The 113941-nt window shown below is 64.8% G+C and carries 103 protein-coding genes and 1 tRNA gene (2 of these 104 only partly in view); 54 read left to right on the forward strand and 50 right to left on the reverse strand.

Going from position 1 to position 113941, the window contains the following annotated elements:
- Positions 1–599 carry the 3' portion of an ABC transporter ATP-binding protein gene (locus FJ954_RS02780; RefSeq protein WP_140618109.1) on the forward strand. It extends 322 nt beyond the left edge of the window, so 599 of the gene's 921 nt are visible here — the last part of the coding sequence; its start codon lies beyond the left edge, outside the window; the stop codon is at positions 597–599.
- Positions 596–1732, forward strand: coding sequence for an ABC transporter permease (locus tag FJ954_RS02785; protein ID WP_140660343.1), 1137 nt, complete (start codon positions 596–598; stop codon positions 1730–1732). Before FJ954_RS02780 ends, FJ954_RS02785 begins: the two co-directional genes overlap by 4 nt.
- 21 nt (positions 1733–1753) lie before the next feature.
- Here the strand turns inward: FJ954_RS02785 and FJ954_RS02790 are convergent, their stop codons facing one another.
- The gene (locus FJ954_RS02790) at positions 1754–2728 is read right to left on the reverse strand and encodes a threonine/serine dehydratase (protein WP_140660344.1); all 975 of its coding nucleotides are present in this window, start codon (positions 2726–2728) and stop codon (positions 1754–1756) included.
- 149 nt (positions 2729–2877) lie between these two features.
- Positions 2878–3201, reverse strand: a complete 324-nt coding sequence (locus FJ954_RS02795; protein WP_140660345.1) for a hypothetical protein — start codon at positions 3199–3201, stop codon at positions 2878–2880.
- A gap of 170 nt (positions 3202–3371) precedes the next feature.
- Between FJ954_RS02795 and mbfA the strand changes: the two genes are divergently transcribed.
- The gene (gene mbfA / locus FJ954_RS02800; RefSeq protein ID WP_140618116.1) at positions 3372–4355 is read left to right on the forward strand and encodes an iron exporter MbfA; all 984 of its coding nucleotides are present in this window, start codon (positions 3372–3374) and stop codon (positions 4353–4355) included.
- A gap of 175 nt (positions 4356–4530) precedes the next feature.
- Here the strand turns inward: mbfA and FJ954_RS02805 are convergent, their stop codons facing one another.
- From FJ954_RS02805 to FJ954_RS02820, 3 genes are all read right to left on the reverse strand, one after another.
- The gene (locus tag FJ954_RS02805; RefSeq protein ID WP_140660346.1) at positions 4531–4875 is read right to left on the reverse strand and encodes an antibiotic biosynthesis monooxygenase; all 345 of its coding nucleotides are present in this window, start codon (positions 4873–4875) and stop codon (positions 4531–4533) included.
- Positions 4872–5204, reverse strand: coding sequence for an NIPSNAP family protein (locus tag FJ954_RS02810; RefSeq protein WP_140660347.1), 333 nt, complete (start codon positions 5202–5204; stop codon positions 4872–4874). The genes FJ954_RS02805 and FJ954_RS02810 overlap by 4 nt, the downstream gene beginning before the upstream one ends.
- Before the next feature lie 86 nt (positions 5205–5290).
- Positions 5291–5506 carry a DUF1127 domain-containing protein gene (locus FJ954_RS02820; protein WP_140660348.1) on the reverse strand — a complete coding sequence of 72 codons (216 nt, stop codon included), beginning with the start codon at positions 5504–5506 and terminating at the stop codon, positions 5291–5293.
- Positions 5507–5574: 68 nt separating this feature from the next.
- Between FJ954_RS02820 and FJ954_RS02825 the strand changes: the two genes are divergently transcribed.
- Positions 5575–6249: a winged helix-turn-helix domain-containing protein gene (locus FJ954_RS02825; protein ID WP_140618125.1), complete on the forward strand. Its 675-nt coding sequence runs from the start codon at positions 5575–5577 to the stop codon at positions 6247–6249.
- A 22-nt stretch (positions 6250–6271) separates the two neighbouring features.
- Here FJ954_RS02825 and ligD read toward each other — a convergent pair whose 3' ends face one another.
- The 3 genes from ligD to FJ954_RS02840 form a co-directional block, all read right to left on the reverse strand.
- On the reverse strand, positions 6272–8827 hold the full coding sequence (ligD, locus tag FJ954_RS02830) for a DNA ligase D (protein WP_140660349.1): 2556 nt from the start codon (positions 8825–8827) through the stop codon (positions 6272–6274).
- A 9-nt stretch (positions 8828–8836) separates the two neighbouring features.
- Entirely contained in the window at positions 8837–9712 is an 876-nt protein-coding gene (locus FJ954_RS02835) for a Ku protein (protein WP_140660350.1), read from the reverse strand.
- Positions 9713–9821: 109 nt separating this feature from the next.
- Positions 9822–10328 (reverse strand): ferritin-like domain-containing protein, encoded by a 507-nt coding sequence (locus tag FJ954_RS02840; RefSeq protein ID WP_015314781.1) that lies wholly within the window; start codon positions 10326–10328, stop codon positions 9822–9824.
- A 401-nt stretch (positions 10329–10729) separates the two neighbouring features.
- Here FJ954_RS02840 and FJ954_RS02845 point away from each other — a divergent pair, with 401 nt between their 5' ends.
- Both FJ954_RS02845 and FJ954_RS32220 read left to right on the forward strand, forming a co-directional pair.
- The gene (locus FJ954_RS02845) at positions 10730–10870 is read left to right on the forward strand and encodes a hypothetical protein (protein ID WP_015314782.1); all 141 of its coding nucleotides are present in this window, start codon (positions 10730–10732) and stop codon (positions 10868–10870) included.
- A 2-nt stretch (positions 10871–10872) separates the two neighbouring features.
- Positions 10873–10998: a hypothetical protein gene (locus tag FJ954_RS32220; RefSeq protein ID WP_263484918.1), complete on the forward strand. Its 126-nt coding sequence runs from the start codon at positions 10873–10875 to the stop codon at positions 10996–10998.
- A gap of 171 nt (positions 10999–11169) precedes the next feature.
- Here FJ954_RS32220 and FJ954_RS02850 read toward each other — a convergent pair whose 3' ends face one another.
- The 3 genes from FJ954_RS02850 to FJ954_RS02860 form a co-directional block, all read right to left on the reverse strand.
- Positions 11170–11553 carry a DUF1850 domain-containing protein gene (locus FJ954_RS02850; protein WP_140618416.1) on the reverse strand — a complete coding sequence of 128 codons (384 nt, stop codon included), beginning with the start codon at positions 11551–11553 and terminating at the stop codon, positions 11170–11172.
- Between the two features lie 76 nt (positions 11554–11629).
- Positions 11630–13735 (reverse strand): TRAP transporter permease, encoded by a 2106-nt coding sequence (locus FJ954_RS02855; RefSeq protein WP_140660351.1) that lies wholly within the window; start codon positions 13733–13735, stop codon positions 11630–11632.
- 69 nt (positions 13736–13804) lie between these two features.
- Positions 13805–14764 carry a TAXI family TRAP transporter solute-binding subunit gene (locus FJ954_RS02860; protein WP_140660352.1) on the reverse strand — a complete coding sequence of 320 codons (960 nt, stop codon included), beginning with the start codon at positions 14762–14764 and terminating at the stop codon, positions 13805–13807.
- Positions 14765–15020: 256 nt separating this feature from the next.
- On the opposite strand from FJ954_RS02860, the gene FJ954_RS02865 reads away from it, so the two are divergent.
- Complete coding sequence (locus FJ954_RS02865; protein WP_015314786.1) at positions 15021–15389, forward strand: YciI family protein; 369 nt, start codon at positions 15021–15023, stop codon at positions 15387–15389.
- Between the two features lie 7 nt (positions 15390–15396).
- A complete protein-coding gene (locus tag FJ954_RS02870) occupies positions 15397–16641 on the forward strand; it encodes an RNA polymerase sigma factor (protein ID WP_140660506.1) in 1245 nt (414 codons plus the stop codon).
- Between the two features lie 36 nt (positions 16642–16677).
- Here FJ954_RS02870 and FJ954_RS02875 read toward each other — a convergent pair whose 3' ends face one another.
- The 6 genes from FJ954_RS02875 to hrcA all read right to left on the reverse strand — a co-directional run bounded on the left by FJ954_RS02875 (position 16678) and on the right by hrcA (position 22186).
- A complete protein-coding gene (locus FJ954_RS02875) occupies positions 16678–17304 on the reverse strand; it encodes a glutathione S-transferase family protein (RefSeq protein WP_140660353.1) in 627 nt (208 codons plus the stop codon).
- 158 nt (positions 17305–17462) lie between these two features.
- A complete protein-coding gene (gene cysK, locus FJ954_RS02880) occupies positions 17463–18443 on the reverse strand; it encodes a cysteine synthase A (RefSeq protein WP_140618137.1) in 981 nt (326 codons plus the stop codon).
- A gap of 177 nt (positions 18444–18620) precedes the next feature.
- Positions 18621–19238 carry a LysE family translocator gene (locus FJ954_RS02885; protein ID WP_140618139.1) on the reverse strand — a complete coding sequence of 206 codons (618 nt, stop codon included), beginning with the start codon at positions 19236–19238 and terminating at the stop codon, positions 18621–18623.
- A 116-nt stretch (positions 19239–19354) separates the two neighbouring features.
- Complete coding sequence (locus FJ954_RS02890; protein ID WP_181177735.1) at positions 19355–20719, reverse strand: sorbosone dehydrogenase family protein; 1365 nt, start codon at positions 20717–20719, stop codon at positions 19355–19357.
- Positions 20720–20803: 84 nt separating this feature from the next.
- Positions 20804–21001, reverse strand: coding sequence for a hypothetical protein (locus tag FJ954_RS02895; RefSeq protein WP_015314792.1), 198 nt, complete (start codon positions 20999–21001; stop codon positions 20804–20806).
- A 102-nt stretch (positions 21002–21103) separates the two neighbouring features.
- Positions 21104–22186 (reverse strand): heat-inducible transcriptional repressor HrcA, encoded by a 1083-nt coding sequence (gene hrcA, locus FJ954_RS02900; RefSeq protein ID WP_015314793.1) that lies wholly within the window; start codon positions 22184–22186, stop codon positions 21104–21106.
- A 155-nt stretch (positions 22187–22341) separates the two neighbouring features.
- On the opposite strand from hrcA, the gene rph reads away from it, so the two are divergent.
- The 9 genes from rph (at position 22342) to FJ954_RS02950 (ending at position 30468) form a co-directional block, all read left to right on the forward strand.
- Positions 22342–23058, forward strand: coding sequence for a ribonuclease PH (gene rph, locus FJ954_RS02905; RefSeq protein WP_140660355.1), 717 nt, complete (start codon positions 22342–22344; stop codon positions 23056–23058).
- A 183-nt stretch (positions 23059–23241) separates the two neighbouring features.
- Positions 23242–23652, forward strand: coding sequence for a VOC family protein (locus FJ954_RS02915; RefSeq protein ID WP_140660357.1), 411 nt, complete (start codon positions 23242–23244; stop codon positions 23650–23652).
- On the forward strand, positions 23652–24329 hold the full coding sequence (rdgB, locus tag FJ954_RS02920) for an RdgB/HAM1 family non-canonical purine NTP pyrophosphatase (protein WP_015314796.1): 678 nt from the start codon (positions 23652–23654) through the stop codon (positions 24327–24329). The genes FJ954_RS02915 and rdgB overlap by 1 nt, the downstream gene beginning before the upstream one ends.
- Positions 24326–25504 carry a radical SAM family heme chaperone HemW gene (gene hemW / locus FJ954_RS02925; protein WP_140618144.1) on the forward strand — a complete coding sequence of 393 codons (1179 nt, stop codon included), beginning with the start codon at positions 24326–24328 and terminating at the stop codon, positions 25502–25504. Before rdgB ends, hemW begins: the two co-directional genes overlap by 4 nt.
- A 3-nt stretch (positions 25505–25507) precedes the next feature.
- A complete protein-coding gene (locus FJ954_RS02930; protein ID WP_015314798.1) occupies positions 25508–25831 on the forward strand; it encodes a low molecular weight protein tyrosine phosphatase family protein in 324 nt (107 codons plus the stop codon).
- A gap of 97 nt (positions 25832–25928) precedes the next feature.
- Complete coding sequence (locus FJ954_RS02935; protein ID WP_140660358.1) at positions 25929–26900, forward strand: GlxA family transcriptional regulator; 972 nt, start codon at positions 25929–25931, stop codon at positions 26898–26900.
- A 258-nt stretch (positions 26901–27158) separates the two neighbouring features.
- The gene (locus FJ954_RS02940) at positions 27159–28463 is read left to right on the forward strand and encodes a Xaa-Pro peptidase family protein (protein ID WP_140660359.1); all 1305 of its coding nucleotides are present in this window, start codon (positions 27159–27161) and stop codon (positions 28461–28463) included.
- 355 nt (positions 28464–28818) lie between these two features.
- Positions 28819–29499, forward strand: a complete 681-nt coding sequence (locus tag FJ954_RS02945) for an isochorismatase family protein (protein WP_140660360.1) — start codon at positions 28819–28821, stop codon at positions 29497–29499.
- Positions 29500–29517: 18 nt separating this feature from the next.
- Positions 29518–30468 (forward strand): alpha/beta hydrolase, encoded by a 951-nt coding sequence (locus FJ954_RS02950; protein WP_140660361.1) that lies wholly within the window; start codon positions 29518–29520, stop codon positions 30466–30468.
- 19 nt (positions 30469–30487) lie between these two features.
- On the opposite strand, the gene dnaQ is transcribed toward FJ954_RS02950, so the two are convergent.
- From dnaQ to FJ954_RS02980, 5 genes are all read right to left on the reverse strand, one after another.
- Complete coding sequence (gene dnaQ, locus FJ954_RS02955) at positions 30488–31216, reverse strand: DNA polymerase III subunit epsilon (protein WP_140660362.1); 729 nt, start codon at positions 31214–31216, stop codon at positions 30488–30490.
- Positions 31217–31304: 88 nt separating this feature from the next.
- On the reverse strand, positions 31305–31886 hold the full coding sequence (gene coaE / locus FJ954_RS02960) for a dephospho-CoA kinase (RefSeq protein ID WP_140660363.1): 582 nt from the start codon (positions 31884–31886) through the stop codon (positions 31305–31307).
- On the reverse strand, positions 31883–32740 hold the full coding sequence (locus FJ954_RS02965) for a shikimate dehydrogenase (RefSeq protein WP_140660364.1): 858 nt from the start codon (positions 32738–32740) through the stop codon (positions 31883–31885). Before FJ954_RS02965 ends, coaE begins: the two co-directional genes overlap by 4 nt.
- A complete protein-coding gene (locus FJ954_RS02970; RefSeq protein WP_140660365.1) occupies positions 32733–33332 on the reverse strand; it encodes a Maf-like protein in 600 nt (199 codons plus the stop codon). Before FJ954_RS02970 ends, FJ954_RS02965 begins: the two co-directional genes overlap by 8 nt.
- A gap of 282 nt (positions 33333–33614) precedes the next feature.
- Positions 33615–34436, reverse strand: a complete 822-nt coding sequence (locus tag FJ954_RS02980; RefSeq protein WP_140660366.1) for a pyruvate, water dikinase regulatory protein — start codon at positions 34434–34436, stop codon at positions 33615–33617.
- A gap of 404 nt (positions 34437–34840) precedes the next feature.
- Between FJ954_RS02980 and hemE the strand changes: the two genes are divergently transcribed.
- The 3 genes from hemE to rho all read left to right on the forward strand — a co-directional run bounded on the left by hemE (position 34841) and on the right by rho (position 37839).
- On the forward strand, positions 34841–35872 hold the full coding sequence (gene hemE, locus FJ954_RS02985; protein ID WP_140660367.1) for a uroporphyrinogen decarboxylase: 1032 nt from the start codon (positions 34841–34843) through the stop codon (positions 35870–35872).
- Positions 35872–36408, forward strand: a complete 537-nt coding sequence (gene hemJ, locus FJ954_RS02990) for a protoporphyrinogen oxidase HemJ (RefSeq protein WP_140660368.1) — start codon at positions 35872–35874, stop codon at positions 36406–36408. The genes hemE and hemJ overlap by 1 nt, the downstream gene beginning before the upstream one ends.
- A gap of 165 nt (positions 36409–36573) precedes the next feature.
- Entirely contained in the window at positions 36574–37839 is a 1266-nt protein-coding gene (gene rho, locus FJ954_RS02995; protein WP_015314810.1) for a transcription termination factor Rho, read from the forward strand.
- A gap of 58 nt (positions 37840–37897) precedes the next feature.
- On the opposite strand, the gene FJ954_RS03000 is transcribed toward rho, so the two are convergent.
- Complete coding sequence (locus FJ954_RS03000; RefSeq protein ID WP_140660507.1) at positions 37898–39916, reverse strand: thioredoxin domain-containing protein; 2019 nt, start codon at positions 39914–39916, stop codon at positions 37898–37900.
- Positions 39917–39988: 72 nt separating this feature from the next.
- On the opposite strand from FJ954_RS03000, the gene mnmE reads away from it, so the two are divergent.
- From mnmE to FJ954_RS03025, 5 genes are all read left to right on the forward strand, one after another.
- Positions 39989–41317, forward strand: coding sequence for a tRNA uridine-5-carboxymethylaminomethyl(34) synthesis GTPase MnmE (gene mnmE, locus FJ954_RS03005; RefSeq protein ID WP_140660369.1), 1329 nt, complete (start codon positions 39989–39991; stop codon positions 41315–41317).
- Between the two features lie 192 nt (positions 41318–41509).
- The gene (gene mnmG / locus FJ954_RS03010) at positions 41510–43393 is read left to right on the forward strand and encodes a tRNA uridine-5-carboxymethylaminomethyl(34) synthesis enzyme MnmG (protein WP_140660370.1); all 1884 of its coding nucleotides are present in this window, start codon (positions 41510–41512) and stop codon (positions 43391–43393) included.
- Positions 43390–44022 carry a 16S rRNA (guanine(527)-N(7))-methyltransferase RsmG gene (gene rsmG / locus FJ954_RS03015; RefSeq protein WP_140660371.1) on the forward strand — a complete coding sequence of 211 codons (633 nt, stop codon included), beginning with the start codon at positions 43390–43392 and terminating at the stop codon, positions 44020–44022. Before mnmG ends, rsmG begins: the two co-directional genes overlap by 4 nt.
- Before the next feature lie 55 nt (positions 44023–44077).
- Complete coding sequence (locus FJ954_RS03020) at positions 44078–44878, forward strand: ParA family protein (RefSeq protein ID WP_031251964.1); 801 nt, start codon at positions 44078–44080, stop codon at positions 44876–44878.
- A gap of 67 nt (positions 44879–44945) precedes the next feature.
- Positions 44946–45830 carry a ParB/RepB/Spo0J family partition protein gene (locus FJ954_RS03025; protein ID WP_140618171.1) on the forward strand — a complete coding sequence of 295 codons (885 nt, stop codon included), beginning with the start codon at positions 44946–44948 and terminating at the stop codon, positions 45828–45830.
- A gap of 154 nt (positions 45831–45984) precedes the next feature.
- On the opposite strand, the gene holA is transcribed toward FJ954_RS03025, so the two are convergent.
- Positions 45985–47028 carry a DNA polymerase III subunit delta gene (holA, locus tag FJ954_RS03030; protein WP_140660372.1) on the reverse strand — a complete coding sequence of 348 codons (1044 nt, stop codon included), beginning with the start codon at positions 47026–47028 and terminating at the stop codon, positions 45985–45987.
- 574 nt (positions 47029–47602) lie between these two features.
- On the opposite strand from holA, the gene FJ954_RS03035 reads away from it, so the two are divergent.
- The 4 genes from FJ954_RS03035 to lpdA all read left to right on the forward strand — a co-directional run bounded on the left by FJ954_RS03035 (position 47603) and on the right by lpdA (position 52869).
- The gene (locus tag FJ954_RS03035) at positions 47603–48835 is read left to right on the forward strand and encodes a 3-methyl-2-oxobutanoate dehydrogenase (2-methylpropanoyl-transferring) subunit alpha (protein ID WP_140618175.1); all 1233 of its coding nucleotides are present in this window, start codon (positions 47603–47605) and stop codon (positions 48833–48835) included.
- Positions 48836–48838: 3 nt separating this feature from the next.
- Positions 48839–49852: an alpha-ketoacid dehydrogenase subunit beta gene (locus FJ954_RS03040; protein WP_140660373.1), complete on the forward strand. Its 1014-nt coding sequence runs from the start codon at positions 48839–48841 to the stop codon at positions 49850–49852.
- A gap of 17 nt (positions 49853–49869) precedes the next feature.
- Positions 49870–51198, forward strand: a complete 1329-nt coding sequence (locus FJ954_RS03045) for a dihydrolipoamide acetyltransferase family protein (RefSeq protein WP_140660374.1) — start codon at positions 49870–49872, stop codon at positions 51196–51198.
- 273 nt (positions 51199–51471) lie between these two features.
- The gene (gene lpdA, locus FJ954_RS03055) at positions 51472–52869 is read left to right on the forward strand and encodes a dihydrolipoyl dehydrogenase (RefSeq protein WP_140660375.1); all 1398 of its coding nucleotides are present in this window, start codon (positions 51472–51474) and stop codon (positions 52867–52869) included.
- 292 nt (positions 52870–53161) lie between these two features.
- Here the strand turns inward: lpdA and FJ954_RS03065 are convergent, their stop codons facing one another.
- Positions 53162–54265, reverse strand: a complete 1104-nt coding sequence (locus FJ954_RS03065) for a saccharopine dehydrogenase family protein (protein WP_140660376.1) — start codon at positions 54263–54265, stop codon at positions 53162–53164.
- Between the two features lie 121 nt (positions 54266–54386).
- Here FJ954_RS03065 and FJ954_RS03070 point away from each other — a divergent pair, with 121 nt between their 5' ends.
- Positions 54387–54815, forward strand: coding sequence for an Lrp/AsnC family transcriptional regulator (locus tag FJ954_RS03070; RefSeq protein ID WP_140660377.1), 429 nt, complete (start codon positions 54387–54389; stop codon positions 54813–54815).
- Positions 54816–54881: 66 nt separating this feature from the next.
- On the opposite strand, the gene FJ954_RS03075 is transcribed toward FJ954_RS03070, so the two are convergent.
- The 3 genes from FJ954_RS03075 to FJ954_RS03085 form a co-directional block, all read right to left on the reverse strand.
- Positions 54882–56252, reverse strand: a complete 1371-nt coding sequence (locus tag FJ954_RS03075; protein ID WP_140660378.1) for an ATP-binding protein — start codon at positions 56250–56252, stop codon at positions 54882–54884.
- 47 nt (positions 56253–56299) lie between these two features.
- Positions 56300–56983 (reverse strand): winged helix-turn-helix domain-containing protein, encoded by a 684-nt coding sequence (locus FJ954_RS03080; protein ID WP_140660379.1) that lies wholly within the window; start codon positions 56981–56983, stop codon positions 56300–56302.
- Between the two features lie 102 nt (positions 56984–57085).
- Complete coding sequence (locus FJ954_RS03085) at positions 57086–57877, reverse strand: hypothetical protein (RefSeq protein ID WP_140660380.1); 792 nt, start codon at positions 57875–57877, stop codon at positions 57086–57088.
- Between the two features lie 245 nt (positions 57878–58122).
- Here FJ954_RS03085 and FJ954_RS03090 point away from each other — a divergent pair, with 245 nt between their 5' ends.
- Positions 58123–58758, forward strand: a complete 636-nt coding sequence (locus FJ954_RS03090; RefSeq protein ID WP_140660381.1) for an isoprenylcysteine carboxylmethyltransferase family protein — start codon at positions 58123–58125, stop codon at positions 58756–58758.
- A 72-nt stretch (positions 58759–58830) separates the two neighbouring features.
- Here FJ954_RS03090 and FJ954_RS03095 read toward each other — a convergent pair whose 3' ends face one another.
- Positions 58831–59316: a hypothetical protein gene (locus FJ954_RS03095; protein WP_140660382.1), complete on the reverse strand. Its 486-nt coding sequence runs from the start codon at positions 59314–59316 to the stop codon at positions 58831–58833.
- 220 nt (positions 59317–59536) lie between these two features.
- On the opposite strand from FJ954_RS03095, the gene FJ954_RS03100 reads away from it, so the two are divergent.
- Positions 59537–59902, forward strand: a complete 366-nt coding sequence (locus FJ954_RS03100; RefSeq protein ID WP_140618195.1) for a RidA family protein — start codon at positions 59537–59539, stop codon at positions 59900–59902.
- A 32-nt stretch (positions 59903–59934) separates the two neighbouring features.
- Positions 59935–61164: an amidohydrolase/deacetylase family metallohydrolase gene (locus tag FJ954_RS03105; protein ID WP_140660383.1), complete on the forward strand. Its 1230-nt coding sequence runs from the start codon at positions 59935–59937 to the stop codon at positions 61162–61164.
- A gap of 214 nt (positions 61165–61378) precedes the next feature.
- On the opposite strand, the gene FJ954_RS03115 is transcribed toward FJ954_RS03105, so the two are convergent.
- Both FJ954_RS03115 and FJ954_RS03120 read right to left on the reverse strand, forming a co-directional pair.
- A complete protein-coding gene (locus FJ954_RS03115) occupies positions 61379–63169 on the reverse strand; it encodes an NAD(P)/FAD-dependent oxidoreductase (RefSeq protein WP_140660384.1) in 1791 nt (596 codons plus the stop codon).
- Between the two features lie 132 nt (positions 63170–63301).
- Positions 63302–64240, reverse strand: a complete 939-nt coding sequence (locus FJ954_RS03120) for a MurR/RpiR family transcriptional regulator (protein WP_140660385.1) — start codon at positions 64238–64240, stop codon at positions 63302–63304.
- Positions 64241–64553: 313 nt separating this feature from the next.
- On the opposite strand from FJ954_RS03120, the gene FJ954_RS03125 reads away from it, so the two are divergent.
- From FJ954_RS03125 to FJ954_RS03150, 5 genes are all read left to right on the forward strand, one after another.
- Positions 64554–65381, forward strand: coding sequence for an ABC transporter ATP-binding protein (locus FJ954_RS03125; protein WP_140618202.1), 828 nt, complete (start codon positions 64554–64556; stop codon positions 65379–65381).
- On the forward strand, positions 65378–66220 hold the full coding sequence (locus FJ954_RS03130) for an ABC transporter permease (protein WP_140660386.1): 843 nt from the start codon (positions 65378–65380) through the stop codon (positions 66218–66220). The genes FJ954_RS03125 and FJ954_RS03130 overlap by 4 nt, the downstream gene beginning before the upstream one ends.
- Positions 66221–66292: 72 nt before the next feature.
- On the forward strand, positions 66293–67456 hold the full coding sequence (locus FJ954_RS03135) for an ABC transporter substrate-binding protein (RefSeq protein WP_140618206.1): 1164 nt from the start codon (positions 66293–66295) through the stop codon (positions 67454–67456).
- 354 nt (positions 67457–67810) lie between these two features.
- Positions 67811–68902 (forward strand): Gfo/Idh/MocA family oxidoreductase, encoded by a 1092-nt coding sequence (locus FJ954_RS03145; RefSeq protein WP_140660387.1) that lies wholly within the window; start codon positions 67811–67813, stop codon positions 68900–68902.
- 190 nt (positions 68903–69092) lie between these two features.
- Positions 69093–70529, forward strand: coding sequence for an amidase (locus tag FJ954_RS03150; RefSeq protein ID WP_140660388.1), 1437 nt, complete (start codon positions 69093–69095; stop codon positions 70527–70529).
- Between the two features lie 272 nt (positions 70530–70801).
- Here FJ954_RS03150 and FJ954_RS03155 read toward each other — a convergent pair whose 3' ends face one another.
- Complete coding sequence (locus tag FJ954_RS03155) at positions 70802–72046, reverse strand: Xaa-Pro peptidase family protein (protein ID WP_140660389.1); 1245 nt, start codon at positions 72044–72046, stop codon at positions 70802–70804.
- Between the two features lie 332 nt (positions 72047–72378).
- Entirely contained in the window at positions 72379–72900 is a 522-nt protein-coding gene (locus FJ954_RS03160; RefSeq protein ID WP_246681007.1) for an invasion associated locus B family protein, read from the reverse strand.
- 334 nt (positions 72901–73234) lie between these two features.
- Here FJ954_RS03160 and FJ954_RS03165 point away from each other — a divergent pair, with 334 nt between their 5' ends.
- The 5 genes from FJ954_RS03165 (at position 73235) to FJ954_RS03185 (ending at position 88983) form a co-directional block, all read left to right on the forward strand.
- On the forward strand, positions 73235–86674 hold the full coding sequence (locus FJ954_RS03165; protein WP_246681008.1) for a hypothetical protein: 13440 nt from the start codon (positions 73235–73237) through the stop codon (positions 86672–86674).
- 217 nt (positions 86675–86891) lie between these two features.
- Positions 86892–87392: a tail fiber protein gene (locus FJ954_RS03170; RefSeq protein WP_140660391.1), complete on the forward strand. Its 501-nt coding sequence runs from the start codon at positions 86892–86894 to the stop codon at positions 87390–87392.
- Positions 87393–87404: 12 nt separating this feature from the next.
- Positions 87405–87908 (forward strand): tail fiber protein, encoded by a 504-nt coding sequence (locus FJ954_RS03175; protein WP_140660392.1) that lies wholly within the window; start codon positions 87405–87407, stop codon positions 87906–87908.
- Positions 87909–87918: 10 nt separating this feature from the next.
- A complete protein-coding gene (locus FJ954_RS03180) occupies positions 87919–88440 on the forward strand; it encodes a tail fiber protein (protein WP_140660393.1) in 522 nt (173 codons plus the stop codon).
- A 6-nt stretch (positions 88441–88446) separates the two neighbouring features.
- Complete coding sequence (locus tag FJ954_RS03185) at positions 88447–88983, forward strand: GNAT family N-acetyltransferase (protein WP_263495644.1); 537 nt, start codon at positions 88447–88449, stop codon at positions 88981–88983.
- A gap of 237 nt (positions 88984–89220) precedes the next feature.
- Here the strand turns inward: FJ954_RS03185 and FJ954_RS03190 are convergent, their stop codons facing one another.
- Positions 89221–89799 carry a 2OG-Fe(II) oxygenase gene (locus tag FJ954_RS03190; RefSeq protein ID WP_140660395.1) on the reverse strand — a complete coding sequence of 193 codons (579 nt, stop codon included), beginning with the start codon at positions 89797–89799 and terminating at the stop codon, positions 89221–89223.
- A 67-nt stretch (positions 89800–89866) separates the two neighbouring features.
- Positions 89867–90142, reverse strand: coding sequence for a hypothetical protein (locus tag FJ954_RS03195; protein ID WP_140660396.1), 276 nt, complete (start codon positions 90140–90142; stop codon positions 89867–89869).
- Between the two features lie 307 nt (positions 90143–90449).
- Between FJ954_RS03195 and FJ954_RS03200 the strand changes: the two genes are divergently transcribed.
- The 3 genes from FJ954_RS03200 (at position 90450) to FJ954_RS03215 (ending at position 92142) form a co-directional block, all read left to right on the forward strand.
- Positions 90450–91256 (forward strand): SapC family protein, encoded by an 807-nt coding sequence (locus FJ954_RS03200; RefSeq protein WP_140660397.1) that lies wholly within the window; start codon positions 90450–90452, stop codon positions 91254–91256.
- Positions 91257–91346: 90 nt separating this feature from the next.
- Positions 91347–91547: a DUF2934 domain-containing protein gene (locus FJ954_RS03205; RefSeq protein ID WP_140618224.1), complete on the forward strand. Its 201-nt coding sequence runs from the start codon at positions 91347–91349 to the stop codon at positions 91545–91547.
- 301 nt (positions 91548–91848) lie between these two features.
- Positions 91849–92142 carry an adenylate cyclase gene (locus FJ954_RS03215; protein ID WP_140822921.1) on the forward strand — a complete coding sequence of 98 codons (294 nt, stop codon included), beginning with the start codon at positions 91849–91851 and terminating at the stop codon, positions 92140–92142.
- Between the two features lie 94 nt (positions 92143–92236).
- Here FJ954_RS03215 and FJ954_RS03220 read toward each other — a convergent pair.
- Positions 92237–92311, reverse strand: a tRNA-Gly gene (locus FJ954_RS03220).
- Between the two features lie 211 nt (positions 92312–92522).
- Between FJ954_RS03220 and FJ954_RS03225 the strand changes: the two genes are divergently transcribed.
- From FJ954_RS03225 to FJ954_RS03240, 4 genes are all read left to right on the forward strand, one after another.
- On the forward strand, positions 92523–93020 hold the full coding sequence (locus tag FJ954_RS03225) for a prolyl-tRNA synthetase associated domain-containing protein (RefSeq protein ID WP_140660399.1): 498 nt from the start codon (positions 92523–92525) through the stop codon (positions 93018–93020).
- An 84-nt stretch (positions 93021–93104) separates the two neighbouring features.
- Positions 93105–94139, forward strand: a complete 1035-nt coding sequence (gene trxA, locus FJ954_RS03230) for a thioredoxin (protein WP_140660400.1) — start codon at positions 93105–93107, stop codon at positions 94137–94139.
- A 106-nt stretch (positions 94140–94245) separates the two neighbouring features.
- Positions 94246–94917, forward strand: coding sequence for an LON peptidase substrate-binding domain-containing protein (locus FJ954_RS03235; protein WP_015314920.1), 672 nt, complete (start codon positions 94246–94248; stop codon positions 94915–94917).
- 103 nt (positions 94918–95020) lie between these two features.
- Positions 95021–95260, forward strand: a complete 240-nt coding sequence (locus FJ954_RS03240; protein WP_015314921.1) for a Trm112 family protein — start codon at positions 95021–95023, stop codon at positions 95258–95260.
- Between the two features lie 78 nt (positions 95261–95338).
- On the opposite strand, the gene FJ954_RS03245 is transcribed toward FJ954_RS03240, so the two are convergent.
- The 4 genes from FJ954_RS03245 to ccmA all read right to left on the reverse strand — a co-directional run bounded on the left by FJ954_RS03245 (position 95339) and on the right by ccmA (position 97532).
- Positions 95339–95914, reverse strand: coding sequence for a DsbE family thiol:disulfide interchange protein (locus FJ954_RS03245; RefSeq protein ID WP_015314922.1), 576 nt, complete (start codon positions 95912–95914; stop codon positions 95339–95341).
- Entirely contained in the window at positions 95911–96078 is a 168-nt protein-coding gene (ccmD, locus tag FJ954_RS03250) for a heme exporter protein CcmD (RefSeq protein ID WP_015314923.1), read from the reverse strand. The genes FJ954_RS03245 and ccmD overlap by 4 nt, the downstream gene beginning before the upstream one ends.
- 130 nt (positions 96079–96208) lie before the next feature.
- Positions 96209–96874, reverse strand: coding sequence for a heme exporter protein CcmB (ccmB, locus tag FJ954_RS03255; RefSeq protein ID WP_140660401.1), 666 nt, complete (start codon positions 96872–96874; stop codon positions 96209–96211).
- A 49-nt stretch (positions 96875–96923) separates the two neighbouring features.
- Positions 96924–97532 carry a heme ABC exporter ATP-binding protein CcmA gene (ccmA, locus tag FJ954_RS03260; protein ID WP_140660402.1) on the reverse strand — a complete coding sequence of 203 codons (609 nt, stop codon included), beginning with the start codon at positions 97530–97532 and terminating at the stop codon, positions 96924–96926.
- A gap of 285 nt (positions 97533–97817) precedes the next feature.
- Between ccmA and acnA the strand changes: the two genes are divergently transcribed.
- Both acnA and FJ954_RS03270 read left to right on the forward strand, forming a co-directional pair.
- Positions 97818–100508, forward strand: coding sequence for an aconitate hydratase AcnA (acnA, locus tag FJ954_RS03265; RefSeq protein WP_015314926.1), 2691 nt, complete (start codon positions 97818–97820; stop codon positions 100506–100508).
- A gap of 376 nt (positions 100509–100884) precedes the next feature.
- The gene (locus FJ954_RS03270) at positions 100885–101694 is read left to right on the forward strand and encodes a thioredoxin family protein (protein WP_015314927.1); all 810 of its coding nucleotides are present in this window, start codon (positions 100885–100887) and stop codon (positions 101692–101694) included.
- A gap of 57 nt (positions 101695–101751) precedes the next feature.
- On the opposite strand, the gene FJ954_RS03275 is transcribed toward FJ954_RS03270, so the two are convergent.
- The 6 genes from FJ954_RS03275 to FJ954_RS03300 are packed head-to-tail and all read right to left on the reverse strand — an operon-like array spanning position 101752 to position 107717.
- Positions 101752–103137, reverse strand: coding sequence for an FAD-binding oxidoreductase (locus tag FJ954_RS03275; protein ID WP_140660403.1), 1386 nt, complete (start codon positions 103135–103137; stop codon positions 101752–101754).
- Between the two features lie 21 nt (positions 103138–103158).
- The gene (locus FJ954_RS03280) at positions 103159–104271 is read right to left on the reverse strand and encodes an ABC transporter ATP-binding protein (RefSeq protein WP_140618235.1); all 1113 of its coding nucleotides are present in this window, start codon (positions 104269–104271) and stop codon (positions 103159–103161) included.
- Positions 104268–105065: an ABC transporter permease gene (locus tag FJ954_RS03285; protein ID WP_140660404.1), complete on the reverse strand. Its 798-nt coding sequence runs from the start codon at positions 105063–105065 to the stop codon at positions 104268–104270. The genes FJ954_RS03280 and FJ954_RS03285 overlap by 4 nt, the downstream gene beginning before the upstream one ends.
- Positions 105065–105928: an ABC transporter permease gene (locus FJ954_RS03290; RefSeq protein WP_140660405.1), complete on the reverse strand. Its 864-nt coding sequence runs from the start codon at positions 105926–105928 to the stop codon at positions 105065–105067. The genes FJ954_RS03285 and FJ954_RS03290 overlap by 1 nt, the downstream gene beginning before the upstream one ends.
- 23 nt (positions 105929–105951) lie before the next feature.
- A complete protein-coding gene (locus FJ954_RS03295) occupies positions 105952–107022 on the reverse strand; it encodes an extracellular solute-binding protein (RefSeq protein ID WP_181171355.1) in 1071 nt (356 codons plus the stop codon).
- 35 nt (positions 107023–107057) lie between these two features.
- On the reverse strand, positions 107058–107717 hold the full coding sequence (locus FJ954_RS03300; RefSeq protein ID WP_015314933.1) for an XRE family transcriptional regulator: 660 nt from the start codon (positions 107715–107717) through the stop codon (positions 107058–107060).
- A 528-nt stretch (positions 107718–108245) separates the two neighbouring features.
- Here FJ954_RS03300 and FJ954_RS03305 point away from each other — a divergent pair.
- The gene (locus tag FJ954_RS03305; RefSeq protein WP_015314934.1) at positions 108246–108626 is read left to right on the forward strand and encodes a DUF2794 domain-containing protein; all 381 of its coding nucleotides are present in this window, start codon (positions 108246–108248) and stop codon (positions 108624–108626) included.
- Between the two features lie 75 nt (positions 108627–108701).
- Here the strand turns inward: FJ954_RS03305 and FJ954_RS03310 are convergent, their stop codons facing one another.
- From FJ954_RS03310 to FJ954_RS03325, 4 genes are all read right to left on the reverse strand, one after another.
- On the reverse strand, positions 108702–109280 hold the full coding sequence (locus FJ954_RS03310; protein ID WP_140660406.1) for a GNAT family N-acetyltransferase: 579 nt from the start codon (positions 109278–109280) through the stop codon (positions 108702–108704).
- Between the two features lie 105 nt (positions 109281–109385).
- Positions 109386–110159 (reverse strand): Bax inhibitor-1/YccA family protein, encoded by a 774-nt coding sequence (locus tag FJ954_RS03315; RefSeq protein ID WP_140660407.1) that lies wholly within the window; start codon positions 110157–110159, stop codon positions 109386–109388.
- 227 nt (positions 110160–110386) lie between these two features.
- Complete coding sequence (locus FJ954_RS03320; RefSeq protein WP_140660408.1) at positions 110387–112936, reverse strand: ABC transporter permease; 2550 nt, start codon at positions 112934–112936, stop codon at positions 110387–110389.
- Positions 112936–113631: an ABC transporter ATP-binding protein gene (locus tag FJ954_RS03325; RefSeq protein WP_140660409.1), complete on the reverse strand. Its 696-nt coding sequence runs from the start codon at positions 113629–113631 to the stop codon at positions 112936–112938. Before FJ954_RS03325 ends, FJ954_RS03320 begins: the two co-directional genes overlap by 1 nt.
- Before the next feature lie 85 nt (positions 113632–113716).
- Between FJ954_RS03325 and FJ954_RS03330 the strand changes: the two genes are divergently transcribed.
- On the forward strand, positions 113717–113941 hold the 5' portion of the coding sequence (locus FJ954_RS03330) for an arylesterase (RefSeq protein ID WP_015314939.1). It continues 420 nt past the right edge of the window; the window shows 225 of its 645 coding nt (coding positions 1–225); it begins with the start codon at positions 113717–113719; the stop codon falls past the right edge of the window.

The following is a 113941-nucleotide window of genomic DNA, read 5'->3' on the forward strand; positions in this document are numbered from 1 at the left end:
CGGTCGAGGACTATGTCTCGCGCACGCTGGAGGAGCTCGGCCTGACGACGCGCCGCAACCAGCTGGCCGGCACCTTGTCCGGCGGCTGGAAGCAGCGGCTGGCGCTGGCCGCCTGCATCATGCACAAGCCGAAACTGCTGCTGCTGGACGAGCCGACGGCCGGCGTCGATCCGAAGGCGCGGCGCGAGTTCTGGGACGAGATCCATCGCCTGGCGAGCGGCGGGCTGACCGTGCTGGTCTCCACTCATTACATGGACGAGGCCGAGCGCTGCCACCGCATCAGCTACATCTCCTATGGCAGGATGCTGGCCACCGGCACCGTCGCCGAGGTGGTGAAGAATGCAGGCCTGACCACCTTCGTGCTGCAGGGTCCAAAGCTCGACGAGGTGGCGCAAGCGCTGCAAGGCCGCCCCGGCGTCGACCAGGTGGCGCCGTTCGGCGCGACGCTGCACGTCGTCGGTTCCGACCGCGAGAAGCTCGAGGCCGCGCTTGCCGACGTCGAGAGGGAGCACAAGGGCGTAACGGTGACGCCGGGCGAGACCAGCCTGGAGGATGTCTTCATCCAGTTCATGTCGGGATCGAAGGACAACATGGCATGAACAGCGTCTTTTCCTTAGCCAGGCTCGGCGCCCTGCTGATCAAGGAGTTCATCCAGATGCGGCGCGACCGCATCACCTTCGCCATGATGCTGGGCGTGCCGCTGATCCAGCTCGTGCTGTTCGGCTACGCCATCAACAACGACCCGAAGAGCCTGCCGGCGGCCCTGGTGGCGACCAGCAGCGATCCCTATACCCGCGCCATGGTCGCGGCGCTGCAGACCACCGGTTACTACCGCTTCGACCATGTCGCGCAAAGCGCCGAGGAGGCCGAGTTCCTGATGGCGCGCGGCGACGTCGCCTTCGTCGTCACCATCCCGGCCGATTTCGCCCGGCGGGTCGAGCGCGGCGACAAGCCGCAAATCCTGATCGAGGCCGACGCCACCGATCCGGCGGTCGCCAGCGGCGCCATCTCGACGCTCGGCACCATCGCCGGCCAGGCGCTGCTGAGAGCGCAGGGCACGCAGGAAGCCGCAGCGGAAGCCGCCAGGGGGCAGCTCGATGTCGTAGTCCACCGCCGCTACAACCCCGAAGGCATCTCGCAATACAACATCGTGCCCGGCCTGCTCGGCGTCATCCTGCAGATGACCATGGTGATGATGACCTCGATCGCGCTGACGCGCGAGACCGAGCGCGGCACGATGGAAAATCTCCTGGCGATGCCGTCGAGCCCGCTGGAGATCATGATGGGCAAGGTGCTGCCCTACCTGGCGGTCGGCGCGGTGCAGGTGGTGGTGGTGCTGGCGGCGTCGAAGCTTCTGTTCGCCATCCCCTTCACCGGCTCGATGACGCTGCTTTTGTCGGCGGTGCTGGTGTTCGTGCTGTCGCTGGTGCTGCTCGGCTACACGATCTCGACGATCGCACGCACGCAGATGCAGGCGCTTCAGCTCACCTTCTTCTTCTTCCTGCCCTCGATCATGCTGTCGGGCTTCATGTTCCCCTATCGCGGCATGCCGGACTGGGCGCAGACCTTCGGCGAGATCTTCCCGCTGACGCATTTCCTGCGCATCACCCGCGCGGTGATGCTGAAGGGCGCGGAACTGCCGGCGGTGGCGACCGAGATCGGCTGGCTGGCGGTTTTCGTGGCGCTGTTCGCCGGCGTGGCGCTGGTGCGGTTCAGGCGCACGCTGGACTGACGAGAGCCGACCTATGCCGCCCTACGCCGCCATGATCCCGGCATAGGTGCCGAAATCGACATTGCCGCCGGACAGCACCACGGCAACGCATTTGCCGGACAGCTCGATCTCACCCGATGACAGCGCCGCCAGCGCGACGCAGCCTCCGGGCTCGACCACCAGCTTGAGAGAGGCCATGGCGTCGCGCATCGCCCGCCTGACGGCATCCTCGGAGACGGCGACGGCGCCGGCGAGGTTGCGGCGGTTGATCTCGAAGGTGATCGCGCCCGGCTCTGCGGTGAGGATGGCGTCGCAGATCGAACTATGGCCCGGCTCGTTCGAAACCCTGGCGCCCGCCGCCAGCGAGCGGCGCGTGTCGTCGAAATGCTCGGGTTCGACCGCCCAGATCGCGGTGCCGGGCGAGGTATCCTTCACGGCAACCGAGATGCCGCTGGTCAGGCCGCCGCCACCGCAGGGAATGACGACCGCGTCGAGCGAGACACCCAGAGCCCGCGCCTGCCTCACCAGCTCCAGTCCGATCGTGCCCTGGCCGGCAATGATGGCCGGATCGTCGAAGGGCGGCACCAACGCCATGCCCTTGTCGAGATAGGGGCGCACCACCGTCATGCGGTCGTCCTTGAAACGGTCGAAGGGCACCACTTCGGCGCCCATCTTGCGGACATTGGCGATCTTCATGTCAGGCGCGTCCGCCGGCATGGCGATGACCGCCTTGACGCCGAACATGGCGGCGGAAGCCGCCACGCCTTGCGCGTGATTGCCCGAGGAGAAAGCGACGACGCCACGGGAACGCTCCGCCTCGCTCAGCGTCGACAGCTTGTTGTAGGCACCGCGGAACTTGAACGAGCCGGTGCGCTGCAGCGTCTCCGGCTTGAACAGGATGCGGCCGCCGAAGCGCCTATTCAGCTCCTGCGATTCGATCAAGGGGGTTTCGACGATCAGGCCCGAGAGCCGTGCGGCGGCGGCGTGGATGTCGGCGATGCCCGGAGGGGTGATCATGGCGGGTCCTGTGGCGATGCGATCCGGCCATGGTGCACGCAAAGGCGCGCGCGATGCCAACGAAAAGATGTGACCGGGACAAAGTTCGCGATTGTGATCAAGATACAAACGTATCCAGCGTTGCGGCCGTTACGCCCGCATGTCGCAATTCACCCCAGCAATGTCCGCTGCCGCTTGCTGCCGCCCAGCTTGCGCCAGTTGTTGAACCGATGCGTGGCGGCGGCAAACGAGATCTTCATCTGCTGGGCCACCGAATAGCGCGACTTGCCCTCGTCGAACATGCGGTAGCAGCACTCGACGCCTTCCTCGGTCAGCTTGCCGTCGGGTGCCTTGTTGTGCGGGTTGGCGGGGTCGAATTTCTCGACCTGCTGCTCGACCAGCCCCTTCAGGCGCTGCAGGTCGGCCTCGATGCTGGAGATGAGATCGAGGACCGGTTTCGGGTCGTAGGCGTGCGGAGGCTTCTTGGCCGTCATCAGCTCGTTCCTTTTTTGGCTTGGCCCGATATATAGGTTAACATTCGCTGATAATGAAGAGTGATGCCCGGTGCCGGCTTCAACTATTCTTGACCGTGGCCAAGCGCACGATTGACCACGGACGTTGCAAACCATAGTTTAGAACAATTCTAAACTAGGGTGATTTCCTCATGCTTTCCCGTGTTTTCGGCTTCGGCCGCCGATCCTTCGAATCACTTTCCGAACAGGAGATCCTGGCGCTGGCCATTTCATCGGAGGAGGATGACGGGCGTATCTACCGGGCCTATGCGGACGGATTGTCCGAGACTTTTCCGCAATCGGCCAAACTCTTCGAGGCCATGGCCGAGGAGGAAGACGGCCATCGCGACTCGCTGATCGAACTCTTCCGCAAGCGTTTCGGCGAGCGCATTCCGCTGATCCGCCGTGAACATGTGAGGGGCTATTTCGAGCGCAAGCCCGACTGGCTGGTGCGGCCGCTCGGCATCGAGGCCGTGCGCCGCCAGGCCGAGGCGATGGAGCGGCAGGCCTACCTGTTCTATGTCGAGGCGGCCAAGCGCACCACCGACGCCTCGACCCGCAAGCTGCTCGACGATCTGGCCGCGGCCGAACAGGGCCATGAAAGCTCGGCGCATGCGCTGGAGCAGAAACACGTGCCGGGCGAAGTCAAGGTCGAGGAGGCGACCGCCGAGCAGCGCCAGTTCATCCTCACCTATGTGCAGCCGGGCCTGGCCGGGCTGATGGACGGGTCGGTGTCGACGCTGGCGCCGATCTTCGCCGCCGCCTTTGCCACCCATGACACCTGGCAGACGCTTCTGGTCGGTCTCGCCGCCTCGATCGGCGCCGGCATCTCGATGGGTTTCACCGAGGTCGCTTCCGACGACGGCAAGCTGTCGGGCAGGGGTTCGCCGATCAAGCGCGGCCTGACCGTCGGCGTCATGACGACGCTCGGCGGCCTCGGCCACGCGCTGCCCTATCTCATCCCGCATTTCTGGACCGCGACGGCGGTAGCCGCCGTGGTGGTGTTCTTCGAATTGTGGGCCATCGCCTTCGTCCAGAACCGCTACATGCAGACCCCGTTCCTGCGCGCCGCCTTCCAGGTGGTGCTGGGCGGCGCCCTGGTGTTCGCGGCGGGCGTGCTGATCGGGAATGCGTAAACAAAGTGGCGAGGTCAGCGCTGCCCCTCATCGCCCTGCCGGGCACTTCTCCCCGTATAGTGACGGGGAGAAGGAGGCTGGCTGCAGCGCTGGCTCCTTTCTTCCAACGCTGGCGATTGGCGAAACCGGCGATGGCAGGCAGGTGAGGGGCGGCGCCAACGTCAGCCCAATAACTCTACCCATTCACGGCCCGGCTGTCCGCCGGCGCCTCGTTCCTCTCGACCAGTCCGTAGTCGCGCACCACGTGCGCGATCCGCAATCGATAGCCGGCAAAGATACCGCCGCGCCCGGCCCGCTGCGCCTGCCGGTGCTCTTCGGTGTTGCGCCAGGCCTTCACCGCCTCCTCGTCGCGCCAGAACGACAGCGACAGCACCCGGTTCGGGTCGGCCAGGCTCTGGAAGCGCTCGACGGAGATGAAGCCGTCAATGCCGTCGAGCAGCGGACGCAGGTCGGCGGCTATGCTCAGATAGGCCTCGCGCCGGCCCTGCGCAGGCTGCACCTCGAAGATGATGGCGATCATAGCTTGACCAGCGGCGCATGCGGGCCGGAAGCCAGTTTCAGGAACATGCGGTCCTCCTTGAGGATGAAGCGTTCGCGCTTGGCGAATTCATAGTTTGCCTTGCCGGCGGGGTCTGCGGCAAGCCGGGCGCGGTAGGCTTCGTAGGCGGCGAGGCTTTCGATGTTGTAGGCGGCATAGGCCGTCGTGGCCGAGCCCTCATGCGGCACGAAATAGCCGATCAGATCGGCGCCGCAGCGCGGAATGGCCTGACCCCAGTTGCGGGCATACTCCTCGAAGGCGGCCTTGCCGAACGGGTCGATCTCATAGCGGATGAAGCAGGTGATGGTCATGGTCGGCTCCTTGGTGTTTAGCGGCGACAGTTCGGGCGGCGTCGAAACGTCGTGCCACCCGATCTGCTAGGCAGATGAGTTGGCGATCACACCTGCCAGAAGGATTTCGCGCATTCGCGGCGCACGTCCTCCCGTGTCAGGCCGAGGTCACGCAGTAGGTGGTCGTCGATCTCCGAGAGGTCGCGGCGCTGCGAATGGCGGTCGTACCAGCGGGCCAGCAGCCGTGAGCGGACCCAGGTGACGAACGGGAACGATTGGCGGCGGGGCACCGGTTCGGGGGTGAAAGCGGTTCGTGCGGCCATCCTCGTCTCCTTGATCCCGTCGGAGAATAATGGTTATCTGACAAGAATGCTTCGATGAGGATCAAACCATGCGTGAAGGACCCGACATTGCCCGCATCGCCAGCCTGGTCGGTGATCCGGCCCGCGCCAACATGCTGAATGCCCTGATGGGCGGTACGGCATTGACCGCGAGCGAACTGGCGCTGGAGGCCGGCGTGTCGCTGCCGACCGCCTCCTCGCATCTGTCCAAGCTGATGGAGGGCGGGCTGCTGACCTTGGCCAGCCAGGGCCGGCATCGCTATTACGGTCTGGCCGGCCCGCAAGTGGCCGGCATGATCGAGGCCATCACCGGCGTTGCGGAAGCCGTTGGCCCCAAGCGCGTGCGGCCGGGCCCGCGCGACGGCGCGATGCGCGTCGCGCGCGTCTGCTACGATCACCTTGCGGGCGAGCAGGCCGTTGCGATGCTGGACCGCCTTGTCGAGAAAAACATACTGGTCCGCAACGACAAGGAGATCAGGCTCGGGCCGTCCGCCGCATCGCATTTCGCGGCGATCGGCATCGATGTCTACACCAAGCCGCGGCGGCCGGTGTGCCGCGCCTGCCTCGACTGGAGCGTGCGGCGCTCGCACCTCGCCGGGACGCTTGGCGCCGCCATCCTCGACAAGATCCTTGCCGAGAAATGGGCGCGCCGCGAGAAGGACAGCCGCGCGGTGATTTTCTCGCCGCCGGGCAAGCAGGCGTTCGAGAGGGTGTTTTTGGGGTGAGGTCGGCGCGCCGAAAGTCGAGCTAGCCCCGCTTCAGCACCTTCCCCTTCTTGAAGAAATCCACCCACGGATCGGCTTCCGAGAGCCGTTTCAGCGTCGTCTTGTCGCCGATCGGGAAGGCGTTCGGAGGCAGGCCGGCCTCGATCTCGGCCCAGGTCACCGGCATCGACACCGTCGCGCCCTTCTTGGCGCGCGAGGAGTAGGGCGCGACGGTGGTCGCGCCGCTGCCGTTGCGCAGGTAGTCGACGAAGATCTTCCCCGTGCGCGCCTTCTTCGACAGCGTCGCGGTGTAGCGATCCGGCGCGCCTTGCTCCAGCGCCCTGGCGAAATCATGGGCGAAGCCTTTGACCTCGGCCCAATCCGCCGACGGCTTCAGCGGAACGACGACGTGAAAGCCCTTGCCGCCCGATGTCTTGACGAAGTTGGGCAGCGACAGCTCGTCGAGCTTGCCCCTGATGTCGAGCGCCGCCTCGCGCACCGCCTTCACATCGACGCCCTCGTCGGGGTCGAGGTCGAAGACGATCTGGTCGGGCTGTTCAAGCTTGTCGATGGTGCAGCCCCAGATGTGGATCTCGACCACGCCGAGCTGGACCAGCGCCGCGATGCCGTCGAAATCGCGGATGAACAGGATTTCCTCGCCATCCGTGGGATCCTTGGTCTTCTCGATCTTCGCATGCATGCCGGGCGAGGCATGCTTCTGGAAGAAGCGCTGGCCGCCGACACCATCGGGCGCCCTGACCAGGCTGAGCGGGCGGTCGACCACGAATTGCTTCATGCGCGGCCATACCAGCGCGTAGTGATCGAGCAGGGCCTGCTTCGAGATCTTTTCGTCGGGCCACAGAAGCTTGTCCGGGTGGGAGAGCTTCACGGTCGTTTTCGCCGCCGTTGCCGCCGTATTGGCGCTGCCTGCCGCAGGCTTGGCCTTGGCGGGGCTTTTGCCTGTCGCTGTTTTGGTTCCCGTTGCCCCTGTTCCCGCTGCCCCTGTTCCCGTTGCATTGGGCTTTTCCTGCACGACTTCCTCCGCCGGCTTGTCCTCGCGCAGCCCCTGGAACGAAGCATGGCGTATTATACGGTCCGACGTCCAGCTGCGAAACTCCACTTCACCGACCAGTTCCGGCTTGACCCAGACGAGGCCCTTGCCCTTCGGCACGGCCGCATCGAAGGGCGAGGCGTCCGCCTTCAGCGCATCGAGCTTCTTCTTCAAGTCGTTGGCGCTCTTGGTGGAGAAGCCGGTGCCGACACGGCCGGCATAGTGCAGGCTGCCGCCTTCGAAATAGCCGACCAGCAGCGAGCGCAGGCCGCGTCCGGTCTTGTCCGACGGCAGATAGCCGCCAATGACGAATTCCTGCCGTGCCGTGCATTTCGATTTGACCCATGCCGGACCGCGCCCGCTGCGGTAGGGCGCATCGGCGCGTTTTGAGACGACGCCTTCCAGCCCCATGCGGCAGGCATGTTCCAGCATGATCTTGCCGGGTTCGGCAAAATGGTCGGAAAAACGCACCGCCGCGGTGTCGGACGGCTCGCCGAGCAGCGCCTGCAGGGCCTGCTTGCGCTCGACAAGCGGCTCGCGGCGCAAATCCTTGCCGTCGAGCCGCATCAGGTCGAAGACGTAATAGATGAAGCGGTTCGTCCGCTTCGCCGACAGATCCTGCTGCAGCAGCGCGAAGGACGACACGCCGCTGTCGGCCAGCACGACGATCTCGCCGTCGAGGATGGCGTCGCTGCATTTCAGCCCGGCGAGTTCGGCCGCGATCTCGCCGCCGAATTTTTCCGTCCAGTCCAGCCCGGTGCGGGTCAGGAGCCGAACGTCGGTGCCGGCGATCTGCGCCTGCATGCGGTAGCCGTCGAACTTCACCTCATGCAGCCAGTCCTGGCCCGACGGTGCGTCGCGCTCGAGCGTGGCGAGCTGCGGCTCGATGAAATCGAGCTTCTTGCCGCCGGTCTTGGCCTTGCCGGCGGCCGGCTTGTTCGAATGCCAGACCTTCGGCTTCTCGCCCTTGGCCGCCTTGCCTTCGCCGACCTCCTCGATCGTCAGGCCTGATTTCACCGATTTCGGCTCGTCTTGCAGAATATCCTCGCCGGGGCGTGCGGCGGCATCGTCCGACTTGATCAGCAGCCAGTTGTCGCGTTTTTCGCCGGGCCGCGGCCGCAGCCGCACTAGATGCCACTTGCCACGCAGCTTGTGGCCCTCGAGCTCGAAGTTGATGTGCCCCTTCGCCATCATCTTGGCCGGATCGCCCTCGGGCATCCAGGTGCCCTCGTCCCAGACGAGGACCGAGCCGCCGCCATACTCGCCCTTGGGGATGGTGCCTTCGAAGCCGGCATAGTCGATGGGATGATCCTCGACATGCACGGCCAGCCGCTTTTCGTGCGGGTCGAGGCTCGGACCGCGCGTCACCGCCCAGCTCCACAGCACGCCGTCATGCTCGAGGCGAAAATCGTAATGCAGCCTTGTGGCGGCATGCTTCTGGACGACGAAGATGCCGCCGGCCTTCTTGCCGCGCGCAACCTTGCCGGCCGGCTCGGCGGTCTTCTTGAAGTCGCGCTTCGAATGATACTGTTCGAGGCTGCTGGCCATCTCGTATCCTCAGGCCGATTTGCGCTTCGGCGCAACGCTTTTCGCCTTGGCACGTTTGGCCGCCGGCTTGGCTTTCGCCGGGGACGACTTGGTTTGTCCTGAACCCGAATCCGACGACAAGCTCTTCTTCAGCGCGTCGAACAGGTTGACGACATTGGAGGGTTTGGGCGCCTCCTTGGCCTTGGGCGCCTTGTGCCCCGCCTTCTTGGCGCGGATCAGCTCGAGCAGGGCTTCCTCATATTTGTCGTCGAATTTCGAGGGATCGAACTTGGTCTTCTTCTTGTCGATGATGAGCTCGGCCAGATCGGTCATCTCCTGGTCGGTCTTCACCGCCTCGATGTCGCCAAAGACGGTCTCCGGCTGGCGCACCGTGTTGTCGTAGCGCAGCGTGGTCAGCACCATGCCCTTGCCGAGCGGCTCGATGACCACCGGACGCTCGCGTCGATAAAGAACGATGCGCGCCAGCCCGGCCATCTTCTTGCCCGCCATCGCGTCGCGGATGACGGCGAACGCCTCCTCCGAAACCTTATCGGCCGGCGCGACATAGTAGGGCGTGTCGAGATAGATCTGCCGGATCGAGGATTTGTCGACGAAGCCGTCGAGGCTCATCGTGTGCGAGGTTTCGATCTGCACCGCCTCGATCTCCTCCTCCTCTATATGGACGAAGTCGCCCTTTTCGATCTCGTATCCCTTGATCTCGTCGCCGTCCTCCACCGGTTTGCCGGTCTCGGCGTCGACATAGATCCGCTTCACCGTATTGCCGGTCTTGCGGTTCAGGATGTGGAACGAGACCTTGTCGGCATGGGTGACCACGTTGGTCAGTTCGATGGCGCAGGTGACCAGCGAGAGCTTCAGATAGCCTTTCCAGGCCGGGCGCGGCGCCATGATGATTTCCCCGTGAGAAAGATCAGCTGGAACGGGCGACCACCCCGCTCGGTTCCAACCCGGTCCGGCCGGGGCCGGCGCGGTTGCCGCCGGCCCCGGCTTTCAGCCCCTATTCGGCGGCCTGCAGGTTGATCTTGCTTTCCGCGATTTCGGTCAGCTTGCGATCCGTCGCCTGCTCTTCCTTGAGATTCTTGGCCAGCACATTGGCGCAGTCGCTGCGGCCGAGCTGCTTGGCCCAGGCGATCAAGGTGCCGTAGCGGGTCATTTCATAGTGCTCGACGGCCTGCGCGGAGGCGATCAGCGCGGCATCCAGAACGTCCTTGTCGTCGACATCGCCGCTGACGTCGTCGGCCTCCTCGAGAATGCCGTCGATGGCCGGGCAGTTGACCTGCTTGGCCTTGACGCCATGCAGCTCGAACACCTGCTCGACGCGTTCGATATGGCCCTTGGTCTGCTCGAGGTGTTTTTCGAAGCCGGCCTTCAATTGCGGATCGGTTGCCTTGTCGACCATCTTCGGCAGCGCCTTCTCGATCTGCTTTTCGGCATAATAGATGTCGCGCAGCGTGTGCACGAAGAGGTCGTCCAGCGTTTTGATGTCCTTCGAAAAGAAGCCCATGATTTCAACCTTTCCATTGCTCTTGCTTGTTCGGGAGATCCCGGCCTTGCCTGGGCAGTGCCTGTGAGCCGGCAATGCCGGTTCTTGGAACTCAACGTCCATTGGTGGGGCCGGTTCCGAGCGCTCGCGGCCGCACGGCAGGAAATTCCCGGGCGGCACGAAAGTTGAAACACAAGCGCGCCAAGGCGACATTCAAACGAAACATATGTGATGCAAAAGTCACACCAACCGAAATGGTGACAAAAGGCGTCGAAACACCCCGAATCAGCCGCAATCCGGCCATGAAGCGACGGGTTTTCGACCAAAAATTAACATCACGTTCACTGAGTATTCACGCCTCGATGCTATCGTTCTCGCACTTCGGAAGGGACGTCCGAAAATCGGGACAGGGACCAGATAAAATGAACTTCCTCACGCAACTCATCGGCTATGCCGCCGCTATCCGCGAATTCGTCGCGCCGACCTATCGGCCCGAGCGCTATTACATGCGTGGCCCCGGTCCGGCCTGCGCCCGTCGCGGCACGTCGCTGGGCGCACACTGACCATGAGCTTCGAAAGCCGACACAACAGCCGCATCTGCAGGCCGGACGCCGACAGCCGCGCCACCGCCTATCGCGCCGAACGCCCTGTCCTGGCCGACCGCCGGCGTGCGGCAACGCCGCGTCTTTGATGCCGCCATCGGCTGGCTTGGTGTTATAGGACATAAGCAGCCGAGGCCAGCGTGACCGCGCGTCCGCGGACGAGCCATCCCACGCAAGCCGTCCCTCTGAACCCTTCGGTGCAGCCGCTGATCCTCTTCGAGAGCGTCGCGCCTGGTTGCGGCCAATCGGATGAATGCGCGCTACCGCGGCCGGCTCAAGCGATCGGCCACACAGGGTTGGAGCACAATCGCGCCGCCCGCCGCCTTACCCAGTTCGCGGCAATCCTGGGACGTGCACAGCGTCCAGCCACCGGCCGTCGCGCCGGAGGCCGCCAGCACGAGACGGGGCTGCGGCCCGACCTTGGGCGAATAGGCCCACCAGCCATCCTTCAGCACCGCACCTTCCGGCGGCTCCATGCCGGCACCCGAGCCTTTGATACGGGCCTCGACTACTTGCAGGCCGGAGGGCGTCACCTTCCAGTCTTCCTCCCAGCGCGTCCGCTCCACCGAATGCGCCCAGGACAATGTGAAGGCGGCAACGCCGAGCGTCACGCTCTTGCCGGCGGCGAGGATGCACAGGCTCATGCGGTTTCTCGCCTGAGCAGGATCGCCGCCGCCAGCCGGGTGCCGCTTTTTGCGTTCGCCGACCTTCGCTTCGGGATCATGCCCTGGCCGGCGCCTGCCGGGCACGCCAGACATGCCAGCCGATCCAGGCCAGCGACAGCGCCCAGCCGGTCTCATCGGTCAGCGGCACCGCCGCCACCAGCAGCACGCCGGCGGCGAAGGCGACCAGCCGTTCCCACCAGGCCATGCGCGTGGCAACGAAGCCGACGGCGGCGGCGCCCCACAGCACGATGCCCATGCAGGCCTTGAGAACGATGTAGGCGACCTCGACGGGATAACCGAACTGGGCGGCGATCGGTCCGGCGTCCTGCAGCATCAGCGCCGGCGTGTAGACCGCCATGAACGGAACGACGAAGCCGGCAATGGCTAGTTTTGTCGCCTGGATACCGATCTTGAGGCCACTCTCCTTGGCCATGGGTGCGGCGGCAAAGGCGGCCAGCGCCACCGGCGGCGTCAGGTCGGCCATGATGCCGAAATAGAAGACGAACATGTGGCTGACCACCAGCGGCACGCCGAGCGACAGCAGCGCCGGCCCGGCCAGCGACGAGGTGATGATGTAGTTGGGGATGGTCGGGATGCCCATGCCGAGCACCAGGCAGGTCAGCATGGTCAGCACCAGCGACAGGAACAGATTGTTCTCGCCGATCGAGATGATCCAGCCGATGAAGGTCGAGGCGATGCCGGTCAGCGTCAGCGTGCCGATGACGATGCCGACGATGGCGCAGGCAATGCCGACGGGCAGCGCGTTCTTGGCGCCTTCGGCAAGCGAGTCGATGCAGATCCGCAGCGTCTCGCGGCCACCCTTGAAAGCAAGGCAGGCAATGACGAGTGCGGCGATGACAAGGCTGAGGATGTTGACGCCGAATTTCATGAAGGAGGAGGCGGCAAGCCCCAGCGCCAGCCAGAAGACGACGCGGAAGGCGAGCGGCCCGATCAGCGCCGCCAGCGGCGTGCCGAGGATCAGCACGATGGTCAGCGCCAGGCCCATCGTACCGGCGAAGACCGGCGTGTAGCCGGCGAACAGCAGATAGATCAGCGCCGCCAGCGGCAGCACCAGCGGCCAGTGCTGTCGCACGGCGTCCCAGGGGTTGGGCAGGTCCGCCTTGGCCATGCCGCTCAGGCCGGCCTTGCCTGCCTCCAGATGCACCTGCCAGAAACAGGCGCCGAAATAGAGCAGCGCCGGGATGATGGCCGCCTTGACCACGTCGGCATAGGGGATGTTCAGCGTCTCGGCCATGATGAAGGCGACCGCGCCCATCACCGGCGGCATGATCTGGCCGCCCATCGAGGAGGTCGCCTCGACGGCGCCGGCAAAGGCCGAGCGGAAGCCGAAGCGCTTCATCAAGGGAATCGTGAACTGGCCGCTGGCCACCACATTGGCGACGCCGGAACCGGAAATGGTGCCCATCAGCGCCGAGGACAGCACGCAGACCTGCGCCGGGCCGCCGCGCCAGGTGCCGACCAGGCCGAGCGCGAAATCGTTGAACAGCGCGATCATCCCGGCGCGTTCAAGGAAGGCGGCAAAGACGACGAAGATGAAGATATAGGCGGCCGAGACATAGATCGGCGTGCCGTAAATGCCTTCGGTGCCGTAGGCGAAGGTGTCGACCAGCTGGGCGAAGTCATAGCCGCGATGGATGAAGGGCGGCGGCAGATGATTGCCGACGAAGCAATAGGCGAGAAAGATGAAGGCGATGGCCGCCAGCGGCAGCCCCATCAGCCGGCGCGCCGCCTCGAAGACCAGCACCACCAGCACCGCGCCGACGATCAGGTCCGGCGTGGTGAGGAAGCCGGAGCGCCGGATGAGGTCGGTATAGAACACCCAATTGTACAGGCCGGTGCCGAAGCCGAGCACTCCCAGCGTCCAGAACGCGGCCTTGGCCGGCAGGCTGGTGGCGCGCAGATTGGCGATCAGGCCGAAGCCGAGCAGCAGCAGGAAGCCGACATGCATGGCCCGCACCACCTGGCTCGGCAGGCTGCCATAGGCGGCGATGTAGATCTGGAAGGCGGAAAAGGCGACCGCGATGGCGAAGGCCGCCTTGCCGGCGATGCCGTCGCCGAAACCCGGCGGCAGTCCTTCTACCTGCTCTTCGGCGACGGGGAGATGGAAGGTGGAGGATTTGCCGTCGACTGCTTCGCTCATCCGACGCACTCCAAAATGAGCGAATGATAGTGCGAGGCGCGTCGCGAAGACATCTCAGATAGTCCTCGCCTACTTCAGCAGCCCCTTCTCCTTGTAATACCGCTCCGCGCCCGGATGCAGCGGCACCGGCATGCCGTCGAGGGCCTTGGCCGGGTCGATCGCCTTGGCGGCGGCGTGCGCAGCGGCAAGCTGGTCGAGATGCTCGAACATCTGCTTGGTCATCTGGTAGGCGGTCTCATCCGAGACATCGGCCCGGGTGATGAGGAAATTGCCGACGGCGGCTGTCGCGACATCCTCTGCCTGGCCCTCATAGGTGCCCTTGGGAATGACCACCGACAGATAGGGCGAGCCGATCTTGGCGACGTCTTCGGCCGGCACCGCAACGACATTGATCGGCAAGGAGGTGGCGAGATCGCGGATCGAGGCGACGCCCAGCCCGGCCGATTGCAGCGTGGCGTCGAGCTGGCGGTTCTTGATCAGCTCGACCGATTCGGCGAAGGGCAGATATTCGACGCGGCCGAGGTCCTCGTATTTCAGCCCGGCGGCGGCGAAGATGGCCCGCGCGTTGAGCTCGGTGCCCGATGCCGGCGCGCCGACCGACAAGCTCTTGCCCTTGAGGTCGGCGAGCGTCTTGATGCCGGATTCCTGGCTGGCGACGATCTGGATGTAATTGGGATAGATGGCGGCGATGCCGCGCAGCTTGTCCAGCTTGCCGGGGAAGCCGGCCTCGGCATTGCCCTCGGCGGCCATCTTGACGGAATCGCCGAGCGCGAACGCGATCTCGCCCTTGCCCTGCTGCAGGAGGTTGAGGTTCTCGACCGAGGCCTTGGTCGCCTGCACCTGGGTGCGGGCGCCCTCGATGCCCTTGCCGTAGATTTCCGACAGTGCCACGCCGAGCGGATAATAGACGCCCGAAGTGCCGCCGGTCAGCACATTGATGAATTCCTGCGCGGTGGCGGACACCGCACCAAGGCCAAGGGAAAGCGCCATCGCGCCGGCAGCAATAAACGTCTTTCTGAAATTCAACATCCGGTTTCCTCCCTGAAATATTGGCCGCATCGCCTCCCTGACGCGAACCGGGCGAGTTTAGACAGCGGAGGGGAAATGCCAACCCGCAATTCCGCTCGTTAGACGAATGGTTGAGAGTGTCGCCAAACATATGCCCGCTTGCACAAGGCGCGGCCGGAGCCGAAAGTTTTTCCAGCGCCTGTCGAAATCGGCCAAGGTCGCGCGACGTACGTCCGGCCCGCAACGAAGCGGCCTTCGAAACCACGGGAGAAGACCCATGCGATACATGCTTATGATCTACGCCGACGAAGCCGCGATGGCGAACGTGCCGACCGAGGCGACCTATCAGATGAGCGCCGCCTATGACGCCTACACGGAAGCGCTGAAGAAGTCCGGCACCTGGCTGGCCGGCGACAGGCTGCGCCCGAGCCAGGCGACCACCCTGGTCCGGATGACTGACGGCAAGACCAGCGTGCTCGACGGCCCCTATGCCGACACCAAGGAGCAGCTTGCCGGCTTCTACATGATCGAGGCCGAGGACGCGGACGCCGCGATCGCCTGGGCGGCGCGCTGTCCGGCGGCCAGCACCGGGACTGTCGAGGTGCGGCCGATCTGGGAAATGGCCGACTATCTGCCCAGGAAATGACGGCGTGATGGACACACGCCCCGAAATCGCCCGGGTGGCCGCCGAGACGGCCGCCCGGCAGAGCTACGGCAAGCTGGTCGCCTGGCTGGCGGCGCGCACGCGCGACGTGGCTGCCGCGGAGGATGCTCTGGCCGACGCCTTTGCGGCGGCGCTTGAACGCTGGCCGCGAACTGGCGTGCCCGAAAAGCCGGAAGCCTGGTTGCTCGCGGTGGCAAGGCGGCGGCGTGTCGATGCGGTGCGGCGGCGGCTGACCAGCGAAGCCGGCCGCGACCATCTCAAGCTGATTGCCGAGGAGGCGGAGGCGCGCATGACCGATGAGGACCTGCCCGACGAACGACTGCGGCTGATGTTCGCCTGCGCCCATCCGGCGATCGAACCCGGCGTGCGGGCGCCGCTGATCCTGCAGACCATCCTCGGCTTCGATGCCGCGACGATCGCATCCGCCTTCCTGCTCTCGCCGTCAACGATGGGGCAGCGCCTGGTGCGCGCCAAGAGCCGCATCCGCGAGACCGGCATTCCGTTCCGCGTACCGGAGCGAGCCGAACTCGGCGAAAGGCTGGACGCGGTGCTGGAGGCAATCTACGCCGCTTTCGCCGAGGGCTGGTCCGACCCGGCCGGTACCGAGACGCGGCGCCGGAACCTCGCCACCGAAGGCATCTGGCTCGGCCGGCTGGTGGCCTCGCTGCTGCCGCAAGAGCCGGAAGCGCTGGGCCTGCTGTCGCTGATGCTGTTCGCCGAAGCGCGCCGCGCCGCGCGTCGCGACACGGCCGGAGAGTATGTGCCGCTCGCCGAGCAGGACCATGCACTGTGGGATCACGCCCTGGTCGACGAGGCCGAAGCGCTGCTCCGCCGTGCCGCCGCCATGGGCACGATCGGCCGCTATCAGCTCGAGGCGGCGGTCCAGTCGGCGCATGTGGCGCGACGACTGAGCGGCCGCACCGACTGGGCGGCGATCCGCGCGCTCTACGAAGCGCTGTTTTCGATCGCGGGATCACCGGTCGTGGCGATCAACCGCGCGGTGGCGATCGCAGAGACCGAGGGCGCCGTGGCAGGGTTGGCGGCTCTTTACGTGCTGGGAGACGACAAGCGGCTCAATGACTACCAGCCCTACTGGGCCGCGCGGGCCGGCCTGCTGGCCAGGCTCGGCCAGGCACCGCAGGCGCTCGAAGCCTATGATCGGGCGATCGGCCTCGAGCGCGATCCGGCGGTGCGCCGCTTCCTGCAGGCAAGACGCGCCGCTCTCATCCAATGAGCTCCCGGGCGCGGGCGGCCTTTCGGACCACCTCGTTCAGGCCGGCCACATCTCGTGCGACGTGTTGAGCGTCTTCATGAGCGGATGCTCGCGCAACCGCGCCCACAGGCGTTCGATACCGGGCCAGGCCGCCCGCGCCATGTCGATGTCGGGATGCCAGGCCACCAGCATGACGAGATAGATGTCGGCCAGCGACATCTGATCGCCGGCGAGCCAGTCGCGGTTGCGCAAGGCTGCATCGACGACGGCAAACCCGCGGTCCATCTCGGCGACCGCCGCCTGTTTCACCGCCTTCGTGCCCTCGGCATCCGTCGTGTAGCGATGGGCGTAGTAGAGTCGCAGCATCGCCGGGTAGAGCACCGAGGACATGAACGCCATCCAGCGCAGGAACTCCGCGCGCGCCGGTTCATCGGCGGTCGGTGCCAGGCCGGCTTGCGGGTGGCGCTCGGCGAGCAGGATGCAGATCGCCGCCGATTCGGTGACCGAGCGTCCGTCCGGCAAGGTCAGCACCGGCACCTGGTTCAACGGGCTGATGGCGAGGAAGGCCGGATCGGGCGCCTCGCTCTTCGGCACGTCGATCTGCTGGAAAGGCGCATCGATCAGCGCCAGCGCCGCCTCGACGACAAAGCCGCCGCTGCCCGGACGCGTGTAGAGCTTGTACATGAAATCCTCCCCCGGCCCGAACCAGGGCGCGCTCGAGATTTGCACCGGAAGCAGGGGCTACTCAAGTCGGGTAAGGACTCCACGGCAGGTTTTTCAACGGGCCAGGCTCAGGACGCTAAACAAGCCACGTTAGCGCTGCTGTTCTTGGGTATCGAAGCCTAAGCCCCCAGCCCCTCGAACAGGATCGTCGACAGATACCGCTCGGCGAAGTCGGGGATGACCACGACCAGGGTCTTGCCCTTGTTCTCGGGCCGCGAGCCGACGACGATGGCCGCCTGCAGGGCCGCGCCCGAGGAGATGCCGACCGGCACGCCTTCGAGGCGGGCGATGAGGCGCGCATTGGCGACCGAGTCCTCGTTCGAGACCTTGACGATCTCGTCATAGACCGTGGTGTCGAGGATTTTTGGCGCGAAGCCGGCGCCGATGCCCTGGATCTTGTGCGGGCCGGGCTGGCCGCCCGACAGCACCGGCGAAGCATCCGGCTCGACGGCGACGACATGCAGCGCGGGCTTGCGCTTCTTCAAAACCTGGCCGACGCCGGTGATGGTGCCGCCAGTGCCGATGCCGGCGATGAAGATGTCGATCCCGCCCTGGGTGTCGTTCCAGATTTCCTCCGCCGTCGTCTTGCGATGGATCTCTGGATTGGCCGGGTTTTCGAACTGCTGCGGAATGATGGCGTTGGGGATCGTCGCGGCCAGTTCGTCGGCCTTGGCGATGGCGCCCTTCATGCCTTTCGGGCCTTCGGTCAGCACCAGCTCGGCGCCGAGCAGCGCCAGCATCTTGCGGCGCTCGACCGACATTGTCTCCGGCATGGTCAGGATCAGCTTGTAGCCCTTGGCGGCGGCGGCGAAGGCGAGCGCGATGCCGGTGTTGCCGGATGTCGGTTCGATCAGCGTGGTCTTGCCGGGGGCAATCTTGCCGGCCGCTTCCAGCGCCTCGATCATCGCCACGCCGATACGGTCCTTGACCGAGGCGATCGGATTGAAGAATTCGAGCTTGGCGACCAGATTGGCGACGATGCCCTTCTCCTTGGCGAACTTGTCGAGCCGTACCAGGGGTGTGTCGCCGATCGTGTCGGTGATGGAATCGTAGATACGGCCGCGGCCGGGTACGCGGGCTGAAGTGACGGGCTTGTTCATTGGTTTCGCTCCCTGGATTTCAGGCAATTGGCAGTAGCCGACAGAATAGGGCTTTCAACCGCGCAAGATAGGCTGCGGCTGGAAAATATCCGAGTGGGGCGCGTGCTGAAAACGCCTGGCCCTCGGAAAAGCATTTCCCGAAACAGCCGGGGCAGGGAATGGTTTGGCCGAAACGACCTACTGACGAGCGGCGATCGCCGCCGCTGCGCCAACCATGAAGGCGCCGGCGGTGCGGTTCAGCACCTTCAGCGCGCGCGGCGACTTCAGGAACCAGCGCGCCTTGGCCGCCAGCGCCAGGTAAGGCACCAGCACGACGAACAGGACGACGACCGTCAGCGCGACGAGAATGCCGTAATCGGCAAGCGTGATCGTCTTCAGGTCGACGATGGTCGGCGTGATGGCGAGGTAGAAGATCATCGTCTTGGGGTTGCCGAGCGTCACGGTGAGGCCGGCGACGAAGCTCGACAGCAAGCCGCCCTTTCCCTTCCTGGCTTCGACGGTTTCGGGTGTGATCCCGGCGGTCCAGAAGCGCCAGCCGAGGAAAGCCAGGTAGGCGACGCCGGCCCATTTGATGGCCAGGAAAACCATGCCGAATTCCTGCGCGACGAAGGCGAGGCCCAGCACCACGGCGGTCAGGTAGGTGAGATCGCCCAGCATGAGGCCGAAGGACATGGCCAGCGACGAGCGAAAGCCCGAGCCCAGCGCACGCGCGACCAGCGCGGTGATGCCGGGGCCAGGAATGGCGGCGGCGATACCAAGAGCGGCGCTATAGGCGAGGAATCCGGTGAGGGTCATGGCGCTGGCGTCCAAGGGCAGTCGCGCCCTTGTCGCACGAGGCGGCCTCGGGGAGAACGCCCTGAGCGCGGGATTCGCTTGCACCAGACGGCAATGGCCCGGTTCGCAAGCAAGGGTCAGGAGCGGTCGCCACTATAAGTCACGCGCCAGATCGTGCCGTTGCCGTCCTCGGAGACGATCAAGGATCCGTCGCCGGCCGCCGCAACGCCGACCGGGCGGCCCCACACCTCGCCGTTCGAAACGACGAAGCCGGTCATGAAATCCTCGTATTCGCCGGTTGGCTTGCCGTCCTTGAACAGAAGCCGGACCACCTTGTAGCCGGTCCTGTTGCCGCGGTTCCACGAACCGTGCAGGGCAACGAACGCGTCGCCTCGATACGCCTGGGGAAATCCGGCGTCGGCGGGCAAATCCTTGCCATCGTAGAAGGCGATGTTGAGCGGCGCCGAATGCGCCTGCATCAGCACGTCGGGACTGTCAGCCTTGCCGGCGAGGTCGGGGCGCTCGCCCCTGTGGCGCGGGTCCTCATTGTCGCCGATATAATACCAGGGCCAGCCATAGAAGGCGCCTTCCCTGACCGATGTCGCGTATTCGGCGGGCACATTGTCGCCGAGCCCGTCGCGCTCGTTGACGACACACCATAGCGCGCCGGTCGCCGGCTGGACGGTCATGCCCGAACAGTTGCGCAAGCCGGTGGCGACTGTGCGGCCGTTCTTGCCGTCGGGATCGAAGGCCCGGACCTCGGCCCGGCCCGCCTCGGAACCCCAACTGGCGCCGAGCGGCTTAGCCTTGACCCAGGCGTCGAGCCCGCCCCTGGGCCTCTTGCCCATGTCCTCGGCGACATTCGAGCCGGAGCCGACGGAAAGATAAAGTGTCTTGCCGTCGGGCGAGAAGGCGATGTCGCGGGTCCAGTGGTGGGTCGAAGGAATGTCGGCGACGATGGTTTGCGGCTCGCCCGAGGCCTTCAGGTCGCCATTGCCGTAGGCAAAGCGCACGATGCTGTCGCTGTTGGCGACGTAGACCCATTGCGGGTCCTTGCCCGGGGGATAGAAGGCAATGCCATAGGGCCGGTTGAGACCGCCGGCAAAGATGCTTTTCTCAGCGGCTTTCGCGCTGCCCTTCGCCAGGCGATAGACGCGGAGCTGGTTGGCCTTGCTGTCGGCAACGAACAGGTCGCCGTTGGGTGCGATGCGCACGACGCGCGGATTGTCGATCCCCGAGGCGATCAACTCGGCCGAAAACCCCGGCGGCAAATGCGGCTTTGCGTCCGCCGGCATGTCGATCACGCCGGCGCTGTTGGAGGCGGATTTGGTGACATAGGGTTTCGGCAGGTCTTCCGGCTTAATCAGCCGGCGCACGCCGGGCCTGTCCGCCCGCCAGTCGCCGAAGGCGGCCGGGCCTTTGAGCACAGGCTGGTCGGCTTGCTGGGCGAGCGCCGCGGTCGTGACAAACAGTGCGGACATCGCCAGTCCGGCCAATCGCATCACTTCCTCCAACGGGTCATGAAGGAAACCAACGATCGGTTTGCTCGTGGGTTCCGTTGCGCTCGATGCTCAAAACTTCTCGGATCAGGTCCCGGCAGCGTAAAAATCGTCGTCCAGGCGTTTTTCCAATTCAACGAGATCGGCCGGCAATGGGAGGCCCATGGCGCGCATCTCGCGCAGTTTTTCGCGCAGCTGTTCCTGAATTTCGTGCTGGTCCTCCGGCTGGTTGACCATCTCCTCGAGCAGCAGACTGATCTGGGCCTTGAACGATTCCAGCGCCATTCTTTTTCTCCTTTGCAGCCTGTCTGGATTTACGGTCCCGCCAGGAAAGTCGTTCGCGGTCGAATTCCGGCATGGAAACCAAAGCAATAATTCCGGGATTCCTTACCTCAGCATGCGGGAAATCAGCTGTGCCGTATAATCCACCATCGGCACGATGCGGGCATAGTTCAGCCTTGTCGGGCCGATGACGCCGAGCGCGCCGACGACGCGGGCGTCCTTGTCGCGATAGGGCGCCACCACCAGCGACGAGCCCGACAGCGAGAACAGCTTGTTTTCCGAGCCGATGAAGATGCGCACGCCCGATCCCTGCTCGGCGAGGTCGAGCAGCTGGATCAGCCCGTCCTGCGTTTCCATGTCCTCGAACAGGTGGCGCAAGAGTTCGATGTCGGCCTGGGCGGTGACGTTTTCCAGCAGATTGGCGCGGCCGCGCACGATGAGCCGCGCCGGCAGGCCGCTTTCGGCACCCGCCCACACCGCAAGTCCCTTCTCGACGAGGTCCTGCGACAGCGTGTCGAGGGCGGCTCTCGTCTCTTCCTTGATGCGGGCGATCTCGGTGCGCGCCTCGGCCAGCGTGCGGCCACGAATATGCGCGTTGAGGAAATTCGAGGCCTCGTGCAATTGCGAGACGGTGATGCCGGCGGGCAGCTCGACGACGCGGTTTTCGACATCGCCATTCTGCGATACCAGCACGGCAAGCGCCTTGGTCGGCTCCAGCTGGATGAATTCGATATGCTTGAGCGCCACCTCGTTCTTGGCGGCCAGCACCAGGCCGGCGCCGCGCGACATGCCCGACAGCATCTGGCTGGCCTCGGTCAGCATATGCTCCAGCGTCGCGCCGGAGCCGGAGGCCCGCACCTGCGCCTCGATGGTGCGGCGCTCCTCGTCGGAGAGGTCGCCAAGCTCCATGAAGGCATCGACGAAGAAACGCAGGCCAGCCTGGGTCGGCAGGCGCCCGGCCGAGATGTGCGGCGCGTAGATCAGCCCGAGATGCTCGAGGTCGCTCATCACGTTGCGGATGGTGGCGGGCGACAGCGAGGACGGCAGGATGCGCGACAGGCTGCGCGAGCCCACGGGTTCGCCGTCCCGCAGATAGGAATCGACGATGCGCCGGAAGATGTCGCGCGAGCGCATGTCGAGCGACTGAAGAGCCAGCGACTGCGAGGCGGGATCGACTGCCTTGGTCATTCGGCTAAAAACCTCCGGTTCCAGGATATAGACTTCGGTGGGCCGCGCGCAACCCGGTGTCTGTGTCGGGTCACCGCCCCTTTTCCTTTGCGCCGTGCCCTGCATGCGTCTAAAAGCCGGCCACGATTCAAAAAAATGACAAGAAAGCAGGCCGAATGCGCCCCTCCAAACGCCAATTCGACGAAATGCGCGCCATATCCTTCGAGCGCGGCGTCTCCAAGCATGCCGAAGGCTCGTGCCTGGTGAAGTTCGGCGACACGCATGTCCTGTGCACCGCCAGCCTTGAGGAAAAGGTGCCTGGCTGGATGCGCAATTCCGGCAAGGGCTGGGTGACGGCCGAATATGGCATGCTGCCGCGCTCGACCGGCGAGCGCATGCGCCGCGAGGCCTCCGCCGGCAAGCAGGGCGGCCGCACGCTGGAAATCCAGCGGCTGATCGGCCGTTCGCTACGCGCCGTGGTCGACCTGCAGACGCTGGGCGAACAGCAGATCACCGTCGACTGCGACGTCATCCAGGCCGATGGCGGCACCCGCACCGCGTCGATCACCGGCGGCTGGGTGGCGCTGTATGACTGCCTGCGCTGGATGGAAGCGCGGCAGATGGCCAGCGTTTCGAAAGTGCTGAAGGATCATGTCGCGGCGATTTCCTGCGGCATCCATGACGGCCAGCCGGTCATCGATCTCGACTATATCGAGGATTCCTCGGCCGGCACCGACGCCAATTTCGTCATGACCGGCAAGGGCGGCATCGTCGAGATCCAGGGCACCGCCGAGGGCGAGCCCTTCTCCGAAGAGCAGTTCGCGGCCTTGATGGGCCTGGCCAAGAAGGGCATTTCCCGGTTGGTCAGCCTGCAGCAGATGGCGGTGGCTTAGTTTATTCATGCGGAGCCTGGGCACCCCCCTCTGCCCTGCCGGGCATCTCCCCCGCAAGGGGGGAGATCGGATGTTGTCGAGAGCTTCGCCAATAATCAGCATAGAATACCATGAGCTGGCGCTCACGCTGCCGATCTCCCCCCTTGCGGGGGAGATGGCCGGCAGGCCAGAGGGGGGTGCCTCGTGACTCCCTCTGCCATTCTTGAATCCGCCCTCTATGTCACCGACCTCGCTGAAGCAGAGGTCTTCTACACCGATATCCTCGGCCTCACCCTGCTTGGCAAGGTAGAAGGCCGCCACCTGTTCTTCCGCTGTGGCCCGGGCGTCCTGCTCGTCTTCAACGCCGAGGCGACCAGAATTCCCCCGGCGTCGGATGCGCGGCTGAAGGTGCCGCCGCACGGCACGGTCGGCGAAGGCCATCTGTGCTTTGCCGCAAACGCCGCTGAAATCGACGGCTGGAAAGCCCATCTCTTGGCGAAGAAAATCGCCGTCGAAAGCGAATTCGAATGGCCGCAAGGCGGCCGTTCGATCTATATACGCGACCCTTCGGGCAATTCGATCGAGTTCGCCGAGCCGAGAATCTGGGGCCTTTGATGCATTCGCCAAACCTCCATACGCTCGATGGCAAGAAGATCGTCGTCGCCAGCCACAATGAAGGCAAGCTGCGCGAATTCGCCGAGCTGATGGGACCGTTCGGCTTCGAGGCGAAATCAGCCAAGGCGTATGGCCTGCCCGAACCGGACGAAACCGGCACCACCTTCGAGGAAAACGCCTACATCAAGGCCTTTGCCGCCGCAAAGGCGACCGGCCTGCCGGCACTGTCGGACGATTCCGGCCTCTGCGTCGACGCGCTCGACGGCGCGCCCGGCGTCTATACCGCGAACTGGGCCGAGACTCCGGACGGTTCGCGCGATTTCGCCATGGCCATGCAGCGCACCGAAGTGGCGATGCAGGAAGTCGGCGCGGCCACGCCCGAACGGCGCACGGGCCGCTTTGTCGCCGTCATCTGCCTCGCCTTTCCCGACGGCGAGGCCGAATATTATCGCGGCGAGGCCGAGGGCACGCTGGTCTGGCCGCCGCGCGGCGAGCTCGGCTTCGGCTACGATCCGGTGTTTTTGCCCAATGGCTTCGACAAGACCTTCGGCGAGATGAGCGCGGAGGAAAAGCACGGCTGGAAACCCGGCCAGGCGACGGCGCTGTCGCACCGCGCCCGCGCCTTCCAGAAATTCGCCCAAGCCCGGCTTGGTTCGGTGAGGCCTGGCTCGGCATGATCGGACCCGGCACCACCATGGCGCTCGACCGCGGTCCCGGCTTCGGCGTCTATGTCCATTGGCCGTTCTGCGCGGCCAAGTGCCCCTATTGCGACTTCAACAGCCATGTCCGCCACCAGCCGGTCGACCAGGAGCGCTTCGCCGCCGCCTTCGAGGCCGAGTTGGCAACGATGCGCCAGCGCACCGGGCCACGCGAAGTGACCAGCATCTTCCTCGGCGGCGGCACGCCGTCGCTGATGAAGCCGGAAACCGTGGCCAGGGTTCTGGACGCCGTGGCCAGGAATTGGACAGTGCCTGACGGCATCGAGGTGACGCTCGAGGCCAACCCGTCCTCGGTCGAGGCGGAGCGGTTTCGCGGTTACCGCGCCGCCGGTGTCAACCGCGTCTCGCTCGGCGTGCAGGCGCTGAACGACAAGGATTTGCGCTTTCTCGGCCGGCTGCACAATGTAAGCGAAGCCTTGCACGCCATCGGGCTCGCGCGCGAAATCTTTCCGCGCCTGTCCTTCGACCTGATCTATGCGCGGCCTGGGCAGACGCCGGAGGATTGGCAGGCGGAACTCGAACAGGCGATCGGCCATGCCGCCGACCACCTGTCGCTCTACCAGCTGACCATCGAGGAAGGCACGCCCTTCCATGCGCTGCACGCGGCGAAGAAATTCGTCGTTCCCGACAACGACCACGCCGCCGATCTCTATGCACTGACGCAGGAAATCACGTCGGCGCACGGCCTGCCGGCCTACGAGATCTCCAACCACGCCAGGCCGGGGGCCGAGAGCCGGCACAATCTGACCTATTGGCGCTACGGCGAATATGTCGGCGTCGGCCCCGGCGCGCATGGCCGCTTCGTGGAGAACGGCCACCGTGTGGTGACCATCGCCGAACGGATGCCGGAGACCTGGGCCAATCTGGTCGAGGCCAAGGGCCATGGCATCACCGGCGGCGAGCTGCTGACGCGCTCCGAAGAGGCGGACGAATTTCTTTTGATGGGGCTGAGGCTCGCCGAAGGCATCGACCTCTCGCGCTACGAGGCCTTTTCCGGGCGCGAGCTGTCGAGCGCTCGCCTGTCGGTGCTGCAGGGCGAGGGCCTGGTGGCGCCGATCGGCAACGCCCGCCTGCGCGCCACGCCGGCCGGCATGATCGTGCTCGACGCCGTGGTGGCGGACTTGGCGCGCTAAACCTTGAAAAACGTCCTCTTCGTCTGCAGCCAGAACCGCTTGCGCAGCCCGACCGCCGAACAGGTGTTTTCCACGCGGCGCGACATCGAAGTCGCCTCGGCTGGCACCAATCATGACGCCGACACGCCGCTGACGCACGAGCTCGTCGGCTGGGCGGACATCATCTTTGTCATGGAGAAAACCCACCGGACGAAACTGCGGAAGCAATTCAAGGCCAGCCTGAAGGCGGCCAAGGTGATCTGCCTCGATATCCCCGACGATTATGAATTCATGGACCCGGAGCTGATCGCGCTTCTGAAGGCGCGCGTGTCCCGGTATCTGGACTGAGCGCTTGCGTTCGCCCCTTCGCCTTTGGCCGAACACCGTTGACCCCGAAGCCCATCTGCCCGAATTGTAGCCCCCGATCCTCCCGGCTCCGGACGTCATGGCCACACGCGAACCACCCAAACCCACGGACGCCCCGCTCACCTTCGCGGTGCTGGTGTTCCCCGGCTTTCCGATGATGGCGTTCAGTTCCGTCATCGAGCCACTGCGCGCCGCCAACATACTGGCGAAGCGGGAATGCTACCGCTGGATCATCGTCGGGGCGACCCAAGGGACGGTCGAGGCCTCGAACGGCGTCGTCATCCAGCCAGGCTTTTACGCCGAGGCAGCGCCCAAGGTCGACCGCATCGTGGTCTGCTCGGGCGGCGACGCCGACCATCTCGTCGCCGAGGACGCCGCGAGCTGGATCCGCCGCAGCCTGCGCGCCGGCGCTCATATCGGCGCGGTCGCGGACGCGGCGTTCTTCCTCGCCCGCGCGGGCCTGCTCGACGGCCATGCCTGCACCTTGCACTGGACCAGCCAGGCCGCCTTCACCGAGGCGTTCCCCAACATCGAGCTGCGCCGCGATCTCTACGTCATCGACCGCAAGCGTTTTACCTCGGCCGGCGGCGTCGGCAGCCTCGACATGATGCTGGAGATCATCACCCGCGACTACGGCGCCGAGCTTGCCGCGGGCGTCGCGGAGTGGTTCGTGCACAGCCAATTGCGCTCGAGCGTCGACCGCAAGCTGATGCCGCTGCGCCTGCGCACCGGCGTGCAGAACGAGCTGGTGCTGTCGGCCATCGCCATCATGGAAGACGCGGTGGAGGAGCGGCTCGGCATGGCCGAGCTGACGGCGAAGCTCGGCGTTTCCTCCGACAAGCTCGAACGCTCGTTCCGCTCCGAACTCGCCATCTCGCCCAACGGCTATTATCGACGGCTCAGGCTGAAACGCGCCGCCGACCTGCTGGCGCATTCGACGCTTGCCGTGCGCGACGTGGCGCTGGCCTGCGGCTTTGCCTCGATGTCGAGCTTTGCCCGCGCCTTTCGCGAGGAGCATGGCCATGCGCCGAAGCTGGCGAGAAGGCATTAGGGGCCGCGTTCTACGAGGGCCCCCTCATCCGGCCGCTCCGCGGCCACCTTCTCCCCGGTGGGAGAAGAGGTTGGCGCCGGCGCCGGTAGTCTCCTCTCCCCCTCGGGGAGAGGTCAGCCGAGTGAAGCGGAGGCTGGGTGAGGGGCAGCGCCACGCATTCCAGAGCGGTATCCCGCACAACCCACGCGGTTTTCCGCACAATCATCCCGCTCCTCCTGCGCCATGGTCGAATCAGCAACCCACCCAAGGCCAGACCCCATGAGCATCGTCGTATTCGACCCCGACAGCACCGAGGACGTCGACTTCAAGGATCGCATGCGCCACCCGGCGGCGGCCGATCCGGCCGGCGGCATGTGGCTGTCCGACACCGAGCCGTCCTTCATCGATGCCGACGCCCTGCGCAAAGGCCGGCTCAACAAACTGCGCGGCTGGATGCGCGAGGCCGGCTATGGCGGCGTCGTTTTGTTCGACCCCTACAACCAGCGCTACGCCACCGGTTCGCGCAACATGTTCGGCTATTTCCTGCGCAACTCGACCCGCTATTTCTTCATTCCGGCCGACGGGCCGATCGTGCTGTTCGAATATCCGCAGAGCTACCATGTCTCGATGGTGCTCGACACGATCGACGAGGCGCGTCCTTCGAAGCTCGTCTGGTCTTCCGTGTCGGGCCGCGACGACGAAACCGCCGGCCCCTTCGCCGACGAGATCGCCGAACTCTTGAGAAAGCACGGCGGCGGCTCGATGAAGCTCGGGCTCGACCGCTGCAGTCATCTGCAGGCCCTGGCGCTTGAAAAGCGCGGCTGCGAGGTTCGCGATTGCCAGGGCGAAATCCTCGCCGTGCGCGCGGTGAAGACGCCGGAAGAGGTGAAATGCCTGCAGGTGTCGATGGCCGGCGCCGAGGCGGCCGTCTATGCGGTGCGCGAGGCGATCAAGCCCGGCGTTTCCGAAAACGATCTGTTCGCCATCATGTATGGCGAGGTCATCCGCCAGGGCGGCGAATTCATCGAGACCCGGCTGCTGACCTCGGGCCAGCGCACCAATCCGTGGTTCAATGAAGCCAGCGGCCGCAAGATCAGGCCCGGCGAATTGCTGGCGCTCGATACCGACACGATCGGCTGTTACGGTTATTATTCGGATTTTTCCCGCACATTCCGCTGCGGGCCGGGCAGACCGACGCCTTATCAGAAATCGCTCTACCGCATGGCGCATGATCAGGTTCAGCACAATATTTCGATCGTGAAGCCCGGCATGGCGTTCCGCGAGATCGCCGAGAAGGCGTGGAAAATTCCGGACCGCTTCGTCGACCAGCGCTACACCTCGGTCATGCATGGCGTCGGCATGCATGGCGAGACACCATTTATCGCGCATGCCATGGATTACGAGACCTATGGCCGCGACGGCCATATCGTGCCAGGCATGGTGGTGAGCGTGGAAAGCTATATTGGCGAGAAGGGCGGCCGCGAGGGCGTCAAGCTGGAGGACGAAATCCTGATCACCGAGACCGGCACCGAGCTTCTGTCGCGCTTTCCGTATGAGGATGAGTTTTTGGAGAAAGAGGTTTGATGGTGGTCTCCGCCGCTGGCCTACACGCGGTACTGCCAGCCTTAGAGATTAGCCGCCACGCCTCTCGCTTCGTCATCCTAGGGCGGAGCAAGGAGCGAAGCGACGCGGCGCAGACCCCTGGAGCTGCTCCGCAGCCCAAGGGATCCATGCCGCGACCCCAACGTGTCACCACGGAGCAGAATTCCGCTCCGCTGCATCCTTCGACAAACATCACGGCATGGATTCCAGGGTCTTCGCGACGCCGCTTCGCGGCTGCTGCGCCCTGGAATGACGAAGTCGCGGGGCCTTTTCGGACAATCGTCCAAGCCTGCGCCAAAAGGCCGAGAGAAACAGCGTCAGCCGGAAAACCCTCCGCATGAAAGCCCCCATTTCCATCAGGCGCGGCACGGTGGCCGCTGTGTTCATCGACCTGCAGGAAGAGCACCGGCGGGACAAGCGCTACCTCGTCGAGGGCTATGAAAAGATCCTCGCCAACGTCCAGCGCCTGCAGGCGGCGGCGCGTCAAAACCATGTGCCGCTTTATCACTGGGCCTATATCGTCGATCTCGACAGCCAGGACCGGCCCTTCCATCCGGTCGGCGAAGACGGCAAGTCGGCCTTTTCCGACAAGAGCGACCCGCTGACCGAGATCTGCCACGAAGTGGCGCCGGCGAATGGCGAGGCGCTGCTAATCAAGGCCGAGGCCAGCGCCTTCCGCTCCGGTCCGGCCGGCGATCGGCTCAAGGCTTCCGGCATCGAATGGCTCGTCATGGCTGGCGTGTGGACCGAGGCCTGCATCGACGCGTCGGTCAGGGATGCCGTGGCAAGGGGCTTTCGCGTGCTTTTGGTCAAGGATGCCTGCGGCAGCGGCAGCGCGGCCATGCACCAGACCGGCATCCTCAACCTTGCCAACCGGCTCTATGGCGGCGCGGTTACCGACACCGACGGCGCCTGCCGGCTGCTGGCCGGCGAGCCGGTCACCGTCTGGCAGGTCGAAGGCTCGGTACCCCTGCGCTTCACTTTTGAAAACGCCGCCCGTCTCTATGCCGAGCTTTGACGTACCCCTCGGATTGAAATGACCAGCCGCGGCAAATACGGACCATGGCTCGACCCGGCGCTCTGGGCCTATATCGACAGCGTCAACGCCTGGTACCCGCCGGAGATTGCCGGCCTGCCGATCGACAAGCAGCGCGCGGTCTATGCCAGGATGTGCCGGGCCTTCCACCAGGGCCGACCGCCCGGGGTCAAGGCCACCGACAGCCTGGTCGGCGCTTCGAACCATGATGTCCCGGTTCGCCGTTACCGGCTCGCCGGCTCCACACCGCGTGCGACAGTGCTCTATTTCCACGGCGGCGGTTTCATCCTCGGCGGGCTCGAAAGCCATGACGACATCTGCGCCGAAATCTGTGCCGGCACCGGCTTCGACGTTGTGTCGGTCGATTACCGGCTGGCGCCCGAGCATCTCCACCCCGCCGCCTTCGACGATGCGCTGGTGGCTTTCGAATGGGCGGCGGCGACCAGCGAGCCGCCGCTCGTGCTCTGCGGTGAAAGTGCGGGCGGCAATCTGGCGGCGGCGGTGGCACAGGCCACGCGTCGCCATCCGCGCGCCGCGATCGGCCAGGTGCTGATCTATCCCGATCTCGGCGGCGACGAGGCGATCGGCTCCTACGTGGAACACGCCGATGCGCCGCTGCTGTCGACAAGCGACGCCGCCTTCTACCGCGACGTCCGCTCAGCCCGGAAGCAATCGCCCGGCGATCCGACCTTCGCGCCGCTGCGCGACCGCGACTTTTCCGACCTGCCGCCAACGGTGATCATCACGGCCGAATGCGATCCGCTGTCGTCGGACGGCGAAGTCTATCGCGACCATATCCTGGAGGCCGGCGGCAAGGCCTGGTGGCATGAGGAGCCCCGCCTCGTGCACAGTTTCCTGCGCGCCCGCACGACCGTGCCGGCCGCGGCGGAGGCTTTTGCACGCATCATTGCGGCCGTTGCCGCGCTGGGCCAGGGGGAATGGCCCTACTGAGACCACTCCTCGGACGGCTTTATGAGGACAGCGCCTGGGCTGCTTCCTGGGGGGAGGTTTTCAGCCACAGCGCCTTTTCGCCGAGCGTCGCGACCATGGCAGCGTGCGCCGCGCGCTCCGCTTCGGTCAGGCGGGGCAGCAGCGGCGCCGGGCGCTCGGCAACGATGATCTCGATATGCCTGACATTGTTGCCGCCCTGGGCCGGCGCGGTGGCGCTGTCGAGGATCAATGCGGCCTGCTTGCCGCCGATCAGCTCGATATAGACTTCTGCCAGCAATTCGGAATCGAGCAGGGCGCCGTGCTTGGTGCGCTTGGTATTGTCGATGCCGTAGCGCCGGCACAGCGCGTCGAGCGAATTGGGTCCCATCGGGTGCTTGCGGCGCGCCAGGGCCAGCGTGTCGACGACAAGCCCGTTATCGACAGGCGGGTGGCCAAGCCGCCCGAATTCGACATTGAGGAAGCCGATATCGAAGGTGGCGTTGTGGGCGACCAGCTTGGCGCCTTCCGTGAATTTCAGCCATTCCTCGGCAATTTCGGCGAAGCTCGGCTTGCCCGCGAGATCGGCCGCGCTGATGCCGTGCACGGACTGCGCCTCGGCATGGATCGCGCGGCCTTGCGGGTTGATATAATGATGGAAGGTCCTGCCGGTCGGAAAGCGATTGACCAGCTCGACGCCGCCAAGCTCGATCACGCGGTCGTCACGCGAATCGAGGCCGGTGGTTTCCGTATCGAAAATGATCTCACGCATCGAATCAGGTCGCTCCTGGGAGCAGAATCGCCAGACCGGAACAAAATGGCAATGGGCAATGCTGACGGCCTGCCGTCAGCAGCCCGACTTATCCCTTGATTTCGGCAATGATCGAAGCAACCGCCGCACGCGCGGCGTCCAGCCCCTCGCCGGTGTCGATGACGAAATCGGCCAGCCGGCGCTTTTCGGCATCCGGCACCTGCCTGGCCAGAATCGACGCCAGTTTTTCTTCGCTCATGCCAGGCCGCGCCAGCACGCGCTGGCGCTGGACTTCGGCCGGCGCCGTCACCACGACGACCTTGTCGACGCGGCCACGGCCGCCGGTTTCGAACAGCAGCGGGATGTCGAGGACCACGAGCGATTCGCCCGCTGCACGATGCCTGGCCAGGAAGGCATCGGAATCGGCACGAACCAGCGGGTGGATGATGGCTTCGAGTTTTTTCAGCGCCGCGGCATCGCCGAGCACGCGAGCGCCGAGTTTTGCGCGGTCGACGCTTCCGTGAACCGTGGTGCCGGGAAAGGCGGCCTCGACCAGCGGGGCGGCCTTGCCGGCATAGAGGCGGTGCACCGTCTCGTCGGAATCATGCACCGGAACGCCTGCCTCGGCGAACATCCTGGCCGTGGTCGACTTGCCCATGCCGATCGAGCCGGTGAGGCCGAGCACGATCATGATTTCGGCACCCGGGATTTGGGCACCAGATCGGCAACGATGAGCGCGCGCAGTTCAGCCGTCACCTTCGGCCTGACGCCGAACCAGCGTTCGAAGCCGGGCACCGCCTGGTTGAGCAGCATGCCGAGCCCGTCGACCGTCTTCAGCCCCCGTGCCCGCGCGGCGGCGAGCAGGGGGGTCTCGAGCGGCACATAGACGATGTCGTTGACCACGGCGTGGGCGGGCAGATCCCTGGGGTCGGCGGCCAGATCCCCGTTGCCCTGCATGCCCAGCGCCGTGGTGTTGACCAGCAGGCCGGCGTCGCGCAGCAATTCGCCGGTCGCCGCCAGGGGATGCGCGGACACCCCGGCGCCAAAGCGGTCGCGCAATTCGATTGCCCGGGCGAGCGTGCGATTGACGATGCGGATATCACGGAGGCCGCGCGCCTTCAGCGCATGGATCACGGCACGGGCGGCGCCCCCGGCACCCAGCACCACGGCCGGGCCGTTGGCCGCCCAGCCCGGAGCGTGGTCGTCGAGATTGGCGGCAAAGCCATGGCCGTCGGTGTTGCCGCCCCACAAAGTGCCGTCCTCGAACCAGAGCGTGTTGACGGCGCCGATCTCGTCGGCCGCATGGTCGCGGCGCGCGACCCCGGCAAAAGCCGCCTCCTTGTGCGGGATGGTGACGTTGCCGCCACGATAACCGTTTGCCTGCAGCGTCGCCAGGAATTCGGCGAAGTTTTCGGGCGCGACATCGATCGCCTGATAAGTGCCGTCAATGCCATGCTTGGCCAGCCAGTGACCGTGGATCTTCGGCGAGCGCGAATGTTTTATGGGGTGGCCGGTGACGAAGGCCTTTTTCGGGGTTTCAGCCATCGATGGCTCCCAGTGCGCGCAGTTCCGCCAGCAACGGCAGCAGCGGCAGGCCGACAATGGTAAAATGGTCGCCTTCGATTTTTTCGAACAGCTGGATGCCTTCGCCCTCGACCTGGTAGGCGCCGACACTCGACAATGCCTTGACGCCGACCCGGGCCAGATGCCGGCCGATGAAGGCGGGGTCGAGCTTGCGCATGGTCATCGAGGCGATGCCGACATGGCGCCACAGCACCTTGCCGTCGCGCACCAGAACGGCGGCGCTGTTGAGCTGATGGGTCTTGCCCGACAACGCCAGGAGATGGCGGCGCGCGCCCTCCATGTCGGCCGGCTTGTGGAAGACCTCGTCACCCAAGGACAGCGTCTGGTCGCAGCCAAGCACCAGTGCCCCGGGCCGGCGCTCGCTGACTTCGGTGGCCTTGGCTTCGGCGAGCACCAGGGCGACGTCCTCGGGCGAGGCGCCGCTGTCCTGCAACGGCGCCTCGAGCGCCCGCTCGTCCAGCGTCGCGGGAACCGCCTCGATGTCGACGCCGGCATCGACCAGCATCGCCTTGCGGAACGGGCTGCCTGAAGCGAGGATGATTTTTTCTGTCATTTTGCACTCGGGTGCAGACACAGGCGCGGTTGGAGTGTGAGCTGCTTTACTTTGTAAAGTTAGCGCCGCCCCTCATTGTCCTGCCGGACATTTCCCCCCGTATAAAGACGGGGAGAAAGGGCAGCTTCAACGCGGGCCCTCTTTTCGGCCACGCTGGTGATTGGCGAAGCCATCGATGACAGGGCCCCTCTCCCCGTCTCTATACGGGGAGAGGATGCCGGCAGGCAGGTGAGGGGCGGCGCTAACCTTCCGCGGCAAGCCTCGGAAAACCTCTTGGCTGATCTATCGCGTCTTCCCCCGCAGGGCAACGATCGCCGCCGCCGTTTCCTCGATCGAACGGCGGCTGACGTCGATCATCGGCCAGCCGTGGCGGGTGCAGATCTGGCGGGCATAGGCGAGTTCCTCGTTGATGGCGGCGCGGTCGACATACTCGGTCGGCACATAGGTGCTCGAATTGCCGAGGATGCGGTTCTGGCGCACATGCGAGATGCGCTCGGCGGTGGCGATCAGCCCCACGACCAGCGGCGCCTTGGCGCTGACCAGGCTTTCTGGCACCGGCACGCCGAGCACGATTGGGATGTTGGCGGTCTTGATGCCGCGGTTGGCGAGATAGATGCTGGTCGGCGTCTTCGAGGTGCGCGATATGCCGATCAGCACGACATCAGCGTCATCCATGTTTGCCGGCAGCTGTCCGTCATCATGGTCCATGGTGAAGTTGAGCGCATCGATGCGCCGGAAATATTCGGCGTCGAGCACATGCTGGGCGCCGACGCGGCGGCCGGCCGGCGTCCCGAGATAGGACTGGAAGACCGTCAGCACCGGCTCCAGCACGGACACGCAGGGCAGGCCCATGGCCGCGCAGCGTTCGTCGATGCCGCGTGCCAGCTTCTGGTCGACCACCGTATAGAGGATGATGCCCGGCTCCTCCTCTATGTCCTCGAACACCTTGGCTATCTGCTTTTCGGTGCGGATGAGCGGGTAGATGTGCTCGATGGCGCGTGCATCCTTGTATTGCGCTGAAGCCGCGCGGCCGGCGGCGAGCAGGGTTTCGCCCGTGGCATCGGAAATCAGATGCAGGTGGAAGAAGCTCTGGGGTTTGTTCACAGGGATCACCTGGGGCTGTGGGCGGATGTGGATAAGATCGGACGGGCCGACGGGCCGGCCGGAGGCGACTGTATCAGATGCCGGTTTGTCCACAATTCGATGCGCTGTCAGCTTCTCTTGGCGGCTGGGGACAAGTCCGTGGACGAAGCATTTTGCCTTTTGCTCGTCCACAGGGCAGGTCTCCAGGGCATCAGACCTAGCGCATTGACTCCAGTGGCGGATTCCTGATTGTCCCCAGAACCCTGCCAGCCGCGATCGGGAGTGCGCGACAATATGCTTGCTGGCGTTTTGGCGGCCAAAGCGGGACAGGTGACAACCACCACAACCAACAGACTCTTAGAATCAGAAGACTCTTTTAAAATAAGATATTTGATTAAGAGGAAGCCGGGAGAAGCGAGCGCTCGATGCCTGCAAGACGGATCATTCTGGATGTGCTGAAAGGCGAGGCGGTGTTTCCTCCTCCGCTATGGATGATGCGACAGGCCGGGCGCTATCTGCCGGAATACCGTGAGACGCGAAGACGGGCCGGCTCGTTCCTTGATCTCTGCTACGATCCCGAGCTTGCCGTGGAAGTGACGCTGCAGCCGATCGAGCGCTTTGGCTTCGACGCTTCGATCGTGTTTTCGGACATCCTTGTCGTTCCCCATGCGCTTGGCCGCGACGTGCGCTTCGAGGAAGGGCGTGGGCCGCTCCTGACGCCGATTTCGGCGGCCGAGATTCCGGCGCTGGGAAGCGATGTGTTTCACGTGAATCTCGAACCGGTCTACGAGACGCTTCGCCGGCTGCGGGCGAAATTGCCCGACGAGACGACGCTGATCGGCTTTTGCGGCGCGCCGTGGACGGTGGCGACCTATATGATCGCCGGCCACGGCACCCCGGACCAGGCGCCGGCGAGGCTGTTCGCCTACCGCGAGCCGGCGGCGTTTCGGCAGCTGCTGAAAGTGCTCGCCGACCATTCGGCGTCCTATCTGATCCGGCAGATCGAGGCCGGTGCGGATGTCGTGCAGATTTTCGATTCATGGTCGGGGGTGCTCGACGATGCCTCGTTCGAACGCTTCTGCGTCGAGCCGGTGGCCGAGATCGTCAGGCAGGTTCGGGCGGTCCATCCCGATGTGCCGATCATCGGTTTTCCCAAGGGCGCCGGCGCCCGCTACCAGAGCTACCGCGAGAAGACCGGCGTGACGGGGCTGGGAATCGACTGGACGGTGCCGCTGGAGGCCGCGAAGGCGTTGCAGCGGCAAGGCGCCGTCCAGGGCAATCTCGATCCCTTGCGGCTGGTCGCCGGCGGGCAAGCGTTGGCCGATGGCGTCGAGGCGATCCTCCAGGCGCTGGGGAATGGGCCGCTGATCTTCAATCTCGGCCACGGCATCACGCCGGAGACGCCGGTGGCGCATGTCGAGGCGATGGTGAACCAGGTTCGGAGCGCGGCACGCTGATGGCTGACAGAAATAACACCAACAGCACCGGCCAGGCGATGAAGCGCATGGTCGTTGGCATCGCTGTCCTGATCGTTCTCACCGCGCTTTTGTTTTTCTTCGCGCCGGAAAGCTTCTACCCCTGGGCAAAGGCGATCCATATCCTCGCCGTCATCTCCTGGATGGCTGGGATGCTTTATCTGCCGCGGCTGTTTGTCTATCACGTCGATGCGCAGAAGGGCTCCGTGCAGTCGGAGACTTTCAAGGTGATGGAGCGGCGCCTGCTGCGCGGCATCATCAATCCGGCGATGATCCTCACCTGGGTATTCGGGCTGTGGCTGGCCTGGAAGATCTTTGCGTTCCAGGGCGGCTGGTTGCATGCCAAGATCGGCCTGGTGCTGATTTTGTCGGGCATTCACGGCTATCTGGCCGGCGCGGTGCGCAAATTCGCCGAGGACCGCAACGAAAAGCCGGCAAGGCACTGGCGGATCGTCAATGAGATCCCCACATTGCTGATGATCGCAATCGTGATCCTGGTCGTCGTGAAGCCCTTCTGAGGCTTCATCGGACCCGCTCAAAAGGCGGCTTGCTCTTTCAGCCGACCGACGATACAAGACGGGTCTTCCTTCCCGTCATGCGCCGCCCGTCATTGCTTTCGGCCGCGCCCGGCATTTGTCGCATCCCGCCGATCTTTCCCCCAAAGCCTACCCAGAGTCCGTCTAATGCAAGAAATGAAACTCACCGAGTTCAAGAACAAGAAGCCGCCAGAGCTGATCGCTTATGCCGAATCGCTCGAGGTCGAGAACGCCAGCGTCATGCGCAAGCAGGAACTGATGTTCGCGATCCTGAAGAAGCTCGCCGCCCAGGACATCGAGATCATCGGTGACGGCGTGGTCGAGGTGCTGCAGGACGGTTTCGGCTTCCTGCGCTCCGCCAATGCCAATTATCTGCCAGGTCCCGACGACATCTACATCTCGCCGTCGCAGATCCGGCGCTTTTCGCTGAAGACCGGCGATACGGTCGAAGGGCCGATCCGCAGCCCGAAGGAGGGCGAGCGCTATTTCGCGCTGCTCAAGGTCAACACGATCAATTTCGACGATCCCGAAAAGATCCGCCACAAGATCCACTTCGACAATCTGACGCCGCTCTACCCGACCTCGCGGCTGAAGATGGAGGTCGACAATCCGCCCGGCAAGGACATCTCGCCTCGCGTCATCGACCTGGTGGCGCCGATCGGCAAGGGCCAGCGCGCCCTGATCAACGCACAGCCGCGCACCGGCAAGACGGTGCTGTTGCAGAACATCGCGCACTCGATCACCGCCAATCATCCGGAATGCTACCTGATCGTGCTGCTGATCGACGAGCGGCCCGAGGAAGTCACCGATATGCAGCGTTCGGTCAAAGGCGAAGTCATCTCCTCGACCTTCGACGAGCCGGCGGTGCGCCACGTCCAGGTCGCCGAAATGGTCATCGAGAAGGCCAAGCGGCTGGTCGAGCACGGCCGCGATGTGGTGATCCTTCTGGATTCGATCACTCGCCTGGGCCGCGCCTACAACACCGTCGTGCCGTCCTCCGGCAAGGTGCTGACCGGTGGTGTCGACGCCAATGCGCTGCAGCGCCCGAAGCGTTTCTTCGGCGCCGCGCGCAACATCGAGGAAGGCGGCTCGCTCACCATCATCGCCACCGCGCTGATCGACACCGGCAGCCGCATGGACGAAGTCATCTTCGAAGAGTTCAAGGGCACCGGCAACTGCGAAATCCAGCTCGACCGCAAGGTGGCGGACAAGCGCATCTATCCGGCCATCGACATCCTCAAATCCGGCACCCGCAAGGAAGACCTGCTGGTGTCGCGCCAGGACCTGCAGAAGATCTTCGTGCTGCGCCGCATTCTGGCGCCGATGGGAACCACCGACGCGATCGAGTTCCTGATCGACAAGCTGAAGCAGACCAAGACCAACGGCGATTTCTTCGACTCGATGAACACGTAATCGAGGCGCGGCAGAGCCTTATCTTCGTCATCCTCGGATCAAGCCCGAGGATGACGAATCACTTTCGCCGCAACAATCCTTCCAATTCGTCAGCATCCGTAACCACCGGCAGGCAGACCTGGCCGGTGCACAACCAGGCGCCGCGCCGGTTGGTCGGAGGCAGGATTCCGCCGGGGAGCAAGGGTCGATTCGCCGCCGTACCGATTGGCACCACGATATCGACGCGACGCGGATCTGGGTTTCGATTCGCCACCGGAATGAGCTTCGGATTCTCCAGCCCGTCCACGATGACCAGTTTCAGCGGCTCGAGGGCAAGCGCGCAGGCATTGACGATACCCGCCTGGCCATAGGCCTGGTGCGCCGCTCGGCCGGTAGCATGCTCGGCCGTTTTCCACGCCTTCTCCTGCAAGTCGAGGTTGCCGGTAATAGAAGCCAGCCGGACCTGCGCCTCGATGATCTGGCTGGTGGCCGACAGGATGGCCTCGTCGACATCGCCCCGGATGCGGATCGGCACGTCGGTGCTGTCCGAGGCGGTCAGATAGTAACCCGTGCCTTCTACGTCGGCGTGCCAATGGTCGAGCTGTTCAAGGAACTGGCTGGCCTGCTCGACATAGCTCCAGTCCTCAGTGGCCTCGAACAGCGAGATCGCCGCGTTGGTCATGGCGGCATAGTCGCTCGACAGTGCGGGAAACAGTTTCCGGACACCAAGCATGGAATGCGGCAAGCGACCGTCGCGGCCGGCTTTGCCGATATGGGCAAAGGCCTTGGCCGCGGCCTCGATCCAATCCGGTCGCGCCAGCGAACGACCCGCCTCGGCGAGGGCGGCGATCATCAGGCCGTTCCAGTCGGTAAGGGTCTTTGCGTCCAGGCCCGGCCTGACGCGTTGTTCCCGGACAGCGAGAAGCCTTGCCTTGAGCGGGACAAGCCGCTCCCGGTCGGCAACACCAGACGCCTGCTGGGAGAGGGTCTGATGGAGCACCGGCTTACCTTCCCATCCGGGCGGGCTGGAAAGGCTGAAGTACTTGAAAAACAAGGTTAAATCGTCTCCAAGAGCAGATTCGATCTCCCCCCTGCTCCAGGTGTAGAACAGGCCTTCCTCGCCATCGCTATCGGCATCGAGGCTGGCGGCGAAGGCGCCGCCTTCGACACGCATTTCGCGCAGCAGCCAGTCGACCGTGTCCTCGATTCGGACCCGGAACAAATCATTGCCGGTCGCCGCGAGGGCCCAGTTGCAGAAGCGGATGAGCTGCGCATTGTCGTAGAGCATTTTCTCGAAATGGGGCACCAGCCATTCGGCGTCCGTCGAGTAGCGGCTGAGCCCGCCGCCGATGTGATCGTAGATACCGCCGCTCAACATATGTTCGAGGCTGACGAGGACGTCGTCGCGATGCGCGGCATTGCCGTCCCGCAGCCAGGACAGCCACAGCGTCTGCATGAACGGCGCGTTCGGGAATTTCGGCGCGCCGGCGAGCCCGCCGCGGTCGCGGTCGATCATGCCACTGACGCGGCCGGCAAGGTCGGACAGCGTATCGCGATCGAGAAGTGCCTTGGAATGCGTGGCCGAGAGCCGCGCCTCGACATGCGAGGTCAGGCCGTCGGCGCTCTGGTGCAGGCTTGCCCGCTTCTCGCGCCATGCCTTGTCGACCGCTTCCATCACCTGGATGAACCCCGGACGGCCATAGCGCGGCTCGCGCGGGAAATAGGTGCCGCCCCAGAACGGCTTGCCGTCGGGGGTCAGGAACATGGTCAGCGGCCAGCCGCCCTGCTCGCCCATCGAGGACAGGGCCGCCATATAGATCTGGTCGATGTCGGGTCGCTCCTCGCGGTCCACCTTGATATTGACGAACAGACGGTTCATGACGGCGGCGACATCGTCGTTCTCGAAGCTTTCATGGGCCATGACATGGCACCAATGGCAGGCGGCATAGCCGATGGAGAGCAGGATTGGCCTGTCCAGGGCTTTTGCCTCCTCGAGCGACGCCGGTGACCATCCGCGCCAATGCACGGGATTGCCGCTGTGCTGCTGCAGATAGGGGCTGGCCTCTTCGGCAAGCAGGTTTTGCGCGGGCAATGTCACAATGGCCAACTTTCAGGAGCGATCCGGGGCGGTGATGAGGCGAAAGCTAGGGCGGTTCGGTAAAGCGGGCAAATGATTTCAGGCGATTCGATCGTGGCGTTGTCGAGCGGCCGGCTTCCGGCCGGTGTCGCGGTGCTGCGAATATCCGGCCCGCAGACTCGATTCATAATCGAAACGATCGCCGGAGGCATGGTTAAGGCGCGGGGTGCGGTCCTGCGCAGATTCAGGGCTCCGGATGGAACCGTGCTCGATAACGGTTTGGTTCTGTTCTTTCCCGGTCCGGCGAGCTTCACCGGTGAGGATGTCGCCGAGTTCCATGTTCATGGCGGGCGCGCCGTGGTGGCCAGGATGCTGGAAACGATCGCTGGTTTCGACGGCGTCAGGCATGCCGAGCCGGGAGAATTCACGCGCCGCGCCTTCTTCAACGGCAAGGTCGATCTGGTCGAGACGGAGGCGCTGGCGGACCTCGTCAATGCGGAGACCGAGGCGCAGCGGCGTTTTGCCATCCAGAATGCCGGGGGCGCGCAGAGCGCGCTCTACCTCGGCTGGCGTCAGCGCCTGATCCATGCACGGGCCATGATCGAGGCCGAGATCGACTTCGCCGATGAAGACGATGTACCGGGTTCCGTTTCAGATACGGTCTGGTCCGACGTGAGGTCGATGATCTCGGAGATCGACCGCCACATCGCCGGCTTCCATGCCGCCGAGATCATCCGCGACGGCTTCGAAGTCGTCATTCTCGGCGCGCCCAATGCCGGCAAGTCCAGCCTGTTCAATGCCTTGGCGCGGCGCGATGCCGCTATTGTAACGGATGAACCTGGCACCACCCGAGATTTGCTGGAGGTGGTGCTGGATCTCCGGGGCTTGCGTGTCCGACTGACCGACACGGCCGGGTTGCGGGAAGCGCCTGGCAAAATCGAGGCGATCGGCATCGAGAAGGCAAGAGCCAAGGCGGATCGCGCCGATCTGCTGCTGCTGCTCGAGGACGCTGCGGACCCCAAGGACGCCGGTCCGCTGCCGATGTCGACGCCGGCATTGCGCGTCGGCACCAAGCTCGACCTGCTCGATAGGAGAGCGACCCAGGATGCAGCTGGGCGCTACGAGTTTGGTATATCGGTGGTCGATGGGACGGGTGTGGATGGATTGCTGGCAGAGATCGGTCGCCGCGCTGCCGAGGCGGCCGGCGATAGCGGCGATGTGCTGCCGTCACGGCTACGCCATGTCGAGTTGCTCGACGCGGCGAACCGGCATCTGCGCCGCGCCGTCGATGAACGCATGCCCCAGGAATTGCGCGCCGAAGAGCTGCGCCTGGCAGCGGATCGCATGGGACGGATAGTGGGTGCGGTGGACGTCGAAGATTTGCTCGACGTGATCTTTTCCCAGTTCTGCATTGGAAAATGACTCACGTGAAACACGATGGCTGCCGAAGCTCGTGCTGACTCACGTGAAACAATCAAGCGGTATTCACGTGAAACGCCGACAGAAGCAGGGTTTCCCTGTTTCACGTGAAACGTCGCGCGGAAGTTTTCTTGACAGTCCCGTCTCGCGGGGACATGTGTCGCTGATCTCTTTTGAGTCCGGGACCTATATGGAATGACCGATCACTATGATGTGGTTGTGGTGGGCGGCGGCCATGCGGGTTGCGAGGCGGCCAGTGCCGCTGCGCGGGCTGGCGCGAGCACCGCACTGGTGACGCTACATTTCGACACGATCGGTGTGATGTCGTGCAACCCTGCCATCGGCGGGCTGGGCAAAGGGCATCTTGTGCGCGAGATCGACGCCATGGACGGGCTGATGGGCCGTGTGGCGGACGCCGCCGGTATCCAGTTCCGCCTGCTCAACCGCCGCAAGGGCCCGGCGGTGCGCGGCCCACGTACACAGGCCGACAGAAAACTCTATCGCCTTGCCATGCAGGAAGCGATTCGGCAGCAGAACGATCTCGAGGTGGTGGAGGGCGAAGTTCTCGATTTCGACATCTCCGATGGAAAGATCGCCGCGGTTCTCCTGGCAGACGGCCGTCGGCTTGCCTGCGGCGCCGTGGTGCTGACGACGGGAACCTTCCTGCGCGGCCTCATTCACATCGGTGAAAAGAAGATCGTCGCGGGCCGCATGAACGAGAAGGCCAGCATGGGGCTGTCGGCAACGATGGACCGCGCCGGCTTCAAGCTCGGGCGGCTCAAGACCGGCACGCCGCCGCGACTGGACGGACGAACCATCGATTGGGCGTCGCTGGAAAGCCAGGCGGCGGACGAGAATCCCGTGCCATTCTCGCTGATGACCGACCGTATCGTGACGCCGCAGATCGATTGCGGCATCACCCGCACGACCACAGCCACGCATGAGTTGATCCGCGCCAATCTTGGCCGTTCGGCCATGTATTCCGGCTCGATCGAAGGGGTTGGGCCGCGTTATTGCCCGTCGATCGAGGACAAGATCGTCAAGTTCGGCGACCGGGACGGGCACCAGATCTTCCTCGAGCCGGAGGGGCTCGACGATCACACCGTCTATCCCAACGGCATTTCGACCTCGCTGCCGGAAGACGTTCAGCTGGAGATATTGAAGACTATTCCCGGTTTGGAGCATGCGGTCATGCTGCAGCCTGGCTATGCCATCGAATATGATCATGTCGATCCGCGCGAACTGCATCCCACGCTAGAGACCAGGCGCGTTGTCGGGCTTTTTCTGGCCGGGCAGATCAACGGCACGACCGGCTATGAAGAGGCCGCAGGGCAGGGCCTGCTCGCCGGCCTCAATGCGGCGCGGCGGGCGGCGGGCGGCGCACCGATCGTGCTCAGCCGCACCCAGGCCTATATCGGCGTGATGGTCGACGATCTGACCAGTCGCGGCATCAGTGAACCCTATCGGATGTTCACGTCGCGGGCCGAGTTCCGGCTCTCGCTGCGCGCCGACAACGCCGATGAGCGGCTGACGCCGCTGGCGCAGACGCTGGGGATCGTCTCGGCGCGGCGGATGCAGCGTTATGGGGATGTCATGCAGCGGCTGGATGAAGCGCGCGAGATGGCGCTTTCGTTGACCATGACGCCGAACGAGGCGGCACGGCACGGTTTGGAGATCAATCGCGACGGCGTGCGCCGGTCCGGCTTTGAACTGCTGGCCTATCCCGGTGTCGATGTGGCTTGGCTGGCTGGGGTTGAACCGAAATTTCACGATATCGATGCCAGGACTGCGGAGCGTCTCGAAACGGAAGCGAAATATTCGGTTTATCTGGATCGCCAGAGCACCGACGTCGCGCAGATCCGGCGTGAAGAGAGCCGGCTGATCCCGGACAGCGTCGATTTTGTCGGCGTGCCTGGCTTATCCAATGAGCTGAAGCAGAAGATGCAGGCGCGGCGGCCGCGCTCCATCGCGGAGGCGCAGCGCATGGAAGGCATGACGCCGGCGGCGTTGGCGATCATCGTCGCGCATGTCCGCCATTGGGAATCGGTGCAGAAAGCCGAGCAGAGGGATGTTGCGTGAGTTCCTTCTCTCGCGAGCGCCTGCAGGAGGCCGCCGGCCCCGTTTCACGTGAAACATTCGATCGCCTGGTGGCGTTCGAAGCGATGTTCCAGAAATGGAACCGCAGCATCAATCTCGTGGCGCAGTCGACCTCGGGCGATGTCTGGCAGCGCCACATTCTGGACAGCGCGCAACTTGCCGGGATAGAGCCCGATGCCATGCATTGGGTCGACATCGGGTCTGGTGGCGGATTTCCCGGGCTTGTCATGGCCTTTCTGCTCGGCGACCGCGCGGGCGCCAGCATCGATCTGGTCGAAAGCAACCGCAAGAAAGCTTCGTTCCTGCAGACCGTCGTCGGGCAGTTCAGCCTGCCGGCGCGGGTCGTGGCGCGCCGCATCGAGGACAGCCATGTGCTTGTTTTGAAGCCGGAAATCGTCACCGCACGGGCGCTGGCACCGCTTTCGGTGCTGCTGGACCTGTCGGCGCCATGGCTGACCTCGGGCGCGCGGGCGCTGTTTCACAAAGGCCGGGATTATCGCGCCGAAGTGCAAGAAAGCGTTAACCGGTGGACCTTCGATCTGGTAGAACATCCAAGCGTGACCGACGCCAGCGGCGTCATCCTCGAATTGTCCAATGTGCGACCTGCCTGAACCGAGACGGGTCTGAGTGTTCGGCGACCCAAAGATGAATTTCTGGCATAGACCCATGATGAAGAACGGCCCTCGAATCATCACCGTAGCCAACCAGAAGGGCGGCGTCGGCAAGACCACCACCGCCATCAATTTGGCCACAGCGCTGGCGGCAATCGGCGAGAAAGTGCTGATCGTCGACCTCGACCCGCAAGGCAATGCCAGCACCGGTCTCGGCATCGACCGCAAGGACCGGACGGTTTCGTCCTACGATGTGCTGACGGGCGAACTGGATCTGGAAGCCGCCGCCATTCCGACCGCGGTGCCCGGCCTTTCCATCGTTCCTTCGACGCTGGACCTGCTCGGCATCGAGATGGAGATCGCCTCGGCACCCGACCGGGTGCTCAAGCTGCGCAATGCGCTGCGTGCCGCGACCGAGCGCGGGGCGCCCTTCGGCTATGTGCTGATCGATTGCCCGCCCTCGCTCAATCTTTTGACCTTGAATTCAATGGCGGCGGCCGATTCCGTTCTCGTGCCGCTGCAATGCGAGTTCTTCGCGCTGGAGGGTCTCAGCCAGCTCCTCGAAACCGTCGAGCAGGTGCGTCGGTCGATCAATCCGGACCTCACCATCCAGGGCATCGTGCTGACCATGTATGACGGCCGCAACAATCTCGCCAACCAGGTGGTGCAGGACGTGCGCGAGCATATGGGCGACAAGGTTTATGAGACGATCATTCCGCGCAATGTCCGGGTGTCCGAAGCCCCGTCCTATGGCAAGCCGGCCATTCTCTATGACCTGAAATGCTCGGGCAGCCAGGCCTATCTGCAATTGGCCTCCGAAGTGATCCGCCGCGAGCGTAAATTGCGCGCTGCTTGATTAGAACCGATGCACACTTAACAGCCGATTCTATACCGAAACGATCTGAAATAGACGTGGAATAAAGATGAGCGAAGATCTCTCGAGGAAAAGACTGGGTCGCGGGCTGGCAGCACTGATCGGCGAGATCGATCGCCCGGCGGCCCCGGAAAAGCCCGGCATGAGCGCCGACGGCAAGGTGCCGATCGAGTTCATCAGCGCCAATCCGAAAAATCCGCGCCGGCATTTCGGCGATGCCGAACTGACCGACCTTGCCCAGTCGATCCGCGAACACGGCGTGGTGCAGCCGGTCGTGGCGCGGCCTTCGCCGACGCAGGCCGGCCGCTACGAGATCATTGCCGGCGAGAGGCGCTGGCGGGCGGCGCAGCGCGCCGGGCTGACCGAGATCCCGGTCATCATCCGCGACGTCAACGATCGCACCGCGCTGGAACTGGCGATCATCGAGAACGTCCAGCGCGCCGACCTCAATCCGGTCGAAGAAGCACAGGGTTACCAGCAGCTCATCGACGACCATGGCTACACCCAGGCCGATCTTGGCCAGGTCATCGGCAAGAGCCGCAGCCATGTCGCCAACACGTTGAGATTGTTGAAGCTTCCCGACGTGATCCGCGACATGCTGGTCGACGGCGCGCTGTCGGCGGGCCACGCCCGCACGCTGGTGACGGCGGAGGATCCGGCGGGCCTCGCCAAGCGCATCGTCGAGGAGGGACTTTCGGTGCGCCAGGCCGAAGCGCTGGCGCAGATGCCGGCCGGCGCCAGTTCCAACGGCACCAAGCCAGCCGCGCCTGCCGCCGAAAAAGACGCCGACACGCTGGCGCTGGAAAAGCTGCTCACCGACACGACCGGCATGATCGTCACCGTCGACCACAAGGGCAAGGGCGGGGTGCTGCGGGTCGCCTATCGCAGCCTGGAACAGCTCGACGAGCTGTGCAGGCGGCTGAAGCAGGATTAACGCTTAGCCGGCAAATTATGCGGTACAGCGTTACTCCCGGCGGTCGGCGCCGCCCCTCATCCCCCTGCCGGGACCTTCTCCCCGTATAGAAACGGGGAGAAGAGGCTGGGTGTGCGACGCCGGCGCCTTTCTGCGACGCCGGCGGCCAATTTCTCTACCGCTGTCCCAGCCTCGCGCTCTCCACCGCGATGCCGAGCAGCGCCTGCCTTGCGAGCGCGACGGACAGGTCGGGGCGTCGCCGCGTCTGCAGCACGGCCTGATGCAACCGGGTCAGCGCGCGGCCGAGCGCTTCGCTGTTCCAGCGCTCCAGGGTCTTCTCCACCAGCTTGCGCCTGGAGAAAAAGACCGGCGGGCGCGCGGCGGCAACGACGGAAGCGGCGTTGCGGCCGCCGGTCTCCATCTGGCCGCGCATGACCTGGATCTGCTGCAGCTGCCGCATCGCCGAGGACAGCACCTGGAACGGCTGACCGCCGCCCTGGCAGTGGCGCGTGAAGGCGGTGTCGAAGTCGCCGACCTTGCCTTCGAGCAGCGCGTCGACGGCGTCGTCGTAAGAGGCGCCGGACACGTCGCCGGACATGGCTCTCACCTCTTCCAGCCCGATCTCCTTCTGGCCGTGGGCGTAGAGGACGAGTTTTTCGATCTCACCGCGCGAGGCCAGCCGGTCGCCACCGAGATTGCGGCGCAGCGCCTGCCGTGCCTCCAGCGTGATCGCCATGCTGGCCTTGCGCAGTTCGTCATCGATGACCGTGTCGATGTCACGGGCCTCATCGGCGTAGCAAGGCAGCGCCATGGCATTGTCCGCGCCCTCGACCACGGCGCGCAGCCCGACGCCTTTCTTCAGATCGCCGGCCTCAATGAGAATGATGGCGTCCCGCACCGGCTCCGCCGTCAGCGCCTTGACGTCGTCGGCCAGAGCCTTCTGGCCGCTGGCATTGCGCACCCAGAGCAGCCGCCGGTCGGAAAACATCGGCACGGTGCGGGCCTCGTCGAGCAGGCGGCCCTCGTCGCGATCGACCTCCGAACCCTCGAGCCTGACCACCGAGAACGGGTCGTCGAGCGGCAGGCCGGTCTTTCCGGCAAAGGCCTTCGCCCGTTCGGAGACAAGGCCGCGATCGGGGCCATAAAGCAGGACGATCGAGATGCGCGGATCAGGTCGCGCCAGCCAACCGTCGACCTCGAAAGCTTTCTTCTGTGCCATGGAGGGTGGTTAGCATGATGCGGGGATGGAGTGAACGTCTTCCGGTTCGGATCGCCAACCTTGGCCCATTCCTCTCCCTCCGGAGGGGGGAGAGGTGGCCCGGCGAAGCCGGGACGGAGTGGGGGAAGCCGGTCCTCAAATCCGCAGGCACTGGCACTCATCACAGCGCCTCAATCAGGGCGAGGCGTCGTCCCGGCTCGAGATAACGCCCGAGCCAGGTCGACCCCCACTCCGTCGAGCTGCGCTCGCCACCTCTCCCCCGATCGACGGGGGAGAGGAAGGGCGCCAAGGCTGGCGAAACCCCAATTTTTCCCCTGCTCGCGGAGGCACAAAAGGAGGCGTGGAACCAAGTCTCGCCAGCCAATCACTTTATCTGGCGACAAACACGGCACAACCATGCGCCAAATTGCGTGCGGCCGCCCAACATCGACAAGAAATTTCGCGGACATATCTTCATCTTGAGTGGGGGAGGCCGGATCGGCCGGCGCGGCCGGAACCGACACCCTGACGCATTCGCACTGGCGGCGCGGATATGCAAATATCCCTGCCAGGCAACATTGGAGGACTTGAGGTCATGGCCGATGCTGGGATGTTGCGGTTTCACGTTCCGGAGCCGGAAGTGCGGCCGGGCGGGACGCCTGATTTCTCCAATGTGACCATCGCCGAGGCCGGCTCCGTGCCACGCCCCGACATCGACGTCGATCCGCGCACCATCCGCGACATGGCCTTTTCGATCATCCGGGTGCTGAACCGCAATGGCGAGGCCGTCGGGCCGTGGGCCGGGCTGCTTTCCAGCGAGGAATTGCTGGAAGGCCTGCGCAACATGATGACGCTGCGCACCTTCGATGCGCGCATGCAGATGGCGCAGCGCCAGGGCAAGACCTCCTTCTACATGCAGCATCTCGGCGAGGAAGCGGTGAGCTGCGCCTTCCGCAAGGCGCTCAGCCCCGGCGACATGAATTTCCCGACCTATCGCCAGGCCGGCCTGCTCATCGCCGACGGCTATCCGATGGTCACGATGATGAACCAGATCTATTCCAACGAGGCCGATCCGCTGAAGGGCCGTCAGCTGCCGATCATGTATTCGTCGAAGGAGCACGGCTTTTTCTCGATCTCGGGCAATCTGGCCACGCAGTACATCCAGGCGGTCGGCTGGGCGATGGCGTCGGCGATCTCCAACGATTCCAGGATCGCCGCGGCCTGGATCGGCGACGGCTCGACGGCGGAATCCGATTTCCATTCGGCGCTGGTGTTCGCCTCCACCTACAAGGCGCCGGTCGTGCTCAATGTCGTCAACAACCAGTGGGCAATCTCGACTTTTCAGGGCATCGCGCGCGGCGGCTCGGGCACATTCGCGGCCCGGGGGCTCGGCTTCGGCATCCCGTCGCTGCGCGTCGACGGCAATGACTATCTGGCCGTGCACGCGGTGGCCAAATGGGCGGCGACAAGGGCGCGGGACAACCTCGGGCCGACGCTGGTCGAATATGTCACCTACCGCGCCGGCGCCCATTCGAGCTCGGACGATCCCTCCGCCTACCGGCCGAAGACCGAGTCCGACGCCTGGCCGCTCGGCGACCCGGTCGTGCGGCTGAAGAACCATCTCATCAAGCTCGGTGTCTGGTCGGACGAACGGCATGCGCAGGCCGAGGCCGAAATCCTCGACACGGTGATCGCGGCGCAGAAGGAAGCGGAAAGCCACGGCACGCTGCATGCCGGCGGCAAGCCGTCGACGCGCGAGATGTTCGAAGGTGTGTTTGCCGAGATGCCGCCGCATCTCAGGCGCCAGCGCCAGCAGGCGGGAGTCTGAGCCATGCCAAGACGGACCATGATCGAGGCCATCCGCGACGCCATGGACGTGTCGATGGAGCGCGACGACAAAGTCGTCGTGTTCGGCGAGGACGTCGGCTTCTTCGGCGGCGTTTTTCGCGTCACCCACGGGCTGCAGGCCAAATATGGCAAGAGCCGCTGCTTCGACGCGCCGATCAACGAATCCGGCATTGTCGGCTCGGCCATCGGCATGGCCGCCTATGGTTTGAAGCCCTGCGTGGAAATTCAGTTTGCCGACTACATGTATCCGGCCTACGACCAGCTGACGCAGGAAGCCGCAAGGCTGCGCTACCGCTCGAATGGCGATTTCACCTGCCCGATCGTTGTCCGCATGCCGACCGGCGGCGGCATTTTCGGCGGCCAGACGCACAGCCAGAGCCCGGAAGCGCTGTTCACCCATGTGTCGGGCCTGAAGACGGTGGTGCCGTCCAACCCGCACGACGCCAAGGGGCTTTTAATCGCGGCGATCGAGGACCCCGATCCGGTGATTTTCCTCGAGCCGAAGCGGCTCTACAACGGCCCGTTCGACGGGCACCACGACCGGCCGGTGACGCCGTGGTCGAAGCACGAGCTCGGCGAGGTCGCCGACGGCCATTACACCGTGCCGCTCGGCAAGGCCGCCATCCGCAGGGCGGGCGGAGCGGTCACGGTGCTCGCCTACGGCACCATGGTCTATGTCGCGCAAGCGGCCGCCGAGGAGACTGGCATCGACGCAGAGATTATCGATCTGAGGACGCTGCTGCCGCTCGATCTCGATACGATCGTGGCTTCGGTCAAGAAGACCGGGCGCTGCGTCGTCGTGCACGAGGCGACGCTGACCTCGGGCTTCGGCGCCGAGCTTTCGGCGCTGGTGCAGGAAAACTGCTTCTATCACCTGGAGGCGCCGGTCGCCCGCGTCGCCGGCTGGGACACGCCCTATCCGCATGCGCAGGAGTGGGAGTATTTTCCCGGTCCCGCGCGTGTCGGCCGCGCTTTGCTTGAAACATTGGAAGCCTAGAGTGGGGGAGGCCTGAGATGGGCGAACACATCATCAAGCTGCCCGATGTCGGCGAGGGTGTCGCCGAGGCCGAGCTCGTCGAATGGCATGTGAAGATCGGCGACATCGTGCGCGAGGACACGGTGCTCGCCGCCGTGATGACCGACAAGGCGACGGTCGAAATCCCGTCGCCCGTCGATGGCGAAATCCTGTGGCTGGGCGCCGAGATCGGCGACACGGTGGCGATCGGTTCACCGATCGTGCGGCTGAAAGTGGCGGGCGACGGCAATGTGAAACCCGGCAAGGAGGCTGAACCGGCGACCGGGGCCGAGCCGCCCGTCAGGCTGCCGAGCCCGAAGCCCGAAGCCGCTTCGCCGCCCAAGCCGGCAAAACCCGCCGAGACACCGGCGAAACCCGCATCGTCGTCGTCGGCGCCGAAAACCGTGACGCGCTCCTCGGCTTCGGGCGCGCCGCGTCCGGAAGGCGAAAAGCCGTTGGCCTCCCCCGCTGTCCGCTTGCGGGCGAAAGAGGCGGGCATCGATCTCAGGCAGGTGGCGGGGACCGGTCCGGTCGGCCGCATCGGCCACGAGGACCTGGAGGCGTTCCTGGCGCGCGGGCCGCAATCGGCCAGGGCGCCGGGCCTCGCCCGCGACGACACCGTCCAGGACATCAAACTGGTCGGCCTGCGGCGCAAGATCGCCGAGAAGATGACGCTGTCGAAGTCGCGCATCCCGCACATCACCTATGTCGAGGAGATCGACGTCACGGCGCTCGAGGAATTGCGCGCCGCGCTCAACAAGGAAAAGCGTGTTGCCAAGAGCGGCGCGGAGAGGCCGAAGCTGACCTTGCTGCCGTTCCTGATGCGGGCGATGGTCAAGGCGATCGCGGACCAGCCCCAGCTCAATTCCCTGTTCGACGACGAGGCCGGCATCATCCACCAGCATGGCGGCATCCATATCGGCATTGCCGCGCAGACACCGTCGGGACTGGTGGTGCCTGTCGTCAAGCATGCCGGGGCGCGCGATGTCTGGGACTGTGCCGCCGAGGTGGGCAGGCTGGCGGAGGCTGCCAAGTCGGGAACGGCGACGCGTGACGAGCTGTCCGGCTCGACCATCACCATCACCTCGCTCGGCGCCATGGGTGGGATCGCGACGACGCCTGTGATCAACCACCCGGAAGTGGCGATCATCGGCGTCAACAGGATGATGGTGCGGCCGGTTTGGGACGGCACCCAGTTCATCCCGCGCAAGATGATGAATCTGTCGTCGAGCTTCGACCATCGGGTGATAGATGGCTGGGACGCGGCGGTGTTCATCCAGCGGATCAAGGCGCTGCTGGAGACGCCGGCGCTGATTTTCGTGGATTGAGGGAGATGTGATGCGTTCTCGAGTTTCCATTGGCGGGCGCCGCGCAGCCCCTCATTGCCCTGCCGGGCATTTCTCCCCGTATAGTGACGGGGAGAAAGACGCCGTTATCCATGGTTTCGCCAATCGGCAGCGTTGCAGACGAGGGCGCCAACATCGCGGCCAATCCCTTCTCCCCGTCACTATACGGGGAGAAGGTGCCGGCAGGCGGATGAGGGGCAGCGCTGGGTTGAATGGGAGGACGTTGACGGCTCTCACGACAAGGAAGCTGCCAACATGAAGGAAATCTCCTGCAAGCTGCTCGTCATCGGCGCCGGTCCGGGCGGTTATGTCTGCGCCATTCGTGCGGGACAGCTCGGCGTCGATACGGTCATCGTCGAGGCTGCGAAGCCCGGCGGCACCTGCCTCAATGTCGGCTGCATCCCGTCCAAGGCGCTGATCCATGCGGCGGAGGAGTTCGAGAAGGTTTCGAACATGGCCGGCGGCAACAGCCCACTCGGCATTTCGGTCACCGCACCGGTGCTCGACCTGGCCAGGACCATCGCCTGGAAGGACGGGATCGTCAGCCGGCTCAATAGCGGTGTCGCCGGCCTGCTGAAGAAGGCCGGGGTGAAGACCGTGCATGGCTGGGCGAGGTTTCGCGATGGCAAGACCGTCGAGGTCGAGACCGAGACCGGAAGCCAGGTGATCCGGGCCGAGACGATCGTGATCGCCACCGGCTCGGCGCCGGTCGAGTTGTCTTTTCTTCCCTTCGGCGGGCCTGTGATCTCGTCCACCGACGCGCTGGCCCTGAGTGAGGTTCCCAGGAAACTCGCTGTCGTCGGTGGCGGCTATATCGGGCTCGAACTCGGCATGGCCTTCGCCAAGATGGGTGCGGGGGTCACCGTGGTCGAAGCCTTGCCGCGCGTGCTGGCGCAGTATGACGCCGAGCTGACCCGGCCTGTCGTCAAGCGGCTCTCCGCGCTCGGGGTCGAGGTGATGCTGGGCGCCAAGGCCAAAGGGCTGTCGACAGACGGCGATGCCCTGCTGGTCGAGACATCGGACGGCAAGAGCACCAAGGTCGCCGCGGACAAGGTGCTGGTGACGGTCGGCCGCAAGCCGGTGACGGAAGGCTGGGGACTCGACCAGATCGATCTCGACAGGGCCGGAAAGTTCATACGGATCGACGACCAGTGCCGGACCTCGATGCGCGGCGTCTTCGCCATCGGTGACGTCACCGGCGAGCCGATGCTGGCGCACCGGGCGATGGCGCAAGGCGAAATGGTCGCGGAGATCGTCGCCGGCCACAAGCGCGGCTGGGACAAGCGCTCGATCCCGGCCGTCTGCTTCACCGATCCCGAGCTGGTGACGGCGGGTCTGTCGCCCGAAGAGGCCAAGGCGCAAGGCGGCGAGATCAAGATCGGCCTGTTCCCCTTCGCCGCCAATGGCCGTGCCATGACCAAGCTCGGCGAAGACGGGTTCGTCCGCGTCGTGGCGCGCGCCGACAATCACCTGGTGCTCGGCCTCCAGGCCGTCGGTCAGGGTGTGTCGGAACTGTCGGCGGTGTTTGGGCTGGCGCTGGAAATGGGCGCCAGGCTGGAGGACATCGCAGGGACGATCCATGCCCATCCGACGCAAGGCGAAGGGTTTCCGGAAGCCGCGCTCAAGGCGCTGGGCCACGCGCTGCATATTTAGAGCTCCCCCTCTCCCGCGTCAGGCGTAAAGGGGGAGGAGTTGCTCGATTGCCCCAGGCTCCTTTCCTCTCCCTCCGGAGGGGGGAGAGGTGGCGCTGCGAAGCAGCGACGGAGTGGGGGAAGCCGGTCCTCAGACGCACCGCCGCTGAAAACTCATCACAAGCCTCAATCAGTCAGGACGAGGCATCACCCCGGCTTGAAATAACAAGCCCGAGCCAGGTCGACCCCCACTCCGTCGAGCTTCGCTCGACACCTCTCCCCCGGTCGACGGGGGAGAGGAAAGGCGCCGGCGCTCACCCCGCCAGCCGGCTTACCATTTCATGCTGGGCATAGGCGCGGCCGAAGCGGTTGGCGAGGAAGGCGTCGAGCGCGATTTCCTCCTGCTTGACGAAGCCGGTCGCCGGCAGCGATCCGTCCGCCAGCATGTCGAGCACGGCGCAGATGCCAGACGCGGTGGTGATCTGGATGGCGCTGCGCACCGTCTGGCCGATGCGCCGGGAATAGATCTTGTTGGCGTAGGTCTCCTGCAGCAGGCGGCCGTTCCTGCGGCCCGAGACGGTGACGAAGACGATGACCACGTCCTGCAGCGTCGCCGGCAGGGCGCTTTCGAAAATATCCTTCAGCACGTCGCGGCGGTGGCGCAGCCCAAGGTCGTTGAGCAGCGCCTTCATGATCGCGGCGTGGCCGGGATAACGGATGGTGCGGTAGTTCAGCGTGCGTACCTTGCCCTTCAGCGTCTCGGCCAAGGTGCCCAGTCCACCGGAGGTGTTGAACGCCTCGTAGGTGACGCCGTCGAGCGAAAACTCCTCGCGCTCCTCCAGCGGCGGCACTTCGACCAGCTCGCCCTCGACGATCGCCTCGCAAGGCTCGCAATATTCGTTGATGACGCCGTCGGTGCTCCAGGTCAGATTGTAGTTCAGCGCGTTGGACGGGTATTGCGGCAGCGCGCCGACGCGCATGCGCACGCTTTCCAGCGTGTCGAAGCGGCTGGCGAGATCGTTGGCGACGATCGAGATGAAGCCGGGCGCCAGCCCGCATTGCGGGATGAAGGCGCTCTTGGCGGTACGGGCCAGCTCCTTGACCCGCCTGGTCGAGACGACGTCCTCGGTGAGATCGAGATAATGCACGCCGGCGCTGGCCGCCGCCTCGGCGATGCGCGTGGTGAGGTGGAAGGGGGCGGCGCTCAGCACCGCGAACTTGCCGGCGAGCGCGGCTTCCAGCGCACCGGGCGCCGCGATGTCGAGTTCCAGCGTCTCGACACCGACAGGGACTTCCGCCGCGGCGAGCTGCGCCGCCGAGCGGTCGAGGAGAGTGACCTGATAGTCGCCCGTCGCGGCAAGCATTTCGGCGATGGTCGAGCCGATTTTGCCGGCCCCGACGATAATGATTTTGTTCATGTTCAAATTCCCCTGCGATCCGAGTTCGCGGAAATCATCGCAGCTTGCCTGTCGAAAGGAAGCGTGGAATTCTACAAAGTGAACCCTATCTTTTGCCGATCTGCCGAAGTATTTCGTCGAAATGCTCAGTGATTCCGAACAAGCCCTGCTCTCGCTGCTGCGCGCCAACGCGCGCGCCTCGACGGCCGAACTGGCGCGGCGGCTCGGCGTGTCGCGCACGACGGTGCAAAGCCGGATCGAGCGGCTGGAGCAGCGCGGCATCATCACCGGCTATGGCGTCAGGCTGGCGCCGGACTATGAGCAGGGGCTGGTCAGGGCGCATGTGCTGCTCACCGTCACGCCGAAGCTCGCCGACAAGGTGGTGCGCAGCCTGCAGGCGCTGCCGCCGGTCAGGACGCTGCACTCCGTCAGCGGCAATTTCGACATGATCGTCATCGTCGACGCGCCGTCGATCCGCGACCTCGACACGCTGCTCGACCAGATCGGCGCCATGGAGGGGGTGGAGCGGACATCGTCGTCGATTATTTTGTCGACACGGATCGACCGCTGACGTGACGGCAGATCTCCCCCCTTGCGGGGAGATGGCCGCGACGCCGGCTTTCCCTAACTTCCGAGGTTAATCCACCACCAGTGGAAAACTCACCACCACGGCCAGGCCCGGCCGGCGGTCCTCAAGCGCAATGGTCGCGCCGTGCAGCTCGGCGACGGCCCGGACGAGGCTCAGTCCGAGGCCGCTGCCGGGGGTCGAGCGGCTGTGGTCCAGCCGGTAGAGACGCTGAAACACTTTTTCGCGCTCGCCGGCGGGAATGCCGGGGCCATTGTCGGCGACGCCGGCAAGCACGCGGCCGTCCCGGCGCGTCACCGAGAGTTGGATGGATGTGCCGGGCGGACAATGGCGTAGCGCATTCTCGACCAGGTTGGCGAACATCTGCGTCAGCAGTTCACGGTCGCCATGAATGCGGTCCGTGGTCTTGTCCAGTTCCGCAGCCGACAGCACCTTGCCGTCGTCCTCGGCCACGCCGGCGTAGATCTCGGCGATGGTCCCGAGGATCTCGCCGAGATCGACGTCGGTGAAGCGCGCCTTGCGCGCGCCGGCCTCGATCTGAGCGATGCGCAGCAGCGCGTCGAAGGTCTCGTTGATCTGGTGGCCCTCGGCGCGCGCGTCGGCCAGATCGTCGGAGACGTCCTGGCGCCGTGCGGCCTTGTCGGCGGCGCTCTCCAGGATCATCTGCAGGCGGTTGAGCGGCGTCTTCAAATCATGCGCGATGTCGGCGCTGACCTGCTTCATGCCCTCGACCAGCGCCGACAGGCGGTCGAGCGCGGCGTTGATCTGGCTGGAGACGATGTCGATGTCATCGTCCTTGCCGGTCAGCGGGATGCGGGTGTCGAGGCGGCCATGCGAAACGTCGACCATCGTGGCGGCAATGCCGTCGAGACGGCGCTGGACGCGCGAGGCGAGCAGGGCGCCGCCGGCGACGGCCAGGCCGGTGATGATCAGCGTCGCCCAGCCGAAGCTCATCAGCATGATCGTTTCCAGCTCCTCGGTCTCGGAGAGGCTGAAGGCGATGGTCAAAGTGTTGGCGCCGACCGGACCGGAATAGGCCCGGTATTCGGTGTCCGGCGGCAGGCCCGGCATTTCGGCGCCGAACATCGAGAAACCGTCGGGAAGCCCCGCCGCGGTGAAGTTGCCCGCAATACGGTTGCCGGCGGCGTCGGTCAGCGAAAAGAGCTGCTCCTTCCCAGGGCTGCGCGCGGAGTGGTTTTCGACGGTCTCCACCAACTCCCTGAGATCCTTGTCGGCATAGGTCGCGGCGATGACGGCATAGGTCTCGCTGATGGTGTCGTCGAGCTGCTCGGCAAGGTCGGCGCTCATCATCTGGTAGACGATGGCGCCCGCCAGCACGAAGGCCAGCATGAACAGGAAGGCGAACGTCAGGGCAAGCCGGAATGGCGTGCTGCGCAGCAGGCGGGTCCGGGTCACGGTCATCGGAAAGTCGCCGTCATGGGAAGTTCGCGGTCATCGGAAGGTCGCGATCACTGGGAGAGCGGCGCGTGCAGGCTGTAGCCGGTGTTGCGGATGGTGTGGATGAGCTGGGTACCGAACGGCTTGTCGACCTTGGTCCGCAAGCGGCTGATATGGGTTTCGACGACGCTGGTCTTAGGGTCGAAGTGGAAATCCCAGACCCGCTCCAGCAGCATGGTGCGGGTGATGACGCGGCCCTCGCCGCGCATCAGCACCTCGAGCAGGCTGAACTCCCTCGGCTGCAGGTCGATCGGCTGGCCCTGCCTGACGACGCGCCGCATGATCAGGTCCATTTCGAGGTCGGCGACCCGCAGAACGGTCTTCTGTTCCTGCGCGGCCGGCCGCCGGCCGAGCGCGTTGATGCGGGCAAGCAGCTCGGAAAAGGCGAAGGGCTTGACCAGATAGTCGTCGCCGCCGGCCTCGAGCCCCTCGACGCGGTCGTCGATGCCGCCGACGGAGGTGAGGAAGATCGCCGGCGTGCGCACGCCGGCGGCGCGGACGGCCTTGACCATCGACAGGCCATCGAGGCCCGGGATCATCCGGTCGGCGACGATCACGTCGTAGCCGCCGCCGGTCGCGGCGAAAAGCCCGTCATGACCATTGCGCAGGAGGTCGCAGACATGGCCGGCCTCGGTCAGGCCGCGCACGATATAGTCCGCCGTCCTGTGGTCGTCCTCGACGAGAAGTAGCCGCATCGCTGTTCCCTGGCTGCCGGTATCCGGGACAGGCTATCACCGGCCTGCTCCCGTTCCTAGGATGGTCGCCAACCGGCCACGCCTGCGGCACCCGCCTGCGGCTCACTCCGAATCCAGCAGGATGTCGTCCATCTCATCGGCATTATTCCTGAGCGTCATGTAGAGAACGAGCGCAATGATGCAGCCGAGGAAGATCAGGCTGGTGTAGGTGGTGCCGAGACCGAGGCCGCCATATTCGGCTGGCTGCGACAGCCAATCGCCGAAGGAGGCACCCAGCGGACGCGTCAGTATATAGGCGAGCCAGAAGGCCAGGATGGCATCCAGATGGATGAGATACCAGGCGAGCGCGATGAGCGCGATGACGCCGCCGAACAGCAGGCCCGTGGTCAGATAGCCAATGTCGAAAGTTTCGGCGACCAGATCGCCGGCGGCGGTTCCCAGCGAGAAGGTGAAGAGAATCGCCAGCCAGTAGAAGATCTCGCGCCTGGTCGTGAAGATGGTGTGGATCGAAAGCGTCCGTTCGCTCGCGTACCAGACCGCGAATGTCGCCGCGAGCACAACGGAAAAGGCGATCGTCGTGGTCTGCAGGCGCACGCCGAAATTGTCGACGAGGTTGTCCGTGATCAACGTGCCGACGACGCTGATCAGCACCACCGCCAGCCAGTAGGCCCACGGCACGTAGCGTTTGTGCGCGAACTGCAGAGCGAGGGCGACGACCAGCACGCCGGTCATGATCAGCGAGGTGACAGTCAAGCCGAGGCCGAGGTTGACGGCGAGATAGTCCGCCGCCGTCTCGCCCATGGTCACCGCCATCAGCTTGACCAGCCAGAAGTCGAGGGTGACGTCCGGCACCCTGTTTTGGCTCGGTGTGGGGTGTGTGTGGGGTGCGAGCATGGCTGATGTCCCGATGCCGATGGTTGCGCCGGCGGCGGAAGCGATCCGGCATTCGGATGATAGGCAAGCGACTTCTCGCCAGCCTGTCCGGCGCCATACAAATTCGTAAGGATGGCGGTGGCCGACGCGAAAGGCCTTTACGAATGCCTCGCGATGCGCTGATAGAGGATGAACGCCTTGTATCCGCCATCAATGGCGTGCCCCAGTGGCCGGGCCTGCACTAGAGTGCCCAGGAAAACGCGAAAATGACCTACGCTTCCCTCAAGCCGGTTTCCCAGGCTTTCGACCAGCGCAAGCGGCTGATATTCATCCGGGTCGCGGCGGTGCTGGCGGTGCTGCTGCTGTTCCTGACCAAACCGGCGCTCAGCGAAGGCTCGAACGGCCACGAAACGCTCGAATTCTTCGGCTTCTGCCTGGTGCTCGCCTGCGTCGCCGGCCGGCTGTGGAGCATCCTCTATGTCGGCGGCAAGAAAAACGAGGAGCTGGTTTCGGCGGGTCCATTCTCGATGAGCCAGAACCCGCTCTACTTCTTCTCGACGGTCGGCGCGGTCGGCGTCGGCCTGCTCTACGGCTCGCTGGTGGCCGCCGCCGCGCTTGGCGTCGCCAGCTTCCTGATCTTCCGTGTCACGGCGCGCAAGGAGGCCGAATATCTCCTGGGCAAGTTCGGCCCGGCCTACAGCGCCTACATCAAGGCGACGCCCCGGTTCTGGCCAAACCCGCTGCTCTACCACGACAATGACGAGCTGCAGTTCTCGACCCGGGCGCTGAGGCGCACCTTTTTCGACGGGCTCTATTTCCTCGCCATCTTCCCCGCCATCGAGCTGATCGAGTATTTCAGGGAGACAGGCGTGCTGTTCCCGGCCTTCATCACGCTGTACTGAGCAGCTCGCCACGGGAATTGGCGCGGCTGATCGGCCATCGCGACTGTCGATGGCTATTCATGGAAATCGAAACTAGCTTCCCAGCGGATAAGGCATGTAGCCGACGAAGCCGGCTATCTTCCAGCTCGCGCCGACCTTTCGGCAGAAATACAGTGTCTGCCATTTCAGCCGGTCGACGCTGCCATCCGCCTTGGCGACGCTGCCGTCGAACTTCTTGTGCAGCACGGCGCGGTCGCCGTCGACATCGATGTCGCGCAGATTGGTAACGCGAAACAGTGCCTCGCGCAGCGGCTCGGCGAATTTGGTCGCCGCCGTTTCCTTGGCCTGGCGCAGCCACTCGTCGCGATAAATCTCCAGCCGCGGGAATTGCAGCCGCCAGGCATCGGCATTGGCCAGGAAATGCGCATGCATGCCGAAGAAGCTTTCGGCGATGAAATCGTCCTCGACCATGGCCCAGTCCTGGCCGATGAAGGCGTCGATGTCGCGCCGCACCAGCATCTCCCACAGCGCGTGACGGTCGGCGTCGCCGGGAGGGAACGGGTTCTTGTCGAAAGTCATTCTCGGGGTCTCCGGTTTAGCGAGGGCGTCTGTCCGTCGTGGCGTCGAGCCCGTCCGGCAACGTGCACGATGCAAGCGCTTCTGTAATAAAGCAACACGGATTTCGAACAATGTTGCTTTCCAACAAGGGCCTCTATCGGGATTGCCGCGATCGCGGTAAATCTCGTCGCAAAGCGGGCGCCACCTCGGTGTCCGGCCATGTCATCGGAGGAGCCGTCCCTTGCCCAAGCAGACTTTCGGAACATCACACGTGCCGCTGTCGCCCGCCGTGCGGGCCGGCGATTTCGTCTTTGTCTCGGGCCAGGTTCCCGTCGGCGGCGACGGCATCGTGGTCAAGGGCGGCATCACGGAGCAGACCGAGCAGGTGCTCGCCAATGTGAAGGCCGCATTGGCGCTCGCCGGCTGCACGATGGACGACGTGGTCAAGACCACCGTCTGGCTCGAGGACGCGCGTGACTTCGGCGCCTTCAACGCTGTCTATGCCAGGCATTTTCCGAAAAATCCGCCGGCCCGCACCACGGTCGAATCGCGGCTGATGATCGACATCAAGATCGAAGTCGAGGCTGTCGCCTACAGACCGGCCTGAGACGGCAATTCGGCCAATCGGAGGTTCCAACAATGCAATTCGACCTCCTCGTGAAGGGCGGGCGGCTGATCGACCCGGCGGCCGGCATCGATGCGCCGCGCGATGTCGCCATCGCCAATGGCCGCGTCGCCGCGATCGACGCCGACATCCCCGCGACCAGCGCCGCCCAGGTGGTGGACGCCACCGGTTGCATCGTCGCGCCCGGCCTGGTCGACCTGCACAGCCACGTCTATTGGGGCGGCACTTCGCTCGGTGTCGACGCCGACAGGCTCGCCGCCAAGAGCGGCACCACCACCTTCATCGACGCCGGCAGCGCGGGCGCGGGCAATTTCCTGGGCTTCCGCCGCCATGTCATGGAGCGTTCGAAGGTGCGCATCCTGGCCTATGTCAACATTTCCTTTGCCGGCATTTTCGGCTTCTCGCAAACGGTGTCGGTCGGCGAATGCAGCGATCTCCGTCTTTGCGAGCCGCGCGAGGTGGTGGCGGCGGTGCGCGAGCACGCCGACGTCGTCGTCGGCGTCAAGGTTCGCTCCGGCAAGCATGCCGGCGGCACAAGCGGCATCGCGCCGGTCGACCTGGCGCTGGAGGCCGCCGACAAGGCCGGCCTGCCGCTGATGGCGCATATAGACGAGCCGCCGCCCGGCCGCTCCGAAGTGCTGCCGCGCCTGCGCCGGGGCGACATCCTCACCCACTGCTTCCGGCCCTTCCCCAATGCGCCGGTGTTCGCCTCCGGCATGGTGCGGCCCGACATGCGGCTGGCGCGCGAGCGCGGCGTCATCTTCGATCTCGGCCATGGCATGGGTTCGTTTGACTTCGAGGTCGCCCGCGCCATGCTGGCCGAAGGGTTGGCGCCCGACGTCATCTCGAGCGACGTGCACCTCTACTGCGTCGACGGGCCGGCCTTCGACATACTGGTCTGCATGTCGAAGCTGATGGCCCTCGGCATGCCGCTGGTCGAGGTTCTGCGCGCCGCGACGCAGGCGCCGGCGCGGGCGATCGCGCGGCCCGACCTCGGCACGCTGACGATCGGGACCGCCGGCGACGTGGCCGTGCTGCGGCAGCGGTCAGGCCGCTTCACCTTCGTCGATGCGGTCGGCGCCTCGCTGGTCGCCGACCAGCGGCTGGTGTCGGAAGGCATCGTCGTCGGAGGCATTTGGTGGCCGAACGAGGCGGTCGACGATGTCGGCGAGACCGAGCGCTTCGTGGCCCATGCCAACCATACGCATGTCGAGGTGGCGGCCAGGCATTTCGGGCATCGGTAGGATTAACCGATATCGAGGAGGCTGCGCGATTGACGAGCGGCTTCCCCCACTCCGTCTCGGCTTCGCCGAGCCACCTCTCCCCCCTCCGGAGGGAGAGGAAGGGAGCCAAGGTCGGTGAACTTGCGCCTTTCCTCTCCCCCGTCGATCGGGGGAGAGGTGTCGAGCGAAGCTCGACGGAGTGGGGGTCGACCTCTCACCGAAGCATGCTTCCGCCTCACCGCCGCGAATTGCTCGGCGCCCCATAAACCGGCGTCTCGATCCCTTCCATTCGCGCCTTGATCTGCAGCGCGACATATTTCGAATAGAAGCGCGACAGCGCGAGATTGCCGCCGTGGAACCACAGTGCTTCCTGCGCCGTCGGCTTCCACATGTTGCGCAATTCGCCTTGCCAGGGGCCGGGGTCGCCCTTGACGCCGGAGCCGAGGCCCCAGCAGGGGCCGACCTTGTCGGCGACCTCGCGCGAGACGAGAGCCGCCACATTCTCGTTCATCGACTGATAGCCGGTGCAGGCGACGATGGCGTCGGCCTCGAGCTCGCTGCCGTCCTCGAACAGGATGCCTTTCGCCGTCAGCGATTTTATCGCGACGCCGCTGCGGATGCCGACCTTGCCGTCGATGATCAGGTCCGAGGCGCCGACGTCGATGTAATAGCCGGAGCCGGTGCGATAGGCCTTCATCAAAAGGCCGGTTTCGTCGTCGCCGAAATCGAGCGCGAAGCCGGAGGCGGCCAGACGCTCGTAGAATTCGGCGTCGCGCGCGCGGATGACGTCGTAGAGCGCGCGCTGGCCCTTGGGCACCAGCGCGAACGGCGTCGCGGCGACGATCATGTCGGCCTTCTCGGTGGTGATGCCGCGTGCCAGCGCGTCCTCGGAGAAGATCTCGAAGCCGACCTGCATCAGCGTGTCCGACTTGACCACCGTGGTCGGCGAGCGCTGGATCATGGTGACGTCGGCGCCGCTCTCCCAGAGATCGACGCAGATGTCGTGGCCGGAACTGGCCGCGCCGATGACGGCGATCTTCTTGCCGCGGAATTTCTCGCCGCTGGCATACTGGCTCGAGTGCAGCAGCTCGCCCTTGAACTGGTCGGAACCCGGCAGATCGATCTTGCGCGGCGGACCGTAGGCGCCGGTGGCGAAGACGATGTGCTTCGGCTTCAGCGTGATGCGCTGCCCGACGCGGTCGACCACCACGGTCCATTCTTTCTCCGCCTCGTCGTAGCTGGCGCTGAGGCACCTGGTGGCGACCCAGTAATTCAGCTCCATGACGCGCGTGTACATTTCCAGCCAGTCGCCCATCTTGTCCTTGGGCGTGAAGACGGGCCAGTTGTCGGGGAACGGTATGTAGGGCAGATGGTCGTACCAGACCGGATCGTGCAGCACGAGCGTGCGGTAGCGGTTGCGCCAGGAATCGCCCGGCCGTGCGTTCTTCTCGATGACGATGGTCGGCACGCCGAGCTGCCGCAGCCGTGCGCCGAGCATGATGCCACCCTGGCCACCGCCGATGACCAGGCAATAGGGTTGCTCCGTTACGCCGAGTTCGCGCGCCTCGCGTGCCCGCGCCTCCGACCAGGTCTCGCGTTCCGGGTCCGCCTTGTGGCGCACGCCCAGCGGTCGCGCCGCGCCCTTGCGCTCCTCGTGTCCCTTCAAGTCGGTCATCGCCGTGAACAGGGTACGGCAGCGGCCATCGCGCAGCCGCATGATGCCTTGGCCCGTGGCCGCCGCCGTCTCGAAGGTGAACCAGGCCTCGATCGTGCCTTCATCCGAGGTTGCCTCGCCGGTGAGCTGCCACGCGCCAGGCTTCGTGGTCGCCAGCGTTGCTGTCAGCATGTCTGCGATGGCCTCGCGGCCTTCCATCGTCGTGACGTTCCAGGTGAAGGCCAGCAGGTCGCGCCAATAGCAATCGTCGACGAACAGGTTGCTTGCGGCCGACAGGTCGCCGGATTCAAGCGCCTGCGAAAACGAGCCAAGCCATGCGGCCGCCTGTTTGGATGGTGACTTTTCGAGCATTTCTTCCCTCTTGCATACGTCCGATCCGTGTATTGGGACGGTACCTGTCGAAGTCGGCGCTGCCCCTCATCCGCCTGCCGGCACCTTCTCCTCGTATAGTGGGGCTCCTCGTATAGTGACGGGGAGAAGGGGCTAGTCTCCCAGCGGCTCCATTTCCTTGCCCGTGCGGTGGATCTGGGCGTTGTATTTGATGCGGCGCACGGTCTCGCGGGCCGGGCCGTCGAGCTTGTAGGCCGACGCCACCGCCAGGAGGTCGATCATCGCCAGGAAGGCGAAGCGCGAGGCCGTCGGCTTCAGCGTGTCGGGATATTCGGGCACGGCAACCGTCAGCCTGACGTCGCAGGCGCGGGCGAGCTCGGTATCGGGCGCCGTCACGGCGATCGCGTTGGCGCGGTAGTGCTTGGCGAGTTCGACCGCCTCGATCACCTCGCGCGTGCGCCCGGTCGCCGAGATGGCGATCACCAGGTCGCCGGGCTTCAGCGTCGAGGCGGTCATGCGCATCAAATAGGGGTCGCACTGGGCGCTGATCGAGATGCCATAGCGAAACAGCCGGTACTGAGTTTCCTGCGCCAGCGCCGAAGAGCTGCCGCCGAGCCCGAACACGGTGACCTGGCGGGCCCGGGCGATCAGCTCGGCGGCCTTGTCCAGCTCACCCGGATCGAGCTGCCGCTCGGCTTCCTGCAGCGCCCGGCGCGCTTCGCCGAACACCGCGTTCCAGAACGGCATGGCGGCGTCGCCCTCCCTGGCCGGCGACGTGTCCAGGTAGAGCGCGCCGACGACGAGGCTCTGCGCCAGCTTCAGCTTGAAGTCGCGCACGCCCTCGCAGCCGATGGCGCGGCAGAACCGGGTCACCGTCGGTTCGCTGACGCCGGCGCGCTGGGCCAGCGCTGCGTTGGAGGCATCGACGGCATATTTGACATTCTCGAGCACGACATCGGCGACGCGGCGTTCGGCCGGGCGCAATTCGCCGTAGGAATCCTTGACCAGCGAGATGATGTCGGGAATGCGCCGGACGGGTTCGCCCCCGGTTCCCTCTTCGTCCGCGATCGGATGGCTGGCAGCTTCGGTCATGAAGGCGGTGTTCCCTAGCCCGTTTTCGACCTGACCTCTTATCATGTTTGCACGCTGTCGTTCCATGCGCAGGACGGCGCTGCAACCGATGCGTGCCGCGAGGGCATTCGCGTGTGCGCCTGCCAAATCATGTAGGAAAGCAACACAGATTTCAAGGTAAAGAATAGCACGCCAAAACAGATAGTTATGCCTAGCAGTCGGTTCTCGTCCCATGCTCGCCGCCGTCGGCGCTTGACAGCAAAGTAGGATAGTTACACACTGATTTTTGACAGTCTGATGACCTTTGGATCATCACGCAATCTCCGAGGGGCGGATGAACGCGGGCGAGATAACAACGCCGAAGCTTGGCGTGCAGGCAGCGACCAAGATCTATCACACGGCGTCCGGCGACCTCTTGGCGCTGGACCGCTGCAGCCTCGACGTCAGAGCCAATGAAATCGTCTCGATCGTCGGCCCGTCCGGTTGCGGCAAGACCACGCTTTTGTGGTCGATGTCGGGGCTGCACGGCCTGACAAGCGGCGCGATCAAGCTCGACGGCAAAGAGATTTCCGGGCCGCATCCCGATATCGGCATCGTCTTCCAGGAAGCCAACCTCCTGCCCTGGCGCAATCTCGACGCCAACATCCGCTTCCCCTTCGAGATCAAGGGCGAAAAACCGGACCGCGCCTGGATCGCGCATCTGCTTAACCGCGTCGGCCTCGACGGTTTCGGCGGCAAGTTCCCGCGCGAGCTTTCGGGCGGCATGCAGCAGCGCGCGGCCATCGTGCGGGCGCTGGCGCTGAAACCATCGGTGCTTTTGATGGACGAGCCGTTCGGCGCGCTCGACAGTTTTACCCGCGAGGAGATGAACCGGCTGGTCGAGGAGATCTGGCTCGACACTAAGACCACTATCGTCTTCATCACCCACTCGATCGAGGAAGCGATTTTCCTCTCCGACCGCGTCGTGGTGCTGAGCGCGCGGCCGGGTCGCGTCGCCAAGGAATACCGCGTGCCGTTCCCGCGGCCGCGCTCGCTGGAGATCATGGCGACGAAGGAGGTGTTCGACCTCACCAACCGGATCAAGATGGACATTGTCGGAGAGCGCACCAGACCGAAGGCGCCGGAGCGCCCGAGCGCCGAGATCGTGAGGATCAGGCCGTGAGCGACGCCATTCCCGAATTTTCGAAGTCGAAATCAGGCGATGGGCAAGACGTCAGCCTGACCAACCTCTCGGCCTTCGCCAGCGGCCCCGGCATCAAGTCGGGCAAGGAGGTGGCGGCTATCCTCGCCGTCGCCGTCATCATCATCGGCGGCATCGAACTGGCGCTGCGGCTGTTCCATGTGCCGCTCTACATCATGCCGCCGCCGAGTTCGATCGCCTATGCGCTGTTCGACGAGTTTCCGCTGATCGCGCCGCATCTCGGCTATACGCTGGTCGAGCTGGTGTCCGGCTTTGCCGTCGGCGCCGCCGTCGGTCTGGTGCTGGCCGCCGTCATCACCCAGTTCCCGTTCGCGGAAAAGATCGTCGCGCCATATATATTGCTGCTGGTCACCACGCCGATGCTGGCGCTGGTGCCGCTGCTCATCTTGCGCTTTGGTTTCGGCTACACGCCCCGTATCATCGCGGTGGCCCTGGCCGCGGGGCCGATGGTGATGATCAATGCCGCCACCGGCTTTCGTCGCGTCGACAGCGCCAAGATCGCGCTGGCGCGGTCCTATGGCGCTAGCACCTTGCAGATCTTCTGGAAGATCCGCGCGCCGATGGCGCTGCCGATGATCCTGGTCGGGCTGATGATCGGCGCCATCTTCGGCCTGCTCACCGCCGTCGGCGCCGAGATGGTCGGCGGTGGCTTCGGCCTCGGCAACCGGCTCACCACCTACTCGTCGATGATCCAGATGCCGCAATTCTTCGCCGTGGTGCTGATCCTGTCGATGCTCGGCATCCTGATCTATGTGCTGTTCTTCCTCATCGGCAAGAAATGGGCGAGCTGGGAGGCTTGACGCAGAAGCAATGACCACGCCCGGGAGGCGGGCGGCAAGGCAGACTGACATCAAACAAAAAAGGGGAATGCCATGACCAAAGACAATTTCATCCAGCAGGCGGGTATGAGCCGCCGCATCTTCCTGCAGGTGACCGGCGCCGGGCTGGTGACGGCGACCGCGCTCGGCGCCACCGGCCTCCGGGCGAGGGCCGAGGCCTATGGAAAATTCACCTGGATCTCGCCGCGCGGCACGCTCGAAGTGCTCGACGACTACCCCTACTGGGCGGCCAAGAAGGCCGGCTATTTCGACGGGCTCGACACCGACATGCAGCCGGGACCGTCCGACGGCACGGCGACGGTGAAGTTCGTCGATGTCGGCCAGGCCGATATGGGCTTTCCCTCGCCCGGCGTGTTCTCCTTCGCCATCCAGAACGGCATGAAGCTGAAGTCGGTGTTCCACATGGGCGCGCGCGACACGTTCAGCATCGCCTTCCGCAAGGGCGAGGGCTCGAACGACCTGAAGAAGCTCGAAGGCAAGACCATCCTGCTTGGTTCCGCAGCCTGGCAGTCGATCACCGATCCGCTGCTTGCCGCGCAAGGCGTCGACATCAAGAAGGTCAAGTATGTCGAGGCCGGCTGGCCGACCTGGGGCACCGCGCTTGCCGGCGGCCAGGGCGACGCGGCGCTGTCATGGGAAGGGCTACGCGCCGAATGGATCGCCAAGGGTCTCGATTTCGAATACTGGCTCGGCGTGAAGAACTCGAAACTGCCGGCCAATACCTTCGTCGTGCGCGCCGCCGATCTCGAGGATCCCGACAAGAAGGCGTTCCTGGAAAAATACCTGCGCGGCTGGGCGATGGGCCTTGAGTTCGGCTATCAAAATCCGCGCGCGGCGGTCGAAGCGGTGTTCGAGCAGTTCCCGACGCTGGCCAAGAACCTCGGACCGGAGCTCGGCACCACCTCGATCCTGCAGCAGATCAACGTCTTCCGCGGCGACATGGACAAGCGCGGCGGCTGGGGGTCGCACGACATGGCGAGCTGGCAGGGCTTCTTCGACGAGATCCACAAGATCGGCCAGATCACCAACCCGGTGAAGGCCGAGGATGTCTGCAGCAACGACCTGATCCCGGCCGCCAACGACTTCGACAAGGCCAAGGTCAAGGCCGACGCAGACGGCGTCAAACTGTCGGAAGGCTTTGCCGCGCTCGATGTCGAGAAGATCAAGGCGCACCTGTTCGATTCGGCGGTGAAGTAGAAGCGCGCAAGCGAAGGCCATGACGACGCCACTCCTCATTGCCCTGCCTTGGCTCCTTTCCTCTCCCTCCGGAGGGGGGAGAGGTGGCGCCGCGAAGCGGCGACGGAGTGGGGGAAGGCGGTCGCTAAACGCGCAGTCGCTGCGGGACAGGCACAATCTGGCGAAGTAACCTCAGGCGGGCGGCGAAGGTCGACCCCCACTCCGTCGAGCTTCGCTCGACACCTCTCCCCCGATCGACGGGGGAGAGGAAAGGGCCGGGCAACGAGCGGCGGCGCTGACCTGAGGTGATTGTCCGGATAAACACGCGGCAACCGGTCGCCGCGCACAATTCAATCCAGAACCTGGGAGATAACGGTGGCCGACAAGGTGAAAGTACTGGTGGTGGGTCTCGGCAATATGGGTGCGTCGCACGCCAGCGCCTATCATCGCTCGGAGGGGTTTGAGATCGTCGGCATCATGAGCCGCTCGATCAGGAGCAGCACGAAGATCCCGGCCGAACTAGCCGGCTATCCGCTCTACGAGGATTTCGACCTGGCGCTGGGGGAGACCAGGCCGGACGCGGTCTCGATCAACAGCTGGCCGAACACCCATGCCGAATACGCGCTGAAGGCGATCGCGGCGAACTGCCACGTGTTCATGGAAAAGCCCTTGGCCACCAACATCGAGGACGCCGAAAAGGTGGTGGCGGCCGCGCGAGCGAAAAACCGCAAGCTGGTGCTCGGCTACATCCTGCGCGTCCACCCCTCGTGGATCAAGTTCATCGAGGTTGGCAAGACGCTCGGCAAGCCGCTGGTCATGCGGCTCAACCTCAACCAGCAAAGCAGCGGCAGCGCTTGGCACTGGCACAAGAACCTGATCGATTCGCTGATCCCGATCGTCGATTGCGGCGTGCATTATGTCGACGTCATGTGCCAGCTGACCGGCGCCAAGCCGGTGCGCGTGCATGGCATCGGCGCCAAACTATGGGCCGAAGCCGACAAGCAGAATTACGGCCACTTGCATGTCACCTTCGATGACGGCTCGGTCGGCTGGTACGAGGCCGGCTGGGGCCCGATGATGAGCGAGACGGCCTACTTCGTGAAGGATGTCGTCGGCCCGAAAGGCGCGGTCTCGATCGTCGCCGGCCAGCAGGCGAGCAGCGCGGCCGAGTTGGCCGAAGTGTCGAACTCCGCCGACATCGACCGCCACACCAAGACCGACGCGCTGAAGATCCATTATGCGGCCGTCGACGGCGACAAGAATTTCAAAAAGCCCGACGAGATCGTCAGCATGGAGGACGAGCCCGGCCACCAGGAACTGTGCGACCGCGAGCAGGCGTTCTTCCTGCGCGCCATAAGCGAGGACCTCGATCTGACCGAGCAGATGGACGCGGCGGTCAACAGCCTGCGCATCGTGCTCGCGGCCGAACAGAGCATCGAGCTGGGACGGACGGTCGAGCTGGCCTGATGCTATCCGGTTGCTGGCGCTGGAGGCGGCACCGGCAGCGCAGGAGTTTCATCCTTCTCCCCGTCACTATACGGGGAGAAGGTGCCGGCAGGCGGATGAGGGGCGGCGCCTACATTTGTAATTAGCCGGTAGCGACAGCTCGCGCATTCCTGAGCGCGATGTCGAGGCAACGCAAATTTGGGAGTGAGACATGGTCACCGACAGTCTTTTGAAGACCTATGCCGAGTCCGACGCGCTTGGCCTCGCCGCGCTGGTCCGCGGCGGCCAGGTTTCGCCGGCGGAACTGGTCGAGGCGGCGATCACGCTGGTCGAACGGTTGAATCCGTCGCTCAACGCGGTCATCCATCGCCTCTATGACATGGCGCGCGCGCAGGCCGCGACGGTCGACAGATCGGCACCCTTTGCCGGCGTACCATTCCTGCTCAAGGAACTGGCCTCGTCCTGGACGGGTGCGCCCAACACCAATTCCTGCTTCTACCTCAGAGATGTCGTCGCCGATTTCGACACCGAAGTCGTTCGCCGCATGAAGGCGGCGGGACTGGTGCTGGTCGGCAAGTCGAACGCGCCCGAAAACGGCTGGTCGATCACGACGGAACCAAAACTCTACGGCACGACGAAAAACCCGTGGAAGGAAGGCATCACGCCAGGCGGCTCGAGCGGCGGCGCGGCCTCGGCTGTCGCCTCGCGCATGGTGCCGATCGCGGAGGCCAGCGACGGCGCCGGCTCGATCCGCATCCCCGCCTCCTGCTGCGGGATCGTGGGCCTGAAACCGTCGCGCGGCCGCGTCAGCCTGGCGCCGTTCGGCGACTATTGGTATGGCGGTGCCTACTTCCTCTGCTGCTCGCGCACCGTGCGCGACACGGCGGCCTATCTCGATGCGGTGGCCGGCGCGCTGCCCGGCGAACCCTATACGCCGCCGGTGCCGGATGCCTCCTGGCTCAGCCTGTCGGCGCGTGCGCCGAAAAACCTGCGCATCGGCTTCACCGTCACGCCGCCCAACGGCACCGCCATCGATCCGGAGGTGAAGGCGGCGGTGCTGGCGACCGTGGCCGCACTCGAGCGGTTGGGGCATCATGTCGAGGAGCACGACATGCCGCTCGATGCCGACGGCGTATGGGCGACCTACACCAACATGACCTGCGTGCAGACGGCGGCGACCTTCGACTCCCTGGAAACGGTGATCGGCCGGCCGGCGACGCCAGGCGATGTCGAGGCGGTGACCTGGGCGATCATCGAGCGCGGCCGCGCCACCAGCGGGGTCAGGCACATCTCCGATGTCGAGCAGCTCCGGCAGGTCGGCCGCGATATTGTCGGCGATCTCAAGGCCTATGATCTCTTCATCACGCCCACCTTGACGCAACTGCCGCGGCCGTTCGGCTATTACGATATGTCGGAGACCGACATCGACCGCTACAACGCCAAATGGACGGATGCCGTCTTTGCCTTCCCCTTCAACATCTCCGGCCAGCCGGCGATCTCGCTGCCGCTCGGCTGGTCGCACGGCGGCGTGCCGGTCGGCGTGCAACTGGTCGGCCGCTACGGCGACGAGGCGACGGTGCTGGCGGCGTCGGCACAGCTGGAACAGGAAATGCCATGGAGGGACAGGCGGCCGCCGGTGAGCGCTTAGTGACCTGTACGGAGGTTTGATCGCTGGACGGCAAAACCTTTCCCGTCGTCATCCTGGGGCGTAGCAAGGAGCGCAGCGACGCAGCGCAGATCCATGCCGCGACATCAAAGCGTTCCCGGCGGTCCAAAATTCTGCTCCGCTGCACCCCACGGAAAGGTCACGGCATGGATCCTCGGGTCTCCGCGACGGAGCTTCGCTCCTGCTCCGCCCGTGGATGACGAAGGTGGAGGGACCTCAGCCAATTTCCGGAGGTGCAGATCTCAAGCCTCCTACTACCCAATCACCTCCAGCCGCCGCGGCAGCCGGTTCATCGCGACCGGCCCATCCGGCGTGATCAGGAACTGGTCCTCGAGGTTGAAGCTGGCGAGGCCGTCGATATAGAGCGGGATCTCGAAGGCCAGCACCATGCCGGCCTCGATCACGACCTCGCTGCCGGCCGATATGAACGGCCATTGCTCGGAAAAGACCGACTGCCCGACGCCGTGGCCGAAGTGGCCGCGGCGGTAGGAGCGCAGGCCTTGGCGCGCCAGGCTGTCGGTGGCGACGCGGTGGACATGGGCAAGCGTGTTCCCGGGAACAAGCTCGGCCAGCCCATCGTCGAAGGCGCGCTCGGCAATGGCGTGCAGTTCGGCCTGATCAGCCGAAGGCGGGCCGAAGGTGAAGTTGCGCGACATGTCGGAGGCGTAGCCACCGACCGTACAGACCATGTCGCATTTCAGCGGATCGCCCGCCACGGCCCTGGCGCCGGCGCCCTTGGCCCGGGCGCCCAGCGTCACATATTCGGCCGTGATGACCGGGTGGGACAAGCCGGCCGCCGCCGTGGCGACGCCCTGCCGGTAGAGCGCGACGAGATCGCTCTGGCGCATCCCGGCCATGGCATCGACCTGCAGCCGCTCCAGGCCGGCTTCCGACAGGATGATGCCTTGCCGCAGCAGGTCGATCTCGCGCTGCGACTTGACCGCGCGCAGCCGGTCCAGCACAAGCGAGCCGTCCACAACAGGGCAATCCGGCAGCAGCGCCTGGATGGCGGCAAAATCGGCGGCGGGAATGAAGTCGAGGTCGAGGCCGAGCGTGGCACGCTCCAGTCCGAAATCGGCGAGGATTGCTTGCAGCTGGCGCACCGAGCCGGCGAGGTCGAAGGTGGCGGGACGCGCGAAATCCGGCGCGCGGCCGAGCGAAGCCAGGCCAGCCTCGATACGCTCCGCCAGGGGCAGCCCGGCAGCTCCTGTCTCGACCGGCGCTGCTTCGATCCAGATCGGGTGCGAGCGCACGACCATCTCGGGCGCGGCGGTCCGCAGTTGCGTGGCATTGAAGTCGGCGACCACGACGCCGATCGGCAGGTCCTGCCTGGCCGGGACGACGACGAAGCCGGCGCCGGCGCGCCGGAACAGTCCGGCCGGACCGATCGAAGCGCCGGTCGCGTAATGGAAGGCCTCGGGCGCTGAGAGCACCAGCGCCGCGATGCCGGCGCGTTGCATCAACTGCGTGGCGCGCTGCCGGTCGACAAAACCCGTCATGTGTTTCTCCGGATGTCCGAAGCGACAACGGAGCATCGCAGGTGCGGACAATCAAGACGGTTGCTCGTATTGACGCACCGATACCTTGAGTGCGGAGCGGAGACGCCCACGACTTCGTCATCCTAGAGCGGAGCAAGGAGCGCAGCGACGCAGCGCAGACCTAGGATCCATGCCGGGACTCCGGAGCGTTGCCACGGTCCAGATTCTGCTCCGCTGCACCCGCCAGCACGGTCGCGACATGGATCCTCGGGTCTCCGCGACGCCGCGCCGCGGCTGCTCCGCCCGTGGATGACGAAGGGATAGGATGTCGGCCACGGTTGCCGGCGAACCCGCTACTTGATCGATTCCAGCTTGGTCAGCGCGGCGGTGAAGCCGGCCAGCGACACCGGGATGGTGACCGGCTTGCGGGTGACGGACTCCATGCCGATGTTCAGATTGGTTCCCGACTTCATCGCCTTGACGAGGTCCGGCGGCAGCGGCGTGGCGGCATAGGCGCCGTTCTGGTCGCTGGTCTGGATGGCGATGGTCGTCTTCTGTCCCTGGTCGATCTGGTAGCTGGCGCCGGACGGCAGGAAGAGGCCGTGCGGCAAGGCGAGCAGCATGGCGAGGCTGCCATTGCCATTGTCGCGGCGAACGGTCACCGTAAGCACGCGCTGTCCTGTCTTCGCCTCGGTCAGGTTCTGAGACACTTGGCATTGAAGTTCGGCGCTCGCCGAGCCGCTGGAGCAGTTGACCGCCCAGGGATTGGCGTCGGCCGGCTTTGACTGGGCCGGTTGGGGCTTGGCGGCTTCCTCGGCAAGTGCGGGTCCGGCGCCCGACAGGATGAGCCACAGGGCACCAATACCTGCGGCCAAGCTCAAAGTATTAGCTACAGCTAAAACAACTCTCATGTTCTTTTAGGCCCCACCGGTATTTCCCGCAGTAGGGCTTGATACAGCACTCCAATCCAGCCTGAAAGCCAGGAATCCACCGAAGCAAGCCGGCAAATCTACTGTGTCCATATTACCACAGAGAAGCAGTTTGGTAGGCCACAGCAGCAGTTTGATCACTGGGGACTCGCTATACACTAGATTTCCATTAAACATCAGCACGCGGGACGTGTAGTCCCAGAAGGACTCGCCAGGGATGGGAACTACCGAGAAGTCTCGGCAAGTTGGTGAGATGGCGGCGCGTGGGGAGGGGTTCCACATGCGCGCCGGTTATCGCCGTTCGAGCATTGCAAGGCAGCTCTGGAAGACGACGGCGCTTACGTCGCTGGCGCTAGCGCTCTCGGGCGTGGCCGCCTATGGCGACGATGCCGGGCTCTGGCAGCCGCAGGTCCGGGCCATCATCGGCGCCGACAACAATGGCGGCAACGCCGCGCTCGAAGGCTTCATCCCGATCAAGCAGAGCGCCGAATCGGTGCTGTTCCTGGATGTGCGGGCCAAGCACGATTTCAAGGACGCCTTCGGCCAGGATATCGGCCTCGGCATCCGCCGCATCGTCAACCCGGACCTGATGCTCGGCGGCTATGCCTATTTCAATGCCGAGAGCTACGGCGGCACGCAGTTCACCGGGGGCACGCTGGGCGTCGAGGCGATCACGCCGAATTTCGACGCGCATGTGAACGTCTTCGTGCCGATCAAGGGCGACTCGACCGACCACTCGACCAGCTCGACCCTGTCGATGGTCTCCAACCAGCTGATCGAGCAGATCTCGGTGCTCGACCATCGCGACTACGCGGCCTGGGGCATCGAGGGCGAGGTTGGGGCGAAGGTGCCGTTCGACCTGCCCGACAGGCATTCGCTGCGGCTGGACATTGGCGGCTACCATTTCGAGGATCCGCACGGTGATGACGGCAGCGTCACCGGCGCCAAGGCTGGCATCGAATATGAGATCGGCGATGTCTTTGGCACCGGAACGTCGCTGACCTTCACTGGCGAGGTGCGCAACGACAATCGCGACGACACCCAGTTCGCCGGCAGCGTGCGGCTGAACATCCCGTTCAATCCCGGCGGCGGCTCGGACAGCACCGCGGCCATCGGGGCGGATCCGGTCTATCCGGTCAGCGAAGGCTTGCGCAAGCGCGTCAACGAGCGGGTGCGCGGCGATATCGGCGTCCGCATCCAGAGCCAGGACAAGACCGGCGGCACGACGACCCGCGTCGCCATCAACGCCGCCACCAATGCCGCGTTCGGAAAGTTCTATTTCGCCGATGGCGGCCTGGCCGGCGCCGGCACGCAGGCCGACCCGACGACATTGGACGATGCCGTCACCAAGGCCGGCAACGGCGGCTTCGTCGTGGCGCTCGGCGGCAATGGCAATCTGACGACTGGCGGCGTGACGCTGGCCACGGGCCAGACGGTCATCGGCGGCGGCGAAAGCGTCACCGCGAAGCTTTTCGGCGGCGGCACGGCCACCTTCAACCTGGGCGGCAGCGACGGCACGATCCAGGGCACCAACGTCGCCAACCCCGTCATCACGCTGGGCAACGGCAACACGCTGAACGGCATCACCATCACCGGCGGCGGCGACGGCATTTTCGGCAACAACGCCACCAGCACGACGCTGACCAACGTCACGGTAACGGGCACCGGCGGCAATGGCGCCGACTTCACCGGCAATTCGACCAATGTCAGCGCGTCCAATTTCACCGCCACCGGCAACGGCCTCGACGGCCTGCATATCGAAGGCGACGGCACCTACAATTTCACCGGCACGACGCTGCTGTCGGGCAACCAGGACGACGGCCTCGATATTACGGGCAAGGGCACCTACAGCTTCGCCATCCTCAACGCGCAGGATAACCAGGATGCCGGCATAACGGTGAAGGGCACCGCCGTCGGCGGCAGCTTCACCACCACCGGCGGCCAGGTGACGGGCAACAAGGCCCTGGGCGACGACGGCGTCGGCATCTTCATCGACCCGATCACCGCGCATGTGGTGCTGGATTCAATCTCGCAGACCGGCGGCACATCGGGCGTGGTGCTTGACCATGTCTCGGGCAGCTTCACGGTCAACGGCGCCACCACGATCTCCAACACGACGGGACCGGCGATCGCCATTTCCGATTCGCCGGCAACGATCCGCTTCGGCGACATCAACATCACGGCGCCGGGCGGCGACGGCATGTCGTTCAGCGGCGTCAACGCGGCGGTTGTGGCCGGCAACATCGTCATCTCCGGGCTCGGTCTCGGCCATGCCGGCCTCGACTTCTCCGGCAGCCAGACGACCTTCACGGCGCTCTCGGCCAACATCAGCGGATCGGGCGCCGGCTCGATCGGCATCGATCTCGCCGACACGACCGGCGGCGCTTCGATCATCATCACCAATGGCGGCACCATTTCGGGCGTCGACACCGGCGTGCGCCTGGGCATCGCCGGCTCGCTGGCCCACTCGGCCAATGCCCAATTCAGCTTCGGCGGCGGCTCGATCGCGGGCGTCACCGCCTCGCTCGACGCGCGTGGGCTGAACCAGACGCTCGGCCTCTATGCCTTCGGCTCGACGACGTTCAGCGGCCCGCAGCTGTTCGACGTCCAGAACGTGATCTTCGTCGGCGCGGCAGCCTCGGGTGCCGGCGACGGCTCCTCGCTTGCGGACCTGGCGTCGATCGGCACCGCCGACGGCATTACCGACGCCAACGCGATCTTCGTGCTGGTCAACGACGTCGGCAACACGCCGATCAATGCGTCGGGCGGCTTCTCGCTCAGCGACGACCAGACGCTGGCGTCCTTCGGCAATGGCCGCTCCTTCTCGCTCGGCGGCGTGCCGATCAACGTCACCGGGACCAACATCCAGCACGACCAGGTCGTTTCGGATCCCGGCACCGGGGCGGCGACGCTGACCAATTCGGGCGCCGGCGACGTCGTCACGCTGGGCAACGGCAACTCGCTGCTGGATTTCAACATTTCGGGCGGCAGCGGCGCGGCTATTGGTGGGACGGGCATTGCCGGTCTGACGGTCCAGGGTGTGTCGGTCGGCGGCGTTGCCACGGGCCTGTCGCTCGACAATTTCGGCGGCACCGGCACGCTCACCAATTTCGATATCACCAGCGCCGGCTCGGGCGTCAGCATCACCGGCGGCACCACCGGCACGCTGACTTTTGATGCCGCGAGCTCCATCACCGGCACGACCGGCGTGGCGTTCAACATCGATTCCTCGACACCGAACCTGACCTACAACGGCACGATCAACCAGACCGCTGCTGCCAGTGCGGTCAAGATCAACGCCATGAACGGCGGCTTCGCCAGGTTCGGCGGCAAGATCACCGCCAGCACCGGCGCGGCCAACGCCATCGACCTGACCGGCAATGCCGGCGGCGCGATTGCTTTCGTCGGCGGTCTCGATCTGACAACCGATGGCGGCTTTGCCTTCAGCGCCGTCAATGGCGGCAATCTGACGGTGTACGGGGCAAGCAATACCGTGGCGACCGGCCTGGGGCCGGACGAGAAGGGCATCCAGATCGCCGGCATGACGATCGGCCTGGCCGGAGTGAACTTCTCCAGCGTCACCGTGGATGGCTCGGGCGGCGGCGTTTCGACCGGCATCGCCATTTCCAACACCAGCGGCGGCAACGTCAACTTCGGTGGCGTCGACCTGTATCGCATCAGCGGCGTCGCCATCAGTCTCGACAATGTCGCCAGCGGCAGATACACCTTCCAGGGCACGACCAAGGTCGACACCGTGGTGGGTGGAGGCTCCGGCTTCCTGGTTCAGAACAGCGCCGCGACCGTCGGCGTCAGCAACCTCGTAACGACGAATATCGCCGGCGCCGATGTCAGCCTGACCAACAACACCGGCACGATCGACATTGGCGGCACCATCACCAATTCCGGCACGGGCGATGGCGTCGTCGTCTCCGGCAGCAGCGCGGCGATCACGATCGGCGCGACCATCAACAGCTCGGCGACAGCGCCCGGCACGGCCGTCAGGGTCGACGGCATCACCGGCGGCTCGGTCGCCTTCACCGGTCCGGTCACCTCAACCGGCGCGGGCAACCTGTTCGCCATCGGCTCGACCACCGCGCCGACGGGTGGCACGATCAGCTTCACCGACTCGGCGCTGACCGCCAGCGGCGGCGGTGGCGCGATCATCGCAGGCTTGGGCGCGGCCGCGACCTTCAACGCCACGTCCCCAATTTCGATCACCAACGCGGTCGGCAACGGCCTGTCGGTCTCCAATGTCGCCGGCAGCGCCACCTTCGGCGCGGTCACCGTGTCGGGTGCAACCGGCAATGGCATCGACATTTCAGGCAATTCCGGTTCGGTGACTTTCGGCACCACCAATGTGACGCTGGGCTCGGCGGCCAACACCGCCGGCATCAACTTCGGCGGCACCAACGCCGATGTCAGCTTCGGCACCACCAGTGTGACGATGGGCGCCGGCGCCAACCAGACGGCAATCGACTTCAGCGGCTCGTCGACGACGGCCGATTTCGGCGTGACCACCATCACCGGCACCGGCGAGGCCACCTCGCGCGGCATCGACCTGTCGTCGACGACAGGCAACAAGACCATCACCTTCCTGCGCGGCTCAAGCATCAGCGACGTCCATATCGGCGTCGATTTGTCGTCCGGCCTCAGCACGCTGACTTCGGCCAACGCCAATTTCACCTTCGGCGACGGCACTTCATCCGACGGGCTGCAATCCTCGATCAGCGCCGCGCCCGGCGGCTACACCGTCAACACGGTCGGGCTCGACCCGACGCTCGGCAATTATGATTTCGACGACGTGTTCTTCACCGGCAGCGCCAATCTGCCCTCGGCGGTCGGCGCGGTGACGATGGTCTCGCAGTCGGGCGGCGTTATCGCCGTCGGCACGTACGGCCTCAGCCAGTCGGTGACCACGATTTCGCTTGCCGACGCCGATCTCATGACCGGCACGCAGACCTTCGCCTTCGTCGGCACCGTCGATCTCAGCGCAACGCCGTTCACGCTCGATTCCGGCCAGTCGATCACCGGCTTCGGCAACAGCAACGTCATCGCCGTGTCCGGCACCTTCCAGCAGGTGAACGTGCAGGGCAATCTCGGCGCCACCGGCGGCAACGTTACCGGCGACGAGGGCGTCGTCACCGGCACCGCGGACGCCATGCATCTGCTCGGCAGCAATCAGGTGCGCAACACCGCCTTCGACTTCACTGGCGCCAGCGGCTCGGTCTTCCTGATCGACCAGAGTGCGGCCGGCTTCGACAACACCGGCGGCATCACGATCCAGGGCGTCACGGTCAGCAATGTCGCCGTTGGCCAGACGGCGTTCAAGGTCGACGGCCTCACCAGCAACGTCTCGATCATCGACAACAACATCAACGTCGCCGGGACGCTGCTCGACGCCGATGGCGGCGACGGCAACATCACGCTCACGCGCGGCAACCTGCCCAATGGCGGGCCGGCCGGCACGCTGACCGGCGGCGGCGTCTCGATCGTCAACCGCACCGGCGGCCTTGTCGATTTCACCGACAAGGCGACCATCGGCGGCAATGGCGTATCGCTGGCCAACAACAGCGGCGCGGGAATCACCTTCGCCGATCTGGACGTTTCCACCAATGGAACGACGGCCTTCACCGCCACCGGCGGCGGCACGATCACGGTCGACGCGGGAACGATCAATGCCACGGGCGCGCAAGCGGCGTCGCTCGACAGCATCACGGCCGACATTCATTTCACGTCCACCAGCGCGACGTTCAGCGCCGGCAACGGCATCGACCTGCAGAACCTGGCCGGCACGGCCGCTTTCGGCACCGGCACGCTGACCAACACCGGTGCGGGCACGTCGTTCAATGTCGGCTCGGCGACCGCCGCCAGCGGCGGCACTGCTGATATCTCCTATGGCGGCACGATCGCCACCAACGGCAGCGGCGCCGCCGTCTCGATCCAGAGCATGACCGGTGGCTCGGTGGCGCTGTCGGGCAATTTGACCGACAGCAATGCGGCGGCCGGCGGCAACATTTTCGTTGCCGGCAACGATTCCATCACCATCACCTTCTCGGGTACGACCAAGCAGATCAGCTCGGGCGCCGCCGATGGTGTCAATCTCGGCCTCCCCGGCGGTTGGCCTTCGGGCACGCCGACCCCCAACACGAACTCCGCCATCAACTTCACCAATGGCGGCCTCGACATAACGACGACAACAGGCGCGGGCTTCATAGCCATCGGGGACTTCGGCTCCTCGACCTTCACCGTCACCGGCAGCGGCAACAAGATCAATTCCGGCGGCAACGGTCTCCTGGCGGTCGGCGCCGATGCCGGCGTCGGCGGTGTCACCTTCGACAGCATCTCGGCGGTATCCACGAGCGCCTTGGGCGGCGGCGCCGGCGTGTTCCTGTCAGGCATGAACCTGGCGGGCAATGTCAACATCGGCGGGCTGAAGGATACCGGCTATATCGGCGCCTCGCTGTCCGGCCTGTCCGGCCCCGGCGTGGTCAATTTCACCGGCACGAACGATCTCGACACCAGCCATGAAGGGTTCGAGATCAGCGGCCAGGTCGGCACCATAAACATCGCCAATGTCGCCGGATCCACCCTGACCATCGACGGCAGCGAGGTCGGCATTGCGTTTGCCGTCCTCCAGACCGGGACCGTCAATGTCGGCGGCAACGGCGGCGTCGCCAGCATCGGCGCGACGACAAGCACCACCGGGTCGGCCATAGCTCTCTCCGGCGGCAACGACCTTGTTAATGCGACGCTGAACTACAACGGTTCGATCAAGGTCGATACGGGCACGGTGCTGCAAGCCGCCGGCGGCGACTGGACCGAGTTGAACATGAGCGGTTCGGTCGTTTCGACCACGGACGCGGCGGCGGCGGGGACGGCGGCCTTCACCTTCACCGGCAACGCCAACGGCGCCTACAACATTTCAAGCACGATCAATCATGCCGGCAAGGGCATTGGCGTGCTGTTTGACGGATCGTCCGAGGGAACGGCCACCTTCTCCGGCACGTCCAAGATCTTCAACACCAGCAGCGGCGCCAACGGCGCCATCGTCAAGGCCCCCAGCATCGGCCCGGGCGAAGGCACGGGCACGCTCGCCTTCACCGGCGGCAATCTCAAGATCACTACCTCGAGCGGCGCCGGTTTCACCGCCAGCACCACCGGCCCGGGCACGGTCAGCGTCGGCGGCACCGGCAACACCATCACCACGACGACGGGCACCGCGCTCAACCTGGACGGCGCGACGGTCGGCCCGGATGGTGTCACCTTCGACAGCGTCTCTGCCAACGGGGCGGCGACCGGCATTGCGCTGAACAATGTTTCCGGCGGCACCGTCAGCCTTGGCGCCGCGAATTTGCTGGGCATCACCTCGCATGGCGTCGATATCTCCGGCACGCTCGGCTCGACGCTGAATTTCACCAGTCTCAACGTCGGGCTCGGCGCGGCGAACGCGATCGGTCTCGACCTCAACGGCGCCGCGCTTGGCGCCAGCAACATCACGGCCGGCGATTTCGACGTCGACGGAGGCAGCGCCGCCGGTACGATCGGCATCGACATGGCCGGCACGACCGGCACCGGCACGATCCAGCTCGGCGACACGACCAACAACAACCCAGCCGGCCAGACCTCGAAGATCGAGAATGTCGGCTATGGCGTCCAGTTCTCCAGCGCCACCAACGCCAAGCTGGTCTTCGGCGACGGGGCAGGTCCGGCCGAATCTTCGATCGCCACCACCGGCGGCCAGGTCATTCACGCCACCGACACTTTGCCGACAGCGGGCGACTACAATTTCAACGACGTCAATTTCTCCGGCGACACGTCAAACCTGTCGGCGATCAGCGTCTACTATGTCACCGCCGACGCCAGCGCTCTCGGCGACGGCAGCCTGCTCAATCCAGGCACCTATGCGAACGCCCAGAATTCCACGGCCAATGTCATCGTGCTGATCGACAAGAACGGCACCGGCAGCCAGGAGACGATCGACCTGAGCGGCACCTCGTTCCAACTCGACGACGGACAGGTGCTGCTAGCCTTCAAGAGCGGCGATGCGGCCGTCGATGTCTCGCAGCTCGGTGTCGACACCAGCAGCGGCGCCTCGGCGGCATTCCATTTCACCACGGTGCAGAATTCGCCGATCATCTCGGCGCCGGGCGGCATCGATACGCTGCGGCCGATCCTGCAGAGCAACACCGCCACCTCGGTGGTCAATTTCGCGACGACCGGCACCGGCGTCCTCACCGGCGGCATCGAGAACCTGATCATCCGCAACACCGGCAGCGGCACCGGCGTCTCGGGCAGCGTGGCGAGCGCCTCCAGCGTCTTCCTCAGGAACAACGACATCGCCGCCGGGGGCAGGGCGCTCGACTTCACCACCAGCGGCGCGCCGGCTGCCGACAGGCTTCTGCTTTCGATCGACGGCAATACGCTGCAGTCGACAGGGACCGCGCTTGCCGCCAATTTCCTCGGCCAGAGCGTCAGCGCCACTCAGAATACGATCGCGATCCGGTCGTTTGCCAACAATACGGTCATCGGCGGCACCGGCGGCGGCATTGCTTTTAACGGTGCCACTTTCGACTCGACGGGCGGCGGCGGCACCGTCAGCGCGGGCACCCTCACCGTCGGCACAACCGGTGCGCGCGTGCAGGGCGACGGCCTCAACCTGCTCAACACCAGCGGCACGCTCGATCTTGGCACCTTCAGCATTGCCAACAATGGCGGCACGGGCCTGCTGGTCAACGAAAAGGGTGGCACGACCTTCACGTTGAACAGCTCGGGCGGCTCGGTCGACACCACGAACGGCACTGCCATCAATCTCGACCCGCTGACGGTCCACATGACGCTCGGCAGCGTCACCGCCACCGGCGGCGCCAGCGGCATCATCTTCGACGGTGTTGCCGGCACCTTCACCATCACCGGCGCCACCAGCATCACCGGCACGACGAGCGCCGGCATCAGCGCCGTCAATACCAATACCGGCACGTTCAACTTCAACACGGTAACGGTCAACAACACGACCGGCGGCGGCATCGGCTGGGCCAGCGGCACGCTCAACGTCACCGGCCTCGCCAACATCGACACCACCACCGGTGCCGGCATAGCCGCGACGGGCGGTGCGATCAGTGTCGCCGGCTCGGGCAACACGATCACGACCGGGTCAGGAACCGCACTCGATCTCAGCGGTACGACCGTTGGTGCTGGCGGCGTGAATTTCTCCAGCGTCTCGGCCAATGGCGCCGCTACCGGCATCGCGCTGAACAACGTCTCCGGCGGCGCCATCGCGCTTGGCGCGGTCGACCTGCAGGGCATAACCTCGCGCGGCATCGATGTGTCCGGCACGCTTGGCGCGGCCCTGTCTTTCACTGATCTGGGCATCGGCCTGAACAGCAGCTCGGCCGTTGCCTTCGACCTGAATGGCGCGATCATCGACGCGGCGATCACCGCCAATGATTTCGACGTCACCAATGCCGCCGTGGGCGCGGGCTCCTCGATCGGCGTCGACCTGCGCGGCGCGACCGGCGGATCGACGGTACGCCTCGGTGACGCCGCGGTCGGCGGCGCATTTTCCAGCATCGCCGGTACCAACACCGGCATATTCCTGAACAGCACGACGAACCTTGCCTTCACCTATGGCGACGGCGAATCGACGACCGACAAGGGTTCGACCGTGAGCGCCAATGTCGGCATCGACGCCTCCAGCGCGCCAACGCTCGGCACCTATAACGTCCAGGACGTGAACTTCCAGGCCAGCCCGGGCCTCGGCTTCGGTATCGGCAAGATCTATTTCGTCGGCGCCACCGCGACCGGCGATGGCCTTGGCAAGGATCAAAGCAATCTGATGACGTTGGCCGCAGCGGAGTTCCAGGCCGGGCCAAACGACATCCTCGTTCTCGTCAACAATGGCGTCATCACAGCGGCGGGAGGCGACAACACGCTGCTGCTGCAGGCCGGCGAGCAGGTGCGCGGCTTCGGCGCCGGCAACATCAACCTGGCGCTGACCGTGCCGTCGACGATCCAGCTGGCCAGCAATAACGTCTCGATCGCCGATCAGACGTCCGGCGGCGCGGCGACGCTGACAAGCTCGGATGGCAGCAGCATCATCACGCTGGGCAGCGGCGGCAACATCATCGACGGCTTTACCATCAACGGTAGCGACGGCACAGGCGCCAATGCCGCGATCGGCATCAGCGGCGCGACATCGGGCGCCACGATCAGCAACATGACGATCAGGAACGTCACCGCCACCGATATCGACTTCGGCGCCGGCGCCACCGGCACGACGAAGCTGACCAATCTTTCCCTCTTCTCCACGGGCGTGGCCGGCACCGCCATCAAGTTTGGTGCTGCCTCCGGAACGGTCACCGCCACCAAAGTCGTCACGTCGGGCGGCGGCGGCCTGTCCGTGGTCGGCGGCGATGCTGCGTTCAGCTTCGACGACACGAGCTCGGTCTCCAGCGCCGCCGGCACCGCTGTCAGCATCACCAACCGCTCCGGCGGCAGCTTCGGCTTTGCCGGCACGGTCACGTCGAGCTTTGGAGCCAGGGCCATTTTCATTTCGGGCGCGACTGGAGCAGACACAGTAAGCTTCACCGGTGCCGTCAACCACAACAACGCCACCGGCGCCGCCGTCGCGATCAACAATGGCGGCCAGGCCTCGACCGTCAGCTTCGCCAACCTCACCATCACGACGGGCAGCGGCACCAACACCGCCTTCACCGCGACCAATGGCGGCACGGTCAATGTCACCACCGGCTCGATCAGCACGACGGCCGCCCAGGCGATCAACCTCAACGGCATCGCCGCCGGCATCAATTTCACCTCGACCACATCAGGCGGCGGCGCCAACAATGTCAGCCTGACGAACGTCACCGGCACGGTGAACCTGGGCACGGGCTCTTTGACAGGCGCTTCGGGCACGGCGTTCGACGTCAGCGGCGGCTCGGCCAATATCACCTATGCCGGCACGATCGCACAAGCGATGGCCGGCCAGCAATTGATCGCGGTCGCCAACACCACTGGCGGCACGGTGAACTTCACCACCGCCGTGGCGAACGGCCTCAACGATACCGCCGGCACCGGCATCCTGATCGACGGCGCCGCTGGCAACGTCACCGTCAACAATGCAAGCCTGACCGGAACGGCCGGCATCACCATCCTTGGCGATGCGGCGAACAACGCGACCGGCACCTACACTTTCAACAATGTCGCGATCCAGACCGCCGCGGGCGCCACCAATACGGCCTTCGTCGTCGATGGCGACCAGGGCACGCCGGCCAACGACGACGTGAGCGCGACCGTCAACCTCAACAATGTCGACATCACCAACCCTGGTGGCAATGTCGCCAACATCCGCGGCATGGCCGGCGGCTCGGTCAATTTCGACTCCGCCAGCTCCATCGCTCGCAACGATGGCGGCTTGGGCATCGTCGCCCTCAGTAATGCCGGCGGCTCGATCAATTTCGGCGGCGCGTCGAAGACGCTCTCGACCGGGGCCAACGCCGCGGTCATTCTGACCGCCAACTCTGGCGCGACCATTAACTTCACCGGCGGCGGGCTGGCGATCACCACGTCGAGCGGCCAGGGCTTCAATGCCACGGGCGGCGGCACCGTCAGCGTCACCGGCTCCGGCAACACGATTTCCGCCGGCAGCGGCGCCGCGGTCAATGTGGACACGGTCGCCGTCGGCGTGGGCGGCATGAGCTTCGCCTCCACGAACGCGGGCGGCGGCGGCGGCAGCGCCGTGATACTGGACACCGTCACCGGCCCGGGAGCCATCAATCTCGGAACCGGCGCCCTGCTCGGCGGCAACCTCGCGGCAATCCGCATCGGCGACGGCGCCGGCGGCGCCAACAGCGGCGGCACGGTGGCCGTCAGCTATGGCGGCACCATCACCAGCGGAACCGGCCAGGCGGTCAACATCCAGGATCGCGCCGTCGGCGCCGGCAACATCACCCTGTCGGGCACCATCACACACAATGTCGCCGGCCAGACCGGCATCCTGCTGGACGACAACGCCGCCGGCACCATCACCTTCTCGGGCACCTCCAAGTCGATCACGTCGGGCAGCGCGGCCGGCGTCAGCCTGACCGACAATGCCGGCGCGATCATCGACTTCAGCAATGGTGGGCTGGTCATCAGCACCACCAGCGGCACCGGCTTCAACGCCACCGGCGCGGGTCCGGCAGCAACCACCGGCGGCACGGTGACGGTGACGGGTTCTGGCAACACGATTACATCCACGACCGGCACGGCGCTCAACATCGTCAACACGACGATCGGTGTGAACGATCTCACATTCCAGAAAATCAGCTCGAGCGGCGGAGCCAGCGCCGGCATTGTTCTCGACAACACCGGCTCGAGCGGCGGTCTGCACGTGACCGGCAGTGGGTCGAACATTGGCGCGACGGGCGGTGGTGTCATATCCGGCAAGACCGGCGGCGACATCAACTCGCAAGGCACGGATGGCAGCGCCGTCATCACCGGTACAGATGGCGTCGGCATTTTCCTGCGCAACACCAGCGACGTCCAGCTGAACGGCATGCAGCTCAACGACTTTACGAACTACGCCGTTCTTGGCAGCGGTGTCACCGGCCTGATCATCGACCACACCACGATTAACGGCGTGAACGGCAACAACGACGTCGTCAACGAGGGTTCGGTGTGGCTGCAGCAACTGCTTGGCAGCGCCACCATCCAAAACAGCTCGATCAGTGGCGCCTGGGAAGACAATCTGCATGTGCAGAATTCCAGCGGAGTTCTGAACCGGCTGACAGTCGATAACGTTGCCTTCGGCGCCAACAGCGCCAGCTTAGGCAACGAGCAGATCAACGCGGTCGCGCTCGGTACCGCGACACTGAACATGACAGTTCAGAATTCGACGTTCACCGGTTCGCGCTCGGTCAACATGCAATACACGATGGGCGTCGACACCTCGAATGTCGGCGCCGCAAAGGGCGACGTGGTTATCGCCAACAACACGATCACGGGTGCTGCATCGCAGATCTCGGGTGCCGCGGGCATTTTCATCACCAGCGGCGGCACGGGCAATCATCCGGCGCTGACATACAATATCCATGATAATAATATCAACGGCATGGTGGGCTCGGGCATCAATGTCAGCATGGCGAGCAGCACCGCCGCGGGCTCGTACAGCGGCTTCATCAACAACAACACCATCATCGGCAATGCGACCAGTGGTGGCGCGAACGGCATCGCCATAATCACCGCCGGGGGTGGGACCCACGCAACCGCAATCACCAACAACACCATCACCAAGATGGCGACCGATGGCATCTATATCCAGAACGGCGACAACACGTCAGGCGGGGACGGCATCATCTTCGCGACCGTCACCGGCAACTCGGTCAAGGACGCGTTTGGCGGCTTCCCGAACGCGGCGTTCGAACTGAACAATGGCACGACCAGTTCCGGCGAGGCTGGCGGCGATCATTCGATCGTTCATCTGACGCTGGGTGGCGCGGGCGCTCTGCAGAACGATTTTGCGACCAGCGCCGGTCAAGCCGGTGCCTACTTGCAAGAAGTACGCATGCGTATGCGGTTCAGCGCGACGACGTACCTGAATGGTTATGCTGGCAGCCCCACCGATGATGCGGCCGTCTCGACCTGGGTTGGCAACAACAACATCCTCAGCACCTCGGGTGGGGAGGACTCGCATGTCGTCACCAGCCATGGCTCAGGGTCGGCAACCTGGCAGCCTGGTCCGTAACGGAGCCTGCGCGAGCAGATGGAGCTTTGGAGTCTGAGGAAAATCATATACCGTCATGTATAGTTAATACGTACGCCGAATAGAATCTTTCCATGTGCGCGAACGGTGCGTAAATAGAAAGTACAGGCTGTTTTCGTGAATTATTTTTTTGAGTCAAAAAAGCGGTTGAATTTCCGGTAAGTTGACGTAAGGTTACTGAAAAGGCGAGGGGAAGATTATGGCGGAACCGTTTCTTGCCGAAATCAGGATCATGTCTTTCGGATTTGCGCCAAAAGGTTGGGCGCTGTGCGATGGCCAGCTCTTACCTATCAACCAAAATCAAGCCCTGTTTTCCTTGCTCGGAACAACTTTTGGTGGCGACGGGCGTGTGAATTTCGCACTGCCCGATTATCGGGGGCGTACCCCAATTCATGTTGGCAGCGGCCATACACTTGGCGAGCGTGCCGGCGAACAAAATCACACTCTTTCAATTGCCGAACTGCCAACGCATGTTCACCTGGCACAGGGCACGTCGGCAACCGCCAGCCCGCAGCCCGTGCCGACCAACGCCTATCTTGCCCCGGCTGCATCGCTCTATGGGTCGGCAGCCGCTTTGACGCCGCTTACGGCGCAGACCGTTACCAGTGCCGGCGGCAGTCAGGCGCACCTCAACATGCAGCCTTTCCTGACGTTGAGTTTCTGCATCGCCTTGCAGGGCATTTTTCCGTCTCAGAATTGAGGGAGCGCAGCCATGGGACAACCCTACGTTGGCGAAATTCGCATGTTCGCCGGCAATTTTCCAATAAATGGCTGGATGTTCTGCGAAGGACAGCTAATACCGATCTCGGAGTACGAAACCCTGTTCAACCTGATCGGGACCACCTATGGCGGCGATGGTCAGGAAACCTTCGCGCTGCCCGATCTGCGTGGCCGCCTTCCCATCCATCAAGGCAACTCCTTTGTCTTGGCGGAGACGGGAGGCGCCGAAGAGATCACGCTTACCGTCAGCCAGATTGCCGCGCACACGCATGCCTTCCTGGCCTCCACCAATCCGGGAAACCAGGCCAATCCCGGAGGCAACGTCACCGCGCAGAACACCCTGGTCCAACTCTATGCAGAGGACGTGCCGACGGTGAATATGGGTGGTAGCTCGATTTCGCCGGTCGGCGGCAGCCAGCCGCACGCGAACTTCCAGCCCTATCTGTGCGTGAACTTCATCATCTCGCTGTTCGGGATTTTCCCGTCTCAGACTTAAGGGGTCCGTCATGGCCAACCCGTTCGTCGCCGAAATCCGCATCTTTCCGTTCAATTTCGCGCCCAAGGGATGGGCATGGTGCGATGGACAGTTGCTGCCAATATCGCAGAACACGGCCCTGTTCTCGTTGCTTGGCACCACATATGGTGGCGACGGCAAGTCGAATTTTGCCTTGCCGAACCTGCAGGGCAGTGCACCCATGCATCCGGGGCAAGGACCGGGGCTTTCCTGGCATGATCTGGGAGAAACCGGCGGTTCGGATACGGTGACCCTGCTGGAATCTGAAATGCCGTCGCATCTTCACACCCTGCGTGCGATGACGGATATCGCCGACCAGCCGATTCCCAGCCCGGCCCGCTCGCTTGCCCGGTCCAATGGTGGTTCTGCATACAATCCGACATTCACGGTCAGCCCGATGTCGGGCAACGCGCTGACCCCCGCCGGCGGCGGCCAGCCCCACAACAACCTGCAGCCCTATCTCACCTGCTATTTCTGTATCGCGTTGCAGGGCGTCTTCCCGCAGCGTCCCTGATTCAAGATGGATGACTCTCGTGGGACGGCGGGGTGGAGGCGTGCGGCTGGGGCCGGCCTGACGTTTCGGGCGATGACGGATGCCGACCTGCCGTTTTTGGCGCGGGTCTATGCCTCGACGCGTGCCGAGGAACTGGCCTTAACATCCTGGACCGAAGTACAGAAGAGGGCGTTCCTGGACATGCAGTTCCGGGCACAGCACGCCCATTACCAGAAATATTATGCCGATGCCGAGTGGCTGGTGATCGAGCAGGCCAGGCAGGACATCGGCCGTCTCTATATCGAGCGCACGCCGAGCCAGCACTGCATCGTCGACATTTCGCTGCTGCCAACGCATCGCGGCAAGGGGTGTGGCGGCGCACTGCTTAGAGACCTCCTCGACGAGGCTGCCGCCGCTGGCAAGCCCGTCTCGATCCACGTCGAGAAGAACAACCCGGCGCGACGGCTCTATACGCGGCTGGGTTTCACCGTCACCGAGGACAGAGGCGTCTATGACCTGATGGAGTGCCCACCCCTGATGGCGAGTGGCGCGACCGATCCGTGACTGCCAGACGCGCCTTTCGGTCATCGTTATTTGCACGCGAGGCAACGACTGTAGCGATGCCGCGCGGAGGATTCATGCCGGGGTTTCAAGCCGCCGCTGGTGCGGCGGACAGACCAATCGCATTACGGCGCTGGCGCGGTCATACGCGATTTGCCTGCTCATAAAGAGAGTGATTGGATTTCGCGATCACTTGCCGGTATCGGCACCGAAAATAAGCGCTGCTTTCAGCGTCGGTCCTCAAGCGCCGCGATACCACGACACGATGGTGAACCGCTCGTTGCGGATGACCGGAGTGACTTCGTGCGTGGTTTCCGAGCGAAAGGCGATGAGCGAGCCCGGCAGCGCCGGCATGGCAACCCGCAGGTGCGGGCCGCTGTACGGGCCGTGCAGAACCAGCGAGCCGCCGGCATAGTTTGCCGGCGAAGGATCGTCCGATTGACGGTTCAGGAAGAGCACTGCCGAGATCTTCCTGAACCGCGACTCGTCGTGGATGAGCGGCGTGTTGCCATCCTGGTGCGGCACGAAGAAATCGCCTTCGCGATAGTGAAGGAACTGAGGCCTTTCCCAAGTGCCGAGCGCGAGCCCGAAATGCCGTTCCAGGACGGGCCTCTGCTGCGCCAAGACACCGTTCACCCGTGCTGCGGCCGCTTCCGAGACCTCGGCGCGCCTGGTCCTGCGCACTTCCGGCCACGCCGGTTTCTGGTCAGTACGCCCCAGCAGGCCGGCCGGACGACCGCCGGCCTCGCGGATTTCCGCGCACAGCGCGCTGCATGCTGCTTCGTCAAATACGTCGGCGATTTCGATATGGTCGATCATGTGTCGAGCCGCGCCTCCGAACCGCCGGTGATCTGGCCGTCGCTCTGACCGGCCGCACCGCCGAAAATCAGTTGAACACCGCCTCGTAAGTCCGGCGAGTCGCATCGGCGGCTACCGGTACGATGAACATGTCGTGGACACCGCCGGCGCCGGCAAGGCTGTAGGTCGCCTGCGGCAGCGCGATCTCACGCGGCCCCCTGAACAGCAGTGAAAAACCACCGCCCGGGCGGGGGCTGGCCGCGATGCGGTTAACGGCGCTCAGTTCGAGCGAGATCCGTCCCGCTCCGGTCTCGATGATGAACGCCTGTCCGATCGCCTGTTCGAAATCCGCCGCCGCCGCCATTTTGTCGCCTCAAAGCCGTTTGCGCGGCACTGTCGCCGCTTCGCCGCGGGCTGTCCAGAGCTCTTTGTCCGACCAAAATTCCCAGGAAAACCGTCGACCACTTTTCCTCGGAATTGGCGCATGGGCACGGAGCGCTGGCGCGCAAGACATTTCCTCGCCGCAAACCCCAAAATACAGCAACGCATTCCTTTTATGAGCGCCGGTGACACTGTAGTACTTTGTTTCGGCATGGGATTGTTTCGATACGGGCCGGCGCCGGACGCGGGTTGGCCGGCCTGATCGGCTTGCCGGAGAAAAAGGACCGACGATGGCTGAAGGTGCGAAAACAGGGACGGCGGCGACAGCAGGGGCCGATGCGATGCCGCTTTTCTACTCCAGGCCGGAGGCGCTCAATCCGGCGCGGCACGGCTCGCTGGGGTTGACCGCGCGCAGCGACTTTTCCTTCGCGCGCTCGGCGCACGCCATCCCGGTGGTGGCGTCGGAGATGCCGGCGGCGATGCGCTCCTATCCGATCGTCTTCATCGGCGCCGCCAAGGCGCCCGTCATCATCACCGGCGTCCGCCAGGACGAGAACCTGTTCGTCGATGCCGACGGCAAGTGGAACGCGCCGCACTACATCCCGGCCTATGTCCGCCGCTACCCTTTCATCCTGGCCGAGGATCCGACCTCGGCCGGCCGGCTGACGCTGTGCGTCGACCGGGCGAGCGACCGTGTCGTCGACCGACTGATGGCGCCGTTCCGCGACGACAAGGTGCTGCCGTTCTTCGGCGGCAACGAACCGACCGAGGCGACCATGCAGGCGCTCGCTTTCTGCAACCAGTTTCAGATCGATTTCAGGGCCACCCGCGAGATGGTCGACAAGATCGACGCGCATGGTCTGTTTTCGCCGCGCCAGAGCAAGGTGACGCTGGAAGGCGGCGAAGTGCTCAACCTCACCGACTTCCAGGTGATCGACGAAGCGGCCTTCAACAAACTGAGCGACGAGGCCTTCCTCGACCTCAGAAAATCAGGCGCGCTCGGCCTGCTCTATTGCCACCTCGCCTCGACCAACAGCTGGACCTCGCTGGTGCACCAGGCGTCGCTTCGCAAGGCGGACACCGCGAAGAGTGCCTGACGGCATCGCCCGACCTGCCGAGGTCGACGACATCCAAATTGGAACATTTCAGGCGCTGTCCGGTTGCTTCCTCAGGGAAGGAAGACGGCCATGGTGATCAGCCAGGAAGAACGTGTCGCGCATATCAGCAAGCGGGCCCGCGAACTCTGGGAACGGGAAGGCTTGATGCCCGATCGTGAGAAGGCCTGCTGGGACAAGGCGGTCGAGGAGTTCGAGTCCGGTCGGCTGACCGCCGGACGAAAGCAACCAGGCGCGGATGCCGCTGGCGACAGCGCGGGTACCAAACACTGACGCTGATGGCACAATCGGAGCGAACCCAGAGACGTATCGGACCGACGCCAAAGTGGATGCCGTCATGGCCCGCGTCACATACAAGTTCGGGATGGGTCAGTAGCCCAGTCGAGCGGCGCAGGAATTTCCCGTGCACCCAACGGAGGGCGCCTGTGCGACAGGCCACGCCGGCAGCGCCCGGCATCACAGATTCGTGATGCTCGGGATGAACGGCGTCCCGAAAAGCGTTTCAGTCTTTGTTCGCCGGGTGCTCCCGAGACCGCGAGCGCCCTGAAATCAAACCGATTTTGGGAGAACAATGATGAAACATCACCTTATCCCCGTGGTGCTGGGCTTGCTGATGACCTCCGCCGGCCTGGCCTCGGCAGCCAACGTCCACTCGGTAACGGGGACGAAAGGTCAACCCGATCAAACGATCGGCACCGCTCAGACAGGAAGTGTTACGCCTGGCAATGCCAGCACCGCGCCGGGTTCGGCCTTCAACCCGGACGGAAATGCGGGAACACATTACGCAGGCACCCAGCCGCAGAACTCCAAGAACCCGAAGAGCGTATCTCAGTACGACGTTGCCGGCTTCCAGCAGTCCCATAAGTGACGTCCGGCTCTTAGGCGGTCGAGGTTCAATCCGCCAGAAACGAAAAAGCCGCGGCGGACCGCGGCTTTTCGATGCTTGATTCCCTGGAGGAAACTGGAGCGGGTGAAGCGATTCGAACGCTCGACCCCAACCTTGGCAAGGTTGTGCTCTACCCCTGAGCTACACCCGCTCACACGGCGTCTTGGCCGCAAGCCGGGCCTATATGGCTGAAGACCGCGGCGATTGCAACAGGGAAATAGCAGGCTTTTTGCAACCTTCCGAGCGATGCCGGCAAACCGCCCGCGACGCGCCGATTTCATCGCCGCTGGCGCGGCGGTCTTGTGTCGGCCGCCTCATTGGCCGTAAACGGCAAGGCCGAGAAACCAACGAAGAAGAGACCCATGCCGAAGACCGAAGCTGACCTGATGGCCTTTCTTGCCGAACTCGGCATCGCGGTTTCGACGATACGCCACCCCCCGCTCTATACGGTTGCCGATTCGCAGGCGCTGCGCGGCGAAATCGCCGGCGGGCACACCAAGAACCTGTTCCTGAAGGACAAGAAGGACAATTTCTTCCTGGTCACCGTCGGCGAGGATGCGGTCGTCGATCTCAAGCAGATACATCAGCTGATCGGCGCCGCCAGCCGGGTTTCGTTCGGCAAGCCGGAAATGCTGATGGAGCTTCTGGGGGTCACGCCGGGGGCGGTCACGGTGTTCGGCATCGTCAACGACAGTGAAAACCGGGTCAAACTGGTGCTCGACAAGGATCTGATGGACCATTCCGTCATCAATGCGCATCCCCTGACCAACGAGGCGACGACATCGATCGCGGCCGCCGATCTCATCAGATTCGTCGAGGCAACCGGGCATGATGCTGCTATCTTGAAAGTCTCGGCATGATCGCCACATGGGTGGCAAAGCCGATTTCCAATTGAGACAGGGCGCCGGGCCACGGGCCGGCCGCGCGACCGAAAGGGTGACGAGATGAGCGACAACAATCCGTTTGGCGGATCATTCGGAAACAAGGGCGGCCAGTATGCCACCACGGTGCAGTATGGCGGAACCGAGCCCAAAGCCGGATTCGGCGAGACGTCCGCGCCCCCAGCTGCCGGCCCCACCGCCGGCCCCACCACCGGCCCCACCACCGGCGATGTCATCAAGGACACGACGACCGCGGCCTTTGCCGCCGACGTCATCCAGGAATCGCGCCGCCAGCCGGTGCTGGTCGACTTCTGGGCGCCGTGGTGCGGACCTTGCAAGCAGCTCACCCCGCAGCTGGAAAAAGCGGTCAAGGCCGCCGGCGGCAGGGTCAAGCTGGTCAAGATGAACATCGACGATCATCCCTCGATCGCCGGCCAGCTCGGCATCCAGTCGATTCCGGCGGTCATCGCCTTCAAGGACGGCCAGCCGGTCGACGGCTTCATGGGCGCCATTCCCGAGAGCCAGATCAAGGAATTCATCACCAAGGTCGGCGGCAAGGGCAATGGCGCGCCGCCGGTGGCCGAGGCCCTGGCCGCGGCGGCGGAGGCGCGCGACGCCGGCGACATGCAGACCGCGGCCGATATCTACGATGCCATCCTGGCGCAGGCGCCGGAAACGATCGAGGCGATTGGCGGGCTGGGCGACCTGCTGTTCGAGGCCGGCGACACCGAGGGTGCCGAGGCGCTCCTGGCAACGGCGCCGGAGGCCAAGAAGGACGCACCGCCGCTGGCTGCCCTGCGCGCCAAGATCGCGCTGGCCGCGCAGGCGGCGGCGCTGGGCAATCCGGCCGAGTTCGAGCGGCGGCTAGCGGAAAACCCCAAGGACCATCAGGCCCGTTTCGACCTGGCGATGATCCAGAACGCCATGGGCGATCGCACGGCGGCTGCCGACAATCTGCTGGCCATCATCAAGGCCGACAGGAGCTGGAACGAGGATGGCGCCAGGACGCAGTTGCTGCAGCTGTTCGAGGCCTGGGGCATGACCGACGAGGCGACGCTTGCCGCGCGCCGCAAATTGTCGGCATTGCTGTTTTCCTGAGCCGGTTACGGTTGTTTTGTCGCAAGGGCTTGTGGCGCCAGGCCTGTGCGCCAGATAGGACAAGGCAGGGTTGACGCTTCGCAAGGGAAGCGATCGGAGGAACGAGGTGCAAGCGGGAAACGCGCATTACCGGCTCGCCAAGGATCTGCCGTCGACGATCCCGCTCTTTCCGCTCGAAGGCGCGCTGCTGCTGCCGGGCGGCCGCATGCCGCTCAACATCTTCGAGCCGCGCTACCTGCAGATGGTGGACGAGGCGGTCGCCGGTTCGCGGCTCGTCGGCGTCATCCAGCCCGGCCTCAATGGCGCATTGCGCGAGGATGGCGAACCGGAGCTCTGCAATGTCGGCTGCATCGGTCGCATCATCGCCTTTTCCGAGACCGGCGATGGCCGCTACCTGATCTCGCTGCAAGGCGTGTGCCGGTTCCGCGTCGCCCACGAGCTGACGGTCAAGACGCCGTTCCGCCAGGCGAAGCCGGCACCCTTCCTCGCCGATCTGGACGAGGAGCAGGCGGCTGATGAAATCGACCGGCCGGCGCTGCTCAGAGCCTTTCGCGCCTATCTGCAGGCCAATGATCTGGAAGCCGACTGGGAGAGCGTCAGCCGTGCCGAAAACGCCATGCTGGTCAACGCGCTGTCGATGATGGCGCCCTATGGACCGGCCGAGAAGCAGGCATTGCTCGAGGCCGCGGACCTGAAAACCAGGGCCGAAACGCTGATTGCCATCACCGAGATGACGCTGGCGCGCGAGAATGAGGATTTTGGCTCGAGCCTGCAGTAGGAATGCGACGATATCCAGCCGGCCTGCAATGACGGCCTGACCGATCTCGACAGATCCTGACATGCTGGCTGACATCCAGGGCGTGAAACCGGAAGAGGACCCAATGACGGATGGGCGCGACGGAAAGAAGGCCAATGTTGACCCGAAGCTGCTCGAACTCCTGGCCTGCCCGCTGACCAAGGGGCCGCTGGCCTGGGACCCCGAGCGCGGCGAGCTGGTTTCGCGGGTCGCCAAGCTCGCTTATCCGGTGCGCGACGGCATCCCGATCATGCTGCCCTCGGAAGCGCGGGTGCTCTCGGCCGAGGATGTGCTGTCGCCGCCACGGCCAGGTGGGCCGAATTGAGGTGGCGCGGAGCCATCCGCTCCGCTTCAACCATATACGTGTACAAACCAAGGGACATCAGGTCTTCGCGACGTCGCCTCAGCTCGGCCTGGCCAGTGCCTTGTCGATCTGCGGCAGCAGAAGCTCCCTGGCGGACTCTGGCGTCAGCGGGCCGACATGCTTGTAGGCTATCTTGCCATCCTTGCCGATGACGAAGGTTTCCGGCACGCCATAGACACCCCAGTCGATCGCCGTGCGGCCGGCTTCGTCGACGCCGATTGCCTGGAACGGATTGCCAAGGTCGCCGAGGAAGCGGCGGGCGTTTTCCGGCCGGTCCTTGTAATTCAGCGCCGCCATCGCGAACCTTTTGTCCTGCGCCAGCGCCAGCAGCACTGGGTGCTCTTCCCGACATGGTGCGCACCAGGACGCAAACACGTTGACCAGCGTGACCTTGCCGGCGAAGGCTTTCGAATCGAGCCCGGGCAGATTGCTGCCCTCCAGGGGCGGCAAGTTGGTTTGTGGTGCCGGCAGGCCGATGAGCGCCGACGGCACTTCCGAGACATCGCGTCCCGACAAGAGCTGCGACAGGAACAGTCCGGCCAGTCCGAGGAAGACCAGCAGCGGCAAAAATACGAACAGGCGGCGACGGGCCGGCGTTTCCGTCCCTGTGCTCATGACTTGGCTGCCTTGTCGGAACGGCGGCGCACGCCGGCCGCCTCGAGTTCGGCGAGTTCGCGCTTGCGCGCCCGCTGGTCGATGAGGATCCAGCCGATCAGCCCGGCCAGTGCCACGGCGGTGATCGTGTAGGCCGCCGCGACGTAGAGCGCATGCGCGCTCATGCGCGCCGCTCCATCGCCGCGTCTCGTTCCAGCCGGGTCTTTCCGCCTCGTTCGATCATGTCTTCCCTTAGCCGCGCGCCGGCGGCTTCGCAATCGGCCGCCACGCCGCAGCCTTCAGACCTCTGGCGCCTCAATCGGTGCCGTGGCGCAGCGCCAGCGCCGCTGCGGTCGGCCCCAGCACACCAAGAAACAGCGTCAGCGCGGCAAGAATGAGGAAGGGCTGCAGGAATGGATCGGGATTGGCCGTCGCGCCATAGCTCGCCGAAACGCCGAAGATCAGCACCGGTATGGTCAGCGGCAGCACCAGCACCGAGATCAAGAGGCCGCCACGCGGCAGCGCCACCGCCACCGCGGCGCCCACGGCACCGATGAAGGTGATTGCCGGCGTGCCGACCAGCAGCGTCAGCGCCGTGGCGCCTATGGCCAACGGTTCCATGTTCATGAACAGGCCGAGCAGGGGGGCCGCGACCACCAGCGGCAGGACGCTGCCCGCCCAATGCGCGACGCACTTCACCAGCACCGTCAGCGCCAGCATATGCCGGTCGTTGCCGAGCACCAGAAGATCGAGCGAACCGTCCTCGCGATCGGCCTGGAACAGCCGGTCGAGGCCGAGCAGGCAGGCAAGCAGCGCGCCGATCCACAGGATCGCCGGACCGATGCGGGCCAACAGCCTGAGGTCCGGCCCAACGCCGAAAGGGATGGTGGCGATGACGGCGAGGAAGAAGATGACGCCCGTCAGCGCGCCGCCGCCGGCGCGGATCGAGAGGCGGATGTCGCGCAGGAAGAGGGACCACATTACGATGTGGTCCCCTGTTGAAGAAGGGGGGCGCCGTAGGGTGCAGTCATCAAAAGGCCTCCCCCATTGCCAACTCTTTCGCCCCTTCCAATCCCAGCGGCAGATGCGTCGCCGCCACGATCATCCCGCCTTCCTCGCAATGCCGGCGCACCAGCCCTGCAAACCGCGCTTCCGAAGCCTTGTCCAGCCCTGCCGTCGGCTCATCGAGCAGCCACAGCGGCCGATGGCTGACCAAGAGTTTCGCGATCGCCGCGCGGCGTCTTTGCCCGGTGGAGAGATAGCCGAACGGCAAATGGCCGATGCCGCCGAGCCCGACCGTTTCCAGCGCCTCCTCCACATCGAGCCGGCCTTCGCCATGGAACTCCCGCCAGAAGCGCAAATTCTCGGTCACGCTCAGCGCCGTCTTCATCGCGTTCTGGTGGCCGAGATAGTGGCAGGCCGAGCCGATCGAGGGGAACTCGTCGCCGCCGCCCTCGAGCAGCAGACGGCCTTCGGTTTTCGGCAGCAGCCCGGCCACGACCCTGAGCAAGGTCGATTTGCCCGAGCCGTTCGGCCCGGTGACGACCAGGGCCTGGCCCTGATCGAGGACAAAGCCGATGCCGGAGAAAACCGGCTCGCCGCCGCGTTCGCCGCCCAGATTTTCGGCGATAAGCCGCATCCCTCGCCTGCCATGAAATCAATGTTTCGCGAGCGCTGCCGCATCGCACAAATTTGCTCAGCAACTGTCTAGAACTATTCCAGAAAATTCTCTATATGCGGGGCATCCGTGCCAGCGGTCGGCGCGGGAACAGAATTAGCGCCGAACCAGCGCACGCGCCGCCTTGAACGGCTCGGGTTGCTTGGGAACGGACAGCGGAAATGGCCGTACCCGCACCTTTGCGCGTGATTGCATGCCATCGGCGTCCGTTCCCTTTCAGGCTGAACAGACAAGGACGGATCGCACGTGTCAAAATCCCTCGACAGTTTCAATTGCCGCCGCACGCTGAAAGCGGGCGACGCCGAGTATGTCTATTTCGACCTCGTCGAGGCTGAGAAGAACGGCCTCACCGGCATTGCCCAGCTGCCCTATTCGATGAAGGTGCTGCTGGAAAACCTGCTGCGCAACGAGGACGGCCGCTCCGTCACCAAGGAGAGCATCCAGGCGGTGGCCGGCTGGCTGACCGACAAGGGCACCGCCGGCGTCGAAATCGCCTATCGCCCGGCCCGCGTGCTGATGCAGGATTTCACCGGCGTCCCGGCTGTGGTCGACCTCGCCGCCATGCGCGACGCCATGGCGTCGCTCGGCGGCGATCCGCAGAAGATCAACCCGCTGGTGCCGGTCGACCTTGTCATCGACCATTCCGTCATCGTCGACGAGTTCGGCACGCCGATGGCGTTCGCCCGCAATGTCGAGCTCGAATATGAGCGCAACGAAGAGCGCTACAAGTTCCTGAAATGGGGCCAGCAGGCGTTCCGCAACTTCCGCGTCGTGCCGCCCGGCACCGGCATCTGCCACCAGGTCAATCTCGAATATCTCGGCCAGGTGGTGTGGACCAACACCGAGGACGGCGAAACCACCGCCTATCCCGACACCTGCGTCGGCACCGATTCGCATACAACCATGATCAACGGCCTTGGCGTGCTCGGCTGGGGCGTCGGCGGCATCGAGGCCGAGGCGGCCATGCTCGGCCAGCCGGTCTCCATGCTGCTGCCGGAAGTCATCGGCTTCCGCCTCACCGGCAAGCTCAAGGAGGGCGTCACCGCCACCGACCTCGTGCTGACCGTCACCCAGATGCTGCGCAAGAAGGGCGTCGTCGGCAAGTTCGTCGAGTTCTTCGGCCCCGGCCTGTCCAACATGACGCTGGCCGACCGCGCCACCATCGGCAACATGGCGCCCGAATATGGCGCCACCTGCGGTTTCTTCCCGGTCGATTCCGAAACCATCCGCTATCTCACAATGTCGGGCCGCAGCGAGGACCGCATCGCACTGGTCGAGGCCTATTCCAAGGCGCAAGGCATGTGGCGCGAGGCCGGCTCCGCCGACCCGGTCTTCACCGACCTGCTCGAACTGGAGCTGGACAGCGTCGTGCCGTCGATGGCCGGCCCCAAGCGCCCCGAGGGCCGTGTCGCGCTGGAAGGCATTCCCGCCGGCTTCGCCAAGGCGATGGACACCGAATACAAGAAGGCGGCGGAAATCTCCAAACGCTATGCCGTCGAAGGCACCGACCATGACCTTGGCCATGGCGACGTCGTCATCGCCGCCATCACCTCGTGCACCAACACCTCGAACCCATCAGTGCTGATCGGTGCGGGCTTGCTTGCCCGCAACGCCAACCGCCTTGGCCTGAAGCAGAAGCCGTGGGTAAAGACCTCGCTGGCCCCCGGCAGCCAGGTGGTGGCGGAATATCTGGAAAAGTCGGGCCTGCAGAAGGAGCTCGATCAGATCGGCTTCAACTTGGTCGGCTTCGGCTGCACCACCTGCATCGGCAATTCCGGCCCGCTGCCCGCTCCGATCTCAAAAACCATCAACGACAAGGGCCTGATTGCCGCCGCGGTGCTCTCCGGCAACCGCAACTTCGAAGGCCGCGTCTCGCCCGACGTGCAGGCGAACTACCTGGCGTCGCCGCCGCTGGTCGTGGCGCATGCGCTGGCCGGTACCGTGACCAAGGACCTGACCACCGAGCCGCTCGGCGACGACAGGAACGGCAATCCGGTCTATCTCAAGGATATCTGGCCGAGCTCGGCCGAGATCCAGGAGTTCATCGAGAAGAACGTCACCCGCGAGCTGTTCGCCCGCAAATATGCCGACGTCTTCAAGGGCGACGAGTACTGGCAGAACGTCAAGGCGCCGGAAGGCCAGACCTATGCCTGGGACAACAATTCGACCTATGTGCAGAACCCGCCCTACTTCGCCGGCATGACCACGGGTTTCGGCAAGATCGGCGACATCAAGGGCGCCCGGGTGCTCGGCCTGTTCGGCGACAAGATCACCACCGACCACATCTCGCCGGCGGGTTCGATCAAGGCCGCCTCGCCGGCCGGCAAATACCTCACCGACCATGGCGTCGGCGTCGCCGACTTCAACCAGTACGGCACGCGGCGCGGCAACCATGAGGTGATGATGCGCGGCACCTTCGCCAACATCCGCATCCGCAACCACATGCTGGGCGAGAACGGCCGCGAGGGCGGCTACACCATCCACTATCCCAGCAAGGAAGAGGAATCGATCTACGACGCGGCGATGCAGTACAAGAAGGAAGGCGTGCCGCTGGTCATCTTCGCCGGCGTCGAATACGGCAACGGCTCGTCGCGCGACTGGGCGGCAAAGGGCACCAACCTGCTCGGTGTCCGTGCCGTCATCGCCCAGTCCTTCGAGCGCATCCATCGTTCGAACCTGGTCGGCATGGGCGTCATTCCCTTCGTCTTCGAGGAAGGCACCTCATGGGCTTCCCTCAACCTCAAGGGCGACGAGCTGGTCGAGATCGACGGATTGAGCGCCATCAAGCCGCGCCAGACGATGACCGCCAAGATCACCTATGGCGACGGCACGGTGAAGAACGTGCCGATCATCTGCCGCATCGATACGCTGGATGAGCTCGACTACTTCAAGAACGGTGGCATCTTGCAGTACGTGCTGCGCGATCTGGCGGCCTAGAAAACAGTGAGTAGTGAGTGGGATGCAGGGGACGCCCCTACTCACTACTTCCCTGCCACGGCACAGCAGACCAGCATACCGCACAGTCCTGCCGCGATGAAGGCAAGGTCGTCAAAGCATTGACCGGCCCAGACCAAAGTCCAGGGCCGGTGCGTTCGCAATAGAGATCGATGGCGGTGAGGAGAACCTGCCGCATGGCGATGATGCCGCCGCTCAATCGAACCACGCCTTGAAATGCAGCGGCTGCTCCTATTGCGGCCTTACCTCACGATTGCAGCGGTAAAATTTCACCGCAACGTGACTTCCCGTTGACTTCCCGTTCTGCCACATATTTCGGCAAAGCAGAACAAAGCCGGCATCACCGGCGGGAATTGGAATGGTCATGGCCTCGCGACGATCATTGTGGCTGGCAGCCTTCGCGCTGGCCTTCTCGGCTTTTGCCGGCGCTGGGCATGCCAGCGAGCCCGAAAGGGCCCAGGCCGAAAAATCCGACAGGCCGCTCGGCGTGGTCGAACTGTTCACCAGCCAGGGCTGCAGTTCCTGCCCGCCGGCGGACGCGTTCTTCGCCGAACTCGCCACGAGGCAAGATATTGTCGCGCTCGCCTATCACGTCGATTACTGGGACTATCTCGGCTGGAAGGACACGCTGAGCCACAAGGAAAACACCGAGCGGCAATATGACTATATGCGCTACTTCAGCAGCCGTTCCGTCTATACGCCGCAGGCCGTCCTGAACGGCCGCATGCATGTCAACGGCGCCAATCGCGGTGAGGTCGACGGCGCGCTTGCCCGCATGGCTCGTGCCGGCGAAGGCATGCGTGTGCCCATCAAGGTCAGCCGCACCGGCGACCGTGTGATCATCGACGCGGGTGACGCCGGCACCGGCCCGAACGACGCCCATGTCGTCATCGTCTATTTCGACGCGCCGCAGACGGTCAAGATCGGCCAGGGCGAGAACTCCGGCCGCAAGATGACCTATTGGAACGCGGTCACCGGGATCCAGACCGCCGGCATGTGGCATGGCAAGGCGCAGCGCTACGAATTTCCGCTGAGCGAGATCACCAAGAAAGGCGGCTGCGCCGTGCTTTTGCAGTCGGTCGGCAAGGATGGCCTGCCAGGCCCCATCCTGGGTGCGGCTTTCATCCACAGACCCGGATCCGAGACCTCCCTCGATCGTAAGCTGTAAGGTCACGGGTTCGGCGCAATTCCAGACGGAAACCGCACATTTCCTGCTCGAATGCTTTCAGTGTCCGGTCAGGCGATCGGCGAAGGCCGCAAGGCGTGAGGTCCGGTCCAGGCCGTTTGCTTCACGCCGGTCGGCGATGCGATAGAGCTGGTACATTGTGTGCACGCCGAGCCAGCGCAGTGGTTCCGGTTCCCATTTCTTGACCGTGCGGTTGACCCAGGGCAGCCGGGTCAACTCGGTGTCGTGGCCGAGCACGAGGTCGCGCAAGGTGCGGCCTGACAGGTTGGAACTGGAAACCCCGAGCCCGACATAGCCGCCGGCCCAGCCGATGCCGCTTTCCCGGTCGAAGCCTGAAGTGGTGCACCAGTCGCGCGGCACCCCAAGCGTCCCGCACCAGGCATGGTCGAGACGCACGCCCTTGGTCTGCGGCAACAGCCTGGTCAGCACCTCGTGCAACTGGTCGATGGTCGCCTGCTGGGTCCGGCCGCGCACATCGGTGCGCGAACCGAAGCGGTAGGGCACGCCACGGCCGCCCATGGCGATGCGGCCTTCGCGCGTGCGCTGCGCGTAGCAATAGGTGTGAGCGGCATCGCCCAACACCTCGTAACCGTTCCAGCCGATCTGGTCCCACAGTTCTTGCGGCAGCTTCTCGGTCACCACGATGGCGCTGTTCAGCGGCAGCCAGAGACGCTCGTAGCCGGGAATGCCAGCCGTGAAGCCTTCGGTGGCGCGGATGATCTTCCCTGCCCGCACGATGCCTCTGCTGGTGGTGACCTTGCCCTTCTCGATCGCCAGCACCTGCGTCTGCTCGTAGATCGGCACGCCAAGCCGCTCGACAGCCGCGGCCAGGCCTTGCACCAGCTTCGCCGGCTGGACACGCGCGACGTTGCGCACCACGAAGGCGCCCAGCACCTTGTCGATGGCGATGCGCTGGCGCGCCTCCCGCGCGTCGAGGAAGGCCAGCCGCTCCGGCGGCATCTCCCAGCCCAGCAGCTCCTCGTATTCGTCCTTGGCGCGCTGCAATTGTGCCGCGTTGGTGGCGACGGTGATGTTGTCGACGCGGCGAATATCGGCGTCGATGCCTTCGGCTTCCGTCACCGCGATCACCTCATCGACCGTGCCGAACATGGCGCGCTGCATGTCGATCACCGCGCCGCGCGAGGAGGTCTTTGCGTATTTCTCGCGCGACCAGCTGAAGCCGCCCGAGAGCCAGCCGCCATTGCGGCCCGACGCGCCGAAGCCCGCGAACTCTTTTTCGACGATGGCGATACGCAGCGCAGGCTGCGCCTTCTTCAGATAATAGGCGGTCCACAGGCCGGTGTAGCCGGCGCCGACGATGCAGACATCGGCCTCGATATCGCCGGGCAAGGACGGCCGATAGGCCGGCACGCCGCCGATATCGGCATACCAGAACGACACGTCGCCATTGTGCTTGGCTTGCATTTTTTGAAATCCGTTCCGAAATCAGGTGAGCGTCAGGTCAGCCTTGTCGTCGTCGGCGAGCAGCTTCACGTCGGCGCCGGCGAACAGCACCTCGACCTCGTCTCCGATGGCGAAACTGTCTGCTTCCAGCGTCGAGCGCACGATGGCTTTCGAGCCGTCGGCCAGGTCGACCTCGTATTTTGAGCCGGAGCCGAGATAGATGGCTTCGCCGATACGGCCCGTGAGCCGGTTGCGGCCGTCGCCGCCAGCACCAGGGCGGGCGAGCGCCAGCTTTTCGGGGCGCAGCAGCATGACCGGCCTGCCGCCATTGGCGAGACGCTTGGCGGTTGTCACCGTCTGGCCTGATATTTCGATCGCCGTCTCCTGGCCCGAGGTGGCGGCGGCCCCGCGCAGCACGGTGGAATCGCCGATAAACTTGCCAACGAACAGCGTCGCCGGTTCATCATACAGCTCGCGCCCGGTACCGATCTGTTCGATGCGGCCCCGGTTGAACACGGCGATGCGATCCGACAGCACCAGCGCCTCTTCCTGATCGTGCGTTACATAGACGAAAGTGGTGCCGAGTTCGCGGTGGATGCGCTTGATCTCGAGCTGCAGCCATTCGCGCAGTTTCTTGTCGAGTGCGCCGAGCGGCTCGTCCATCAACAGCAGCGGCGGATCGAAGACGATGGCGCGGGCCAGCGCCACGCGTTGCTGCTGGCCGCCCGAAAGCTCGCTGGGGAAGCGATGGCCGAAATCCGCCATCTTGACCATGTCGAGCGCCTGGCGCACCCGGCGTTCGCGCTCGGCTCCCGCCACGCCGCGCAAGGCGAGCGGATAGGCGACGTTGCGGCTCACCGTCATATGGGGAAACAGCGCGTAATGCTGGAAGACGACGCCGATGTTGCGCTTGTGCGCCGGCACGCCGACGACGCTCTTGCCGCCCACTTCCAGCGCGCCGGAACTGGCCTCGGTGAAACCGGCGACGACGTTGAGCGTCGTCGTCTTGCCGGAGCCGCTTGGTCCAAGCAGCGTCATGAACTCGCCGGCCTCGATGTGCAGCGACACGCCGTCCAGCGCCTTGAAGCTGCCATAGGCCTTGCTGATCGACCTGAGATCGATCGCCGCGCCCCTGCTGTCTTGCCCCGGGGTCATTGGCGTCCTTTCCGCTCGCGGCCAAGAAGAAGCATGCCGCCGCCGATCAGGATCGTGGTGGCAAACAACAGGATCGTGCCGACGGCCGCGACCGTCGGGTCGGCGTCGCGCGTGATGGAAGCGAAGATCTGCACCGGCAATGTCTTGAGGTAGGGATTGGTGATGAACAGGGACACGACGATCTCATCGAAGGAGGTGGCGAAGGCGAACAGCAGGCCCGACAGCACGCCGGGTGCGATCAGCGGCAGCGTCACCGTACGGAAGGTGGTGAGCGCGCTGGCGCCGAGGCTCGCCGCGGCTGTCTCGAGCCGCCTGTCGAACACTTCGAGATTGGCCGAGACGGCAATCAGCACGAAAGGCAGCGCAAGGATGGTGTGGGCGAGCACGAAGCCGAGCAGCGTGCCGACAAGCCGCGTATCGAGATAGACCGCGTAGATGCCGATGGCCAGCACCACGCCCGGCACCACCATCGGCGTCAACATCAGCATGCGCAGCAGGTTTGCCGGCCGCGCCTTCATGCGGTCGAGGCCGAAGGCGGCAAGCGTGCCGAGGACCGTTGCCAGCACGGCAACGATCGAGGCGACCTTCAGCGAATTGAGGAAGCTGTTCGACCAGTCCGGGTTGGTGGCGAAATTCTGGTACCATTGCCAGGAAAAGCCCTGCGGCGGAAACGCCAGCGACTTGTTCTCGTTGAACGACATCGGCACCACGACCAGCGTCGGGGCCACCAGCCATATGGCCACCAGCAGGCAGACAAGGCCGAGGATGACGCGGGTGAGCGGCTTCATCTCCATTAGCGCCGCTCCGCTTCGCGGTACCGGGACCGCATGACGGGCGCGGCGAGCGCCAGCAGCACGAAGGTCGTGACCAGCAGCACCACGCCCATGGCGCCGCCACGGCCCCATTGCAGCAGGCTGAGCACCTGTGTCTGCACCAGGGTGGACAGCATGGTCGAACGCGGACCGCCGAGCAAAGCCGGCGTGATGTAGAAGCCGAGCGCCAGGATGAAGACGATGATCGCGCCGGCATAGACGCCCGGCAGCGACAGCGGCAGGTAGATGGTGAAGAAGGCGCGGGACGGCCGCGCGCCAAGGCTTTGCGCCGCGCGCATCAGCCTGAGATCGATGCCTTTCATGACCGAATAGAGCGGCAGGATCATGAACGGCAAAAGCACCTGCGCCATGCCGATGACCACGCCCGTCTGGGTGCGGATCAGCCTGACGCCACCGAGCCCGAGCGACCGCAGGATCGAGTTGATGACGCCTGAGTCCTGGAGCAGGATCACCCAGGACAAGGTGCGCACCACGCCGCTCACCCAAAACGGGATCAGCACACACAAGAGCAGCACCAGCCGAACGCGGGGCCCGACCGCGGTCATCAGATAGGCGTAGGGATAAGCGCAAACCACGCACACCAGCGTGACCCACGCCGAAATGACGAAGGTCCGCTGGAGCACGACAAGGTTGATCGGCGCACTGAAGAACCAGACATAGTTCTGCGCTCCCCACTCCGGTTCGGACAGGCTGCGCAGCACGATGGTCAGCAGCGGATAGCCGATCACCGCGAAAAGCAGGACCAGGGCCGGCAACGCGAGCGCGAACGGCCGCCATGCCCAGCGCCTTTCGGCGGCCGGAATGGTTGGCTCGGACGCGCTCACGGCCCTTGCTTCCCGTCAGCCGGTCAGTTGCCGGCCATCAGCGCCGACCACTTCTCCTGCGCCACCGCAAAGTTCGGGACCCAGAACTTGAAGTTCTGCTTGTAGCCCTGCTTCTGGCGTTCAGGCGTATTGGTCAGGTAGGCGGCAACAGAAGCGTCGACCTTGGGCTGCGCGTCGTTGTTGATCGGCGTGTAGGAGGTCTTCTCCGCCAATATCTCCTGGGCATGCTTGCCGAGATAGGCATTGAGCAGCGCGTAGGACGCATCCGTATCCTTGACGCCGACCGGAATCGTCATCTGGTCCATCACCACCAGCCAATCCTGCCAGGCGGGCGCGTACTTGGCGCCGTTCTTGACCGCCGTCATGGCGCGGCCCGTCCACATCATCAGCATGTCGGCCTCGCCGGATTCGGCGAGCTGCTGCGATTCGGCACCCGTCTTCCAGAAGATCGTGTCGGGGCCGAGCTTGCGGACCACATCGATGGCCTTGTCGATATCGGCCACCGTCATCGCCTTCGGATCGCCGCCGGCAACCTTGAAAGCCTGTTCCAGCAGGCCACCGGTCGGGCTGCCGGAGCCGTCGATGCCACGCACGCCGGGGAATTTTTGGGTATCGAAGAAGTCGGCCCAGCTCTTGGGCGGATTATCCCCGTACTTTTCCTTGTTGTACATCAGCACGACACCGTAGTTCATCGCCGGCACCGAGCATTCGCCGACCTGGCCTTCCGGGATTTTCGAGACGTCGAGCTTCGTCAGATCGAGCTTCTGGAACAGCTTGCCGCAATAGACATAGGGCGGCAGGTCGTCGGTATCGACGACGTCCCAGGTCACATTGCCGGACTCGACCTGCGCCTGCAGTTTGGCGATCTCCGTCGGGCCGTCATTGAGCAGCTTGACGCCGGACTTGTCGACGAACTCCTTGAGTGCCGCCGCCTGGCCGTCCTGGTAGATGCCGCCATAGGAAACGAGCGTCAGCGTCTTGCCCTTCAGCGAGCCTTCGGCGACCTCTCCCGCCACCGGCTTGGATTGCGCGAGCGCGGCGGTCGCCGCCATAAGCACGGCGACGGCCGCCGCATGTCCAAATCTCAGTTTCATGATCATCTCTCCCATTTGCAGAACTCGCATTGTTTTCATTCACCCGGATGCGAGCGGTTTCCGGGCCTGTATCGATCGAGTTCGAGCGCGCCGGCCGTCGGCGGCGCGATGATCCAGAGCACCTCGGCCGGCGTGTCGCCGACATTGACGGTCCGGTGCGGCACCGAGGTTGCGTATTCGACGCTGTCGCCCTCGCGCATCAGATGGCGCTCGTCGGCAAGCGTCAGTTCGACGGTGCCCTTGAGCACCATGAACATTTCGTGCTCGCCGCCATGCACATAGGTCTCGTCGCCGGTCGAGCCGCCAACCTCGAAATGGCCGGCATAGACTTCGAATTGATGGATCGGCCGCCGCGACAGGAGCATCTTGCGGCCTTGGAGGCCGACCGGAACGACCGGCCGCTCCTCGCGCCTCAGCACCTTGTGCAGGGGACGCGCATTGTCCTCGAACAGATCGTTGATGCCGAGATCGAGAGCGGCGGCGATCTTGAGCAGCGTGCCGGTGTTGGCGCCGCACAGATTGCGCTCGAGCTGGCTGATGAAGCTCGCCGTGGTGCCCGTCATGTCGGCAAGCTGGCGCAGCGAGACGCGCCGCGCCATGCGCAATGCCTTGATACGGGGGCCGACGCCGCCGGCCTCCGGCACGGCCGCCCCGCCATTCAACTGTTTTACTGGGGAGCCCGATGCGTGTGGCATTGTCGTCTCCGTTTCCACTTAACACCCTATTAAGTGAAACGGAAAATGGCAAGCACGGTCGGCAGAATTGAATGGCGACGCGGGGTTGGCCGCTTTCGGCCCTACGCCGATGCCGTCGGCGCGCAGTCCCGGGTGCAAGGCCCAAAAACGAAAAAACCGACGTCAGCTTGCTTCTGACGTCGGTCATTTAGGTTTTGGGATCGTCGCACCTGGCTTTTCCGAGGAAAGGCCGAGGTTGGTTCGATCCGACGCAGACCCGTGGGCGGGGGGCTTGGGGTTTACGAGCCGGTGCCGGACCGAACCGTCTCAGGCAACGCCGGTAAATTCGTCGGACATTGGGGCAGGAGCGCGGATAAAAAAAGGCGGAAATATGGCGAAGCATCACCAATTCCAACACGCGTTTCACAAACGTGACTGGACGCAACGGAAACGGCGCGCCGCTGCCTTCGCTTCTCCGGCTCTTGCAATTGCGATGCGAAGGGGCCAACTTTGGTTGGCAAAGATTCATTTTGAAGGATCGAGGCAGGCATGATCGATGACGGCGGCGGGATGGGGGATGGAGACGCATCCGCAATATTGATCCCGCTGCACGAGGCGCGCAGCGCACGCCTCGACCAGCCGGTCCGCTTCGACCGGCGCGAACTGGACCAGATCCTCAGGCTTTACGGACGCATGGTCGCGGCCAATGAATGGCGCGACTACGCCATCGATCACCTCACCGACCGCGCTGTCTTTTCCGTCTTCCGCCGTGCCAGCGAAGTGCCGCTGTTCCAGATCGTCAAGGATCCGAAACTGGCGCGCAAGCAAGGCGCCTTCGCCGTCATCGCGGCGGGCGGGCGCATCCTCAAACGCGGCCAGGAGCTTGGCCGCGTGCTCGGCGTCTTCGACAGCAAGCTGAAGCTGGTATAGGGGTGAATTGCGAACTGAAGAATTGAGGAACGAAGGAAAAGGGGCGCTTACGTCAGGCGCCGCGTGTCCTGTTCCTCAATTCTTCAGTTCCCCCTTCCGGAACTTCCGCTCCGGCAGCGAATCCGGATCAGGTGGCAGCGATGCCCCGCCGTTGAGCGACAGCTGCATGAATACCGTGTCCAACCAGCGCCCGTGCTTGTAGCCGGAGCCTTCGAGGCGGCCGGAATGACGGAAGCCGAGCTTCTCGTGCAACCTGACCGAGGCGCTGTCGGCGCGGCCATCGCCGATCACCGCGACGATCTGGCGAAAGCCCGCCGCCTCGACCGCCGCGACCAGGCTTTGCATCAGCTTCAGGCCGACACCCTGGCCCTTGGCGTCAGGCGCGACATAGACCGAATCCTCGACGATGAAGCGATAGGCCGGGCGCGGCCGGAAGGCGCCGGCATAGGCATAGCCAAGCACGGCACCTGCCTTTTCCGCCACCAGATAGGGAAAGCCGCCGGCCGCGAGTGCGGCGAATCGCGTCCCCATCTCGGTGCGGCTGGGCGGCTCCAGTTCATAGCTCGCCGTGCCGTTGGCGACCGCGTCGGCGTAGATTTCGGTTATGGCGTCGAGGTCGGCCGGGGTCGTCGGCCTGATCGCGATGTTGCTCATTCTTTATGCAAGCCTCTTTTGTGCTTTCGATAACAGCAGAGGCCCGCTTAAAAGAAAAGGGCGGCCGTTGGGCCGCCCTTCCAGGAGTCGATGGTCCAATACCGCTTAGCGGCGGTCGCCCATGAACTGGAGCAGGAACATGAAGAGGTTGATGAAATCGAGGTAGAGCGACAGCGCGCCCATGATGGCCTTGCGGCCCGCGACATCGGAAGCGTCGCCCTCGAAATACATCTCCTTGATCTTCTGCGTGTCGTAGGCGGTGAGGCCGGCGAAGACCAGTACGCCGATCGCCGAGACGGCGAAGGTCAGTGCCGACGACTGCAGGAAGATGTTGATCACCGAGGCGATGATGATGCCGAACACGCCCATGATCAGGAACGAGCCCATCGCCGACAGGTCGCGCTTGGTGGTGTAGCCGAACAGCGACAGCGCGCCGAAGGCCGCGGCGGTGGCGAAGAAGGTCTGCGAGATGCTTGCCGTGGTGTAGACCAGGAAGATCGACGACAGCGACAGGCCGACCAGACCGGCATAGACCCAGAAGGTGGTCTGCGCGGCGGCGACGCTCATCGACTGGATCCTGAACGACAGGAAGAACACGGCGGCCAGCGGCGCCAGCATGACAACCCAGCGCAGCGGCGAACCGAAGATCGCGTAGCCGAACGAGGTCAGCATCTCGCCGCTCGGCAGCGTCGCGACGGCCGAAGCCGGATCGGTGGTGGTGGCCAGCATGATCGTGCCGACGGCGGCAAGGCCGGTGATGAGCAGGCCAAGCCCCATCAGATTGTAGACCTTAATCATGTAGGCGCGCAGACCCTGGTCGATTTCGGCGCGGACGCCGGGCACCGCCGACGTCTGATAGTTGCGAATGGGATCAGCCATTGGAAATCCTCGTTGCTTCTGCCCCGTCCGGTGTCGGGCCTCTTGCGGACCCAGGCGCCGCTGGGGGGCTCCAGCATGCCTGCGCGGAATATGATGGTTATTCGCGTCAAGAACAAGACCGTAACCGGGTGTAACGGTTCGTGACAGGCCAAAATGCCGCTTCGCCGGCCGTTTCGGACGGCATTCTTACCAAGATTTAACCCGGGCAGGCGGCGCCCGCCGGCGAATCAGAGGTTTCGCAGCACGGGTGCCGCCTTGTGGCCGAGCACCCGCCAGGTGCCGGCAAGGCCGATGCCGACCGTGATCACCAGCGAAAAGGCAATCGTCGCCACCGCCACCTCGGGCATGAAATGCGATGGCAGCGTCATGATGCGTGCGACCACGAACCAGGCGGCGGCGCTGCCGGCGGCGAGCGCGAAGATGGCTGTGGCCAGTCCGATCAGCATGTATTCCAGAGAGAATGCCGTGATCAGCGTTCGCCGGGTGGCGCCCAACGTCTTCAGCACCACAGCGTCGTGGATGCGCGCCCGGTTGCCGGCGGCAAGCGCGCCGGCAAGCACCAGAGCCGAGGCGATCAGCGCCACGCCGGCCGCGGCCCGGATCGCCGTGCCGAGCTGGCCGACCAGCCGGTTGACGATGTCGAGTGCATCCTTGACCCGCACCGTCGTCACGGCGGGGAAGGCGCGGGTGACGGCGTTGAGGACGCGCGCGTCGTCGGCCGCCGAGGCGTTCTTTTCGGTGAGCGTGGCTATCCAGCCATGCGGGGCGCCGGCGAATGTGTTGGGCGAGAACACCATGACGAAATTGATGCCCATCGTCTCCCACTCGACCTGGCGGAAATTAGCGATGCGGGCGGTGACATTGCGGCCGAGCACATTGACGGTGATGGTGTCGCCGAGCTTCAGCCCGATTTCCTTGCCTTCGTTGTCGGAAAACGAAACCAGCGGCTCGCCGGCATAGTTGTCGGGCCACCATTTGCCCTCTGTCAGCGTCGCGTTTTCCGGTTGCCTGGTGTCATAGGTCAGGCCGCGATCTCCCTTCAGCACCCAGGCGCCCTCGGCAGGCACCTTGACCTTGTCGACATCGACGCCGTTGAGAGCCATGACCCGGCCGCGCAGCATCGGCACCTTGGTCAGCGTTCCCCGCGGCACCTCCTTCGCCATCAGCGAGGAGAACGCATCGACTTCGCTGCCCTGGATGTCGACGAAGAAGAAGTTCGGCGCCCGCTCCGGCAGGCTGCCGGAGATCTGGCGCCTGAGATTCCCGTCAATCAGCGCCAGTGTCACCAAGAGCGTCAGCCCAAGCCCCAGCGACAGCACCACCGAGGGCGTCAGCGCCCCCGGCCGGTGGATGTTGCCGATGGCGAGCCTGAGCGCGACAAAGCGCACGCGCGGGCTTTTCCGGGCTGCCCATTGCACCAGTCCGCCGACGAGACGCAGCACCAGGAAAGCAAAAACGGTGGCGCCGACGAAGATCGAGGCGATGCGCTGGTCGCCCGAAAACAGGATCGCCAGCGCTGCCAGGAAAAGCGCGATGCCGAGCGCGCAAACGACATAGACGGGGCGCGGCAGGCCCCGGCCTTCCAGTCCCATCTCCCGGAACAGCGCGGTTGCCGGCACGTCACGGGCGCGACCGAGCGGCAACAGCGCGAAGGCCAGCGTCACCAGCAGGCCGAACAGGGCCGCCATGGCGAGCGCGCCGGGATAGAAGCCGCCCTGCGCCGGCACCGGAATGACCGACTGAAGCGCGGCACTCGCCGCGAACGGCATCAGCGCCCCGAGCACCAGGCCGAGCACGATGCCAAGTGCCGCGATGATCAGGATCTGCACGAGGTAGACGGCAAAGACGAAGCCGCCGGACGCCCCCAGGCTCTTGAAGGTGGCGATGACGCCGCGCTTGCCGTCGAGATAGGCGCGCACCGCATTGGCGACGCCGACGCCACCGACCACCAGCGCGGTGAGCCCGACCAGCGTCAGGAACTGCGAGAAGCGTTCGATATTGGAGGATAACGCCGGTGCGGCGTTGCTGCGCGTGCGGATCGACCAGCCGGCCTGCGGAAAATCCTTGGCCGCCTGGTCCTGGATGGCCTTGAGCCGCGCCTCGTCGGCACCGGCGGGCAGCCGGACCTTGTAGGCGTTCTCGACCAGGCTGCCAGGTTGGATCAGCCCGGTGGCGGCCAGGCCCTCGGTCGAGATCATCAGCCTTGGCGCGAAGCCGAACCCGTCGGAGACCGCGTCGGGCTCGGCCACCAGCCTGGCGCGCAGTTCGAACGTGGCGGTGCCGAGCTTCAGCCGGTCGCCGATCTTGAGATGCAGCCGTTCGAACAAGAGATCGGGTGCCGCGGCGCCGAAAACGCCGAACTGCCTGCCGAACAGTTCCTGCTTCGTCAGCACCGGTTCGGTTTCCAGCGCGCCATAGAGCGGATAGGCCTCGTCGACAGCCTTGGCCTCGACCAGCGCCTGGTCGGATCCGTCAGCCAGGCGCGCCATCGAGCGCATGCCGGCGGTATGCGAAACCACGCCCAGCCCGTCGAGAAAGCCAAGTTCTGCCCGGCTGGCGTCGCGCTGGTTGATCTGGAAGCGAAGATCGCCGCCGAGCAGCGTCTGGCCCTGATCGGCGACACCGGCGGTGATGGAGCGGGCCACCGAATTGACCCCGCCGATAGCCGCCACGCCGAGCGCGATGCAGGCGAGGAAGATGAGGAAGCCGGACAGGCCGCCGCGCATCTCGCGCAGCGAGAAGCGGATGGCAAGTTTCAAGGTCCGCGCCAGCGGCATCAGGCGGTGATCCTGACCGGCGGCGGCGCCTCGATCCGGCCGGAGCGCATCGAAACCTGGCGCGAGCAGCGCGCCGCGAGCGCCGGATCATGGGTCACCAGCACCAGCGTCATGCCGCGTTCGGCGGCCTTGGCGAACAGCAGATCGGCGACCTGCCGCCCCGTCGCCTGATCGAGGTTGCCGGTCGGCTCGTCGGCGATCAGGATGCGCGGCGATGGTGCCAGCGCCCGGGCGATCGCCACGCGCTGCTGCTCGCCGCCGGAGAGCTCGCCGGGATAATGGGTGACGCGGTCGCTGAGGCCGACGGCCGCCAGTTCCCGCTCCGCCACCGAGAAGGGATCGGCGTGGCCGGCCAGTTCCAGCGGCACGGCGACATTTTCGAGCGCCGTCATATTGGGGATGAGGTGGAAGGACTGGAACACGATGCCAATGTTTCGGCCGCGAAACGAAGCGATCTGGTCCTCGCTTTTACCGTTGAGCAGCTCGCCGGCAATGCGCACCGTACCGGAATCGACCCGCTCCAGCCCTGCCAGCACCATCAGCAATGTCGACTTGCCGGACCCCGACGGACCGACGATACCCGTCGCCTCGCCGCGCGCGACGTCGAGGCTGACGCCCTTCAATACATGAACCGACGAAGCGCCTTCGCCGAGTGTCAGGGATACGTCTTTCAGCGCGATGACGGCTTCTGTCAAAATGAAAGCGTCCTATATGGAAAGGGAGGCTCTGCCTGTCGGAAGCCATCGCCGGAAGAATTCTCTGTCATATGGGGCCTGCCGCATGTCTTTCAAACGCCGCTTTGCCGCAGGTCTGGTCGTTTTCCTCGCCATCTGCGGCGGCATTTCGTCGGCGCGCGCCGCGCCTTTCAAGATCGTCGGCTTCGGTGACAGCCTGATGGCGGGGTACGGCCTTGGCCCGGGCGAGGGCTTTACCGACAAATTGCAGGCAGCACTTCGCGCCAAGGGCCATGACGTCATCGTTGCCAATGCCGGCGTCTCCGGCGAC

Source organism: Mesorhizobium sp. B2-3-15 (genome assembly GCF_006442875.1).
GTDB lineage: Bacteria > Pseudomonadota > Alphaproteobacteria > Rhizobiales > Rhizobiaceae > Mesorhizobium > Mesorhizobium australicum.

What these genes read in the sequence shown, in the direction of transcription:
- FJ954_RS03225 (WP_140660399.1), top strand. Translation starts at nt 92,523, where the DNA reads ATGCCGAAGACCGAAGCTGACCTGATGGCCTTTCTTGCCGAACTCGGC.
- FJ954_RS02850 (WP_140618416.1), bottom strand. Translation starts at nt 11,553, where the DNA reads ATGAGCCTGTGCATCCTCGCCGCCGGCAAGAGCGTGACGCTCGGCGTT.
- FJ954_RS03135 (WP_140618206.1), top strand. Translation starts at nt 66,293, where the DNA reads ATGACCAAAGACAATTTCATCCAGCAGGCGGGTATGAGCCGCCGCATC.
- FJ954_RS03180 (WP_140660393.1), top strand. Translation starts at nt 87,919, where the DNA reads ATGGCCAACCCGTTCGTCGCCGAAATCCGCATCTTTCCGTTCAATTTC.
- FJ954_RS03275 (WP_140660403.1), bottom strand. Translation starts at nt 103,137, where the DNA reads ATGCAAGCCAAGCACAATGGCGACGTGTCGTTCTGGTATGCCGATATC.
- FJ954_RS02895 (WP_015314792.1), bottom strand. Translation starts at nt 21,001, where the DNA reads ATGGCGCTGGAATCGTTCAAGGCCCAGATCAGTCTGCTGCTCGAGGAG.
- FJ954_RS03065 (WP_140660376.1), bottom strand. Translation starts at nt 54,265, where the DNA reads ATGAACAAAATCATTATCGTCGGGGCCGGCAAAATCGGCTCGACCATC.
- FJ954_RS02870 (WP_140660506.1), top strand. Translation starts at nt 15,397, where the DNA reads ATGGACACACGCCCCGAAATCGCCCGGGTGGCCGCCGAGACGGCCGCC.
- dnaQ (WP_140660362.1), bottom strand. Translation starts at nt 31,216, where the DNA reads ATGCGTGAGATCATTTTCGATACGGAAACCACCGGCCTCGATTCGCGT.
- FJ954_RS03295 (WP_181171355.1), bottom strand. Translation starts at nt 107,022, where the DNA reads ATGAAACTGAGATTTGGACATGCGGCGGCCGTCGCCGTGCTTATGGCG.
- FJ954_RS03205 (WP_140618224.1), top strand. Translation starts at nt 91,347, where the DNA reads ATGGTGATCAGCCAGGAAGAACGTGTCGCGCATATCAGCAAGCGGGCC.
- FJ954_RS02875 (WP_140660353.1), bottom strand. Translation starts at nt 17,304, where the DNA reads ATGTACAAGCTCTACACGCGTCCGGGCAGCGGCGGCTTTGTCGTCGAG.
- FJ954_RS02940 (WP_140660359.1), top strand. Translation starts at nt 27,159, where the DNA reads ATGAGCATCGTCGTATTCGACCCCGACAGCACCGAGGACGTCGACTTC.
- FJ954_RS03170 (WP_140660391.1), top strand. Translation starts at nt 86,892, where the DNA reads ATGGCGGAACCGTTTCTTGCCGAAATCAGGATCATGTCTTTCGGATTT.
- ligD (WP_140660349.1), bottom strand. Translation starts at nt 8,827, where the DNA reads ATGGCCAGCAGCCTCGAACAGTATCATTCGAAGCGCGACTTCAAGAAG.
- FJ954_RS32220 (WP_263484918.1), top strand. Translation starts at nt 10,873, where the DNA reads ATGAGCTTCGAAAGCCGACACAACAGCCGCATCTGCAGGCCGGACGCC.
- FJ954_RS03280 (WP_140618235.1), bottom strand. Translation starts at nt 104,271, where the DNA reads ATGACCCCGGGGCAAGACAGCAGGGGCGCGGCGATCGATCTCAGGTCG.
- rdgB (WP_015314796.1), top strand. Translation starts at nt 23,652, where the DNA reads ATGCATTCGCCAAACCTCCATACGCTCGATGGCAAGAAGATCGTCGTC.
- mbfA (WP_140618116.1), top strand. Translation starts at nt 3,372, where the DNA reads ATGCTTTCCCGTGTTTTCGGCTTCGGCCGCCGATCCTTCGAATCACTT.
- FJ954_RS03240 (WP_015314921.1), top strand. Translation starts at nt 95,021, where the DNA reads ATGACGGATGGGCGCGACGGAAAGAAGGCCAATGTTGACCCGAAGCTG.
- FJ954_RS02835 (WP_140660350.1), bottom strand. Translation starts at nt 9,712, where the DNA reads ATGGCGCCGCGCCCGGCCTGGAAAGGCTATCTGAAGCTCTCGCTGGTC.
- FJ954_RS03300 (WP_015314933.1), bottom strand. Translation starts at nt 107,717, where the DNA reads ATGCCACACGCATCGGGCTCCCCAGTAAAACAGTTGAATGGCGGGGCG.
- FJ954_RS03195 (WP_140660396.1), bottom strand. Translation starts at nt 90,142, where the DNA reads ATGGCGGCGGCGGCGGATTTCGAACAGGCGATCGGACAGGCGTTCATC.
- FJ954_RS03040 (WP_140660373.1), top strand. Translation starts at nt 48,839, where the DNA reads ATGCCAAGACGGACCATGATCGAGGCCATCCGCGACGCCATGGACGTG.
- FJ954_RS02965 (WP_140660364.1), bottom strand. Translation starts at nt 32,740, where the DNA reads ATGGCTGAAACCCCGAAAAAGGCCTTCGTCACCGGCCACCCCATAAAA.
- FJ954_RS03070 (WP_140660377.1), top strand. Translation starts at nt 54,387, where the DNA reads ATGCTCAGTGATTCCGAACAAGCCCTGCTCTCGCTGCTGCGCGCCAAC.
- FJ954_RS02885 (WP_140618139.1), bottom strand. Translation starts at nt 19,238, where the DNA reads ATGACCCTCACCGGATTCCTCGCCTATAGCGCCGCTCTTGGTATCGCC.
- hemJ (WP_140660368.1), top strand. Translation starts at nt 35,872, where the DNA reads ATGGCTGACAGAAATAACACCAACAGCACCGGCCAGGCGATGAAGCGC.
- FJ954_RS03165 (WP_246681008.1), top strand. Translation starts at nt 73,235, where the DNA reads ATGCGCGCCGGTTATCGCCGTTCGAGCATTGCAAGGCAGCTCTGGAAG.
- FJ954_RS02820 (WP_140660348.1), bottom strand. Translation starts at nt 5,506, where the DNA reads ATGGCCGCACGAACCGCTTTCACCCCCGAACCGGTGCCCCGCCGCCAA.
- FJ954_RS03080 (WP_140660379.1), bottom strand. Translation starts at nt 56,983, where the DNA reads ATGCGGCTACTTCTCGTCGAGGACGACCACAGGACGGCGGACTATATC.
- FJ954_RS03075 (WP_140660378.1), bottom strand. Translation starts at nt 56,252, where the DNA reads ATGACCGTGACCCGGACCCGCCTGCTGCGCAGCACGCCATTCCGGCTT.
- FJ954_RS03020 (WP_031251964.1), top strand. Translation starts at nt 44,078, where the DNA reads ATGATGAAGAACGGCCCTCGAATCATCACCGTAGCCAACCAGAAGGGC.
- FJ954_RS03245 (WP_015314922.1), bottom strand. Translation starts at nt 95,914, where the DNA reads ATGAGCACAGGGACGGAAACGCCGGCCCGTCGCCGCCTGTTCGTATTT.
- FJ954_RS02810 (WP_140660347.1), bottom strand. Translation starts at nt 5,204, where the DNA reads ATGACCATCACCTGCTTCATCCGCTATGAGATCGACCCGTTCGGCAAG.
- holA (WP_140660372.1), bottom strand. Translation starts at nt 47,028, where the DNA reads ATGGCACAGAAGAAAGCTTTCGAGGTCGACGGTTGGCTGGCGCGACCT.
- hemE (WP_140660367.1), top strand. Translation starts at nt 34,841, where the DNA reads ATGCCTGCAAGACGGATCATTCTGGATGTGCTGAAAGGCGAGGCGGTG.
- hrcA (WP_015314793.1), bottom strand. Translation starts at nt 22,186, where the DNA reads ATGACCAAGGCAGTCGATCCCGCCTCGCAGTCGCTGGCTCTTCAGTCG.
- FJ954_RS02790 (WP_140660344.1), bottom strand. Translation starts at nt 2,728, where the DNA reads ATGATCACCCCTCCGGGCATCGCCGACATCCACGCCGCCGCCGCACGG.
- cysK (WP_140618137.1), bottom strand. Translation starts at nt 18,443, where the DNA reads ATGAACAAGCCCGTCACTTCAGCCCGCGTACCCGGCCGCGGCCGTATC.
- FJ954_RS02860 (WP_140660352.1), bottom strand. Translation starts at nt 14,764, where the DNA reads ATGTTGAATTTCAGAAAGACGTTTATTGCTGCCGGCGCGATGGCGCTT.
- FJ954_RS03305 (WP_015314934.1), top strand. Translation starts at nt 108,246, where the DNA reads ATGATCGATGACGGCGGCGGGATGGGGGATGGAGACGCATCCGCAATA.
- FJ954_RS03035 (WP_140618175.1), top strand. Translation starts at nt 47,603, where the DNA reads ATGGCCGATGCTGGGATGTTGCGGTTTCACGTTCCGGAGCCGGAAGTG.
- FJ954_RS03090 (WP_140660381.1), top strand. Translation starts at nt 58,123, where the DNA reads ATGACCTACGCTTCCCTCAAGCCGGTTTCCCAGGCTTTCGACCAGCGC.
- FJ954_RS02890 (WP_181177735.1), bottom strand. Translation starts at nt 20,719, where the DNA reads ATGCGATTGGCCGGACTGGCGATGTCCGCACTGTTTGTCACGACCGCG.
- FJ954_RS03045 (WP_140660374.1), top strand. Translation starts at nt 49,870, where the DNA reads ATGGGCGAACACATCATCAAGCTGCCCGATGTCGGCGAGGGTGTCGCC.
- FJ954_RS03190 (WP_140660395.1), bottom strand. Translation starts at nt 89,799, where the DNA reads ATGATCGACCATATCGAAATCGCCGACGTATTTGACGAAGCAGCATGC.
- FJ954_RS03085 (WP_140660380.1), bottom strand. Translation starts at nt 57,877, where the DNA reads ATGCTCGCACCCCACACACACCCCACACCGAGCCAAAACAGGGTGCCG.
- FJ954_RS02935 (WP_140660358.1), top strand. Translation starts at nt 25,929, where the DNA reads ATGGCCACACGCGAACCACCCAAACCCACGGACGCCCCGCTCACCTTC.
- FJ954_RS03285 (WP_140660404.1), bottom strand. Translation starts at nt 105,065, where the DNA reads ATGGAGATGAAGCCGCTCACCCGCGTCATCCTCGGCCTTGTCTGCCTG.
- coaE (WP_140660363.1), bottom strand. Translation starts at nt 31,886, where the DNA reads ATGATCGTGCTCGGCCTCACCGGCTCGATCGGCATGGGCAAGTCGACC.
- FJ954_RS02840 (WP_015314781.1), bottom strand. Translation starts at nt 10,328, where the DNA reads ATGGGCTTCTTTTCGAAGGACATCAAAACGCTGGACGACCTCTTCGTG.
- FJ954_RS03150 (WP_140660388.1), top strand. Translation starts at nt 69,093, where the DNA reads ATGGTCACCGACAGTCTTTTGAAGACCTATGCCGAGTCCGACGCGCTT.
- FJ954_RS03175 (WP_140660392.1), top strand. Translation starts at nt 87,405, where the DNA reads ATGGGACAACCCTACGTTGGCGAAATTCGCATGTTCGCCGGCAATTTT.
- FJ954_RS03315 (WP_140660407.1), bottom strand. Translation starts at nt 110,159, where the DNA reads ATGGCTGATCCCATTCGCAACTATCAGACGTCGGCGGTGCCCGGCGTC.
- ccmD (WP_015314923.1), bottom strand. Translation starts at nt 96,078, where the DNA reads ATGAGCGCGCATGCGCTCTACGTCGCGGCGGCCTACACGATCACCGCC.
- mnmE (WP_140660369.1), top strand. Translation starts at nt 39,989, where the DNA reads ATGATTTCAGGCGATTCGATCGTGGCGTTGTCGAGCGGCCGGCTTCCG.
- FJ954_RS02945 (WP_140660360.1), top strand. Translation starts at nt 28,819, where the DNA reads ATGAAAGCCCCCATTTCCATCAGGCGCGGCACGGTGGCCGCTGTGTTC.
- FJ954_RS03270 (WP_015314927.1), top strand. Translation starts at nt 100,885, where the DNA reads ATGGTCATGGCCTCGCGACGATCATTGTGGCTGGCAGCCTTCGCGCTG.
- FJ954_RS02970 (WP_140660365.1), bottom strand. Translation starts at nt 33,332, where the DNA reads ATGACAGAAAAAATCATCCTCGCTTCAGGCAGCCCGTTCCGCAAGGCG.
- ccmA (WP_140660402.1), bottom strand. Translation starts at nt 97,532, where the DNA reads ATGCGGCTTATCGCCGAAAATCTGGGCGGCGAACGCGGCGGCGAGCCG.
- FJ954_RS02825 (WP_140618125.1), top strand. Translation starts at nt 5,575, where the DNA reads ATGCGTGAAGGACCCGACATTGCCCGCATCGCCAGCCTGGTCGGTGAT.
- FJ954_RS02805 (WP_140660346.1), bottom strand. Translation starts at nt 4,875, where the DNA reads ATGATCGCCATCATCTTCGAGGTGCAGCCTGCGCAGGGCCGGCGCGAG.
- FJ954_RS02855 (WP_140660351.1), bottom strand. Translation starts at nt 13,735, where the DNA reads ATGAGCGAAGCAGTCGACGGCAAATCCTCCACCTTCCATCTCCCCGTC.
- FJ954_RS03095 (WP_140660382.1), bottom strand. Translation starts at nt 59,316, where the DNA reads ATGACTTTCGACAAGAACCCGTTCCCTCCCGGCGACGCCGACCGTCAC.
- FJ954_RS03215 (WP_140822921.1), top strand. Translation starts at nt 91,849, where the DNA reads ATGAAACATCACCTTATCCCCGTGGTGCTGGGCTTGCTGATGACCTCC.
- FJ954_RS03025 (WP_140618171.1), top strand. Translation starts at nt 44,946, where the DNA reads ATGAGCGAAGATCTCTCGAGGAAAAGACTGGGTCGCGGGCTGGCAGCA.
- FJ954_RS03120 (WP_140660385.1), bottom strand. Translation starts at nt 64,240, where the DNA reads ATGACCGAAGCTGCCAGCCATCCGATCGCGGACGAAGAGGGAACCGGG.
- FJ954_RS02785 (WP_140660343.1), top strand. Translation starts at nt 596, where the DNA reads ATGAACAGCGTCTTTTCCTTAGCCAGGCTCGGCGCCCTGCTGATCAAG.
- mnmG (WP_140660370.1), top strand. Translation starts at nt 41,510, where the DNA reads ATGACCGATCACTATGATGTGGTTGTGGTGGGCGGCGGCCATGCGGGT.
- FJ954_RS02795 (WP_140660345.1), bottom strand. Translation starts at nt 3,201, where the DNA reads ATGACGGCCAAGAAGCCTCCGCACGCCTACGACCCGAAACCGGTCCTC.
- FJ954_RS02865 (WP_015314786.1), top strand. Translation starts at nt 15,021, where the DNA reads ATGCGATACATGCTTATGATCTACGCCGACGAAGCCGCGATGGCGAAC.
- FJ954_RS03115 (WP_140660384.1), bottom strand. Translation starts at nt 63,169, where the DNA reads ATGCTCGAAAAGTCACCATCCAAACAGGCGGCCGCATGGCTTGGCTCG.
- FJ954_RS03155 (WP_140660389.1), bottom strand. Translation starts at nt 72,046, where the DNA reads ATGACGGGTTTTGTCGACCGGCAGCGCGCCACGCAGTTGATGCAACGC.
- FJ954_RS03125 (WP_140618202.1), top strand. Translation starts at nt 64,554, where the DNA reads ATGAACGCGGGCGAGATAACAACGCCGAAGCTTGGCGTGCAGGCAGCG.
- FJ954_RS03185 (WP_263495644.1), top strand. Translation starts at nt 88,447, where the DNA reads ATGGATGACTCTCGTGGGACGGCGGGGTGGAGGCGTGCGGCTGGGGCC.
- FJ954_RS02845 (WP_015314782.1), top strand. Translation starts at nt 10,730, where the DNA reads ATGAACTTCCTCACGCAACTCATCGGCTATGCCGCCGCTATCCGCGAA.
- lpdA (WP_140660375.1), top strand. Translation starts at nt 51,472, where the DNA reads ATGAAGGAAATCTCCTGCAAGCTGCTCGTCATCGGCGCCGGTCCGGGC.
- FJ954_RS02950 (WP_140660361.1), top strand. Translation starts at nt 29,518, where the DNA reads ATGACCAGCCGCGGCAAATACGGACCATGGCTCGACCCGGCGCTCTGG.
- hemW (WP_140618144.1), top strand. Translation starts at nt 24,326, where the DNA reads ATGATCGGACCCGGCACCACCATGGCGCTCGACCGCGGTCCCGGCTTC.
- trxA (WP_140660400.1), top strand. Translation starts at nt 93,105, where the DNA reads ATGAGCGACAACAATCCGTTTGGCGGATCATTCGGAAACAAGGGCGGC.
- FJ954_RS03200 (WP_140660397.1), top strand. Translation starts at nt 90,450, where the DNA reads ATGGCTGAAGGTGCGAAAACAGGGACGGCGGCGACAGCAGGGGCCGAT.
- FJ954_RS03310 (WP_140660406.1), bottom strand. Translation starts at nt 109,280, where the DNA reads ATGAGCAACATCGCGATCAGGCCGACGACCCCGGCCGACCTCGACGCC.
- FJ954_RS03105 (WP_140660383.1), top strand. Translation starts at nt 59,935, where the DNA reads ATGCAATTCGACCTCCTCGTGAAGGGCGGGCGGCTGATCGACCCGGCG.
- rho (WP_015314810.1), top strand. Translation starts at nt 36,574, where the DNA reads ATGCAAGAAATGAAACTCACCGAGTTCAAGAACAAGAAGCCGCCAGAG.
- FJ954_RS03320 (WP_140660408.1), bottom strand. Translation starts at nt 112,936, where the DNA reads ATGCCGCTGGCGCGGACCTTGAAACTTGCCATCCGCTTCTCGCTGCGC.
- ccmB (WP_140660401.1), bottom strand. Translation starts at nt 96,874, where the DNA reads ATGTGGTCCCTCTTCCTGCGCGACATCCGCCTCTCGATCCGCGCCGGC.
- rph (WP_140660355.1), top strand. Translation starts at nt 22,342, where the DNA reads ATGCGCCCCTCCAAACGCCAATTCGACGAAATGCGCGCCATATCCTTC.